Here is a 113,847-nt window from a genome sequence, read left to right as displayed (position 1 = left end):
GGAACGGCGACAGGTCGACGTCGCTCTCGCGGCGATCGAGCAGGTCGGCGAAGCGGCGATAGAGGCGGGCGTATTCGGGCTCGTCGCCCACGTCCTGCTCGACGCCGTCGACGAACATCTTGGACGCGCCCATCGACAGCTTCAGGTGGCCGCGGTCGGTTTCCACGTCCACGTCCCAGGTCTGCGGCCCGCGCTGGTCGAAGTCGAAGAACACGTCGACCGGAACGCCCGCGGTGTCGGTGAACGACAGGTCGGCCGCGATCGGGGCCGGGCGGTTGGAGGGGAAGCGCAATGCCGCATCCTGCAGCAGCAGCGGGCGCGGCAGGATCTGCGTGATCACCGACAGCGCGTTGATGCCCGGATCGAACACGCCGATGCCCGGCTCCCAGATCCACGCCTGGCCCGGATGCCAGACGCGCACGTCCTCCTTCCAGTTGACCTCGACGCGGCGGATTTCGCGCTCGGCGAGCCAGGCACGCGCCGGCTCGACGCCCGCGGCCTCGCGCGAATGCCAGGTCGTGAAGAGCACGCGGCCGGCCTCACGCGCCAGGCGCACGAAGTCCTCGGCCTCCGACAGGGTGGCGGCCGGCGGCTTCTCGATCATCACGTCCAGCCCGTGCTCGAGCGCTTCCTCGATCAGCGCGAGGCGGCCGCGCGGGGGCGTGCAGATCGAGATCGCCTGCACGTCGGGCACCGCCTGCATCATCTCGGTGATGGTGCGGAAGCCCGGCACGCCCTCGGGCGGGGTGTGGCCGGTCACGGCCGCGACCACCGAGAACCGCTTGTTGGCGGCGAGGTGCGGGATGTGCTGGTCACGCGCGATCTTGCCGATGCCCGCCAGCGCGATGCGGATCGTGCCCGCGCCAGCCTCGGCAGCTTCACCGGTGATGTCGTGGGATTCCAAAGCCGTAGTCAATCCGCGTTCCTCTCCGCTCCGGGGGACGGCAGCGCACCGCCGGTCCTCGTCGATAACTCCGACATATCGGCGCAGCGGCGGCCGATCAATCGGCCGTGTTCCACCAACCTTGCTTTTCGGGCGGTGCATGCCCCTTGTTCCCGCCCCCTCCGGCCCGCTAGGTTGCGCCCGGGATCGTGCCCAGCCGCAGCGGCAAAGGGGCACACCCGGGTAAGGAGAAGGGCTTGCGCGAACAGGTGCAGGAGCTGGAACGGCGGCGTGCGGCCGCGCGTGCCGGCGGCGGCGAGAAGCGGGTGGCCGCACAGCATGCCAAGGGCAAGCTGACCGCGCGGGAGCGGCTCGACGTGCTGCTCGATCCAGGCAGTTTCGAAGAGCTCGACATGTTCGTCGAGCACAATTGCGTCGATTTCGGCATGGCGGATCAGGTGATTCCCGGCGACGGGGTGGTGACCGGATCGGGCACGATCAACGGCCGGCTGGTGTTCGTCTTTTCGCAGGATTTCACGGTGTTCGGCGGGTCGCTGTCCGAACGTCATGCCGCCAAGATCTGCAAGGTCATGGACATGGCGATGAAGGTCGGCGCGCCCGTCATCGGCCTCAACGACTCCGGCGGCGCCCGCATCCAGGAGGGGGTGGCCTCGCTCGGCGGCTATGCCGAGGTGTTCCAGAGGAACGTGCTCGCCTCGGGCGTGGTGCCGCAGCTGAGCCTCATCATGGGCCCGTGCGCGGGCGGCGCAGTCTATTCGCCGGCGATGACCGACTTCATCTTCATGGTGAAGGATTCGAGCTACATGTTCGTGACCGGCCCCGACGTGGTGAAGACCGTCACCAACGAGGTGGTCACCCAGGAGGAACTGGGCGGCGCCATCACCCACACCACGCGCTCGTCGGTGGCGGACGTTGCGTTCGAGAACGACATCGAGGCGCTGCTGGCGGCGCGCGACTTCATCGACCTCTTGCCCGCCTCCAACGGCGTCGAGGCGCCCGAGCGGCCCACCGAAGATCCGTGGGATCGCATCGAGGACAGCCTCGACACGCTGGTGCCGCCGTCCGCCAACCAGCCCTACGACATGCACGAGCTGATCCGGAAGGTGGTCGACGAGGGCGACTTCTTCGAGGTGCAGCCCGCACACGCCGCCAACATTCTGACCGGCTTCGGCCGGATCGAGGGGCGGACGGTGGGCTTCGTCGCCAACCAGCCGACCGTGCTCGCCGGCGTGCTCGACATCAACGCGTCCAAGAAGGCGGCGCGCTTCGTGCGATTCTGCGACGCGTTCGAGATCCCGATCGTCACCTTCGTCGACGTGCCGGGCTTCCTCCCCGGCGTCGCGCAGGAGCACAACGGCATCATCAAGCACGGCGCCAAGCTCTTGTTCGCCTATGCCGAGGCGACCGTGCCCAAGATCACCGTCATCACGCGCAAGGCCTATGGCGGCGCCTATGACGTGATGGCGTCCAAGCACCTGCGCGGCGACTTGAACTATGCCTGGCCCACCGCCGAGATCGCGGTGATGGGGGCCAAGGGTGCGGTGGAGATCATCTTCCGCGGCCGCACGCCGGAGGAGATCGCCGAGCGTACCGCGGAGTATGAGGCGCGCTTCGCCAACCCGTTCGTGGCGGCCTCCAAGGGGTTCATCGACGAGGTGATCCAGCCGCACGCCACCCGCAGGCGCATTGCGCTCGGCCTGCGCAAGCTGCGGGGCAAGCAGCTGGAGAACCCTTGGAAGAAGCATGACAACATCCCGCTCTAGGCGTGCGGCACCGGCCAAGGCGGGCGGCGGCGGACGGTTCCTCGCCACGGCGATGGTGGCGGGGGTGACGCTCGGCATGGGGGCGCTGCTGCTGTGGCCGCGCGATGGCGAACGCAGCGAACCGGCACCGTCCGCGGCGCCCAAGCCTGCACCTCCTGCCGTCGTTGCGCCGCCTGCCGGCGTGCGGGCGCTGCCGGCTGCCGAGCAGCTCGCGCGCGCCGCCCGGACGGTGTTCGGTCCCACGGGCCAGGCAAGCAGCGCCGGGGAAGGCGGGCAGGTTGTCACCACGCCGGCACGGCTGGTGTGGCGCGGCGACACCGCGGTGCTGATCAGCACGGCCGAGATGGTGGATGGTTGCCACGGATGCACGGGCGGACTCGACATCGCCTATCTGAAACCGGCGGGGGACGGTTTCGCTCTCGTCCAGCGCTGGCCGGATGCGGTCTCGGGATCGAGCTGGGGCGCGCCGCCTGGCGAATGGTCGGTCTCCGACAAGTTCGGCGCCAATCCGGTGATCTATGCGAGCGGCGGCGGGACCTGGCAGGGCTATACGTGCAGCGTGTTCACACTGACCGAACTCGGCGCCGGGGGGCCGATCGGCTTGGTTTCCGTGCCCGAGGGCTATGACGACAGCGGCGCCGGCACCACGCCTGCCACCACGCTGGAGGGCAAGATCGCCAACATCGTGCCGGGCCGCGGGTTCGACGTGCACTACACGGGCACCCAGAGCTTCACCGATCATTATGTCCGCCAGGGCGACAAATATGCCGTGCGCGGCGAGACGCGGATGCCGACATGCTAGGTCGCCTCAACCATGTCGGCGTCGCCACCGCCTCGATCGCGCAGTCGGCGGAGCGCTATCGCCTGCTGTTCGGCGATTCCGCGGTCGGAGAGCCCTTCGACCTTCCCGCACAGGGCGTGCGCGTCTGCTTCGTGGATGTGCCGAACACCCAGGTCGAGCTGATCGAGCCGCTGGGCGCGGACTCGCCGATCCATGGATTCCTCGCGAAGAACCCGGCCGGCGGGCAGCATCACCTCTGCTATGAGGTGCCCGACATTCACGCCGCCAAGGCGTGGTTCGAGGCGCGGGGCATGCGGGTGCTGGGCGAGCCGCGCATCGGCGCCCACGGGACGCCGATCTTCTTCGTCCACCCCAAGGACATGGGTGGCGTGCTGACCGAAATCATGGAGAGCCCGCGTGGCGAACATTGAGCCACCCCAGCCGGGCGAGGATTCCGGCGCTGCACCTGCGCCGCGCGACCTGCCCGTGAGCGACGGCAGCGGCAGCCGCAGCCTTTCGGACTGGCAGGCGCTCGCCGCCAAGGAAGTGAAGGGCCGCGACCTCGACTGGCACACGCCCGAGGGGATCACGGTCAAGCCGCTCTACACCGCCGAGGACGTCACGGCCGATCCGGGGCTGCCCGGCTTCGCGCCCTTCACCCGTGGCGTGCGCGCGTCGATGTATGCCGGCCGCCCATGGACGATCCGCCAGTACGCCGGCTTTTCGACGGCCGAGGAGTCCAACGCCTTCTATCGCCGCAACCTCGCCGCCGGGCAGAAGGGGCTGTCGGTCGCCTTCGACCTTGCCACCCATCGCGGCTATGACAGCGACCATCCGCGCGTGGTGGGCGACGTCGGCAAGGCGGGCGTCGCGATCGACACCATCGATGACATGAAGATCCTGTTCGACGGCATCCCGCTCGATCAGATGTCGGTCAGCATGACCATGAACGGCGCGGTGATCCCGGTGCTCGCCTTCTTCATCGTGGCGGCGGAAGAGCAGGGGGTCGCTCAGGAGAAGCTGGAAGGCACGATCCAGAACGACATCCTCAAGGAGTTCATGGTCCGTAACACCTATATCTACCCGCCCGAACCGAGCATGCGGATCATCTCGGACATTTTTGCCTATACCTCGGCGCACATGCCGAAGTTCAACAGCATCTCGATCTCCGGCTATCATATGCAGGAGGCCGGGGCGACGCAGGTGCAGGAGCTCGCCTTCACCATCGCCGACGGCATGGAATATGTCCGCTACGGCGTCACCTCGGGCCTCGACATCGACAAGTTCGCGGGACGGCTGAGCTTCTTCTTCGCGATCGGAATGAACTTCTTCATGGAGGTGGCGAAGCTGCGTGCGGCGCGGGTGCTGTGGCACCGGGTGATGACGCAGCTGGGGGCAAAGGACGAGCGCTCCAAGATGCTGCGCACCCATTGCCAGACCTCGGGCGTGTCGCTGACCGAGCAGGACCCGTACAACAACGTCATCCGCACCACGATCGAGGCGATGGCGGCGATGCTGGGGGGCACCCAGAGCCTCCACACCAACGCGCTCGATGAGGCGATCGCGCTTCCCACCGACTTCTCCGCCCGCATCGCCCGCAACACCCAGATCGTGCTGCAGGAAGAGACGGGCATGACCAAGGTCGTCGATCCCTTGGGCGGCAGCTACTATGTCGAGAGCCTCACCCAGCAGCTGGTCGACCAGGCCTGGGCGATCATCGAGCGCGTGGAGGCCGAAGGCGGCATGGCCAAGGCGGTCGCCGCCGGCTGGCCCAAGGCAATGATCGAGGAGGCCGCCGCCGCCCGCCAGGCGCGGGTCGACCGCGGCGAGGACGTGATCGTCGGCGTCAACAAGTACCGCCTCGCCAGCGAAGACCCGCTCGAGACGCTGGAAGTCGACAACACCAAGGTGCGCGAGGCGCAGATCGCCCGCATCGCCCGCGTCCGCGCCGGCCGGGACGAGGATGCGTGCCAGACGGCGCTCGGCGCGCTTCGCCAGGGCGCGACCGGGGACGGCAACCTGCTGGCGCTCGCGGTCGAAGCGGCACGCGCCCGCGGGACGCTGGGCGAGATCTCGGCCGCGATGGAGGCGGGCTTCGGCCGCTACGGCACGACGCCAGTACCGGTGAAGGGTGTGTATGGCGCGCCTTATGCCGGGGACGACCGCTGGGCGCAGGTGGTGGCCGGCGTCGCCGCGGTCGAGCGTCGGCTGGGGCGCAAGCCGCGGCTGCTGGTCGCCAAGATGGGGCAGGACGGGCACGATCGCGGTGCCAACGTCATCGCCTCCGCGTTCGGCGACATGGGCTTCGACGTGGTCTCCGGGCCGCTGTTCCAGACGCCGGAAGAGACGGTGGTGCTGGCGATCGAGAGCGGCGTCGACGTGGTCGGCGCCTCCAGCCTGGCTGCCGGGCACAAGACGCTGATCCCGGAACTGATCCGCGGCCTGCGCGAGGCAGGGCGGCACGACATCAAGGTGGTGGCCGGCGGCGTCATCCCGCCGCAGGACTATGACTATCTGCGCGACGCGGGCGTGCAGGGCATCTATGGACCCGGCACCAACGTGGTCGAATGCGCGGCGGACGTGCTGCGCCTGCTCGGCCACAACATGCCACCTGCCGGACTCGAGGACGCCGCTGAATGATCGACACCCTTCCCCAGCACGCCGCGGACGTGCGCAACGACTGGACGCGCGACGAGATCGCAGCGCTGTTCGACCTGCCGTTCCCCGAACTGCTGTTCCGCGCTGCCGAAGTGCATCGCACCAGCCACCGCGCCGACGAAGTCCAGCTCTCCACGCTGCTGTCGATCAAGACCGGCGGCTGCCCGGAGGACTGCGGCTATTGCAACCAGTCCGTCCATGCCGAAACGGGGCTGAAGGCGACGAAGCTGATGGACGTGCGTGCCGTGCTCCAGTCGGCCGCGCAGGCGAAGGACAATGGCTCGTCGCGCTTCTGCATGGGCGCCGCCTGGCGCAACCCCAAGGACCGCGACATGCCCGCCATCATCGAGATGGTGAAGGGCGTGCGGCAGATGGGCATGGAAACCTGCATGACGCTGGGCATGCTGACGCCAGAGCAGGCAGCGCAGCTCGCCGATGCCGGCCTCGACTATTACAATCACAACATCGACACTTCGCCCGAACGCTATGGCGAGGTCATTACTACCCGCAGCTTCCAGGAGCGGCTCGACACGCTCGACCACGTTCGCGGTGCCGGCATCAACGTGTGCTCGGGCGGCATCATCGGCATGGGCGAGACGCGCGAGGATCGCGTCGGCTTCATCCATGCGCTGGCGACGCTGCCGCAGCATCCCGAAAGCGTCCCGGTGAACGCGCTGGTGCCGGTCAAGGGCACGGTGCTGGGCGACATGCTGGCCGACACACCGCTCGCCAAGATCGACGACATCGAGTTCGTGCGCACCGTCGCGGTCGCGCGCATCACCATGCCGGCGAGCATGGTGCGCCTGTCGGCGGGCCGAGAGAGCATGAGCGACGCCACCCAGGCGCTGTGCTTCCTCGCGGGTGCCAATTCGATCTTCACCGGCGACAAGCTGCTCACCACCGGCAACGCGGGCGACGACAAGGACGCGGCGCTGTTCGCGCGCCTGGGCCTGCGGCCGATGCAGGCGGAGGCACCGCGGGTGAAGGAGGCGTGCGGATGCTGCTGATCGGGCTGGCACGGAGATAAGTCGCGTGTGGAAGGTCTTCCGAGCAGCGGGCCTTCCGCAGCGGCGCTGCCCTGGGATCGTTGAGGACGCGACACCGTTGGCCAGATCGGGGCTGAGCCCGGCGACGGCGGTGCGCGTGAAGGAGAGTGAATGCTGGTGACCCTGTTGGCCGCGGCGAATGCCGCGCGATGTGCAACCCCCCGGACGCAGGCGGCGGAACTCCGGTCCGCTGCCGCACCCACGTCGCTCGTCGGGCAGGAATAGGCCCATGTTCACCAAGATCCTGGTCGCCAATCGCGGCGAGATCGCCTGCCGCGTGATGCGCACCGCCAAACGGATGGGGGTCGCCACGGTGGCGGTCTATTCCGACGCCGATGCCGACGCGCCGCACGTGCGCATGGCGGACGAGTCGGTGCGGCTTGGGCCGGCGCCGGCGGCGGAGAGCTATCTGCGCGCCGACCTGATCCTGCTGGCAGCCAAGGAGACCGGCGCCGACTGCATCCACCCGGGCTACGGTTTCCTGTCCGAGCGCGCCGAGTTCGCGCGCGCCTGTGCCGAGGCCGGCATCGCCTTCGTCGGCCCGCCGCCAGAGGCGATCGCGGCGATGGGCGACAAGATCGAGTCCAAGAAGCTCGCCAAGGAAGCGGGCGTCAACGTCGTGCCGGGCTTCCTGGGCGAGATCGCGTCCACGGACGACGCGGTGCGGATCGCCGGGGAGATCGGCTATCCGGTGATGATGAAGGCCTCGGCCGGTGGCGGCGGCAAGGGGATGCGGCTCGCCTGGAGCGAGGCCGACGTGCGCGAAGGCTTTGAGGCGACCAAGCGCGAAGGGCTGGCGAGCTTCGGCGACGACCGCGTCTTCATCGAAAAGTTCATCCAGAGCCCGCGCCACATCGAGATCCAGGTGCTGGGCGACCAGCACGGCAACCTCGTCTACCTTGGTGAGCGCGAATGCTCGATCCAGCGCCGCCACCAGAAGGTGGTGGAGGAGGCGCCATCGCCGTTCGTCACGCCCGAGATGCGTCGCCGCATGGGCGAGCAGGCGGTGGCCCTGGCGCGTGCGGTCGGCTATTTTTCCGCCGGCACCGTCGAGCTGATCGTGTCGGGTGCCGATCCTACCGGCGAGAGCTTCTACTTTCTGGAGATGAACACCCGGCTCCAGGTGGAGCATCCGGTGACGGAGGCGATCACCGGTCTCGACCTGGTCGAGCAGATGATCCGTGTCGCCGCCGGTGAGCCGCTGGCGTTCGGACAGGAGGATGTCACGCTGACGGGCTGGGCGATCGAGAACCGGGTGTACGCGGAGGACCCGTATCGCGGCTTCCTGCCGTCGACCGGTCGGCTGGTCCGCTACCGGCCGCCGCCCGCCCGCGACGGCGTGCGCGTCGACGATGGCGTGCGCGAGGGCGGCGAAGTCAGCATCTATTACGACCCGATGATCGCCAAGCTGGTCACCCATGCCGATACGCGATCGGCCGCGATCGACGCGCAGGTGCATGCGCTCGACCGGTTCGAGATCGACGGGCTGGGCACCAACATCGATTTTCTCTCGGCGCTGATGCAGCACCCGCGCTTCCGCGAAGGCGCGCTGACCACCGGCTTCATCGCCGAGGAATTTCCCGAAGGCTTCACCGGCGCGGCACCGTCACCGGAGCTCCAGCGCAGGCTCGCCGCAATCGCAAGCGTGCTCGACGCGACCTATGCCGCGCGCGCCGCGCGCATCGAGGGGCAGTTGGGCAGCCCGATCTCCCCCGCTACCGATCGGGTCGTGACGCTCGGCGACGCGCGCTTCGAGACGCGGGTGGAGCCATTCGAAGGCGGGCAGCTGGTGCGGTTCGCCGACGGCGGCACGATCGAGCTGGTGGGCCATTGGCGGCCGGGCGAGCCGCTGTTCGCAGCGATGCTGGACGACGAACCCCTGGTGGTGCGGGTCGCCCGCATCCGGGGCGGCTGGCGCCTGATCGCGCGCGGCGCGGCACATCGTGTCGGCGTGCTGCCGCCGCACGTCGCGGCGCTCACCCGGCACATGATCGAGAAGGTCCCGCCGGACCTATCGCGGCTGCTGCTCTGCCCGATGCCGGGATTGCTCACGCGCCTGCACGTGGCGCCCGGCGACCGGGTGGAGGCTGGCCAGCCGCTCGCGGTCGTCGAGGCGATGAAGATGGAGAACATCCTGCGCAGCCAAAAGGCCGGCACGGTGAAATCGGTCAACGCCGCCGAGGGCGAGAGCCTGATGGTCGACGCCGTGATCCTGGAACTGGAGTAGCTCAGGCTTCTAGGAAGGGTGCCGCGACTTCCGGCGGCACCCGCAGGATGCGGCCCGTCTCCCGGTCGACGATCGCCCAGGTGGTCTTCGCCTCCACCCGCACGCGGCCGTCTTCGCCCACGAAGCGCATGTGGCGATCGAACCGAGCCCCGCGCGGGGGCTCTGCGATCCAGGTTTCGGCCGTGACGCTTTCGCCTTTGCGAACGTTGCCGCGATAGTCGATCTCGTGCCGGGTCACGACCCAGAGATAGCGTTGCTGGTGTTCGGCCGGGGCCACCGCCTCCCAGTGCGCCGTGGCCACGTCCTGGATCCAGCGTACCCAGACGGCATTGTTGACGTGCCCGAGCTCGTCGATGTCGGCAGGGCCGGCGGTGATGCGGGTCGTGAAGGGCGCCATGCCGCGTTCCTACCAGCAGCCCGCCGGCCAAGTCGATCCATCGGGTAAGCGGCTGCCCTCTCGGGCAGCCGCTTGAGCTCAGGGCTTCATGGTGCTGGCTGCCAGGGTGGTGACTGCAGTCAGCTTGCGATCGGTCGCGTCGTGGCCGATTGCCACGCGATAGCGGCCGCCCGCGATCCGCCATCCCGGAAGCGCCGTGTCATAGTCTGCGACGATCCGCGGTTCGGCCGCGAGCGTGACGCGCCGCGTCTCGCCGGGCTTGAGCTCGATCCGCTGGAACGCGGCGAGCCGCATCGGCTCCTGCGAGCCTTCGCGCACAACATAGAGCTGCGGCACGTCCGCGCCCGCGCGCTTGCCGGTGTTGGTGACCTCGACGGTGACGCTCAGCGTGCGCCCGCCGGTGACCTTGGGCTTGCGATAGGTGAAGCTGGTGTAGCTGAGACCATGGCCGAACGGGAACAGCGGCTTCAGCGCCTTCTTCTCGTACCAGCGATAGCCGACGTCCGCACCCTCGGCGTAGTCCACGGGGAAGCTTTGGAACTGGAAGTTGCCGGCATTGGCGGGGTTCGCCGCTGCCTGCGCTTCCAGCGAGTTCATCGTGTCCAGACCGACGGGGTTGAGGCGGGGCGGCTGGCCGGCGCTGGCCGGGAAGGTGATCGGCAGGCGTCCCGAAGGATTGACCTTGCCGGTCAGGATGTTGGCGATCGCCTCGCCCCCGCGCTGTCCGGGATACCAGGCCTGTACCACCGCCGGCACCTTCTCGATCCACGGCATCAGCACCGGGCCGCCGGTCTCCATCACCGCCACCGTCTTCGGCTGGGCGGTGGCGATCGCGTCGATCAGCGCGTCCTGGTGGTCGGGCAGGCGCAGGTCGGGAACGTCCTGTGCCTCGGTCGTCCATTGCGTCGCGAACACGATCGCCAGGTCGGCGGCGCGCGCAGCCTCCACGGTCGCGTTGAAGTTGCGTCCGTCGACATAGTCGACCTGCACGCCCGGCAATGCCTTGCGGAGTGCCTCGAGCGGTGAGGAGGCATGATAGGTGATGCGCGCGAACGAGGATGCCGCGCCATAGGCGAGCGGCACTTCGACTGGAGCGCCGCCGACCGAGCGCACCTGGCTCGATCCGCCGCCCGAAAGCACGCCCACGTCGGCGTTGCCGCCGATCACCACGATGCGCTTGGCGCCGGCGGCGAGCGGGAGCAGGTTGCGCTCGTTCTTCAGCAGCACGATGCCGGCCTCGGCGGCGCGCTGTGCCACTTCGGCGTGCTGGTCATAGGAGATGGCCTCCGCCGTCGCCGGCATCGGCGCGTCATAGGCGCCGGTCTCGATCAGGCCGGTCAGGTAGCGGATGACCATGTCGTCCAGCCGCGCCACCGGTACCTCGCCGTTCTCGACCGCCTGCTTGAGCGGCTTGGCGAAGAACAGCGCCTTGTCGAGTTCCTGGCCCGACTGCTGGTCGAGCCCGGCATTCGCGGCCTTGGCGGTCGAATGCACCGCGCCCCAGTCGCTCATCACCCACCCACGATAGCCCCAGTCGCGCTTCAGCACGTCCGTCAGCAGCCGCGGGTTCTCGCACGCCCAGTCGCCATTCACCTTGTTGTAGGCGCACATCACCGAGCCGGGGCGGCCCTTCTCGATCGCGATCTGGAAGGCGAGCAGGTCGCTCATCCGCAGCGCCTTTTCGTCGATGCGCGCGTCGACGACCATGCGGCCGGTCTCCTGCGCGTTGAGCGCAAAATGCTTGACGGTGGAGACGATGCGGTTCGACTGGACGCCGGCGATGTGCGCGCCGCCCAGCAGGCCGGCAAGCAGCGGGTCCTCGCCCAGATATTCGAAGTTGCGGCCGTTCCACGGATCGCGGGTCAGGTTGACGCCGCCCGCCAGCAGCACGTTGAACCGCTTGGCACGCGCTTCCGCGCCGATCATCGCGCCGCCGGCGCGTGCGATCTCGGGATCGAAGCTGGCGGCGGTGGCGAGCCCGGAGGGGAGGGCGGTGGCGACATCGCCCTTGCGCTGCTCGACCTGGTTGGCGACCCCGAGCGACGCGTCGCTCTCGCGCACCAGCGGTACGCCTAGTCGCGGGATGCCGTCGATATGGCCGGCGGAGGGAATCAGCTCGTTCTTGGTCTTGCCGTCGGCCATGGGCGGGAACAGCCCGTGCACCAGCGCGATCTTCTCGTCCGTGGTCATGCGCGCGACCACCGCCTCGGCCCGCGCACGCGCATCCCCTGCCGGAGCGGGCGAAGACGCCGCCTGCGGCTCCCGCGCGAGCACCGCCGGCGCGGCCAGGCCTGCCAGGAGCGATCCTCCGAGCAGCAGGCCATGAAACTTCAACATCCTCTTCCCCTTCTCGTGGTGTGGCGCGCTTCGGAGCAAATTCATCGTCCGCGCGCAATGGCTGTGCTTTTCAGAGCACAGGTTGGGAACGTTCTCAACAACGGTATCGCTCACGCTTTCGGCGACGCGGCATTGCTGCTTGACAACCGTTCGCCTGCTCAGTGAACGTTCTCAATAACGATGCGGGATCACAGCCCGCCGGCAAAAGGGGAGGTTCGGATGCGCGGCTTTACCGCTCGCTCACACACGCAGTTGGTCCTTGGCGTTTCTGCTTTGGCGTTGATGGCAACACCGGGGACGGCGCTGGCGCAGGATGCCGCAGCTACTCTCGGCAACCCGGGGCCATCCGAGATCGCGGATACGTCGCGTGCCGAGCCGGGTGAGGCCGGCGACGACATCGTCGTCACCGGCATCCGTGCGTCGCTGCGCGAAGCGGTCGACATCAAGCGCGATGCCCAGGGCGTCGTCGATGCCATCTCGGCCGAGGACATCGGCAAGTTTCCTGACACCAACCTCGCCGAGTCGCTCCAGCACATCACCGGCGTGTCGATCGACCGCTCCAACGGCGAGGGGCAGTTCGTCACCGTTCGCGGCTTCGGTCCCGAATACAACCTGGTGACGCTGAACGGCCGGCAGATGCCGACCTCGACGCTCGGTGACGGCGCCAGCGCGCCGGCGTCGCGCTCGTTCGACTTCGCGAACCTAGCGTCCGAGGGCATCGCGGCGGTGGAGGTCTACAAGACCGGACGCGCCGCGGTTCCCTCGGGCGGCATTGGCTCGACCATCAACATCCGGACGCCGCGCCCGCTCGACAAGCCGGGCATGCGCGGCTCGCTGGCGGTGAAGGGCGTGCTCGACAGTTCCCGCAACGAGGGCAACCCGATCACGCCGGAAGTGTCGGGCATCATCTCGACCACCTTCGCCGACGATCGCATCGGCGTGCTGCTGAGCGGCGCGTACCAGCGGCGCAAGGCAAGCGCCAACTCCGCAAGCGTCGGCTTCCGGGACGGCTTCTTGGGTTCGGACGAAGGCTGGGGTTCGCTGCCGCTGCCCGGCACTCCCGGCGCCGCCAATATCACCAACCGTCCCGGCCCGAACGACGTTTATGAAATCCCGCAGAGCGCGGCCTATGACCTCATCGACATCGATCGCGAGCGCATCAATGGACAGCTGGTGCTGCAGGCGAAGCCGACCGACACGCTGACGGCGACCGTCGACTTCACCTATTCGAGCAACGAGGTCGAGGTGCGCGACAGCAGCGTCGGCATCTGGTTCAACTTCGCCGACACGTCCAGCGCGTGGACGGATGGTCCCAACGCCGGCCCGCTTTTCTATTCGGAGCGGTTCGGACCGGGCAAGGATCTGTCGTACAGCGGCGCGCTGAGCGCCAACAAGTCCGAGAACAAGTCGCTGGGCGGCAACCTCACCTGGGAAGCTCCGGGCGGCGTCACGGTCTCGCTCGACGCGCACCACTCGACCGCGGAGTCGAAGCCGACCAACAAGTACGGCAGCAGCACGTCGATCGGCAACGCGATCTTCGGCTTGCAGAGGCAGACGATCGACTTCGAGCACGACATGCCCGTGCTCTCCTATACCATGTATCCGGGCGTCGACCCGCTCGACCGGTCACTGATCACGCCGACCGGCAACTCGTTCCGCAACGCCTATTTCAAGGACGAGATCAACCAGGTCCAGCTGAAGGGGCACTACGATCACGAGGGCAGCTTCCTCGACAGCATCGATGCCGGCTTCTCGTTCGTCGATAACAAGGTCCGTTCGGCTTATGGCTTCATCCAGAACGACACCTGGGGCGGGATCGGCCCGGCTTCCGACATCCCGGACGACCTTTTCGAGCAGGTGAGCATCCCGGACAAGTTCGACGGGCTGTCTGGCGCGAATGCGTCGGGCATCATCCCGGCGCTCTACATGTTCAACTTCGAGCGCATGGCGGACCTGCTGGAGAACAACTACGGCATCTGCAGCGATCCGCAGACCGGCACCGCGCAGCCAGGTACCTGCCTGTCCGACTATACGGTCGATCGGCGGCTCAGCGAGAAGACCATCTCGCCGTTCATCCAGTTCAACACCAAGTTCGACCTGTTCGCGCGCCCGGCGCACCTGATCGCCGGCATTCGCTGGGATCACACCAACATCGACTCGTCGGCACTGGTGCCGGTACCCGTCGGCACGCGCTGGGTGTCGGCGAACGAATTCAGCGTGATCTATTCAGGTGAAAGCACCTTCACCCGGCTGAAGGGGAGCTATCAAAACTGGCTGCCGGCCGTCGACTTCGACATCGAGCCGATCGAGAATGTGAAGCTGCGCGCCTCGTACAGCCACACGATCGCCCGCGCCGATTACGGCAGCCTGCAGGGTGGTCGTACGATCGACTCCAACCCGCGTATCGGCGGCGGCACCGGCAGCCAGGGCAACGCAGGCCTGCTGCCGTACAAGTCCAAGAACCTCGATTTCTCGGCCGAGTGGTACTACAATCGCGAAAGCTACGTCTCTGTCGGCTATTTCAACAAGGACGTGTCAAACTTCATCAGCACGACACAGGTGGACACGCCTGCGTTCGGGCTTCGCAATCCGGCGGCCGGTCCGCGCTATCAGGCGGCGGCCAATGCGCTGGGCACCACCGATGCGGTCCGGATCCGCGATTATATCCTGCGCAACTTCCCGGACTCGTCGACCGTCACCGGCTCCACGGATGTGGGCGGCGTCACCTACTTGACCGGCGACATCTTCGCGACGGCCGAGGATCCTCTGTTCAACTTCCAGATCGCGCAGCCCTTCAACAGCGATCAGACGGCGAACATCCACGGCTGGGAGTTCGCAATTCAGCACCGTCTGTGGGAAACCGGGCTCGGCGTCATCCTGAACTACACGATCGTGGATGGCGACGCGAAGTTCGACAACACGCTCGATCCGAACGTGGGGCAGTTCGCGCTGACGGGCCTGAGCGACAGCGCCAATGCGGTGCTCTACTACGACAAGGGCGGCATCCAGGCGCGTGTGGCCTACAACTGGCGCGACGAGTTCTACAACGGCGGCTCGTTCGATCCCACCTATGTCGAGGCCTATGGCCAGGTGGACGCCAGCGCGAGTTGGGAGTTCGTGCCCGGCCTCACCGCCTTTGTGGAGGCCATCAACCTCACCGGAGAGAGCCGGCGCGGACATCGGCGCTCCGACAATTTCGTGACGTTCGCACAGCCGGGCTATGCTCGCTACTCGGGTGGTATCCGCTTCACCTTCTGATCCGGACGCCCCCCGCCGACACGAAGCTGCGAAAGGGGTCCGCTCGAAAGAGTGTGGCTTCTTTCGCGCTTCGGCGGCACCTTCGCCGGCGGTGCATCCGCGCCGCCGTGCCAGGATTGAAACGTCGACATGCCCAACCATGCCATTCTGACTGCCGACGCCCACCGCAACCTCAAGGTCCGCAAAGACCGCGCGGAGGACGCCGGGGACGCCGTGATGTGCGCCATGGTCGTGCCGGACGAGTTCCGGCAGGTGCAGAACGAATATCCCATCCTGTTCCGCCGCAACCTGGAGCAGGACAGCTTTGCCGCATTCGCGATGTTCGGTTTCGAGGATGGCGAGAACCTGTTCCTCGACGATAGGCGCTGGGCGGCCCGCTACCTGCCGCTTTCGACCGCGATCCAGCCGTTCCTGATCGGACGACCGGCCGGCATCGATGCGCCCGAGCGGCAGGTACACATCGACCTCGACAGCCCCCGCCTTGGTTCCGACGGTGTCCGCATCTTCGAGGAGGATGGGAGCCCCACTCCTTATCTGGAGGCCGTGATCGAGAAGCTGCGCGTGCTGGATGCAGGCTATGCCGCTTCTGCCGGCTTCTTTGCGGCATTGCGTCGGTACGATCTGCTCGAACCGCTGTCGCTGGAGGTGCCGCTTCCCGACGGGACCACCCATCGCCTGGTCGGCTTTCACGTCATCGACGAGGCCAGGTTGCGGGCGCTTGATCCAGCCGAAATCGCCGAACTGCATGGCGCCGGGCACCTGATGCCGCTCTACATGGCGCTCGCGTCCCTTGCCAACATCGGCCCGCTGGTAGCGCGCAAGAGCCAGCGCCTGCGCCATGGCTGAGGGCGGAGGCGGCATTTTCGCGGATCTGCCTCCGGTGCCCGAGGAGGCGGTGGCCGATGCGGCCGCGCTCGACACGCTGCTGCACACCGCGACCCGGCCGTTCGTGGTCCGGGGACTGGTGGCCGATTGGCCGCTGGTCGCCGCCGGCCGTCGATCGGCGCGCGACGCGCGTGCCTATCTGCTGGAGCGGCGGCGCGACCTGCCTTTCACCGTCTCGATCGGCCAGCCGGGATCGGACGGTCGGCTGTTCTACGATGATGCGATGGGGATGAACTTCCGTATCGCGCGTGCCAAGCTACCGGAGATCTTCGCCCAGATCGACCGCGCGGAGCAGGATTCGGCCGCCCCCCCGATCTACCTCGGATCGATCGACGTCCACGGCTTCTTCGACGGCCTGCATGCCGAGAACCACGTCGATCTCGGCGAGCGCCAGGCCCTGGCGAGCATCTGGATCGGTACGCGCACGCGCATCGCCGCGCACAACGACCATCCGGACAATCTTGCCTGTGTGGCGGCGGGACGACGACGCTTCACGCTGTTCCCGCGCGAGCAGTTTCGCAACCTCTACCTGGGGCCGGTGGACAACACGCCGGCCGGGCGCGCGGTCAGCATGGTGGACTTCAACGTCCCCGATTTCGCCCGCCATCCCCGTTTTCGCGAGGCGCTGGCGCATGCGCAAGTCGCCGAGCTGGAGCCGGGCGACGCCATCTACATCCCGTCGATGTGGTGGCATCATGTCGAGGGGCTGGCTCCGTTCAACATCCTGGTGAACTATTGGTGGCGCGACACGCCGCGCTGGCTTGGCCAGCCGCAGGACGCCCTCAATCACGCCATGCTCACCATCCGCGACCTGCCCGACGACGAGAAGCGCCACTGGCACGACATGTTCGACTATTACGTCTTCCAGAACGACGAGGAGGTGGTCGCGCACATCCCGCCGGACGCACGCAGCGTGCTCGATCCGCTGACGCCCGAAAGCGCCGGGCGCATCCGGTCCTTCCTCCTGCGGGCGCTCAGCCGATGATCGGCGGCAAGCGCATGCGGCGCATCGTGGTCGCGGGCGGCGGCACGGCGGGATGGATGGCAGCCGCGGCGATCGCGCGCACCATGGGCCGCGCCGTTGAGGTAACGCTGGTCGAATCGGACGCGATCGGCACGGTCGGCGTGGGCGAATCGACCATCCCGCCGCTCATCAACTTCAACCGGCTGCTCGGCATCGACGAGGCCGCGTTCATGGCCGCCACCCAGGCGACCTTCAAGCTCGGCATCCAGTTCGAGAACTGGAAGCTGCCGGGGCACCGCTACTTCCATTCCTTCGGCTTCACGGGGAAGGATCACTGGTCGGCAGGGTTCCAGCATTTCTGGTTGTACGGCCGCACCCGCGGGCACGACGCGCCCTATGACGCCTATTGCGTCGAGCTGATCGCTGCGCTGGAGGGCAAGTTCGGCCACCTGCCGGGCGATCGGGCGAACTACGCCTATCAGCTCGACGCCACCCTGTACGCACGCTTCCTGCGCACGATGGCCGAGGGGGATGGTGCTCGGCGGGTCGAGGGCAAGATCGCGCAGGTCGAACTCGACGGCGAGTCCGGCGACATCGCCGCGCTGGTGCTGGAAAGCGGCACCCGGGTCGAGGGCGACCTCTTCCTCGACTGCACGGGCTTTCGCGCGCTGCTGATCGAGCAGACGCTGCATACCGGCTATGACGACTGGACCCACTGGCTACCGTGCGATTCTGCCATCGCGATGCAGACGGACAATGTGGGTCCGCCCGTCCCCTACACGCGCGCGATGGCGCACGATGCCGGCTGGCAATGGCGCATCCCGCTCCAGCACCGCACCGGCAACGGGCTGGTCTATTGCAGTCGCTACCTTGGCCGGGAGGCGGCGCTGGACCGGCTGCTCGCCAATCTTGAGGGGGCGGTGCGCACCGAACCCAATCACCTGCGGTTTACGACCGGCGTGCGCCGGCGGCAGTGGGTGCGCAACTGCGTGGCGATCGGCTTGGCCGGGGGCTTCGCCGAGCCGCTGGAGTCGACCAGCATTCACCTGATCCAGCGTGCGGTGCTCCGCCTGATCCGGATGCTGCCGCTGTCCGAGGTGAGCCCGCGCGACGTCGCCGAGTTCAACGAACAGCAGCTGCAGGACATGACCCAGGTCCGCGACTTCCTGATCCTGCACTACAAGGCCACCGAGCGGCGGGACAGCGCCTTCTGGCGGCATTGCGCGGACATGGAGATCCCGGACAGCCTCACCCAAAAAATCGAGCTGTTTCGCGAAACCGGCCGCGTGTTCCGCAAGAATGAGGAGCTGTTCGCCGAGAACAGCTGGGTGCAGGTGATGATGGGGCAGGGGATCGAACCCCGCGCCTGGCACCCGATCGCCGAGAAACTGCGCGACGAGGAGCTTGCGCGGCTGCTCACGACCCTGCGGGAGAATGTCGCACGGACGGTCGCTGCGATGCCGCGGCACGCCGACTATGTGGCGAGCTATTGCGGGGCCGCCCGCGAACAGGCGGCTTGAGGCGGATGGCGCGCCGCCGTCAGCGCGTGACGATCAAGCACGTCGCAGCCGACGCGGGCGTGTCGCTGCAGACGGTGAGCCGCGTCATCAACAAGGAGCCCAACGTCCGTGCGGAGATGGCCGAGCGGGTGCAGGCATCGATCGACCGGCTCGGCTATGTTCCCTCGATCGCGGCGCAGCGCATGGGGGGATCGCGCTCCTACCTGATCGTCGCGCTGAACGACCGGCAGCGGACCATCGAGGATTGGCGCAACCGGCAGGGCACCGACTGGGTCGACCAGATGCTGCTGGGCGGCATGCTCACCTGTGCCGAGCACGGTTACCGCATGATCGTCGAACTGGTCGACACGCACAGCGACCATATCGAGCGCGAGCTGTCCGCAGCGCTCGCCGCGCTTCAGCCCGATGGGGTGATCCTGACGCCGCCGCACTCGCACAACCCGCTGATCACCGGCTTGCTTGCCGAGCAGCATATCTGCTTTGCGCGCATCGGCTCGCTGGTCGAGGGCGCGGGCTTCCGGCTCACCATGGATGACCAGCATGCCGCTGTGCTGGCGACCGAGCATCTCCTGGAACTGGGCCACCGCCGCGTCGGCTTCATCGCCGGACCGAGCGACTATGAGCTGAGCGGCTGGCGCACCCAGGGCTGGCGCTCTGCCATGGCGGCGAAAAGGCTGGCGGCAGACCTGCTGGCGGTGGGAGACTTCGGCTATGACTCCGGCCGGGCGGCGGCGGAACGACTTCTGGCCAGCGCCGATCCCCCGACGGCGATCATCGCCAGCAGCGAGCAGATGGCGATCGCCACGCTTGACGCCATTCGCGCGCGCGGGCTGGAGGTGCCGGGCGACGTGTCGCTGGTGAGCTTCGACGACACGCCGATCATGCGCTTCACCCACCCGCCGCTTACCGCCGTGGTGCAGCCGATCGCGGAAGTGACTGCCCGTGCCGTCGAGTTGCTGATCGCGGCGCAGGGTGGCGGCGAGCGCGAGGGCGCGCCGGTGGTGGTGCCGGCGAGGCTGACGGTACGGGAGTCGACGGCAGCGCCGCGCAGGTAACGAAGGGGGAGCGACGCGGCCGCTCCCGCCTCAAGCGCGCTTACAGGTTCAGCAACGCGGGGTCGCCGCCCTGGGCCGTGATGTTCACCGACACCGCGCGTTCCGTGGCGTAGCGCAGCAGCGCGTGCGGGCCGCCCGCCTTGGGGCCGGTGCCCGACAGGCCTTCGCCGCCGAACGGCTGCACGCCCACCACCGCGCCGATGATCGAGCGGTTCACATAGACGTTGCCTGCGGGCACCAGGTCTCGCACCTGCTCGGCGAAGCGCTCAATGCGACTGTGGATGCCGAGCGTCAGCGCATAGCCGGTGGCGGCAAGCTGCCGGCCGATGCTCTCCAGCTCGTCGGCGCGATAGCGGTAGATGTGCAGGATCGGCCCGAACACTTCCCTGCCCAGGAAATCGGCGCGCGGCACTTCGGCGAGTACCGGGCCGAAGAAGTTGCCGCGCGTGCCCCACACGCCCGGATCCACGCGCTTGAGGATCTTGGCTTCGCGCTCCAGCCGCGCGGCATGCTCCTCCAGCATCGCCTGCGCGTCGGCGTCGATGACCGGGCCGACGTCCGTGGCCGCATCGGCAGGATCGCCCACCACCAGCGTGTCGACGGCGCCGACCAGCGTCGCGATCAGCTCGTCCGCCGATTCTTCGGGTACGAACAGCAGCCGCAGCGCCGAGCAGCGCTGCCCCGCCGAACCGAGCGCGGAGACGACCACGTCGTCGACCACCTGCTCCTTGAGTGCCGTGGTGTCGACGAACATCGCGTTGAGACCGCCGGTTTCGGCAATGAACGGCAGGATCGCGCCGGGACGGTTGGCGAGCTGCCGGTTGATGATCCAGGCGGTGTCGGTGCCGCCGGTGAAGGCGACGCCGTGGACGAGCGGGTGGCCGACCAGCTCCGCGCCGACCGTGGCGCCGTCGCCCGGCAGCAGCGCGAGCAGGTCCGCGTCGAGCCCGGCGCGGTGGAACAGCCGGATCGCCTCGGCCGCGATCAACGGGGTCTGCTCGGCGGGCTTTGCCAGCACGGCGTTGCCTGCAGCGAGCGCGGCGGCGATCTGGCCGGTGAAGATCGCCAGCGGGAAGTTCCACGGGCTGATGCACACGAAGGTGCCGCGGCCACGCAGTTCGAGGTGGTTCGTCTCGCCCACCGGCCCTGTGAGCGGCTGGAGTCCGGAGAACTGCTTTTCGGCCAGATGCGCGTAGTAACGGCAGAAATCGACCGCCTCGCGCACTTCCGCGACACCGTCGTTCAGTGTCTTGCCCGCCTCGCGCGACAGCAGCGCCACGAAGCGGTCCATCTCGGCCTCGAGCGCATCGCCCATCGCGCGCAGCACGACGGCGCGGCCGGCGCCGCCCTTGCGGTCCCAGGCCGGCTGGGCGGCGCGGGCGACACGAGCGGCGAGGTCGATGTCCTCCGCGGTCGCCTCGCTCACCGCGCCGATCAGGCGGCTGCGATCGACCGGGCTGGTCATCGGCTGCGGTCCCTTGCCAGCCAGCAGGCGCCCGCCGACGATCGGGCCGGCGGAGATGGTGTCGGCAGCCCCGAGATCGGCGGCCAGGCGTGCGGTGGCTCGCTCGCTGTCGCGGCTATAGTCCCGACCGAGCGGATTGCGGCGGGTGGCGCCATAGAGATCGCCCGGCACCGGGATGCGCGGATGGCGGCCGGGCTGCGCCTGCACCGCCGCGATCGGATCGCCGACCACGGTCTCGGCCGGCACGCGCTCGTCGAGCAGGGCGTGGACGAAGCTGGTGTTGGCGCCGTTCTCCAGCAGGCGGCGGACCAGATAGGGCAGCAGCTCCTCGTGCCCACCGACCGGCGCATAGGCGCGCAGGGTGAAGCGGTCCCCGGCCGAGCGGTACAAGGCCTCGCCCATGCCGTGCAGGCGCTGGTGTTCGATGCGGACTCCGGCCCGATCCGCCATGCGCCGCACCGCCGCCAGCGTGTGCGCGTTGTGGGTCGCGAACTGCGGGTAGAGGCTGGGTGCCGCGCGGATCAGCTGTTCGGCGCAGACGAGGTAGGAGAGGTCGGTGGCAGGCTTGGTGGTGAACACGGGGTAATCGGGGCGGCCGCCGACCTGGGAGCGCTTGATCTCGCTGTCCCAATAGGCGCCCTTCACCAGCCGCACCATGATGCGGCGGCCGCTCGACTGCGCCAGCGCCTCCAGCCCCGCGATCACCGCACGGCCGCGCTTCTGATAGGCTTGCACGACGACGCCAAGGCCCGTCCAGCTGCCGAGCTCCGGCTCCCGCACCAGCCGCTCGATCAGCTTGAGCGAGAGAACCAGTCGCTCCGACTCCTCGGCGTCGATGGCGAGGTTGAGGTCGTGCCTGGCAGCGATCTTCGCCAGCCGCACCATGCGTGGGTAGAGTTCTTCCCAGACGCGCGCCTCCTGCACCGCCTCGTAGCGCGGGCAGAGCGCCGACAGCTTGACCGAGACGCCATGGCCGTCCTCCGGGGAAAGCCCGGCGCCGCGCGCGCGGCCGACCGCCTCGATCGCATCGGCATAGATGCGCTCGTAGCGCGCGGCGTCCTCGGCCGTGCGCGCGCCTTCGCCCAGCATGTCGAACGAGCAGAGATACCCCTCGCGCTTCGCACGGCTGAGCGCGCCCTCGATGGTGCGGCCGAGCACGAACTGCTCGCCCATCATCTTGACCGCGGCGCCCACCGCCTGGCGGATCACCGGCTCGCCCACGCGCGCGGCCAGGCGCTTGGCCCAGCCGGAAAGGTCGGTGCGCACTTCCTCGTCCACGTCGATCAGCTTGCCGGTCAGCATCAGCCCCCAGGTCGAGGCGTTGACGAACAGGCTGTCGGAGCCGCCCAGATGGCTCGCCCAGTCGGCCGAGCCGATCTTTTCCGCGATCAGCCGGTCGCGCGTCTCGGCGTCGGGCGTGCGCAGCAGCGCCTCGGCCAGGCACATCAGCGCCAGGCCTTCCTTGGTGCCGAGCGAGAATTCCTGGAGGAAGCTCTCGACCACCCCCTGCTTGCGGGTGGAGGCGCGTGCGGCCTTCACCAGCGCCACCGCATCCTGGCCGATCTGGCTGCGCTCCTCCAGCGACAGGGGCACTGCGCGCAGCAGGTCCGCAACCGTTTCCTCCTCGTCCTGGTACTGCAGGGCGTCGAGGTGGTTCCAATCGAACGAACGAAGCATGCGGCTCTCCGGCGGGATTTCTTGCAGGTTGCTCCGGCAGCTATGCGAAACCCTGCCGATTGTGCTTTGCATTTTGGGGGCTCGCGCCGAATCTGCGCGTCCCAATGGCAGTTGGGCCGAAGGATCTTCGATGGACGCAATGGATCGCAAGCTGCTGCGCGTGCTGCAAGAGGACGGGCGCATCACCAACCAGGCGCTCGCCGAACGCTGCGGGCTATCGCCGGCCGCCTGTTTCGACCGGGTGAAGCGGCTGCGTGCGAGCGGCGTGATCACCGGCTACACGGCGCTGCTCGACCCCGGGCAGCTAGACCGCGCGCTGATGATCTTCGTGGAGGTCCTGCTCGATCGCACCACCGACGACGCCTTCGCCGCCTTTGCCGAGCATGTCCGCCGGGTGCCGGAGGTGCTGGAGTGCCACATGGTTGCCGGAGGCTTCGACTATCTGCTCAAGGTGCGGGTCGCCGACATGGCCGCGTACCGCGCCTTCCTGGGAGATACGCTGGTGGCGATGCCCGGCATTCGCGAGACGCGGACCTATGCGGTGCTGGAGGAAGTGAAGGCGACGACGCGGCTGCCGCTGTAGGCGGTCAGCCGAGCAGTTGCCGATACAGCGCCGCATAGCGTGCGCCGCTATTGTCCCAGGAGAAGTCAGCCGCCATGCCCCGCCGCTGGATCTGCCGCCAGCGCGGTGCATCCCGGTAGAGCGCGATCGTGCGCGCGATCGCGCCTCGCAGCGCCTGCGGCGTCACCCCGTCGAACTGCACACCGGTTGCGACCCCCGCGTCCAGCGCGGCGACATTGGCGTCGATCACCGTGTCGGCAAGCCCGCCGGTTCGCGCCACCACCGGCACGCAGCCATAGGCGAGGCCATAGAGTTGGGTCAGGCCGCAGGGCTCGAACCGGGACGGGATCAGGATTGCGTCGGCGCCGCCCTGCAACAGGTGGGACAGCGGCTCGTCATAGCCGATCTCCACGCCGATGCGGCCGGGGTGGCGGTCGGCCGCGGCGCGGAACGCCTGTTCCAGCGCCGCGTCGCCGGAGCCGAGCATTGCCAGGCGTCCGCCCATCGCGACCAGGTCGTCCAGCAGCCCGGCGAGGACGTCCATTCCCTTTTGCCAGGTCAGCCGGCTGACGACGGTGAAGATCGGACCTTCGCCACTTAGGCCGAAGCGGGCTTCCACGGCGCGCGTGTTGGCGGAGCGCGTATCCAGCTTGTCGGCGCTGAAGCGTGCGGCGAGCAGCGGATCGGTTGCCGGGTTCCACACCGCCGGATCGATGCCATTGAGAATGCCGGTGACCCGGGCACCGCGCGTGGCGATCAGCCCTTCCAGTCCCATGCCGGATTCCGGCCGGCGGATCTCCTCGGCATAGGTCGGGCTGACGGTGGTGATGGCATCGGCTGCCCATAACCCTGCCTTCAGCAGGCCGACGGCACCGTAATACTCGACCCCTTCGATGCCCCAGGCATGCGGCGGCAATTCAAGGGCGGGGAACACACCCGCGTCGAAGCTGCCCTGGAAGGCGATGTTGTGGATCGTGGCGACGCTCTTCGTGTCCTGTGCGTCGCCGGCGAACCGCAGATAGGCGGGCGCGAGCCCTGCCTGCCAGTCGTGGGCGTGCAGCAGGTCGAAGCGCTGGTTCCCCATCGCGCCCGATGCCAGGTCCGCCGCCGCCCGCGAGAGGGCAGCGAAGCGGCGCCAGTTATCGTCCCAGTCGCGCCCGGATGTATCGGCGTAGGGACCGCCGTCGCGCGCGAACAGCGCGGGTGCGTCCAGCACCCACAGCGGATGGTCGCCGAGCGATCCGGCGAGCAACCGCGCCTCCACGTCCAGCAACGCGGGCCAGTGATGCACGACCTGCGCGTCGCCCATCTGCGCCAGGACCTTGGGATACCCCGGCAGCAGGGTGGTCGTGGCGACCCCGTGCGGCGCCAAGGCATCCGGCAGTGCGCCGACCACGTCGGCAAGTCCGCCGGTCTTGACCAGCGGATAAGCTTCCGACGCGACCGACAGCGCGCGGATCATGCCAGCCGGTCGATCATCGGCTGGGTGATCAGGCACACGCCGTTCTCGGTCCGGCGGAAGCGGCGTGCGTCGAGCACCGGATCCTCACCGACCACCAGCCCGTCCGGAATGTGGACGCCCGCGTCCACGACCACCTTCGTGAGCCGTGCGTTGCGGGAAATCTTGCAGCGCGGCAGGATCACCGCCTGCTCCAGCGTGGCGAAGCTGTGCGCCCGCACCCCGGTGAACACCAGGCTGTTGCGGATCGAGGCGCCCGAGATGATGCAGTCGCCCGAGATCAGCGAGCTGGTCGCCTCGCCACGGCGGCCTTCCTCGTCGTGGACGAACTTGGCCGGGGGCGTCACCTCCGAATAGGTCCAGAGCGGCCAGCTATGATCGTAGAGGTCGAGCTTGGGGACCACGTCGGTCAGGTCGATATTGGCTTCCCAATAGGCGTCCACCGTGCCGACGTCGCGCCAATAGGCTTCGCGCTCTTCCGGCGCACGCACGCAGGAGTCGGAGAAGCGGTGGGCCACCGCGTTTCCGTGGCGGACCAGATAGGGGATGATGTCCTTGCCGAAATCGCGCGCCGAGTTCGGGTCGGCGGCATCGCGGCGCAGCTGCTCGATCAGCAGCGACGTGTTGAAGACATAGATGCCCATCGAGGCAAGCGCCACGTCCGGGCGGCCCGGCATCGCGGGCGGATCGGCAGGCTTTTCGACGAAATCGGTGATGCGATCCTGTGCGTCCACGGCCATCACGCCAAAGCCGCTCGCTTCCAGCCGCGGCACTTCCATGCAGGCGACCGTCACGTCCGCGCCGGACTGGCAATGCTGCTGGAGCATCAGCTCATAGTCCATCTTGTAGATATGGTCGCCCGCCAGGATGACCATATACTCCGGCGCGTAGCTCTCAATGATGTCGATGTTCTGGTACACCGCGTCGGCGGTGCCCTCGTACCACTGGTACTCGCTGATGCGCTGCGAGGCTGGGAGGATGTCGAAACCCTCGTTGCGCTCGCGCCGCAGGAAGTTCCAGCCGCCCTGCAGGTGGCGGATCAGCGAATGCGCCTTGTACTGCGTCGCCACCCCGATGCGGCGGATGCCGGAGTTGATCGCGTTCGAGAGCGCGAAGTCGATGATGCGCGACTTGCCGCCGAAATAGACCGCGGGCTTGGCGCGGACATCGGTCAGCTCCGCCAGCCGGCTGCCGCGTCCGCCCGCCAGCACATAGGCCATGGCGTCGCGTGCCAGCGGCTGCCCGCGTCTCTCGATCATCGTATCTCTCCCGTTCGCGTTTGTTGTTATGGTTGCAGAACGCTTAATCCGGCGTCCGGGTTCTCTGGCGGGTTCTCTGGAGCAGGTCAGGCGACGTGCCAGATGTCGCGCGCATATTCGCGGATGGTCCGGTCCGACGAGAACCAGCCCATGCCGGCCACGTTGCGGATCGCCGCGGCACCCCAGCCGGCGGGATCACGCCAGCGCCGGTCGACCTCGCGCTGGGCGGCGGCATAGCTTTCGAAGTCCGCGGCCAGGAAGAAGCGGTCGTGGTCGTAGAGCTCGCCGACCAGCCCGGCATAGCGGCCCGGATCGTCGGGGGAGAAGACGCCGGAGGCGATTGCCGACAACGCCTGGGCAAGCGCTGGGCAGCGCTCGATCATCTCGCGCGGATGATAGTTGCGGGCCCGTTCGGCGACCTGTTCGGCGGTAAGCCCGAAGATGACGATATTCTCGTCGCCGACGCGCTCCTTGATCTCGATGTTGGCGCCATCGAGGGTGCCGATGGTGAGGGCGCCGTTCAGCGCCAGCTTCATGTTGCCGGTGCCCGAGGCTTCCATGCCGGCGGTCGAGATCTGCTCGGAAAGATCCGCGGCCGGCATGATCCGCTCCGCCAGGGAAACATTGTAATTAGGCAGGAACGCGACCTTCAACAGGCCCTGTACCGCCGGATCGCCGTTGATCCGTCGCGCGATGTCGTTGGCCAGCTTGATGATCAGCTTGGCGTTCCAGTAGCTCGGTGCCGCCTTGCCCGCGAACAGCTTGACCCGGGGCACCCACTCGCGCTCCGGATGGCTGCGGATCTGGTCGTAGAGCGCCACCGTCTCGATGAGGTTGAGCAGCTGGCGCTTATACTCGTGGATGCGCTTCACCTGCACGTCGAACAGCGCGTCGGGGTCGAGCGACAGGCCCATCTCGGCCCGGATATAATCGGCGAGTGCGACCTTGTTGGCGCGCTTCACCGCGGCGAAACGCTCGCGGAAGCTGGGATCGTCCGCAAGCGGCGCGAGGCGCGAGAGCTTGGCGGCATCGTCCTTGAACGCCGGGCCGATGCCGTCGGCGATCAGCGCCGTCAGCCCGGGATTGCACTCGTGCAGCCAGCGCCGCGGGGTGATGCCGTTGGTCTTGTTGTTGATGCGCTCGGGATAGAGGCGATGAAGGTCCGCGAACACGGTCTTCTTCATGAGTTCGGTGTGCAGCGCCGCCACGCCGTTGATGCTGTGTGCGCCGGCAAAGGCCAGGTTGGCCATGCGCACGCGCCGCTCACCGCCCTCGTCGATCAGGCTGATCGCGGCGATCGCGCGGTCGTCGATCCCCGGCGTCTCGCGCGCTTCCTTCAGCAGCCGGGCGTTGATCGCGTAGACGAGCTGCATGTGCCGCGGCAGCAGCCGCTCGAACAGCGGCAGCGGCCAGCTTTCCAGCGCCTCCGGCAACAAGGTGTGGTTGGTGTAGCCGAACGTCGCGCGTGCGATGTCCCAGGCTTCGTCGAAGGCCACGTCGTGATGGTCGATCAGCAGCCGCATCAACTCCGCCACCGCAACCGCCGGGTGGGTGTCGTTGAGCTGGATCGCGGCCTTTTCCGGCAAGGTCGTGATGTCGCCGAAATACTGCATGTGCCGGCGGACGATGTCCTGGATCGAGGCGGAGGAGAAGAAATACTCCTGCCGCAGCCGCAACTCCTGGCCCGCCGGGGTCGAATCCGCCGGATAGAGCACGCGCACCAGCGTCTCGGCCGCGACCTGGCCGGCAAGCGCCCCCTGGTGGTCGCCGGCGTTGAACCGGTCCAGTCGGATCGGGTCGAACGCGCGCGCCGTCCACAGCCTGAGCGTGTTGACCCGTCGCCCGCGCCAACCGACCACGGGGGTGTCCACCGCCATCGCCTCCAGCCCCTCGGCCGGCTTCCAGTGGACGCGGCCGTTGTCCCGGCTGACGACCTCGCCGCCGAAACCGACCAGATAGGCGCTCTCGCGCCGCTCGAACTCCCAGGGATTGCCGTGCGCGAGCCAGGTTTCGGGCAGCTCGACCTGCCAGCCGTCATCGATGCGCTGGCGGAACATGCCGTTCACATAGCGGATGCCATAGCCATAGGCGGGCAGGTCCAGGCTCGCCAGGCTCTCCATGAAGCACGCCGCCAGCCGCCCGAGGCCACCGTTGCCCAGCGCCGCATCGGGCTCGATCGCCTCGATCTCGGCAAGCTCTATCCCGAGCTCCTCCAGCGCATCGCGCACCTCGGAATCCCGGCCGAGGTTGGCAAGTGCGTCGCGCAGCAGCCGGCCGATCAGGAACTCCAGGCTGAGATAGTAGACCCGCTTGGCCCCCGCCGCATGCGCGGCGCGCGTGGACTCCATCCACCGGTCGATGATGTCGTTGCGCAGCGTCAGGATCGTCGCGGCGAGCCAGTCGTGCGGGTGCGCCGCCCGCTCGTCCTTGCCGATGCGGTGCTTGAGGGTATCGACGATCTGCGCGGCAAGCGGGGACTGGGTCATGGGTGCGCCGTAACAAAGGGCAGGGAAGGAGCTTGTACCGCGCGGTCTCCCGCTGTCATTACGGAATGATAAGGATCGCCGTCGGTTCGTCGCAGAGCAGGGCGCCGACGCGCGTTTCGACGCCCTCCGGCAGCCCCTCCAGGACGGTATCCGCCCACCAATCGCCAGCCGGCGTCGGTGTACCCGTGCCGGCAGTGGCCTCTGCGGTTCGCAGCGCCACGACCGCGAGCAGCCGCTCTTCGCCCGCCGTACGCGTGAAGGCGAGGACATGATCGGCGCGGGCACCACGAACGTCGACCGGTCGATAGTCGCCGCTGGCAAACAGCCCAGGGTGCTGGCGGCGCAATCCCAGGAGCCGTGCGATCAGGGCAAGCTTCTCCGCACCCTGCCGGCCGGGATCGGCGAGCAGCTGCGCGCGCAGCTCATAGTCGACCGGCCGTCGGTTGTCCGGATCGACCAGGCTATAGTCGGGCAGTTCGGTGCCCTGATAGCAGTCGGGTACCCCCGGAACGGTATAGCGCAGCGCCACCTGCGCCAGCGAGTTGGCGCGCGCCGGGGCCGCCGTCCTGGTGAGGAATGCCTGAAGGTCCGCGAGGAAGTCGCCCGACTTGCCCGGATCGAGCAGCGCCCGGACCAGCCCCTCGGCCGCGCCCTCATAGGCTTCGTTGGGAGCTTCCCAGGAGGACCGCAGCTTGGCTTCGCGGAGCGCCTTCTGCTGCCAGGCGACGACGCGGTCGGCAAAGGCGAACAGGCCGTCGGCATCGTCGATCGCCAGCCCGTCGGGCCAGGCGCCAAACAGCGTCTGGAACAGCATGTAGACGTCGCCTGGATCCACGCCATCCGCAAAGGGTGCCGCCAGGGCGTGCCAGCGCAGCACCGCCTCGCGCCAGGCGTCGGGCAGCTCGCTCAGCACCGCAAGCCGGGCGCGCATGTCCTCGCCGCGCTTGTGGTCGTGGGTGGCGGTCGCGAGCATGCCGCGCGGGAAGCGCTCGGCCCGGCCGACCGCATCGGCGTGGAACTCGGCGATGCTCGCGGAAAAACGGGTCGCATCGAAGCCGACGTCGTTGCGTGAGAGCAGCCGGCCGTAGCGGTAGAAGGCGGTGTCCTCCACCGCCTTCGCCGCGATCGGTGCCGAAAGCTGCTGGAAGCGGCGCACTGCCTCGGCAGCGAGTTCAGTGTCCCCCGGGCCTGTGCCGGCGAGCCATTCCAGCACGCGGTCGACCACCGCCTCCTCGCCGGGGGGCACATGGGCGGCGACCCGGCTGCGCGCGATCTCGCGGATCTCGGCGTCGCCCTCGGGCGCGGCGTCTCCGGTTCCGTAGGTGCGGTAGACGGGGAACACCCAGAGCAGGCGCTCGATCGCGCGGCGCAGCATGCCGCGGGTGAGACCCTCGGTCTCGGGCGTGGAAGCGGCCAGCGCCGTGAAGGCCTGGACGCACCGCGTCAGCTGGCCTTCGAAAGCCCAGGCGAGCATGTGGCGCCGTGCCTCGAGTTCTTCGGCCTCAAAGTCCGCCGGGCGGCCGCTGATCTCTTCCCACAGCCGGTCGAGCGGTGCTTCGCCTTCCGGCGCGTGGAGGAGCGCGGCCACCTCCTCCATGAAGTCATAGCCGCTGGTCCCATCGACGCCCCAGTCGTCCGACAGGGGCTCGCCTGCGCCCAGGATCTTCTCGATCACCAGATAGGCGGGCCCCGGCGGGGCATCCGCCGGGCGTTGCGTGGCATCCAGGCGCGCGCGTAGCGTACGGCAATAGCCGGCGGGATCGGTCAGCCCATCGACATGATCGACTCGAACGCCGTCGATCAGCCCCTCGGCATACAGGCGCAAGGGGAGGGCGTGGACGGCATCGAAGACTTCGGGGTCCTCGATGCGAAGCCCGGCGAGTTCGCTGACCGTGAAGAAACGCCGCCAGTTGAGCGCGTCGTTGGCGGTGCGCCACGACGCCAGCCGGTAATGCTGGCGCTCCAGCACCGCGCGGATCTCCTGCGGATCGCTGATTGCGTCGCCCGCTTGGTCTTCGTCGCGCAGCGGGAAGCGATGCTCGCCGTAGGCGGAGACGAAGCGCTTGCCGTCCTCGACGACGACCTCGATCGCGCCCTGCTCCAGTGCTTCCGACAGGGGCGTGCCGAGCACCGGCAGCAACACCGGCTCGCGCCAGTCGATGTCGAAGAAGCGGGCATAGGCGCTGCCCTGCCCGTGGGCGAGCACGTCCATCCACCAGCCGTTCTCGCTGCCGGCGACGCCCATGTGGTTGGGCACGATGTCGATGATGACGCCCATGTCGCGCGCGCGCAGCGCCTTCACCAGGCTGCGAAACGCCTCCTCGCCGCCCAGTTCGGGATTGATCGTGGTCGGGTCGACCACGTCATAGCCGTGGGTCGAGCCGCTGCGTGCCGTCGTGATCGGCGACGCGTAGACGTGGCTTACCCCCAACCGGTCGAGATAGGGGACCAGCGCCTCGGCATCGGCAAAGGTGAAGTCGCGGTGGAACTGGAAGCGATAGGTGGCGCGCGGAGTCATCCGTTCCTCATAGCGTTGATGCGGGCGACGCGCCGGGCGACGTCGGGCCGGTCGAGCAGCTCGGGGGTGGGCGCCGGCATGCGCCGCCGCCAATTGGGGTGTTCGTCGATCGTGCCGGGCAGGTTCGGCTGTTCCTCGGCGCCGATCAGGTCCTCGATCGGCAGGATCGCGAGTTCGCACGGCGTGCCGGCGACGAAGGCGAGGGCGGCGTCCACCGCGGGCGCCGGATCGTCGCTTGACGGCTCTGGCGCATCAGCGACGCCCGCGTCGGTGAACGCCTGCCACAGCAACGTGCGTTCCTCGGCGCGGGTGGCGCGCTCGTCGGCTTCGACCGCATCGGGCCGGGTCCGCCCGAGCTGCCAGTTCCAGTCGATGTCGCGCTCGGCCCACCAGCCGGCCACGGTCGCCAGGTCATGGGTGCCGGTCATCGCCGCGGCCTCCTGCGACCAGCGTTCGGCAGGGATGAACCCGTCCTCGTCGCGTTCGAAGGGCAGCACGCGCATGCCCAGCATGCCGCGCTCGTCCATCTTGGGCCGGAAGCCCTCGGGCACGGTGCCCAGGTCCTCGCCGATCACCACCGCGCGGGCGCGATGCGATTCAATCGCGAGCACGCGCAGCATGTCGTCGAGCGGCATCGTCAGATAGGCGCCGTCGCGCGGCGAGGCGCCCTCGGGCACCACCCACAGCCGACGCAGGCCCAGCGCATGGTCGATGCGGATGCCGCCAGCATGATCGAGTGCCGCGCGCAGCGTCGCGATGTACGGCTCGAAGCCGGTGCGCTGGAGCGCGCGCGGCGAAAAGCCGGTGATGCCCCAGCTCTGCCCTTCAGGCCCAAGCAGGTCGGGCGGCGCGCCGAGCGACAGGCCGGTGAGCAGGTCGTCGCGGCGGCTCCACGCGTGGCTGCCGCCACCGTCCATCCCCACGGCGAGATCGGCGATCAGCCCCAGCGCCATGCCGCCGTTCGTCGCGGCGCGCTGGGCGGCGTCCAGGCTGCGCTTCGCCAGCCACTGGCAGAAGAGGTAGAAGTCCACCTCCTCCGCATGCTCGGCCGCAAAGCGCGCGACGGCGTCGCCGGCAGGATCGTGGAAGGCTGCCGGCCAACCCTGCCAACCCGTCGCGCCGCTCTCCTGGAAGAAGTGGGCGTGCAGCGCGTCGAAGCGGGCATGGCGCTGCAGTTCGTCGCCGCCCTTGCGCGCATAGTCGGCTACCTCGGCGCGCACCGCGTCGCTGCGGGCGGCAAAGGCGGCACGCAGCTGGCGCAGCCGGGCAGGGATCGCGGCGCTCCAGTCGATCAGCTTGGCGGAGGCAGGCTCTTCGACGGTCGCGCCTGCCAGTGCGGGATCGGCGTAGAGGATGTTGAGGAACAGCCGGCTCGACGGCGCATAGGGGCTGTAGCGGCTGGCATCCGCAGGAAACAGCGCGTGTACGGGGCTGATCGCCAGCGCGTCGGCACCCTTGCCGGCAAAGGCGCGCGCGGCGTCGGCCAGCGTGCCGAAGTCGCCAAAGGCACGGCGCGGATCGCGCAGGCCCGCGATCTGCACCGCGGTTCCCCACAGGCGCTTGCCGCCGGCCGCATCGGCCACGCCGAAGCAGCGGCGCGGGGCGATCGCCAGACGGATCGTGCGGTCGCCCTGCACCAGCTGGTAGTAGCCGGGCACGTCGATCGCCGGCAGGCTTAGGCCGGAGCGGTCCTTGGCCAGGGTAACGGAACGTCGATCACCCTGCTCGGACAGCAGCTCGGCAAGCCCTTCGCGCAGACAACCGACGGGCAAAATCACCGGCTTGCCCACATCCGCCGAAACGAAGCTGCACGACGCCGCCTGGTCCTCGGCCAGGTGCTTGCGGCTTTCGGTGATCGCGGCGGGGCTGTTCGCGGGCAGCCCGAGCGCCTCGAGCACGGCCGCCAGCGCGTCGTCGGACACCCGCTGCGGGTCGCCGGCGGCGTCCTCCCAGTCGATCAGCAGCCCCGCTTCGATCGCGAGGCTGTGGAGCGGGCTCATGCCTCCACCCAGACGGCGACGCTTGCGGGCGCGCCGGGCTCGCCGTGCGCGAACAGCGGCTGTGCCAGCTCGGGGAAGAAAACCGGCGTGTCGCCCAGGTTGAGCGCGATGGTCAGCGTCGCACCGTCGCCCATCCGCCAACGTGCGACCACCGCCGCTTCGCCGATTGCCTCGGCGCCCAGACTGGTCGTGCCCTTCAGCCGCGGGACGATGTGAGTGTGGCGGAGTCCCAGCAGTTCGCGGTAGAGCGCGCGCCACGCGGCGGCGTCCGGGCCGGGCTCCGGGTGCGACTGGTCGAAGGTGCTGCGCGCGTTGGGATCGGGGATGCGCTCGCGCGCTTCCGGATCGGCGAACGCCTCGAACTTCGCGAATTCCTTGCGCCGGCCCTCGCGCACGGCGTCGGCGAGCTCGTCGTGGAAGTCGGTGAAGAACAGGAATGGCGCTTCGCTGCCCTCGCTGTCACCCATGAACAGCAGCGGGATCTGCGGGCCCAGCAGCAGCAGCGCGGTCGCGGCGCGCAGCTTGTCGGCGTCGGCAAGCTGCGTCAGCCGCTCGCCCATCGCGCGGTTGCCGACCTGATCGTGGTTCTGGAGGAAGGACACGAATGCCGTCGGCGGCAGGTGGCCGCTCTTGCTGCCGCGCGGCTTGCCGTCGTGGTTGGGCGAACCCTCACCCTGGTAGATGAAGCCTTCCGCCAGGCAGCGTGCCAGCCGTTCGGCCGGTTTCTCCGCGAAATCCTGGTAATAGGCGCTGCTCTCGCCCGTCAGCAGGACGTGCAGCACATTGTGGAAGTCGTCGTTCCACTGCGCATCGAAGCGACCGGCGCCGAGCCGGTCGGCGTCGTTCTCTTCATTCTCCAGCACGAGGTGGACGTGGCGATCGGGGCCGACCGCCGCGCGCAGCTCGGCCGCCATGGCGTCCAGGAAACCGGGATTGCCGATCGCGTGGACCGCGTCGAAGCGCAGCCCGTCGACGCGATACTCCTCCAGCCACATGCGCGCATTGTCGACAAAGAAGCGGTGCACCGGCTCCGCATCGACCGCGACCGCGCCGCCCCAGGGGGTGTGCACGTCGGTATGGAAGAAGTCCTTGGCGTAGGCGCCGAGGTAGTTCCCGTCCGGCCCGAAGTGGTTGTAGACCACATCCAGGAACACCATCAGCCCCAGCGCATGGGCGCGATCGACCAGCGCCTTCAGCTCCTCAGGGGACCCATAGGCCTCGGCCGGGGCATAAGGGAGCACCCCGTCATAGCCCCAGTTGCGGGTGCCGCCGAATGCGTTGACCGGCATCAGCTCGATCGCGGTGACGCCGAGCTCGGCGAGCGCCGGCAGTCGTTCGGCTACGCGCGCGAACCCGCCGAGCACGCCCGCATGGACTTCCTCGATCACGGCCTCTTCCCACGGCCGGCCGACCCAGTCGGAAGTGGTCCAGCGATAGGCGTCGGGGTCGACCACCACGCTCCAGCCGTGCACGCCGCCCGCCTGCGCACGCGCGGCGGGATCGGGCACCGCCAGGTCCGCGTCGAGGCGGAAGCGATAGCGGGCACCGGCACCAACCGGCGCCTCGGCCGAGAACCAGCCGTCCTCGTCGCGGGTCATGGCGACGGCCTGACCCCCGTCGATTTCCAGCGTCACCTCCGGCCGGTCGGGCGCCCAGAGGCGGAACCGGGTCCGGTCGGCGGCGACCGGCGTCGCGCCCCAGCTGCTCACGCGGACTGCTCCTCCGGCGCGGCTTCCGACTCGGCCGGTGCTTCCGGCTCGGCGATGTCCGCGACCCAGCGGATCAGGGCCGCGCTCTGCGGGCCAAGTTCATATTCGTTGCCGATCTCGAACGCGTCCTCGTCCGGCCGGGCGCTGTCCACCAGAACGGTACGCGGCACGTCGGGAGCGGGCAGGGTGAAGGTGATCGCGTCGCCCGACGCGTTCAGCAGCAGCGTCATGCCCTCGATCCGGCCGTCCTCCAGCTGGCGCGCACGGCGCATCACCAGGGCACGGCCTTCCGGATTGTTCCAGTCGTCCGGGCTCAGCGGCTGACCCTGCTCGTCCCACCATTCCAGGTCGTTGATGTCGGTGCCGGGCAGCTTCTCGGCATGGAGGAAGCTCGGCGCGCGCAGCAGCTCGTGCTGGTGGCGCAGGGCGATCAGCCGTGATGTGAACGCAAGCAGCGCCTGCCCCTCGGGCGTGTCGCGCTTGCTCCAGTCCACCCAGCCGATCTCATTGTCCTGGCAATAGGCGTTGTTGTTGCCGCCCTGGCTGCGCCCGAACTCGTCGCCGGAAAGCAGCAGCGGGGTGCCGAGCGAGGTGAACAGGGTCGTGAGCATCGAGCGCATGACTCGCTGGCGCGCGTCATTGATCGCCGGGTCGTCCGTCGGACCCTCCACGCCCCAGTTGCGCGAGTAGTTCTCGCTGTGGCCGTCGCGATTGTCCTCACCGTTCGCCTCGTTGTGGCGCTGTTCGTAGGCGACCGTGTCGGCAAGCGTGAAGCCGTCGTGCACCGCCAGCGCGTTGACGCTCGCCCACGGGCGCCGCGCGCGACGGTCGAACAGGTCGCTCGATCCGGAGATGCGCGCCGCGAGTTCGCCGCGCATCGAAGGGTCGCCGCGCCAGTATTTGCGCACGCCGTCGCGGTACTTGTCGTTCCACTCGGCAAAGCTGGGCGGGAAGTTGCCGAGCTGGTAGCCGCCGGGGCCGATGTCCCAGGGCTCGGTCGACAGCTTCAGCCGGCCCAGGACCGGGTCCTGGCGGATCACGTCGAAGAAGGCGGCGCCCGGATTGAAGCCATGTTCCTCGCGGCCGAGCGTCAGCCCCAGGTCGAAGCGGAAGCCGTCGATCCCGAACGAGGTCGCCCAATAGCGCAGCGAATCCGCCACCATCTGGATGACGCGCGCCTTCTCCAGGTTGAGCGTGTTGCCCGTGCCCGTGTCGTTGATCGTGTAGCGCGGATTGTCCTGGACGTGGCGGTAGTAGGTCGCGTTGTCGAGCCCGCGCCACGACAGCGTCGGGCCGCGTTCCGATCCCTCGCAGGTGTGGTTGTAGACCACGTCCATGATCACCTCGAGCCCGGCGGCATGGAGGCGACGGACCGCCAGGCGCAGCTCGTTGTGGCTGTTGCCGGCGAAATAGCTCTGCTCGGGCGCGAAATAGCTGAGGGTGTTATAGCCCCAGTAATTGCGCAGGCCCTTTTCCTGCAGGAACCGGTCCTGCACGAACGCATGGATCGGCATCAGCTCGACGGCGGTGACGCCCAGCCGCTTCAGGTGATCGATCACGCGCGGATGGCTGAGCGCCGCAAAGGTGCCGCGTTCCTGGGGGGCGACCTCCTCGAACAGCTTGGTCAAGCCCTTGGCATGCGCCTCGTAGATCACCGTGTCCGACCACGGGGTGTTCGGACGGATGTCGCCGGACCAGTCGAAGTGCGTGTCGACCACCACGCCCTTGGGCATGGCGGGCGCGCTGTCGCGCCGGTCGAAGCTCAGGTCCTCGCGACGCGAGCGAACCTGATAGCCGTGCAGCGCGTCGGTCCAGCGGACCTCGCCGTGCAGCTGCTTGGCATAGGGGTCCAGCAGCAGCTTGTTGGGGTTGAAGCGATGTCCCTCCTCCGGCGCATAGCGGCCATAGGCGCGGTAGCCGTAGAGGAGGCCGGGACGGGCCTCGGGCAGATAGCCGTGCCAGACCTCGTCGGTCCACTCGGTCAGCTCGTAGCGCTTGATCTCGCGCCGGCCGGTCGGTTCGAAGACGCAGAGCTCGATCTTCTCCGCGTTGGCGGAGAAGACGGCGAAGTTGACGCCCAGACCATCAAAAGTGGCGCCGAGCGGATAGGGCGAACCGGCTTCGAGCCGGTCGGGTAGGCTGTTCAACGAGGACCCCCTTCGAATCGTAGCACCACCGCTGCGAGCGGGGGCAACACGACGTCCGCACTGGCCGGCTGGCCGTGCAGGGGCGTCGCGGAGGCGGTAACCATCCCACCGTTGCCGATGTTCCCGCCGCCGTAAATTTCCGCATCGCTATTAAGGACTTCGCGCCATTGGCCGGCGCGCGGCAGGCCGATCCGATAGCCGTGGCGCGGCTCGGGCGTCATGTTGAGCAGCACCACGCAGGGCGCGGCCCGTCCGTCGCCATAGCGGGCATAGACAAAGACGCTGTTCTCCGCGTCGTCGCCCACGATCCAGTCGAACCCGGACGGGTCGGCGTCGCGGGCATGGAGCGCGGGCTCGCTCGCGTAGAGCGTGTTGAGGTCGCGTACGAGACGCTGGATGGCGGCATGCTCGGGCCGGTCGAGCAGGTCCCAGCGCACCTGTGCGTCGTGGTTCCACTCGGTATCCTGAGCAAGCTCGCCGCCCATGAACAACAGCTTCTTGCCCGGATGCGTCCACATGAAGCCGAAATAGGCGCGCAAGTTCGCCAACTGGCGCCAGCGGTCGCCCGGCATCTTGCCCAGCAGCGATCCCTTGCCGTGCACGACCTCGTCATGGCTGAGCGGCAGCACGAACTTTTCGGAGAATGCGTACACCAGACCGAAGGTCAGCTCGCCATGGTGCCAGCGCCGGTACATCGGGTCGCGCTCCACGTACTGGAGCGTGTCGTGCATCCAGCCCATGTTCCACTTGTAGGTGAAGCCCAGGCCCCCTTGGTGGACGGGGGCGGTGACGCCCGGCCAGGCGGTGGACTCCTCGGCCAGCGTGATCGCGCCGGGACAGCGTTCCGCGACCAGGGTGTTCATGCGCTTGAGGAACTCGACCGACTCCAAATTCTCGCGCCCGCCGTGGATGTTGGGCACCCATTCCCCGGCATTGCGGCTGTAATCGCGGTACAGCATCGAGGCGACCGCATCGACGCGCAGCCCGTCGATGTGGAACGTCTCCAGCCACCACAGCGCCGAGGCGAGCAGGAAGCCTGCCACCTCGCGCCGGCCAAGGTTGTAGATCAGCGTGTTCCAGTCCTGGTGGAACCCCTCACGCGGGTCGGCATGCTCGTACAGGTGCGTGCCGTCGAACTCGGCGAGGCCGTGCGCATCGGTCGGGAAGTGCGCCGGCACCCAGTCGAGGATCACGCCGATGCCGGCGCGGTGGCACGCGTCCACGAAGCCCGCGAACTCTTCCGGGGAGCCGAAGCGTGCCGAGGGCGCGAACTGCGACAGCGGCTGATAGCCCCAGGAGCCGCCGAACGGATGCTCCATGATCGGGAGCAGCTCGACATGGGTGAAGCCCATGTCGGCGACATAGGGGATCAGCCGCTCGGTCAGCCCCTGCCAGTCGAGCGTGCCAAGCGCGTCACCGTCGGGCCGCAGCCAGGAGCCGGCATGCACTTCGTAGATCGACAGCGGCGCGTTCGGAGCCTGCCGGCGTCCGCGCTCGGCCATCCAGTCGGCATCGTGCCAGCGGTAGTCCGGTGCCGGCGCGACGATCGAGCCGGTGGCCGGCGGCGCTTCCGTCTGGCGGGCGAGCGGGTCGGCCTTTTGCACCACGCGCCCGTCGGCGCCGAGGATCTCGTACTTATAATGCGCGCCCGGGCCGATGCCGGGGACGAACAGCTCCCACACGCCTGCGCCATGATGGCGGCGCATCGGGTTGCGGCGGCCGTCCCAGCCGTTGAAGTCGCCGATCACCGACACGCGGCGCGCGTTCGGGGCCCATACGACGAAGCTGACGCCCTCCACGCCCGCGACGGTGCGCGGCTGCGCGCCGAAGACGCGTGCCAGATCCCAGTGGCGGCCCTCGTTGAACAGGTGAAGGTCGAGGTCGCCGAGCACCGGGCCGAAGCTATAGGTGTCCTCGATCTCCTGTACCCAGCCGCCCGGCCAGCGGATGGCCAGGCGATAAGGCACGTCCTCGGCAAGCGTGCCGGTCCACAGGTCGCCGTCGCAGCTGAGTTCGCCGAGGGGGCGGCCGTCGTCGCGCGCGATCAGGGCGACCGCCTCCGCACCCGGCTGGAAGCTGCGGACGACGCGCCGGCCGCCCTCCTCATGCACCCCCAGCAGCGCAAACGGATCGTCCAGCATTCCAGCGCGCAGCGCGCCTGCGAGTGCGCCAACATCGGTCATGCGAAATCCTCGTTGAGCAGGCGGGCCGCGGCGCGGGCGAGGCCCAGCGCCGGCACGGCGATCCAGTCGGGCCGGTTGGCCGCCTCGTAGGCGACCTCATAGGCCGCCTTTTCGAGCAGGAAGAGGTCGAGCAGCGGGTCGCCGGCACCGGAATGGGGGAGCACGCCGCTCTCCGCCGCCGCTTCGCCATAGCCCGCCAGGAATGCCTCGATCGCGGAGCTGCCGAAGCGTGCATAGCGGCGCGTGGCGCGTGCCTCCTCGCGCTCGGCGCTGAACGGCAGGTTGCGCTCCGCCACCGCCGCCGCATAGTCGAACGAGCGGAGCACGCCGGCGACGTCGCGCAGCGCCAGGTCCTTGGCGCGGCGCTCGGCGAGCGGCTTGGCGGGCTCGCCCTCGAAGTCGATCAGCATGACGTCGCTGCCGGTCACCAGCACCTGGCCCAGGTGCAGGTCGCCATGGATGCGCGTGCGGGCGCGTCCTTCCGCGCTGCGGGCGACGGCGCCCACGCGCTCCATCAGCGCGGCACGCTGCTCCGCCAGGCGGGCGAGCGCCGCATCGGCCTCCTCGCTGCCCAGCGACACGCCCTCCAGCATCAGCAGCGCGCGGTCGAGCTGCCCCGCCACGCGACCGCCCAGCCGGTCGGCCTCCGCCGCGCTCATCGGCTCGGGCGCGAAGGCAGCATCGTCGCTATCCTGTGCCAGGACGGCATGCATTTCCGCCAGGCGGCGGCCGAAGTTGGTGGCGAAGTTGCGATAGTTGGCGAAGTTCGCATCCTCGTCGGTGGCGAGGCGCTCCAGGACGCCCAGCGTCCACTGCCAGCCGTCGCCCTGGTTGTAGACGAACGCCTGCGCCAGCATCACCAGCGTCTCGCGATCATCCTCCACCCGGGTCACGGTGCCGAGCATCGGCGGCACGTTGGCAAAGCCGTGGCCGGAGAGATAGCGCACCATCTCCACGTCCGGATGGATGCCAGGTGCCACCTTGCGCAGCAGCTTCAGCACGGCGCGCTGTCCCAGCACCAGCGTGCTGTTGGACTGTTCGGCCGCAAGCCATTCGGGCGCGGCGTCCGGCTCCAGATCGAAGCCTTCAAACGCGGTGAAGCGCAGCTCGCCGCCGTCTGCGAGCGAGACCACCGTGTTGTCGTGGAGCGCCTGCACCACCGAGCGCCCGAAACCTTCCAATGCGAAGCCGTCGGTCAGCAGGCCGACGGTCCGGCCGCGACGCACCCGCGCCAGCGCGAGGTTCGACGCGAACGGCCCGGTGTTCTCGCCCTCCCAGGCAATGCCGAGCGGCAGCATGTAGGTGGCGGTGCCGCTGTCGGTTACGACCTCGATCTCGCCCAGCAGCAGGTCCTCGGCCGCCGGCATCGGCGTCGACCGGACCAGCTGGACCGATGCGATGGTCTCGTCCTTCGCCCCGAACCAGCGGCGCTGGGTCAGGTAGCTCGGCAGCAGGTCCTTCTCGAGCACGCCGCGGTTGGCGCCCAATGCGACGTCCCCCAGTTCCGGCCGCAGGACGAAGGTGTAGCGCTCGATCTCGCTCGCCGGAGCACCGCTCGACCAGCCGGGACCCTCCGCGTCCGCGGCGAGGCGGAACCACAGGAAGCCATAGGGCGGCAGCGTCAGCAGATAGGGAAGCTGGCCGACCTTGGGGAAGGGCGTGCTGCCGAGCAGCTCGACGGGCGTGCGGCCCTCGAACTCGTGCAGGTCCAGCTCCACCGCCTGTGCGGTGCGGCCGAGGTTGGCCACGCACAGGATCGTGTCGCCCTCATGCTCGCGCAGATAGGCCAGGATCTTGCGGTTGGCGGGGCGCAGGAAGCGCTGGGTACCGCGCCCGAACGCCTGATACTCGCGGCGCACCGCCAGCATCCGCTTCAGCCAGTTCAGCAGCGAGTGGCGGTCGCGCTCCTGCGCCTCGACGTTCACGGCCTGATAGCCATAGAGCGGGTCCATGATCGCCGGCAGCGCAAGCGCGGGCGGGTCTGCGCGCGAGAAGCCGCCGTTGCGGTCGGGCGACCATTGCATCGGCGTGCGCACGCCGTCGCGGTCGCCCAGATGGATGTTGTCGCCCATGCCGATCTCGTCGCCGTAATAGAGCACAGGCGTGCCCGGCATCGTCAGCAGCAGCGCGTTCATCAGCTCGACGCGGCGCCGATCGCGCTCCATCAGCGGCGCGAGGCGCCGCCGGATCCCTAAGTTGATGCGCGCGCGCCGGTCGGCGGCATAGGTGTTCCACAGGTAATCGCGCTCGGCGTCCGTCACCATTTCGAGCGTGAGCTCGTCATGGTTGCGCAGGAAGATCGCCCATTGGCAGTTCTCCGGGATCTCCGGCGTCTGGCGCATGATGTCGGTGATCGGGAAGCGATCCTCCTGCGCCACGGCCATGTACATGCGCGGCATCAGCGGGAAGTGGAACGCCATGTGGCATTCGTTGCCCTCTTCCCCGAAATATTGCTGCGTATCCTCCGGCCACATGTTCGCCTCGGCCAGCAGCATCCGGTCCGGATAGTGCGCGTCGAGGTCGGCGCGGATCTTCTTCAGGACGTCGTGGGTCTCGGGCAAATTCTCGTTCGAGGTGCCGTCGCGTTCGATCAGGTAGGGGATCGCGTCGAGCCGCAGCCCGTCCACACCCAGGTCGAGCCAGAAGTGCATCACCGACAGCACTTCCTTCAGAACCTCGGGATTGTCGAAGTTCAGGTCGGGCTGGTGGCTGTAGAAGCGATGCCAGAAATATTGCCCGGCGACCTCGTCCCAGGTCCAGTTGGACTTTTCGGTGTCGAGGAAGATGATCCGCGTGCCCGAATAGATCTTGTCGTCGTCCGACCACACATACCAGTCGCGCTCGGGCGATCCCTTGGGCGCGTTGCGGGCGCGCTGGAACCAGGGATGCTGGTCCGACGTGTGGTTGATCACCAGCTCGGTGATGACGCGCATGCCGCGCTCGTGCGCCGCGGCGATGAAGTCGCGCGCGTCGTCCATCGTGCCGTAGTCGGGGCTGACGTCGCGGTATTCGGCGATGTCATAGCCATCGTCGCGCCGGGGCGAGGGGTAGAAGGGCAGCAGCCACAGCGTGTTGACGCCCAGGTCCGCCAGATAGTCGAGCTTCGACATCAGCCCCTTGAAGTCGCCGATGCCGTCGTTGTTGGCATCGAAAAACGACTTCACGTGCAACTGATAGATGACCGCGTCCTTGTACCACAGCGGATCCTGGTCATGGGCGGCTGCGGCGGTCATGCGAAGTCTCCGGGGGCGATGCGCCAGATGCGATAGGGCTGGTCGGGGTCGAGGCGGATGTGCTGGTGCTTGCCGTGCCAGCGGAAGCGGTGGCCGGCGGCGAGGTCTTCCACCGCGACGCTGCCGTCGTCGGGGATGCCGAACTCCCACAGCGGGATCTCGAACGCGGCATCCTGTCCGTGGTGCGGATCGAGGCTCACCATCACCAGCAGCATCTCGCTGCCGTCCGGCGCGGGCTTGGCATAGAAGATCACCCGGTCGTTGTGCGCGGGCAGGAAGCGGGTGTTGAGGTGCGTCTGCAACGCCGGATGCGCACGGCGCAGGCGGTTCAGCAGCGTGATATCGCCGATGATGTTGCCCGGCGCCTGCCAGTCGCGCGGCTTGACGATGTACTTTTCGGAATCGTGGTATTCTTCCTTGCCGGGCACCGGCGCCGCCTCGCACAGCTCGAAGCCCGAATAGACGCCGAACAGCCCCGACAGCGTCGCCGCCAGCACCGCGCGGATGCGAAAGCCAGGCCGGCCCGAGGTCTGGAGGAACACCGGGTTGATGTCCGGCGTGTTGACGAAGAAGTGCGGCCGGTAGAATTCCTTGGGCGCGGTCGTCGTTAGCTCGGTGACATAGTCGGTCAGCCCCTGCTTGTCGTCGCGCCAGGTGAAATAGGTGTAGCTCTGCGAGAAGCCGATCTTGCCGAGCCGGTACATCATCGACGGACGGGTGAAGGCTTCGGCCAGGAAGATGACGTCCGGATGCTCGGCGCGCACCTCGCCGATCATCCACTCCCAGAACGGCAGCGGCTTGGTGTGGGGATTGTCGACGCGGAAGGTCTTTACGCCGCGTTCGACCCACAAGAGGATCACGTCCCGCAGCGCCGTCCACAGCCCAGGAACTGCGTCGGGTCCGTAGAAGTCGACGTTGACGATGTCCTGGTACTTCTTGGGCGGGTTCTCCGCATATTTCATCGAGCCGTCGGGCCGCCATGCAAACCAGCCGGGATGCTTGGTGAGCCAGGGGTGATCGGGGGAGGCCTGGATCGCGAAGTCGAGCGCGATTTCCAGCCCATGCGCGCGTGCGGCTTCCACCAGCCGGGCGAAATCCTCAGCGGTGCCCAGCTCCGGGTGGATGGCATCATGTCCGCCGTCGGCGCTGCCGATCGCATAGGGGCTGCCGGGATCGTCCGGCCCCGCCGTCAGCGTGTTGTTCGGCCCCTTGCGATGGGTGCGCCCGATCGGGTGGATCGGCGGGAAGTAGAGCGTGTCGAACCCCATGTCGCGCACCGCCGGCAGCCGCGCGATCACGTCGTCGAAGGTGCCGTGGCGGCTGGCATCCTCGGTCTGCGAGCGCGGGAACAGCTCGTACCAGCTGGAGAAACGTGCCGTCAGCCGCTCGGCATCGACGATCTGCGGTTCGGAGCGCAGCCGGTGCGGACGGTCGTCGGCCGTATCCATCAGCGCGGCGAGTTCGGGCGATAGCAGCAGCGCGGCGCTGTCGGCGCCTTCGCTCGCTGCCTCCAGTCGCGCGTGCCAGTCGGCCAGCGTGGTGCGTGCCTCGCCCTGCGACCGCGCCACCGCCTCGGCCACCAGTGCCAGTCCCTCGGCATGATCGACCGGCTGCGCGACACCGGCGTCGAGCTTCTTGGTGAAGTCGCGCCGGAAGCCGCCGAACCGGTCGAGCCAGCCCTCGACCGCATATTCGTAGCGGCCGAGCCGTTCGAGGGCGAAGCTGCCACGCCACAGGTCGTTCGGCAGTTGCGTCATGCGCGCGACGCGCCAGTTCGCCTCGTCCACCGCGCGCCAGTGCAGTTCGACCGCGAGTTGCTCGTGACCGTCGGTGAACACCGTCGCCTCGACCGGCACTTCCTCGCCGACCACCCGCTTGACCGGGAAGGCGCCGCCATCGACGCGCGGGTGGAGGTCCTCGACCACCAGCCGCGGGGAGGCGGCACCAATGCCGACGGCGTCGGGCGTCACCGCGATGCGGATCGGCGACGCACGCCGCGCGGCGACCAGCCGCACTTCGCCTCCGGCGAGCGGCGTGCCGACCTCACCCTCCGCACCAAGGACGGAGAAGCCCTCGAACGCGGAGCCCATATATTCGCGCACCAGCGCCGGGGAGGGCAGCGGCTGCGGCGTGTCGCTGCGGTTCACGAATATCAGCAGCGCTTCGGACGCCTCGCGCACGTCGCTCGCATCCGCGCGCAGCAGCACGCCGACAGGGGCCTGCGGTCCGGTCAGCGCCCGCATCTCGCCATCGAAGCGTTCGGCGGCCTGCGCGACTTCCAGTGCATGGCGCACGGCCTGCGCCAGATCGGGGCTGCCTGCGAACAGGTCGGCCGGCACGATGATGCCGTTGGCGCTTGCGGCCGCCATTGCGAGCGTCCGTGCGAGAGCCGATGGCGCGTCCGCATCTCCGCTGGTCGGCGCCGAGACCTCCGCCAGGAGCGGCGCCTGGCCGCGCAGTTCCTCATACTCCTCCACCAGCCACGGTGCACGAAGGTCCCACCACGCAAAGGAGGAGGTGATCGCGGTGAGCCCTGCCGATGCGAGGGCGCGCACCTGCGGCCGCGACAGGTCCGGCGCGCCGCTGATGAAGCGCGCGTCGGGATGCCGTTCGCGTACGGCCGAGATCAGCCCGATCAGCGTTTCCGGCGGGATGCGATCCGCCCCAAGCAGCCGGAAGCCCGTAACCCCCGCATTGAGGAGGGCGGAGAGCCGCTCTACCAGCACCGGACGCAGCAGCGCCGCGGCCTCGGGCGTACGCAGCCGCGCGCGCGCCTCGCCGGTCGCCTGTGCAGGCTGGCGGGGATCCACGGGGCCGCCGCCAGCGCTGGCGCGCCGGATCGCAAATGCTTCCGGGTGGCTGGCGAGCAGCGGGTGATCGATCGGTGCGCGGTCGAGGGGCAGCGCGACCAGCAGGGCGAGCCCCGCTTCTGCGCAGGCTCCGGTGAGTGCGGGCGGAACCAGCTCCGCCTCCCCGAGCACCGGCGCCTCGGCGCGCCACAGCACGCCGTCGAAACCGGCGGCAGCGGCATCGGTCAGCAGACGCTCAGGAAGAGGAAAGGAGGGAATCGAGAGGAGGCGGGAGACGAACTGCGGCAAAAGTGACCTCCATCACGGGAACCTGCACTCAACATCGGCCGGGGCGCATCGTTCCGCCCCCGCCGCAAGGATTTGCGGCAGGCCGGCGGGCGATCCCGTCGAGGGGTTTTGCGCGCGTGCCGCTTCCCGGGCGGCACGCCTGGCGATCAGGCTTTGGCGCTGCCCGATTTGCGCTTGGCGGGGGTGCTCGCCGCCTTCTTCGGGGCGGCCGCTCGCTTCGCCTTGGGCGCCTCCGCGACGGCTGCGACGCCCTCCCCCGCCGTCGCGGCCTGGGCGGCCGGCGTTGTCTTGGGAGCCGTGCTGCGCGACGTGCGCGCCTTCTTTGGCGCCGGCGTCACTTCGCTATCCGTCGAGGCCGCGGCCTGGGCGTCGATCTCGCGGCAGGCGGCGTCCCAGTGGCGCGCATGCTCGCCTTCAGGCTGGCCTTCCTCCAGCCACATCGCATGGGCGCGCTCGCGGATACGGTGCTCTCGATCGTTCAACTTCACTCTCCCAGGTCCGGCATGTGCCGGGATTGTTGCCGCAGTCGTTGCGCTTGCGAAAGGGGTTACAGGATCGGCTTGCCGCCCGTCACCGCCACCGTCGCACCGGACACGTAGCTCGCCTCCTCGCTGGCGAGCATCACGTAGACGGGTGCAAGCTCCGCGGGCTGGCCTGCGCGGCCCATCGGGACGTCCTTGCCGAAGTTCTCGACCTGCTCCGGCGGCATCGTCGACGGGATCAGCGGCGTCCAGATCGGACCGGGCGCGACGCAGTTCGCGCGGATGCCCTTTTCCGCCAGAAGCTGGGAGAGCCCGCCGGTGAAGTTCTGGATCGCACCCTTGGTGGTGGCATAGGCGAGCAGCGTCGGCTTGGGCGTGTCGGCGTTGACCGATGTCGTGTTGATGATCGCGGACCCCGGCTGCATGTGCGGCACCGCGGCCTTGGTCAGATAGAACATCGCGTGGATGTTCGTGCGGAAGGTCTTGTCCCACTCCTCGTCCGGGATGTCGGTGATCGCCTCGAACGTCATCTGGTGGGCGGCGTTGTTGACCAGGATGTCGAGCCCGCCGAAGGCTTCCACGGCCTTGTCCACGATCGCGCGGCAGTGCGCCGCGTCGCCGATGTCGCCCGGCACCAGCACCGCCTTGCGTCCGGCATCCTCCACCAGGCGTGCGGTCTCCCGGGCGTCTTCGTCTTCGTTGAGGTAGGAGATCAGCACGTCTGCCCCTTCGCGGGCGAAGGCGATCGCCACCGCGCGGCCGATGCCGCTGTCGCCGCCGGTGATGATCGCGCGGCGCCCCGCCAGGCGCCCGGAGCCGCGGTAGCTATGCTCGCCATGGTCCGGCCGCGGGTTCATTGCTGCCGTGGTGCCGGGGGGCGATTGCTGCTGTTCGGGCTGCGGTGGCATCGGGCGATCGGTCATGTGTGGCTCCTTCGCTCCGCGAACGGCCGACGGAGAGGCGGGTTCCGGCGTCGTGCGTGCGGCGCAGGAGAATGCTCAGCCGACGGCTTTCTCCAGCTGCGCCTTGCTCATCTTGGAACGACCGGGGACGTCCTGCTTTCTCGCCTTCTCGTACAGCTCTGCCTTGGTGGGGCCATCGCGACCGCCATTCCCGCCGCTGCTGCGCTCCCGTCGCTTGGTCTGGGCGAGGCGGCGCTTGTTCTCGGAGGGGCTCTGCTGGTTGGACGCGCCCGCTTCGCTAAGCGCGATCGCAACCGCCTGCTTGCGGCTCTTCACCTTGCGCCCCGAGCCGGACTCCAGCTCGCCTTCCTTGAACTCGTGCAGGACCCGTTCCATCGTGTCCTTCTGGGCCTTGCTCTGTTTGGCCATGGTGCTCTCCTCGGGCGCATGGAACGCGCGGACCTGCGGCGCGCTCAGTTGCTTGAACAACGCGCGGAGGCGAGAAATGGCACAGCCGGAACGGGGGGCGGGCGGCGGAACGGTCGTCGGATGGAAGCTGGACGCAACGGAACGCGCAGCACTGCTGGCGCGGTTCCCGCCGCGCTGGCCGGACACGGTCGCGGACCACGTCACCTTACGTTCCGGAACCGGCCTAGGGACGCCCCTGCCGACCGAGGAGGCGGGTGAGGTGGTCGGCTGGGCCGACGACGGAGCAGGGCTGCAGGCGCTGGTCGTCGCGATCGGCGGCAGCACCGCCCGGAGCGACGGCAGCACCTATCACATTACCTGGTCGCTGGATCGTGACGCCGGACGCAAGCCGGTGGAGAGCAACCGCCTGTTGGCAGAACGCGGCTGGCAGCGGTTGGACGCGCCGATCCCGATCCGGCTGCGGCCTGCCCGCTTCTAACTCAGGGTGCGATCGGCCGCGGCTTCGACACGCCGACGCCTCGGCTGTTCGCGGTCGCCGTCGCGCCGATCATGCCGCACCCTTCGTAGGAGGCGGCAAGCCCGCAGGCGAGATGCGGCATCTTCACCAGCCGCTCGCGTTCTCCGATTGCGTCGATGATGCGCGGGTCCCCCGGCGTGGGTTCCAGGATCGGCACGCGGTACTCGTCGGCGTCGCGCAGGGCGCACACGACGATTTCGCCCGATTCCGCATCTGCCTCGCAACGGTACTCGGCCCGTGTCGCTTCCCGATATTGCGCCATTGCGGCGTCGACATTCGCCTGTTGCGCCATCACCACCAGCAGCAGATCGAACGGCATCAGCACCTCCGGGCGCAGGCGGGAATCGGAACCGTTCGAGTGTGCAGGATCTGACGCAAAACGCCAGCGCCTTCGCTCGACAAGCGGTCGCGCCTTCCCTATCGCCGGGCCTTCATCATACGGAGCAGAAGCACAGCCATGCAGACCGCCAGCCAGGTTCTCGATCGCGTCCTCGTGCTGGAGATGGTCCGTGTGACCGAAGCCGCCGCCATCGCCGCCTCCACCTTGGTGGGACGTGGCGACGAGAAGGCGGCGGATGCCGCCGCCGTCGAGGCGATGCGGGAAGCGCTCAATGGCCTCGACATGGACGGCACCGTCGTGATCGGCGAGGGCGAGCGCGACGAGGCACCGATGCTGTTCATCGGCGAGAAGGTCGGCACCGGCCAGGGCCCCGCGATCGACATTGCGCTCGATCCGCTGGAAGGCACCACCATCTGCGCCAAGGCCGGGCCGAACAGCCTCGCGGTGCTGGCGATCGCCGAGGAAGGCGGGCTGCTCAACGCCCCCGACGTTTACATGGACAAGATCGCCGTCGGTCCGGGCTATCCCGCCGGCGTCATCGACCTGGACAGGACGCCGACTGAGAACGTCGAGGCGATCGCCGCGGCCAAGGGCGTGAAGCCGCACGAGATCATCGCCTGCGTGCTCGACCGTCCGCGTCACGAGGCGCTGATCGCGGAGCTGCGCGCGATCGGCTGCGGCGTGGTGCTGATCGGCGACGGCGACGTGGCCGGCGTGATCGCGACCACCGATCCCGACACCACGATCGACGTCTACATGGGCACCGGCGGTGCGCCGGAGGGGGTGCTCGCCTGCGCGGCGCTGCGCTGTGTCGGCGGCCAGTTCAAGGGGCGGCTGCTGTTCCGCAACGACGACGAACGCGGACGCGCTGCCAAGTGGGGCGTCACTGACCTCGACAAGCAATATGACCTGACCGAGCTGGCACGCGGCGACTGCATCTTCGCAGCAACCGGCGTCACCGACGGGTCGCTGCTCGCCGGCGTCAAGCGCATGCGCGGCAAGATGACCACCGAGAGCGTGGTGATGCGCGCCAGCTCCGGCACGGTGCGCTGGGTCAAGGGCGAGCATCGCATCGACGCATGACCCTGGCGCTGCTCGCGCTGGCACTCGCGAGCTACGTCTGGTTCCTGAAGGGTGCGGTGCTGCTGCGGCGCTGGCGCGGCCCAGGGGCAGGCCGCTCCCGCGTGGATCGGCTACGGCGCTGGATTGCACGGGCGTGGCTGCTGTTCGGCGCCGTGCCGCTCGTTGCGCTGGCGCTGCTCGGGCAGCTCGGCTCCCTGGGGCGGCTCCCGGACGCATTCGTGCCGCTCGCCCTCGCCGTGCGTACCGCGTTGGTCGGGCAGGGCGTTCCGGCGGACACCAGTCTGCTCGCCGCGGCAGTGGCAGGCGGGCTTGCAGGCGGTGCCAGTGTCGGCCTGCTGATCGCAGCCTGGCGTCGCCGGCGAGGCAGGGGCGACCTCCACATCGGCCACGTCGGCGGGTTGCTGCCGCATTCCCGCACCGAGCTACGCTGGGGCGCTGCGGTCGCGATCACGGCCGGGATCGTGGAGGAGCTCTTCTTCCGGCTGCTGCTGCCTCTGCTGGTGACCCAGGCGAGCGGCAGCGCCCTTGCCGGCTTCGGTGTCGCGACGCTGCTGTTCGGGCTGGCGCATGGCTATCAACGGCTTGCCGGCATGGCCGCCACGACGCTGGTCGGCGGGCTGTTCGCCGCACTCTATCTCTACAGCGGCACCTTGTGGCTGGCGATGCTCGCCCATGTGCTGCTCGACTTCAACAGCCTGGTCCTGCGCCCAGCCTTTGCCGGTGCATGGCGGCGGCATTGACGGCCGGGTGTGTTGCTTCAATGCTACGCTGGAGTGAAGGGGAAAGAACGATGATGCTGGGACGGGCGCTGACGGGAATGGCATTGCTGCTGGCGGGTGCCAGCGCGGGATCGCTGGCGGGCGCCAGGCCGCAGCAGGCGGCACCTGCCGCTCCCCAGGCGCGCTACAGCTACAGCCAGGTGATGGTGCCGATGCGCGACGGCACCCGTCTGCAGACGGTGATCCGCCGGCCGCTCGACAAGCAGGGTCCGCTGCCGATCCTGCTCCAGCGCTCGCCCTATGGCGTGCCGCCTGCCAGCGCGGTCGGCCGGGAGCGCAGCCTCGAGTTCATGGAGCCGGACGGCTACATCCTCGTCCACCAGAACATGCGCGGCCGCTTCGAAAGCGAAGGCAGCTTCACCATGTCGATGGCGCTCCAGCCGCAGGGGGCGACGGGCGTGGACGAGGCGACCGACGCCTATGATACGATCGACTGGCTGGTGAAGAACGTGCCTGCCAACAACGGGCGCGTCGGCATGATGGGCGTGTCCTACCCCGGTTATGCGGCCGCCGTCGCACTCGCCCGTCCGCATCCGGCGCTCAAGGCCGTCAGCCCCCAGGCGGCGTGGAACGACTGGTGGATCAACGACGACCTGCATCGCTACGGCGCGATGCGGCTCTCCTATGCGACCGACTGGCTCTACCCGCTCCAGAACAACAAGCAGGGCGAGAGCTTCGAAACCGGCGCCTATGACAGCTACGAATGGTTCCTGAAGCTCGGACCGATCGAGAACCTCGACAAGCGCCACTTCAAGGGCAGCGTGCCGCAGCTGACGCAGATGATCGAGCACCCGGATTACGACAGCTTCTGGAAGGGCCAGCACTGGACCGACCGGCTGGGCCGCTCGACCGTGCCGACGCTGCATGTGGCCGGCTTCTGGGATCAGGAGGACCCGCTCGGCAGCTGGAAGATCTATGAAAAGATGGAGGCCGATGATCCGGCCAACAACAACATGATCGTGGGCGGCCCCTGGGCGCACGGCAGCTGGCGCCAGGCCGGAAGCGACATGGGCCATTTCCCGATCCCTGGCACCAGCGGCACCGACTTCCGCCGCGACATCGAGGCACCGTTCTTCCGCTACTGGCTGCACGGCAAGGGACCGAAGCCGGGATTCGAGGCGAAGATGTTCCAGTCGGGCAGCTGGACGTGGAAGAGCTATCGCAAATGGCCCGCGCCCGGCACAACCGCGACCGCACTCTACCTGCGCGCAGACGGCTCGCTGTCGTTCGAGGGCGCGGGAGACGCCGGCCAGTGCCGCGAGTTCGTGTCCGATCCTGCCAACCCGGTGCCGTTCCGCGAGCGGCCGATTTCGCCCACCTATCCGTCGCTGGAATGGCGGTGGTGGGAGGCGGCCGACCAGCGCTTCGTTGAGAACCGGCCGGATGTGCTGAGCTGGACCAGTGCGCCGCTCGACCGCGACCTGACGGTCACCGGCGAAGTCGCGGCGACGCTGATGGCCTCCACCTCCGGCACCGACAGCGACATGGTCGTCAAGCTGATCGACGTCTATCCCGACGATGCCGAGCCTACGCCGTCGCCGGCCGAGATGGGCAACTACGGCAAGTCGCTCAACGGCTATCGCCTGCCGATCGCGATGGAGGTGCGGCGCGGGCGCTGGCTCGACGACTGGTCGAAAGCCAAGCCGCTGGTCCCAAACCAGGTGCGCGCCTGGGACGTGCCGCTGCGCAACCATGATCATGTGTTCAAGGCGGGCCACCGCATCATGGTGCAGGTGCAGTCGAGCTGGTTCCCGGTGATCGACCGCAACCCGCAGAAGTTCGTGCCCAACATCTACAAGGCGAAGCCGGAAGACTTCGTGAAGGCGACGCAGCGGGTGTGCACCGGCAGCAAGGTGACGTTGCCCGTCATGCGCTGAGGCGGCGATCGGGCGCTATTTCCTTGCGAGTGGATCGCAACAGGAAATAGCGCCGCGTCCCGGCGTTGCTCCTTTTCCAGGGAGGAGCGCCCGATGCAGTTCAGGATCAACGGCCAGACTTATACGGCGGAGGTGGACGTGCGCACCTCGCTGCTCGACCTTGCGCGCGAGCATCTGGGGCTGACCGGCAGCAAGAAGGGCTGCGACCACGGCCAGTGCGGCGCCTGCACGATGCTGGTCAACGGACGTCGCATCAACAGCTGCCTGACGCTGGCGGTGATGCACCAGGACGACGAGATCACGACGATCGAGGGTCTGGGTGCCCCCGGCGCCTTGAACCCCATGCAGGTGGCGTTCGTGAAGCACGACGGCTTCCAGTGCGGCTATTGCACGCCGGGCCAGATCTGCTCGGCGACGGGCATGCTGGACGAGGTCGCAAAGGGCTGGCCGAGCCATGTCACCGCCGACCTGGATTCGGTGGAGTTCACCGACGCGGAGATCCAGGAGCGGATGAGCGGCAATCTGTGCCGCTGTTCGGCCTACCCCAACATCGTCGAGGCGATCCGCGAGGCCGCCGAGGGCCAGCGGCTGGCGGAGGCGGCGGAATGAAGCCGTTCCAATATGCGCGGGCGACCACGCCCGAGGACGCGGCACGCGCCGGTGCGGCGGAAGGCACGAAGTTCATCGCGGGCGGCACCAACCTGCTCGATCTGATGAAGCTGCAGGTGGAGACGCCCGAGCAGATCGTCGACATCAGCCGCCTCGACCTCAGCCAGGTGGAGGAGACGGAGGACGGCGGCCTGCGCATCGGGGCGCTCGTGCCCAACGCCGATCTCGCCGCTCACCCGCTGGTGCGGCAGCGGTACGAGGCCCTTTCGCGCGCTCTGCTGGCCGGGGCGTCGGGGCAGCTGCGCAACAAGGCATCGACCGGGGGCAATCTGCTCCAGCGGACGCGTTGCTATTACTTCTACGAGACCGGCGACGCCTGCAACAAGCGGACGCCGGGTAGCGGCTGTGCGGCGCGCGACGGCTTCAACCGCATCCACGCCGTGCTGGGTGCGTCCGAGGCGTGCATCGCGACGCATCCGTCGGACATGGCGGTTGCGATGCGCTTGCTGGACGCGACGGTCGCGACCCAGTTGCCGGACGGGGATCGCCGCCGCCTGTCGATCGGCGACTTCTACCGCCTGCCCGGCGACACGCCGCACATCGAGAACGTGCTCCGCCCGGGCGAGCTCATCACCCATATCGAACTGCCGGCCCCGCCGCCGGGGCGGCAGCTCTATCGCAAGGTACGCGACCGGGCTTCCTATGCCTTTGCGCTGGTGTCGGTGGCGGCGGCCATCGCGGTCGAGGACGGACGCATCGCCTCCGCCAAACTCGCCTTTGGCGGGCTTGCGCACATGCCGTGGCGGGACGGCGCCGTGGAGGAAGTGCTGGTGGGCCACGCGCCTTCCGACGCGCTGTTTGCGACCGCGGCCGACACGCTGCTGCGCGAGGCGCGCGGCTATGGCCACAACGACTTCAAGATCCCGCTCGCGCGACGCGTCCTGATCGCGACCCTCAAGGAGCTCACCGCATGAGCGACAGCACCACGCTCAAGATGGACGTGCCCGTCCCCGCCAGCCTGCTCGATGTCGGCACGCAGGGGCTGATCGGCCGACCGCTCGACCGCATCGATGGGCCGCTGAAGGTCGCCGGGCGCGCGACCTATTCGGCGGAATATGCACTCCCGGACCTGGCGTACGGTTATCTGGTGCAGGCGAAAGCCGGACGCGCCCGCGTCACCGGCATTGACACGGCCGAGGCGCTGGCGATGCCGGGGGTGCTCGATGTGGTGGTCGACCTCGACACGTTCATCCGCAATCCGCAGCAGGGCGGCTCCAACAAGGCGCCGACGCAGGGTGTCGAGGAGATCCACTATTTCGGCCAGGTGGTCGCGATCGTCGTCGCGGAGACCTTCGAACAGGCGCGGGATGCCGCCGCCCGCGTGCACGTGGCCGTGGAGGACAAGCCGGGGCTGTTCGAATTCGACAGTCGCCTGCACGAGGCGCACAAGCCCAAGGGCGGATCGACCGAGCCGCATGTCGCGACCGGTGATCCGGACAAGGCGCTGGCCGAGGCGCCGGTGGTGCTCGATGTCGTCTGGACCACGCCCAGCCAGAACAGCGCCGCGATGGAGCCGCATGCCTCGACGGCGGTGTGGGAAGACGACGCGCTGACGGTCTATGGCTCCTACCAGATGCCCGCCTCCGACAAGCAGCAGCTTGCACGGGCCCTGGGAATGAAGCCGAAGAAGGTGCGCATCATCTCCGCCTATGTGGGCGGCGGCTTCGGCTCCAAGCTCGGCATCGCCCCCGAGGTGGTCGCAGCGGCGCTTGCGGCGCGCAAGCTCGGGCGGCCGGTGAAGACGGTGATGAGCCGCCAGCAGGTGTTCGACGCCACGGTCCGTCGTTCCAACACGCACCAGCGGATACGGCTCGGCGCCGGCGCGGACGGGCGATTGACGACGGTCGTGCACGAGACCGTGTCGAGCAACATCGAAGGCGAGGAATATTTCGAGCCCGCCGGTGTCTCGACCCACTTCCTCTACGCCGGTGAGAACCGCCGGATCACCCACGACCTGTTGCCGATGGACTGGCTGTTGTCGGGATCGATGCGCGCGCCCGGAGAGGCGGCAGGGATGCTCGCGCTCGAAGCCGCCATGGACGAGCTTGCGGAAAAGCTGGGCATGGACCCGGTCGAGCTGCGCAAGATCAACGATCCCGAGCAGGATCCGCTCAAGGGCGTTCCCTTCTCCACCCGCCAGCTGACGCGCTGCCTGGACGAGGGTGCTGCGGCGTTCGGCTGGAAGGATCGCAATCCGAGGCCGGGTGCAAGGCGCGAGGGCGAATGGCTGGTCGGCCACGGCATGGCCGCGTCCGCGCGTTCCAACCAGTTGCAGGAGTCGCAGGCGCGGGTCTCCATCGGAGCAGACGGCCGCGCGACGGTCGAAACCGACATGACCGACATCGGTACCGGCACCTACACCATCCTTGCGCAGATCACCGGCGAGCTGCTGGGGCTCAGGCCCGAGTGGATCGACGTGCGGCTGGGGGACACGGACACGCCGCCGGGTGCGGGTTCGGGCGGTTCCTGGGGCGCCAGCAGCAGCGGATCGTCCGTCTATCTCGCGTGCGAGGCGCTCCGCGCAAAGATCGCCGCGGCCATGGGCTGCACCGAGGAGGAACTCACGCTCAAGGACGGGCGCGCGATCGCGCAGAACCGCAGCGTTCCGCTTTCCTCGCTGGTGGGCGAGGGGCTCTCTGCCGAGGGCACCATCAAGCCGGGCAAGCTGGAGGAAGAGCGGCGCCAGGCCTCCTACGGCGCGCACTTCTGCGAGGTGCGGGTGAACGCCGTCACCGGCGAGGTGCGCGTGAAGCGCTTCGTCTCGACCTTTGCCGCCGGGCGGATCCTGAACGAAAAGACCGCGCGGTCGCAGTGCATCGGCGGCATCGTCTTCGGCATCGGTGCGGCGCTGACGGAAGAAGTGGTGCACGATCCGCGCTCGGGACGGGTCGTGAACCACGACCTTGCCGAATATCACGTGCCGGTGAATGCCGACATCCCGCACATCGAGGTGCATTTCCTTCCCGAGCGCGACCAGTTCGCCAACCCGCTCCAGTCGAAGGGGTTGGGCGAGCTCGGCATCTCGGGCGCGGGCGCGGCCGTCGCCAATGCGATCTACAACGCGACCGGTGTGCGGATCCGTGACTATCCGCTGACGCTCGACAAGCTGCTGCCCGGACTGCCGGCCGTATGAGCCGCAACGGTTGCTGCGGGGCTGCGGATCTGCGAGCGGGCGCCGATGGCCGATAACGACAGTGTCCTTTCCGCCGCGCGCGCCTGGCAGGGCGAGCCGCTCGCCATCGCCACGGTGATCTCGACCTGGGGATCGGCGCCGCGCCCGCGCGGGAGCCATATGCTGGTCCACGCCGATGGGCGGTTCGAAGGCTCGGTGTCGGGCGGTTGCGTGGAGAGCGATATCCTCGCCACCGCCGCCGAGGTGATCGCGGGCGCTCCGTTCCAGCGCAAGCGCTACGGCGTCGCCGATGCGGCCGCCTGGGAAGTCGGACTGCCCTGCGGCGGCGAGATCGAGGTGATCGTCCAGCCGGTCTCCGCCACGGGCTTTGACCCCGAACTGTTCGACCGCATCGCCGAGGCGCGTGCCGACGGCCAGGCGCTGACGGTCGAGACGGATCTGGAGACGGGCCATAGTACGCTCCGCGACGAAGGCTCGGCCGAAGTCTTCCGCAACCGCTATGATCCGCCGCGGCGGCTGCTGATCGTCGGGGCGGTGCAGATCGCCCAGTCGCTCGCGGCGCTCGCCACGACGCTGGGGATCGCGACGGTGGTGATCGATCCGCGGGCGCGCTTTCTCACCGAAGAGCGCTTCCCCGGGGTGGTGCTCGACGATCGCTGGCCGGACGAGGCGATCGAGGCGCTGCGCCCCGACCCGGCAACCGCGGTGGTCACGCTCAGCCATGACATCAAGATCGACGATCCCGCACTGATCGCCGCCCTTGCGAGCCCCGCGGCCTATGTCGGCGCGCTGGGATCGAAGCGCAGCCATGCCGCGCGGCTGGAGCGGCTCGCCGCGGCCGGCGTGTCCGCCGATGCGCTGGCGCGGATCGACGGCCCGGTCGGGCTCTCGATCGGTGCGATCGGGCCTGCGGAGATCGCGCTGTCGATCGCCGCGGCGATGGTCCAGGCCTTCCATGCTCCGCGCTGAAGACACTGCGCTGGTACTGCTCGCCGCTGGCCGCTCGCGCCGGTTCGGCGACGTGGACAAGCTCACCGAGCCCTTCCTCGACCAGCCGCTCGCCTATCACGTGGTGACGGCGCTGGACGCGGTGCCGTTTCGCTGCCGGATCGCCGTGGTCTGCCAGACCAGCCTGGACTTCGCATCGCGTGGCTACACCGTGGTCGAGAACCCGGACGCCGAGGACGGCCAGGCCGGATCGCTCCGGCTGGGCGTGCAGGCAGCGATCGAGCAGGGAGCGTCCGCGGTGCTGATCGCGCTTGCCGACATGCCGCGGGTGACTGCCACGCACATCTATCGGCTCCTTGACTATGCGGAGGGGCCGGATGCCGTGATCGCGTCCAGCAACGGCGTTCACCCGACGCCTCCGGCGCTGTTCGCAGCCGATCATTTCCCCGATCTGCTGCGTTGCTGCGGGGACGAGGGCGCCCGCGCCCTGGTGCGTGGCGGGCACCATGTGATCACGCGCGCGGACGAGTTGATCGACATCGACACGCCCGAGGACCTGGCGGCGTTGCGCGCCGCTTATGAGGTCAAGACGGTCATTCGTGCCGGAGCGCGTCGATCGGATTGAGCCCCGCGGCACGCCGCGCCGGGAAATAGCCGAACACCACGCCGATCAGCGCTGCGATCGCAAAGGCGATGAGGTTGATCTGCGGTTCGAACAGAAAGGGGACCTGCATCACCGGGGCGAGGGCGAGCACCGCCAGCTGCGCGATCACCAGCCCGACGACACCCCCCAGGCAGGACAGCGCGATCGCCTCCACCAGGAACTGCATCAGCACCTCGCGCGCGACCGCACCGATTGCCAGGCGGATGCCGATCTCCCGCGTGCGCTCGGTCACGGAAACCAGCATGATGTTCATGATGCCGATTCCGCCCACCACCAGGCTGATCGCGGCGACGGCGGTGACGATGCCGGTCAGGAGGGTCGTCGTGCCGGTCAGCGTGGCGGAGATCTGCGCGGTGTCGAAGATGTTGAAGTCATCCTCCTTGCCGCCGCTGATGTTCCGGCGCTCGCGCAGCAGGTCGCTGATCGATGCCTGCACCGTGCTGCTCTCATAGGCGGCATCGACGCCCACCAGCAGCAGCCGGATGTCGCGGCTGCCGGTGAAGCGGCGCTGCACCGTCTTGATCGGCATGATGACCACGTCGTCCTGGTCGCCGCCGAAGCCTGCCTGGCCGCGCGTCGAAAGCGTCCCGATCACGTCGCACGAGACATTGCCGATGCGGAACCGGTGGCCGACCGCTTCGCCGCCCCGGAACAGGTTCTGCCGAACCGTGTTGCCGATGATGCAGACTGCCTTGCCCGCCTGTTCCTCGGCCGGCTGGAAGGTCCGGCCGGACGTGAGCGGCCAGGGCTGCACACGGAAATAGTCGTTGGTGGTGCCGTTGATCGTGGTCGACCAGTTGGCACCGTTGTAGATCGCCGTGGCGGTCGACTGCGCCTGGGGCGCAACCGCGTTGACGCCCGCGACCTGCTCGCGGATCGCCTCGACGTCCGCTTCCTTGAAGTCGGGCGGGCGAGGGCCGCCGCCGCCGCGTCCGAAGCCCTGGCCCGGGCGGATCTGAAGGATGTTGGTGCCGAGTGCCGCGATCTGGGACTGCACGGCCGAGGTAGTCGCCTTGCCTAGCGTCACCATGGTGACCACCGCAGCGACGCCGATGATGATGCCCAGCGTCGTCAGGAACGAGCGCAGCTTGTGCCGCAGGATCGATCGGACCGCGAGCAGGATGGTGGTACCCAGCATCAGTCGACCGTCTCGCCCTGGTGATGATTATGGTCGACGCGCTCGACCAGCCCGTCCTTGAAGTGGATGACGGTGCGTGCGAACGCGGCCATGTCCGGTTCGTGCGTGACCATCAGGACGGTGATGCCGCTCTGTGCGTTCAGCTCGCTGAGCAGCTTCATGATCTCGACGGATCGTTCGGAATCGAGATTGCCGGTCGGCTCGTCGGCAAGCAGCACGTCGGGCTGCGTCACGATCGCCCGGGCGATGGCGACGCGCTGCTGCTGGCCGCCCGAAAGCTCGGCCGGGGTGTGGTCCCACCATTGCTCGAGCCCGACCTTGGCCAGCGCCGCCATCGCCGCCTCACGACGCTGGGCCTTGGCGTCGCCGCGGTAGAGCAGGGGCAGCTCGACATTCTCCAGCGCGCTGGTGCGGGCGAGCAGGTTGAACCCCTGAAACACGAAGCCGAAATAGCGGCGCCGCAACAGCGCCCGCTCGTCGTTCCCGAGGGTCTCGACATGATGCCCGCGGAACTCGAACGTTCCACTCGAGGGGACGTCCAGACAGCCGAGGATGTTCATGGTGGTCGATTTGCCCGAGCCGGAAGGCCCCATCACCGCCACGAAGTCGCCGGCGGCGATGTCGAGGTCGACGCCCTTCAGCGCCTGGAACTGGGTCGCCCCCTCACCATAGAACTTGGTGATGTTGCGCAGGCGGATGATCGGCGCGGCGGCGTCACTGGCCACGCTGGCCTCCCCCGCCGCCGGTCCCGCGCTGCCCGCGCGACTGGCCGCCGTCTGCCGGCGCGGTCTGCCCGGCCGCCAGCTGGCCGGTGATGACCTTCATGCCCGGTCGCAGGCCGCCGCCCACCACTTCGGTAACCTGGCCGTTGGTGTTGCCCGTGGAGATCTGCACCGGCTGCGGCTTTCCGTCCTCGCCCAGGATGTAGACGGTTTGCTGACCGCTCTTGGGGCGCGTCGCGCTCTTTTCCGCGCCGCTGCTGCGCCGCCGCGGTCCCGGCAGGAGCGCGCCGGTGATGCCACCGCTGCCGCCGCCGCTGCCCGCCGCGGCGGTATCGGCTGCCGGCGTGAAGCGGAGCGCGGCGTTCGGCACCAGCAGCACCTGGGGGCGCTCGACCGTGACGATCTCGGCCGTCGCGGTCATGCCGGGACGCAGCCGCAGCTCCGGGTTCTCGACACTCAGCGTCGCCGCATAGGACACGACCTGGCCAGTGGTGCTGGTCGTCGTGGTGGAGGAGGATGAGGTCGAGCTGGCCGTCAGGTTCGAACCCAGGTCGACCCGGGTGATGCGCGCCGGGAAGGTGGCGCCCGGGAAGGCGTCGACCGTGAAGTCCGCGCGCTGGCCCTCCTTCACCTGGCCCACGTCCGCCTCGTCGATCGCGACCTCGAGCTTCATCGAGGAGAGGTCCTCGGCAATCACGAACAGGGTGGGGGTATTGAACGACGAGGCGACCGTCTGCCCCGGCTCGATCTGGCGGGCGAGTACCACGCCGTTCACAGGCGAGCGGATGACGGCGCGAGTGCGCTCGGTCTGGTTCGAGTTGAGCTGCGCGCGAGCGGAGACGACATTGGCCTCGGCCGCACGCACGGCGGCGACCGCGCGTGCCGCCGCGGCGCGTGCCGTTTCCAACTCCGTCTTCGCCGGAACCCGTCCGCCGGAAAGTCGGCTTACCTCTTCCAACCGGGCCAGCTGCGCCCGCGACTCCTGCTGGGTCGCCTTGGCCGTGGCCACGTCTGCCAGCCGGGCATTCAGCGCCGCCTGGCTCTGCCGGATCGAGTCGTCGAGCCGTTCGGGGTCGATCAGGGCGAGCGGCTGGCCTGCCGTCACGCGATCGTTGACGTCCACCGCCACCTCCGTGATCAGGCCCGAGAGTTCGGAACCGACCTCCACCTGGTTGGTGGGGGCGAGCTTGCCCGTGGCGGAGACGGTCACGGTCAATGCGCCCCGGTTTACCGGTTCGGTCGCATAGGACACGCCGTCTGCACCGCGGAAGCAGCGCGACAGTGCGAAGATCAGCAGCAGCAGGACGACCGCGACGACGACCCACTTCAGTCGCTGCCGCCAGCGGGGCACCGGCTTGGCACCCAGGAAGTCGTTGAGTTCGGTGGAGGTGGGGTCGGCCATCAGCGATCCTGCGGGGTCTGTTCGGGCGGGGCGACGGCGGGGAAGCTGCCGGTGATGCGGGGAGTGTCACGGGTGTCGCCGCTGGGAATGCCGGCGGCCTCCCAGCCGCCCCCCAGGGCGGTGAAGAGCTGGACAAGCGCGCTCGCTTGGTCGGCCTGCGCCTGGACGAGGCCGTTGCTCGCCGAAAGCAGCGAGGCTTCGGCCTGGTTCAAGGTCGTGAAGTCGGTCAGGCCCGCACGATATTGGCTGCGCGAGAGGATCGCGCTGTTGCGCGAAGCGTCCAGCGCCACCGCGAGTTCCCGGGCGCGGCGCTGCGCCGCGTCGAGCGCGACGATGGCGTTCTCCACGTCCTCCAGCGCCGTCAATACCGCCGAGCGATAGGTGAGCAGCGCGCCCTCGGCTGCCGCTTCCTGCGAACGGACCTGCGACCGCAGCCGCCCGCCGTTGAAGATCGTCTGGGTGAGCCCCGCGAAGAGGCCGCCGCTGATCACGTCGGTAAGATCGCTGAGGCTGGTGGCGTTGGTATCGATGCTGCCGCTGATCGCGAGCGCGGGATAGAGCTGTGCCCGCGCCACGCCGATCTGCGCCGTCGCGGCCGCCAGGCTGCGCTCCGCTGCCAGCACGTCGGGACGCTGCCGGAGCGTGTCGGCGGGAATGCCCACGCCGATCGGCGTCGCGGCGATCGGGATCGGGCGCGTGGCCGCCATCGCCTCCTTGAGCGCGCCGGGCGCGCGACCCGTCAGCACGGCAAGGCGGGAGACCGCCGAGTTGTAGTTCGCCTCGATCGTGGGGATGGTGGCCGCGGTCTGCGCCCGCTGGGCCCGCGCGGTCTCCTCGTCGAGCGAGGAGACGAGTCCTGCCTGTACGCGGAAGCCGGCGATCTCCAGATTGTCGTCCTGAAGCGCCAGCGAACTGCGGGCGTTGGCAAGCTGTGCCTGGGCAAGCCGGGCGGTGACGTAGTTGCGGGCGATCTCGGCCTGTTGGGCGATCAGCACCGTCGCATAGTCGAAGCGGCTCGCCTCTTCGCTCGCGCGGCTGGCCTCGATCGTGCGGCCGACTCCGCCGAACAGGTCGGCCTGATAGCTGGCGTCTGCGCCCAGCGTGAAGCTGCCGCCGGTGCCACGACTGATGTTGGTGACGGTGCCGTCGGGAAGCGTGACCGCGGCATTTCCGCCGCGCACGTTGAAGTTGCGCGAATAGCCGGCAGATCCCGACAGGCTGGGCAGGAGGCTGGCGCGGGACTGCAGCAGGGATTCGCGTGCCTGCCGCAAGCGGATCACCGCCTGGGCCACGTCGAGGTTGGTGGTCGCTGTTTCCGCTACGAGTTGGCCCAGCAAGGGGTCATTGAAGCGTTCCCACCAGCGCGCGAGATCCTCACGCCGGTTCTGGTCCGCTGCGACGGAGTAGCGATCGGGGACACCGAGCTCCGCGGAGGAAGCGGGCCGGTAATCCGGGCCCATCGCGCAGGCGGACAGGACGGCGGGAGCGGCGAGGAGAACGGAAAGACGCCGGATCGACATGGGCGCGACAAGAGCCGCGTATGGCGGCTTCGTCCACTGTTTTCTTGTCGCGAATTGTAACGTCGATCCGGCTGTCGATCATGTGGAAGCCCCTGACGGGACGCCGGAGCGCTTGCCGGAAGCGCCCCGGTGGCCGCTCAGCGGGTTTCGTTGCTGGTGTTGAAGCCGGCTGCCTTCGGCTCGCCGATCTCCTGCTCGCCGGCGAGCGCATGGTCGACATCGTCCTCCAGCGTCTCGAGGTGCATCAGCCGCTTCACGAACGGCGACACCAGCAGCACGGCCACGCCGATGCCGATCGTCCACCATCCGATGGTGTCGTAGACGGCGAGCGTGCCTTCCTTGGTCATCACGCCGCCTTCGCCGCCGGTCGCCTCGCCGATCTTGCCGGCGACGAACTGGCCGACCGCCGTCATATAGAACCAGGCGCCCATGATCAGGCTGGCCAGCGTCTTGGGCGAAAGCCGGTTCATGGCCGACAGGCCGACCGGCGACAGGCAGAGCTCACCCGAAGTCTGGAACAGATAAACCAGGAACACGAACAGCACCGGCGTCGCGACGCCCGGGCCGACCGAATTGGCGCCCCAGACGAATACCAGGAAGGCGAAGCCCACCTGCAGCAGGGCCAGGCCGAACTTGGCGGGGGTCGACGGTTCGAGCCCGCGCTTGCCCAGCCACACCCACAGCCAGGCGAAGATCGGTCCCAGCAGCACGATGTAGAGGGGGTTGATCGACTGGAAGATCGATGCCGGCACGCCACCGCGATCGACATAGCGGTCGGTGTAGAGGTTGAGCGAACCGCCCGCCTGCTCGAACAGGCCCCAGAACACCGGGTTGAGCGCGATCAGGAACAGGATCACCCACAGCCGGTGCCGTGCCTCGCGGTCCACGCGGAACGACTGGAAGAGAACATAGCCCAGCAGCGCGAAGCCGCTGACGGCGAGCAGTACCTCGATCACGTCGCGGTACTGGATCAGCGCCCAGGCGACGGCAATCGAGGCGAGGCCGAGGCCATAGAGCAGATGCTCGAAGCGGATGCCGCCGACCTTGCGCGCCAGGGCCGCAGGATCGGGGGACTCGCCATGGCCCAGCAGCAGCGGCTTGAACCCGACGAAGACGATCAGGCCCAGCAGCATGCCGACACCGGCGGCGCCGAAGCCGTAGCTCCAGCCATAGGTCTCACCCAGCCAGCCGGCCAGGATCGTGCCCAGCGTCGCGCCGGTGTTAATGCCGATGTAGAAGATCGTGTAGGCGCCGTCGCGGCGCACGTCGGTGCGCGGATAGAGCTGGCCGACGATCACCGAGATGTTTGCCTTGAGGAAGCCGGTGCCGACGATGATGAAGGCGAGCGCCAGCCAGAAGACGTTGATGGCGGCGCCGCTGTTGCCGCCGCCGTCGCCTTCGAAGCCCATCATCGTGTGGCCGATCGTCAGCAGGATCGCGCCGAACAGCACGGCCTTGCGCTGGCCGAGATACCGGTCGGCGAGATAGCCGCCCAGCACCGGGGTGACGTACACCAGGCTGTTGTAGGCGCCGTAGATCAGATTGGCTTCGCCGTCGCTGAACAGCCAGTGCTTGGTGAGGTAGAACACCAACAGCGCGCGCATGCCGTAGTAGGAGAAACGCTCCCACATCTCGGCGAAGAACAGGACGTACAGGCCCTTGGGATGGCCTGCGAACTCGGGCTTGCTGCTCATCGCGATGGACGCGCCACCGGCGAGCAGTACCAACAGAAAGGCAACGGCGATTGCCGGGATGACAGCCACTAGATTCCCCTTTGAAGCCATGGCGGCGCCGCGGTTTCCCCGGGCACCTGGCGTGCATGGCGCGCGAGACTAGCGGAGAATCGCGTCGTGCCAAGCAGTTGTTGCCCGCGCGCCATGCCGCTAGGTCCGCTGCATGACCTTCAACGACCGCACCACGCCGCTCTCGCTGCTCGCCACGCGCCGCTCGGGCAAGCCGCGCGAGATGGTCGCTCCCGGCCCCACGCCCGAGCAAATCGACGCGATGCTCGCGCTTGCCGCGCGCACGCCGGACCATGGCAAGCTGGCTCCCTGGCGCTTCGTCGTGGTGCCCGACGAGCGGCGCGCGGCGTTCAACGCGATGCTGGCCGATGCCTATCGCACGGAAAAGCCCGACGCCGGCCGGCTGGAGCTGGATGCGATGACGGGCTTCGGCGTGCCGGCCCCAGCCTTGGTGGTGGTACTGTCCTCGCCCCGCCCGGACAGCCACATCCCGCTGTGGGAGCAGCAGATGTCGGCCGGGGCCGCTGCCATGAACCTGCTGCACGCCGCCCATGCCATGGGCTTCGTCGCAAGCTGGATCACCGGCTGGCCGAGCATGTCGCCGATCGTGCGCGACGCCTTCGGCAGCGATCCGGAACGGGTCGTCGGCTTCGTGTTCATCGGCACGGCAGGCAAGCCCCTGGAGGAGCGGCCGCGGCCGGACCTCTCCGCGGTGGTCACCCGATGGGACGGCTGAGGGGTGGACGCATTGCTCGGTTGCTGTATTAAGGCAGCATGGCAGTGATCGAGAGCGACGACAGCCCCGTCTACCTGAAACTCCGCGCGATCGTGGCTGCCGCCATCCTGCGCGGCGAATATCGGGCAGGGGACCAGCTCCCCTCTGTCCGCGCCTTTGCCGCGGAGCAGGGCGCGAACCCGCTGACGGTCGCCAAGGCGTATCAGACCTTCCAGGACGACGGGTACGTCGAGGTGCGGCGCGGAGTCGGCATGTTCGTGCTGCCCGGTGCCGCCGAACGGCTGCGGCTCGCCGAGCGCGAACGTTTCCTGGCAGCCACCTGGCCGCGGGTGCGCGAGAACATCGCATTGCTCGGCCTGGATCTGCACGACCTGCTCGAGCACGCCTGACGCCTCGTCGGGAACCGCGCACGACTCGGCGACGTTCTCCCCTGTTGATAAAGGGGAAAGATCATGCGGCAGAGCAGCAGTTTCGTGCCCGGCGCGACCGGGTATCGGGTCGCGTACCGGCTATCAGAGACGAACCATTGCCCGGGATGCGGGCAGAGCCACTGGTTCGTCGGCCGCATGTCGGCCGAGTGCGCGTTCTGCCATACCGCCTTGCCGATCAGCGGCGTGCACAGCCTCGGCAACGGAGTGACCCGCACGTCTCCCCGACCGCCGCTCCTGGCGGCCTGACGACTGGCGCGATCGGCTCTTGTCCGCAGGGAGCCCGCAGGATAGCGGCGGTCCCGTGCCGTCGCCTGCCGCCCTGCCGATCCCACGCTGCCTGCCGTACGGCCCCAATGCGGTGGCCGAGGCAGCGCAGCGCATCGCCGATGGACAGTGCGTCGCCGTTCCCACGGAGACGGTGTACGGCCTCGCAGCGGACGCCACGAATGCCGAGGCCGTTGCGTCCATCTATGCCGCCAAGGGGCGCCCCAGCTTCAACCCGCTGATCGTTCACCTGCCCGATCGCACCGCGGCAGAGGCGTTGGCCCATTTCGATGCGTACGCCGGGCGGCTGGCGGACGCTTTCTGGCCGGGGCCACTGACCCTCGTCCTGCCGCTTCGGGAGGATTCGGGGATCGCCTCGCTGGTGACGGCCGGTCTTTCGAGCATCGCCATCCGGGTGCCGGCGCACCGCGCGATGCAGGCGTTGCTTGCCGCGACGGGCAGGCCGCTCGCGGCGCCGTCGGCCAACGCCAGCGGCGGCATCAGCCCGACCCGGGCGGAGCATGTGGTGGCGAGCCTGAACGGGCGTATCCCGCTGGTGCTCGATGACGGCCCGACTGAACGCGGCCTGGAGTCGACGATCCTCGCCTGCACCGATGGTACCGTGCGTCTCCTGCGTCCGGGGCCGATCACGGCCGAGCAGGTCTCCGCGGTCACGGGAGCCATGCCCGGCCGGGCCGGAAGTGGGATCGAGGCGCCGGGACAACTCGCCAGCCACTATGCCCCCGGAAAGCCGGTGCGGCTCGATGCCACCGCTGCGGAAGCCGACGAGTGGCTGATCGGCTTCGGACCCGTCGCGGGCGACGACACGCTGTCGGGCGCGGGCGATCTCACCGAAGCGGCGGCGCGCCTGTTCGACTGCCTGCACCGCGCCGATGCAGCACCGAAGGCGCGGATCGCCGTCGCCCCCGTGCCGCGCGAGGGGCTGGGCGCCGCGATCAACGACCGCCTGGCGCGCGCAGCCGTCTGAGCCGGCGCGGGGATCTCCCCGCGCCGTCCACGAAGGTCAGGCTGCGGTGGGCGCCGCTGCCTTGGAACGTGCCGCGAAGCTCTTGCGCAGCTTCTGGAGCTTGGGCGGAATCACCGCCATGCAATAGGGATTCCGCTGGCCTTCGCCTTCCCAATATTCCTGGTGATACCCCTCGGCCGGATACCATTCGCCCAGCGGTTCGATCGTGGTGACGATCTTGCCGCCGGTCTCACCGGCGCGCTCGATGCCGGCACGCGCGCGCGCCTCCTGGTCGGCGTCGTGCGGGAAGATCGCAGAGCGGTACTGCGTCCCGATATCGTTGCCCTGGCGGTTCAGCTGCGTCGGGTCATGCGTCGCAAAGAAGATGTCGAGCATCTCGTCATAGCTGATCTGGTCCGCGTCATAGGAGATGCGGATCGCCTCGGCATGGCCGGTGTCGCCGCCGCACACCTGCTTGTAGGTCGGGTTCGGCACGGTGCCGCCGATGTACCCGCTCTCGACCGACTCCACGCCGATCACGTCGCGGAACACCGCCTCGGTGCACCAGAAACAGCCGCCCGCAAAGGTCGCGACTTCGGTAGCCATCAAACATCTCCTGACAAATCCGCGAGCGCGCGCGGAGGGAATTGGATCGAAAGCGGTGCTTCCGACCGCAGCCCCGCACGCGTTCGTCGCCTAGAGATAGGAAGGCGCTCGCCCGGCACAATCACCACTGCTAGGCGGTGCGACCAAAGCAAAGGGGATTGTGCATGCGCGAAGGGTCGATCCTGGTGACGGGCGGGGCAGGGTACATCGGCAGCCATGCCGTGCTGGCCCTGCTGGACGCCGGCTGGCGCGTGGTGGTGGTGGACAATCTCGTGACCGGGTTCGCCTGGGCGGTGGATCCGCGCGCGACGCTGGTCCAGGCGGCGATCGAGGATGAGGATGCCGTGCGTGCCGCCATGCGCGCGCATGATGTCCTCGCGGTCATGCACTTCGCGGGATCGGTGGTGGTGCCGGAATCCGTCGCGGATCCGCTCAAATACTATCGCAACAACACCGCCGCGAGCCGCTCGCTGATCGAAAGCGCGGTTGCCTGCGGGGTGAAGCACTTCATCTTTTCGTCGACCGCCGCGACCTATGGCATTCCAGACCAGGTGCCGATCCGCGAAGACTCGCCCAAGGCGCCGATCAATCCCTATGGCATGTCCAAGCTGATGACCGAGATCATGCTGAAGGACGTCGCCGCCGCCCACCCGATCAACTATTGCGCACTGCGCTATTTCAACGTCGCGGGCGCGGACCCGCAGGGGCGCTCGGGCCAGTCCACCGCAGGCGCGACGCACCTGATCAAGGTGGCGGTGGAGGCCGCGACGGGCAAGCGCAGCCACGTGTCCGTGTTCGGCACCGACTTCGCGACCGACGACGGGACCGGGGTGCGCGACTATATTCACGTGTCGGACCTGGCGGCGGCGCACGTCCATGCGCTCGACCTGCTGATCGCGGAGCCGGACGAAAGCCGCACGCTCAATTGCGGTTATGGCCGCGGCTATTCGGTGAACCAGGTCCTCGACGCCGTCGACCGGGTGACCAACCTGAAGATCGAGCGCCGCATGGAAGGGCGCCGACCGGGGGACCCCGATGCGCTGGTCGCCGACAACCGGGCAATCCTCGCCGCGCTGCCGTGGCGACCGCAGCATGACGACCTGGACCGCATCGTCGCCGATGCGCTCGCCTGGGAACGCGCCTTAGCCGAGCGGGCTGAGGGCTGATCCGCGGCGGGCGGTGCGGGCGAGCAGCGCCAGCTCCACCCGCCACCAGCCGAGCGCCCACAGCGCGCCGAAGATCCAGCCGGCGAGCACGTCGCTCGGCCAATGCACGCCCAGGTACACTCGGCTGACACCGATCAGTGCCACGATCGTCATCGTGGCGGCGATGACGAACAGCCGTACGCGGGCCTGCCGGATCATCGGAAACAGCAGCGTCGCGACCGTCAGATAGACGATGGCGCTGTTCGCACTGTGGCCGGACGGGAAGCTGGCCGAGGTCTCGCGCATTAGATGCTCGACCAGGTCCGGCCGGGCGCGTTCGAACAGCTGCTTGAGCAGCGACACCATGGTGCCCCCGCCGATCGTCGCCGCCAGCGTCAGCGCCGCAGTCCGCCAGAGGCGGCGGAGCAGCAGCAGGATCGTCGCAAGCGTCACCACCAGGGTAAGCACCGTTCCGCTGCCAAGCGCCGTGATGTCGCGCGCGATCGACGGCAGCTTGGCGGGGCCGATCGGCACGTCCGGATGGCCCGGCACGCGCATTGCCAGGATCAGCGTCTGATCGAACGCCAGCGCGTCGCCGCGTGCGATCACCGAAGCGAGGAACAGCAATCCAAGCAGGGCGACCGCAACGAGCACGCCCGCGATCAGCGGCCATGGCCGGCGTCCGGATGCACGCGTCTCGTGGCCCAGGGGCAGGAGAGAGGGAGCCATGGCCTGCGTGTCGCAGCCTACACGCGCCGAGGCAATCGGGGCGGGGGAGAAAGCCGGTCTCGGCGGGGATACGCGGCGGCGCTTGCGGGGAAGTGGTGGGCTCGCCGGGATTCGAACCCGGGACCTACAGATTAAAAGTCCGTTGCTCTACCGACTGAGCTACGAGCCCTCACCATTCCGTCGTTGCGAACGCACCGGTGTCTCGATCCGGCGCGTGGGAAACGCCCGACGACGCGGTACGTGCCGCGCGCCCTACGGAGCCGGAGCCGCCGGGTCAACCGCCCGGACGCGTCGCAGTCTCTGCGCGAGCTGGCGAATACGGAGCCCGCTCATCGGGTCGCGCCAGTCGGGCACGAGTTGCGCGAGAGGGGTGAGCACGAAATCACGGCTTCGGAATGCCGGATGCGGAACGATGAGGCCGCGGCTCGCCCAGGGGCCCCCCGACCAGAGCACCAGGTCGAGGTCGAGCACCCGCGTTCCCCAGCGCCGCCCGCGCCGCCTCCCGAAGCTGCGCTCGATCCCCTTGCACCGCGCCAGCATCTCGGGCGGGGAAAGCGGGCTTTCGACCAGCGCGACCGTGTTGGCGTAGCGCCGCAGCGAGGGGCCGAGCGGTGCGCTGCGGATCACCGGCGCGACGGCGACCACGCCGCCCAGCGCCTCCAGCGCGGCCGCTACCTCACGTTCCGGGCTGCCGTGACGGCCACGGCGATTGGACCCGATCGCGATCGCATAGCTTGCCCTTGCCATGCCCTCGCGCCTACCGCAGCCCCATGTCTGCTGCCAGTCCGCTTCGCGCCACCGAACCCCCTCATGATTGCCCGCACTGCCCCCGCCTGGTGGCTTTTCGCGAATCGCTGCGGCAGGAGTACCCGGACTGGTGGAACGCGCCGGTGCCTGCGTTCGGTGATCCGGATGCCTGGCTCGGAGTCATTGGCCTCGCACCGGGCAAGCATGGTGCCAACCGCACCGGTCGGCCCTTCACCGGAGATTATGCTGGGGCGCTGCTCTACGACACGCTCGCCAAGTTCGGCCTGTCGGAAGGGGTGTTCGACGCCCGGCCCGACGACGGGCTGGAGTTGAAGGGCGTGATGCTCGTCAACGCGGTGCGCTGCCTGCCGCCGGAGAATAAGCCCACGCCGGAGGAGATCCGTACCTGCCGCCCGTTCCTTGAGGCGCCGATCGCCGCGCTGCCGCGCGTGCGCGTGTTCGTGGCGCTTGGCCAGATCGCGCACCAGTCGGCGGTGAAGGCGCTCGGCGGCAAGCTGCCCAAGGCCAAGTTCGGCCACCTCGCCGAGCACCGCATGCCGGACGGCCGGATCCTGATCGATAGCTATCACTGCTCGCGCTACAACCAGAACACCGGCCGGTTGACCCAGCCGATGTTCGAGGCGGTGTTCGAGCGGGCGCTGCAGCTGCGCGACGCGGTCGCCGCCTGACGCAGCGGCGTCAGATGTCCTGCGTTAGTCGACCGTAGAGTTCCGGTCGGCGATCGCGGAAGAAGCCGAAGGCGGCGCGGTGGCGCGCCACGCGATCGAGGTCCAGCGTGGCGGTGATGACGCCCTCTTCCTCGCGGTCCAGCTCAGCCAGGATGTCGCCGCGCTCGTCGCAGATGAAGCTGGTGCCATAGAAGGTCTGGTCATGCTCGGTGCCGACGCGGTTGGCGGCGATCACGGGCACGACGTTGGACACGGCGTGGCCCACCATCGCGCGACGCCATAGCCGGGCGGTGTCGAGGCTGGTGTCGTGCGGCTCGCTGCCGATCGCGGTGGGGTAGAAGAGCAGCTGCGCGCCCATCAGCATCATCGCGCGCGCGGTTTCGGGATACCATTGGTCCCAGCAGACGCCGACGCCGATCTTGGCGGCGGGGCCGTCCCACACCTTGAACCCGGTGTTGCCGGGGCGGAAGTAGAACTTCTCCTCGTATCCCGGGCCGTCGGGAATGTGGCTCTTGCGATAGACGCCCTGGACCTTGCCGTCGGGGCCGATCATCGCGAGCGAGTTGTAATAGTGCGGGCCGTCCGCCTCGAAGAAGCTGGTCGGGATGTGGACCTTGAGCTCGGCGGCGAGCGCCTGCATCGCCAGCACCGCCTTGTGCTCATCGACGGGCTTCGCGCTGGCGAACAGCCCCTCGTCCTCGACGCGGCAGAAATACTCGCCCTCGAACAGTTCCGGGGGCAGGATCACCTGCGCACCCTTCGCATGCGCCTCCCGCACGAGGCGAGTGACGTTGGCGATGTTCGCATCGATGTCGTTGGAAAAGGCGAGCTGCAGCGCGGCGACGGTGATTTCGGTCATGCCGCGCTATGTAGTCGAACTGGCTCGCGTTGCCAGAGGCGGATACGGGCGCGGCGACGGACCGCCGCGCCCGAATGCGATCAGCGGCTCGGGATCTGCTGGCTGATGCAGTGGAAGCTGCCGCCGCCCGTCAGGATGTGGTCGGCGCGCAGGCCCACCACCTTGCGATCCGGGAAGATCGCCGAGAGAGCCGCCACCGCCGCGTCGTCGCTCGGCTGGCCATAGACCGGCACCACCACGGCGGCGTTGCCGATATAGAAGTTCATGTAGCTGGCCGGGATCACCTCGTCCTCGGACTCGACGCGGCCGGGGGAGGGGATGCGGACGAGCTCGACGCCCGCCGCCCGCGCGCGTTCGGCCGCCTCCCGGTAGACATCGGCATTCGGATCGTCCTCGGCCGGTTCCGGGATCGCCAGGCGGTTCGGGCCGACGAAGCGGGCCAGGTTGTCGACATGGCCGTCGGTATGGTCGTTGAGCAGCCCGTCGCCCAGCCACAGGAAGCGGGTGTAGCCCAGGTCGGCCCGCAGCAGCGCCTCCGCCTTGTCGCGGGTGAAGTCCTCGCCGTTGCGGTTCGGGTTCAGCAGGCACTGCTCGGTGGTGACGACCAGGCCCGTGCCGTCGCCGTCGATGGCGCCGCCCTCGATGATCCAGTCGTGGGTCTCGGCCGCGATCCCGCGCTGCCGGGCGAGGCCGGCGCCGACGCTGTTGTCGCCCGGCAGGTCGTACTTGCCGCCCCAGCCGTTGAAGGCGAAGTCGTGGGCCTTGCCGTCGCCGTCCAGGATCGCGCCGGTGTCGCGCAGCCAGATGTCGCCGAACGGCTCCACCACCACCTCGGCGGCATCGCCCACCATCGCCCGCGCGGCGGCGGCGGCTTCCGCATCCGCTGCGACCAGCAGCACGCGCTCGCCGGCGCCATCCGCATGGACGGCACGCGCGAAGGCGGCGACTTCCTCACGGGCGGGTTCGAGGTCTTCGAGCCAGAGTTCGGGATGGCTGGGGAAGCCGATCCAGACGGCGTCGTGGCGGGCCCATTCGGCGGGAGGAGGCGTAGTCATGGTCGCGTCCTTAGCGGGGGGTGCAGGAGCGGAAAAGGGCTGGCGGCGGTGTTCGGCGAGTCCGCGGCCAAGATCGCTTGCGCCGCTCTCGGCTGCCCGACATCTTGATGTCAGAACGAGGGGGGATGTTCAGATGAGGCTTGTGGATTGGTTGGCCGGTGCATCGTTGTTGTGCGCCGGTGTTTCGGTGTCGGCACAGGAAGCCGCGACCGACGCGGAGGGGCAGCGGCTTGCCGCAGCGTTCGGGTCGCGTGAACAGGTGCAGCAGATCAGCATCTCGCCGGATGGCAGCAAGGTGGCGATGCTGATGCCCGCGGGCAAACGGGGCACTCGCCTGGTGATAGGCGACCGCCGGACCGGCGAGGCACCCAAGTCGATTCTGGTGTCGAGCGGCGAACCCGAGCAGCTGACGCACTGCTTCTGGTCCACCAACCAGCGGATCGTCTGCGGCATCTATTCGGTGGCATCCGGATCCGAATTGCTCGGGTTCACGCGCCTGGTCTCGCTGAACAGCGACGGCGGCGGCATGAAGGTGTTGAGCGCTCGTACATCCAGCCGCGCCCTTGCCGCCATGTACGACGGCGGACGGCTGATCGACCGCCTCGCCGAAGCGGAAGGCGGTACCGTGCTGATGACGCGCTCGTTCGTGCCGGAGAGCACGGCCGGGACGCTGCTGGCAAACCGAACGCAGGGATTGGGGGTCGAGCTGGTCAACACGACGACCCTAGCGCGCAAGGTCGTGGAGCAGCCGCGCGCGAATGCCGTCGATTATGTCAGCGACGGGCATGGCTCCGTGCGGATCATGGGGATTCAGTCGACCCGCGCCTCTGGCTACGACGGCAACCAGATCAGTTACTCCTATCGGCTACCCGCAAGTCGCGCCTGGCAACCGCTGAGTACGCTGGACCTGAACAGCAGGGCCGGATTCAATCCGTACGCCGTCGATCCCGATCTGAACGTCGCCTATGGCTTTGACCTGAACGACGGCCGCAAGGCCCTCTACCGGGTTGCGCTGGATGGCAGCGGAAGCCGCGAGTTGGTGGTCGCCCGGCCGGACGTCGACGTGGACGGGCTGTTGACGATCGGGCGGCACTCGCGCGTGGTCGGGGCGAGCTTCGCCACCGATCGTCGAGAGGCGGTGTTCTTCGACCCGCAGCTGAAGGCGCTGCAGGGTGCCTTGAAGAAGGCGCTGCCGCACCAGCCGCTGGTGACGTTTCTGGACGCGAGCGCAGACGAGAACCAGCTCCTCCTGCTGGCCGGCGGCGACGTCGAACCAGGCACCTATTATGTCTATGACAAGCGGACACGCGCGCTGGAGCAAGTCCTGCCGGCGCGGCCGGAGCTTGCGAACACCGTGCTCGCGCCGGTGAAGGCGATTACCTTTCCCGCAGCGGATGGCACGCCGATCCCGGCCTATCTCACGCTGCCCGTAGGCGGCGCGGCGAAGACCGTTGGCGCGATCGTGCTTCCGCACGGCGGCCCGGGAAGTCGAGACGAATGGGGCTTCGACTGGCTGTCCCAGTTCCTTGCCGCACGCGGCTTTGCGGTGCTCCAGCCGAACTTCCGCGGGTCGGCGGGCTATGGTGATGCCTGGTTCCAGAAGAACGGCTTCCAGTCGTGGCGAACGGCGGTCGGGGATGTCAACGACGGCGGCCGCTGGCTGGTGCAGCAGGGCATCGCCAAAACCGACAAGCTTGCCGTGCTGGGATGGTCCTATGGCGGCTATGCCGCGCTTCAGTCCGCAGCGCTGGATCCCGCCTTGTTCAAGGCGATCGTCGCGATCGCGCCGGTGACGGACCTCGATCGGCTCCGCGAGGAATCGCGCTTGTTCACCAATTTCATGTTGGTGGATGCTTTCATCGGCCATGGCGCGCACGTGCGTGAAGGGTCGCCAGCGCAGAACGCCGCCCGGATCCAGGCGCCGGTGCTGCTGTTCCATGGCGATCTCGATCGCAACGTAGCCGTCGGCGAGTCGCGTTTCATGGCGGACCAGCTTCGGGGCGCCGGGCGCAAGGTCGACTATGTCGAGTTCAAGGGGCTCGACCATTATCTGAACGACAGCGAGGCGCGTACGCGCATGCTCGCGCAGACGGACGCCTTTCTGCGCACCAGCCTGAAGATCGGCCGATAGAAAAAGGGCGGCCCGCCAGGACCGCCCTCTTCTTTGTCTTGCCGGTGGGCCGCGGCGGGTGCCGCGGTCCGGATCCGATCAGCGCGAGTAGAACTCGACGACCAGGTTCGGCTCCATCTTCACCGGGTACGGCACCTCGTCGAGGGTCGGCACGCGGGTGAAGGTGATCTTTGCGGCGCCATCGGGTGCGACATAGTCGGGGATGTCGCGCTCGGCCAGGCTCTGCGCCTCGAGCACCAGCGCCATCTCCTGCGCCTTGCTGCCCAGCGTGATCTCGTCGCCCGGACGGACACGGCGCGACGCGATGTTGCACTTCACGCCGTTGACGCGGATGTGGCCGTGGCTGACGATCTGGCGAGCCGCCCAGATGGTCGGCGCGAACTTGGCGCGGTAGACGATCATGTCCAGGCGCTGCTCGAGCAGGCCGATCAGGTTCTGACCGGTGTCGCCCTTCATGCGCGACGCTTCTTCATAGGTGCGCTTGAACTGCTTCTCGGTCACGTCGCCGTAATAGCCCTTGAGCTTCTGCTTGGCGCGCAGTTGGATGCCGAAGTCCGACATCTTGCCCTTGCGGCGCTGGCCGTGCTGACCGGGGCCGTACTCGCGCTTGTTGACCGGGCTCTTCGGACGGCCCCAGATGTTCTCGCCGAGACGACGGTCGAGCTTGTACTTGGCGCTGTGGCGCTTCGACATTTGGTATTCCTTGCAACTGCAACAACGGTGACCCGCCCAGAGGACGGATCGCGATTCCCGGTCTTTCGCGCTGCTGGGATCGAAGAACGACCGGCAGGGCTGCCGCTTCACCGGGGTGCGGAGCCGATTGCGAAGGCGCGCGCCTAGCCGCAGACGGGGGCATGAGTCAAGCTGGACAGGCCGTCTGGACACGTCGGGGCCCGCCCGCCTAGGCACGCGGCATGACGATCCTTTCCGGTCCCGATTGCACCACCATGCGCGAAGTCCGCGCCGGCGTCGACCAGCTCGATCGCGAGCTGGTGGCGCTCCTCGCCCGCCGCTTCGCCTATATGGACGCCGCCGCCCGCATCAAGCCGGAGCGCGGGCATGTCCGCGACGAAGCGCGCAAGGCGGAGGTCATCGCCAACGCCCGCGCCGAGGCGGCTCGGCTGGGCGTGCCGGAGGCCGTGGTCGGCGCGCTGTGGGAGCAGCTGGTGGAGGCGTCGATCGCCTATGAACTGGCGGCGTTCGATCGGCGCTAGGTTACCGCTGGCGCGGCCGTGCGAGCGTCGACAGCACGCCGCGCAGCGTACGCACTTCCTGCGAATTCCAGCCCGGCTTGGTCAGCAGCGTGCGCAGTGTTCGGCGCGTGGCGGGTGCTCGATCGGGCGGAAAGAAATAGCCGCCGGCCTCCAGCATCCCGTCGAGCTGCGCGATCATGCCTTCGAGTTCCTCCTGCGAGGCGGGAGGATCGAGTTCGGTCTCCGGCGGGCTCGCAAGGTCGGCGCCCTTGGACCACTCGTACGCGACCAGGATCACCGCCTGGGCGAGGTTGAGCGAGCCGAACTCCGGGTTGATCGGCACGGTGACGATGGTGCGGGCAAGCGCGACGTCGTCGGTCTCCAGCCCGGATCGCTCCGGCCCGAACAGGATGGCGGCGCGGCCGGCGTCGCTGCGAATCGCGCGGGCGGCCTCTTCCGGCGTGACGACCGGCTTGGTGACGCCGCGCTTGCGGACCGTGGTCGCAAAGACGTGGCTGCAATCGGCCACCGCATCGGCGACGGTTTCAAAGACCCGTGCCTTCTCCAGCACCACGTCGGCGCCGCTCGCGGCTGGCCCCGCCTGCGGATTGGGCCAGCCATCGCGCGGGGAAACCAGCCGCATCTCCACTAGCCCGAAGTTGAGCATCGCGCGCGCGGCCTTGCCGATGTTCTCGCCCAGCTGCGGGCGCACCAGCACGATGACGGGGGGTGGGGACAATTGGGGTTTCTCCGTTGAGTTCGAGCCAGCGTCGAGCGCAGCCGAGACGCATTGTCGAGAACCGGCTGCCGCAGACACGCCGTTCCAGTCGGCCCGGAACAGCGCTTCCTTCTTCTTGCGCGACCAGTCCTTGATCTGCTGCTCGCGGTCGAGTGCGTCGATCCGCGTTGGGAAGCTCTCGCTCCACATCAGTTCGACCGGCCGGCGGTCGTGGGTGTAGCCGGGGAAGCTGCCTGCCTGATGCTGGGCGACCCGCGTCTCCAGATTATCGGTGTGGCCGGTGTAATAGGTGCCGTCGGCGCGTCGCAGGATGTAGACATGGAACATCGACGGCTTCCTCTGCTGGCCCGGGTTCTCGACTTCGCATCTCGACAGGCTCGATGCGGCTCGAACCAAACGGAGACGTATCAGCGCACGGGCGAGTGGCGCTTGCGTCTACTCCCGCCCCACCTCGGCCACGTTCCCGGCGAACTCCTCGAAGTCCCGCGCCTCGCGGAAGTCCTTGTAGACGCTCGCGAACCGGATGTAGGCGACCGAGTCGAGGCCCTTGAGCGCCTCCATCACCATCTCGCCGATGCGCTGGGCGAGCACCTCGCCGTCGCCGGTGGTCTCCAGCTGGCGCTGGATGCCCGACACCAGCCGCTCGATCTGCGCCTGTTCGACCGGGCGCTTGCGGGTCGCGATCGCGACCGAACGGAGCAGCTTCTCGCGATCGAAGGGTTCGCGCCGGCTCTCGCTTTTCAGCACCCACAGCTCGCGCAGTTGGATGCGCTCGAACGTGGTGAAGCGCGCGGCGCAGGCCTCGCACTGGCGGCGCCGCCGGATCGCCGCCCCATCTTCGGTGGGGCGGCTGTCCTTTACCTGGCTCGCATCATTTCCGCAGAAGGGACAGCGCATTCAGATCCGCTTCTTGGCCTTGAGATAGGCGTAGCCGGCGCCGGCCGCGGCGCCGATCACCGGGCCGATGAAGGGCAGGGGGATTGCGACCACGGCGCCGAGCGCGCCCCACTTCGCCATGCTCTTGCCCAGGGCCTTCTTCTGCGCGTCGGTCGAGTAGTCGGTCATGATCAGCCTCCGTAGATCGGGAACCGAGCACACAACGCGCGAACCCGCTCGCGGACCCCCGCCTCGACCTGGGCGTCGCCCGCCTCGCCCTTTGCCGCCAAGCCGTCGAGCACGTCGGCGACCATGTTGCCGATCTCGCGGAACTCGGCGGTGCCGAAGCCGCGGGTGGTGCCGGCCGGCGAACCGACGCGGATGCCGCTGGTCTTGACCGGCGGCAGCGGATCGAACGGAATGCCGTTCTTGTTGCAGGTGATGCCCGAGCGCTCCAGCGCCTCGTCCGCATCGCGGCCGGTGACGCCCAGCGGAGTGAGGTCGATCAGCGCCAGATGGGTGTCGGTGCCGCCCGACACGACATCGCTGCCGCGCTCCTTCAGGGTCGCGGCGAGCACCTTGGCGTTCTCCACCACCGCGGCGATGTAGCTCTTGTACTCGGGGCGCAGCGCCTCGCCGAACGCGACCGCCTTGGCCGCGATCACGTGCATCAGCGGCCCGCCCTGGAGGCCAGGGAACACCGCCGAGTTGATCTTCTTGGCGATCGCCTCGTCGTCGGTCAGCACCATGCCGCCGCGGGGCCCGCGCAGCGTCTTGTGGGTGGTGGTGGTGGTGACATGGGCGTGGCCGAATGGGGTCGGGTGCAGCCCGGCCGCGACGATGCCGGCGAAGTGCGCCATGTCGACCATGAACTTGGCGCCCACCTCGTCCGCAATCGCGCGGAAGCGGGCGAAGTCGATGTGGCGCGGATAGGCCGAGCCGCCCGCGATGATCAGCGTCGGCTTGTGCTCCTTGGCGAGCCGCTCGACCTGGTCATAGTCGATGAGGTGGTCTTCCTGTCGCACGCCGTACTGGACCGCGTTGAACCACTTGCCCGACATCGCCGCCTTGGCGCCGTGGGTGAGGTGGCCGCCGGCATCCAGGCTCATGCCCAGGATGGTGTCGCCGGGCTTGGTCAGGGCCAGCATCACCGCGCCATTGGCCTGCGCGCCCGAATGCGGCTGCACATTGGCAAAGCCGCAGCCGAAGATCTGCTTGGCGCGCTCGATCGCCAGCGTCTCGACCTCGTCGGACGGTGCGCAGCCCTGGTAGTAGCGCTTGCCGGGATAGCCCTCGGCGTACTTGTTGGTGAACACCGAGCCCTGCGCCTCGAGCACCGCCTTCGACACGATGTTCTCGCTGGCGATCAGCTCGATCTGAGTCTGCTCGCGGCTGAGCTCATGCTCGACGCCGGCGAACACTGCCGGATCGACGTCGGCCAGGCCGCGGGTGAAGAAACCGTCGGGCTGGACCTGGTCAAGGGTCTGCGGGTTGCTGCTCATGGATGCGCCTCCTGGGGCTCGGGCTGGCCGGTCGCGCGTGCCTTTAAGCCGCCCTGCACGCGAACGCTACCCGTTCTTGCCCCAAATAGCTGCGCTTCAGCCCAGCGTGGGGGTGCTCAGCTTGTCGATGCGGCGCTGGTGGCGCTCGCCGCCGAACGGCGTGGCCAGGAACGCCTCGATGCACGCTTTGGCCATTTCGACGCCGACCAGCCGCGCACCCATCGCCAGCACGTTGGCGTCGTTGTGTTCGCGCGCAAGCCGCGCCGACAGCGGCTCGTTCACCAGCGCGCAGCGGCAGCCCACATGCCGGTTCACCGCGATTGAGATGCCGATGCCGGATCCGCACAGCGCAATGCCGAGGTCCACTTCCCCGCCGCTCACCGTGCGCGCCAGCGCATAGCCGTAATCGGGATAGTCGACGCTGGCCTCGCCCTCCGGCCCAAGGTCCACGACGTCATGGCCCGCATCGCGCAGCCAGGCGACGAGCGACGCCTTCAACGCCACGGCAGCGTGATCGGAGGCGAGGGCGATGCGGTACGACATGGGACAGGCCTTGAAGATCGATGGTCGCTGCTGCCTAGCCGTGCGGCCGCGTGAAGGCTAGACAGGCCGCCCAACGCGGGAGGAACGCGATGCGCCGAACGATCTGCTTGTCGATGCTGGTGGTGCTGGCCGGGTGCGAACAGCGCGCGGAGCGCCGCGCCGAAGGCGAGGCCGTCGAGCGCGCGGTCCACAACAGTGGCCATGTTGCATCCCAGGAAGCGCCTGCGGAAACGCCGACGGCCACACCTACACCCACGCCCACGCCGGCCCCGACGGTGGCCGATGCCGCGGCGACCGACGCATGGATCGGACGCTGGCGTGGCGTCGAGGGGCTGAACCTGGTGATTTCCGCCGACCGCCAAGCGGGCCCCGGACACTACACGCTGGAGATGCAATACTCGCTGGACGACAAGGGTGTGTTCCAGGGAATCGCGGCCGGCGACACGATCCGCTTCACCCGGCCGGACGGGCCGCAGACGCTGCGCGCGACGGACGGTGAGGCGACCGGGCTCAAGTGGCTTGCCGACAAGAAGGACTGCCTGACGGTGAAGACGGGCGAGGGCTATTGCCGCGACTGACGCCGCTCTGAGCCCCGCCCACCACTTCGCGCTTCACCCCCGGCCCCGCATCCTCTAATCGGCGCGGTTCCATGACCGACGAACCGAACGCGAAGCGCGACTGGCGCGACACCGTCTTCCTGCCGAAGACCGACTTCCCGATGAAGGCGGGGCTTGCCGCCAAGGAGCCGGCGATCCTCGATCGCTGGGCGCGCATCGGGCTGTACGATCGCCTGCGCCGCGAGCGTGCCGGCCGCGAGCGGTTCATCCTCCACGACGGCCCGCCCTACGCCAACGGCGACATCCACATGGGCCATGCGATGAACAAGGTCCTCAAGGACATCATCGTCCGCTCGCAGACGCTGATGGGCAAGGACGCGCCCTATGTACCGGGGTGGGACTGCCACGGCCTGCCGATCGAGTGGAAGATCGAGGAACAGTACCGCGCCAAGAAGCGGTCCAAGGACGAGGTGCCCCCGGCCGAGTTTCGGGCGGAATGCCGCGCCTATGCCGCGCATTGGGTCGACGTGCAGAAGGGCCAGTTCCAGCGGCTGGGCGTGTTGGGCGACTGGGAAGACCCGTACCTCACCATGAAGTTCGAGGCCGAGGCGACGATCGCGGGCGAGCTGCTCAAGTTCGCCGAGTCGGGCCAGCTCTATCGCGGTGCCAAGCCGGTGATGTGGAGCCCGGTCGAAAAGACCGCACTCGCCGAGGCCGAGGTCGAGTATGAGGACATCACCTCGACGCAGATCGACGTCGCGTTCGAGATCGTGGAAGCGCCGAACGCGCCCGAGCTGGTCGGCGCGCATGCGGTGATCTGGACGACCACGCCGTGGACGATCCCAGTGAACCAGGCCTTAGCGTACGGGCCGGAAGTCGATTACGCGATTGCCTCGTTGCGCGATCACGACGGTCGTCTGGTTGGCCGCTACGTCGTCGCCACGCAGCTTGCGGATGCTTTTCAGAAGCGTGCAGACAAGACACTGCGCCCAGGAGATGCGCCGGAGTCCGCTGGTGTGTGGAGCATCGATAGCTTCGTTCATGGCTCCCAGCTGGCCGACGCCATCGTACGCCACCCGATGCACGCGCTTGGCGGCTTCTTCGCCAAGCCGCGGCCGATGCTGCCGGGTGATTTCGTCACCACCGATGCGGGTACCGGCCTCGTCCACATGGCGCCCGATCATGGCGAGGACGATTTCGCGCTGTGCAAGGCGCATGGGATCGACCCCGTCTTCGCCGTCACCGGCGACGGCAAGTATCGCGACGACTGGGCGTGGCTCGGCGGCCAGGGCAGCGTCATCAACCCGAAGTTCACCGCGTCCGGCAACGGCGGTAAGCTGGAGGAAGGGCCGATCTGCCGCGACCTGCGCGAAGCGGGCGCGCTGCTCGCCGCGTCGGACGACTTCCGCCACAGCTATCCGCATAGCTGGCGCTCCAAGGCCAAGGTGATCTTCCGCGCGACGCCGCAGTGGTTCATCCCGATGGATGCGGCCACCACCGACGCGGCCGAGCAGGGCGCGGAAACCGCCGCCGGGAACGGCGCCACCCTGCGCGAGCTCGCGCTCGACGCGATCGAGCACACGCGGTTCGTGCCGGAAAAGGGCCGCAACCGCATCGCCTCGATGGTGTCGGGTCGTCCCGACTGGGTCATCAGCCGCCAGCGCGCCTGGGGCGTGCCGATCGCGCTCTACGTCCACCGCCAGACCGGCGCCTATCTGCGCGACCCGGCGGTGAACGCGCGCATCCTCGATGCCTTCCGTGCAGGCGGCGCCGATGCCTGGTTCCAGGCCGACCACCAGGCGCTGCTCGGCGCGGAATACCGTCTCGAGGACTATGAGGTCGTCACCGACATCCTCGACGTGTGGTTCGACTCGGGCTCGACCCACGCCTTCGTGGTCGAGGCGCGCTATGGCGCCGGGACCCGCGCCAACCTGTACCTCGAAGGCTCCGACCAGCATCGCGGCTGGTTCCAGTCGTCGCTGCTGGAAAGCTGCGGCACCCGCGGCCGCGCGCCCTATGAGGCGGTGCTGACCCACGGCTTCGCGCTCGACGGCAACGGGCGCAAAATGTCCAAGAGCCTGGGCAACGTCGTCGATCCGCTGAAGGTGATCGGCGAGTCGGGTGCGGACATCCTGCGCCTGTGGATCGCGCAGACGGACTATTTCGAGGACGTGCGCATCGGCAAGGAAGTGCTGGCGGGCACCGGCGACACCTATCGCAAGCTGCGCAACACCTTCCGCTACCTGCTGGGTGCGCTCGACGGCTTCACCGACGAAGAGCGAGTCGCGGTGGCCGACATGCCCGAGCTGGAGCGCTACGTGCTCCACCTGCTCGGCAAGCTCGACGTCGAGCTGCGGGCGGCTGCGGAAGCGTATGAGTTCAACCGCTACGCGCGTGCGCTGACCGACTTCGCCAACGAGGATCTGTCGGCGTTCTTCTTCGATATCCGCAAGGACTCGCTCTACTGCGACGCCGCGGACGATCCCAAGCGCCGCGCCTATCGCACCGTGCTCGACCTGCTGTTCCACGCGCTGGTCCGCTATGCCGCGCCAATCCTCGCCTTCACCGCCGAGGAAGTGTGGCAGGCGCGTTTCCCCAGCGAGGACGGCTCCGTCCACCTGCTCGAATGGCCCGAGCTGCCGCCGCTGCCCGCCGACGACGCCGTCTCGACCAACTGGGACGACGTCCGGCGCCTGCGCGAGCGGGTGACCGAGGCGATCGAGCCGCTTCGGCGCGAAAAGATCGTGCGCTCCAGCCTGGAGGCCGAAGTCACCGTTCCCGAACTGCCGCTTCCCGAGGACGCGCTTGCCGAGGCGTTCATCGTCGCTTCAGTGGCGAAGGGGGAGGGTGACGATGACGGCGTGGGCGTGGTCCGCACCCACCGCCACAAATGCGGTCGCTGCTGGCGCCACCTGCCGGAAGTTGCAGTGGACGATGCGCTGTGCCACCGCTGTACCGAGGTAGTATCCTGATGCAACGCACCCGCCTTCACGGCTTCCTGCTCGCAGGGCTGATCTTCATCGTCGACCAGGCGGTGAAGTTCGTCGTCACCGGTCCTCTGGGCGTGTCCCGGCCGGGCGACGAACGCATCCTGCTGCCGATCTTCGACCTGCGCTTCGTGCCGAACGTCGGCGTGTCGCTGGGCCTGTTGCCCGCCGACAGCAGCGTGATGCGCTGGCTGCTGGTGCTGCTGACCGCCGCGATCGCGAGCGGTGTCGCCTGGTGGATGCTGCGCGAGAAGAGCCGGCCGGACCTGTTCGCGCTGGGCCTGGTGCTGGGCGGTGCGCTCGGCAACATCCTGGACCGGGTGCGCTTCGGCTATGTCGTCGACTTCCTCGACCTGCACTTCGGGACGTGGCGCCCGTTCCTGATCTTCAACGTCGCCGATGCCGCCATCACCATCGGCGTGCTGATCCTGCTTGTCCGCGCGGTGCTGGTGCGCGACAAGCCCGCCGAAACGCCCGCTGGGGAGAAGGTAAATGCGTAAACTCCATGCCGCCGCGAGCGTCGCGCTCGCCCTTGCTCTCGCGGGCTGCGGCTCGTCGGGGCTCAACCGCGCCCGTCCGGACGAGTTCGCCGTAGCGCGTCAGGCGCCGCTGGTGATCCCGCCCGACTATGCACTGGTGCCGCCGCAGCCGGGCGCGCCCCGTCCGCAGGAAGTCGGCGCCTCGACCCAGGCGCTGCAGGCGATGTTCGGCGGTCAGGCGCAGCGTAGCGCAAGCGAGCGCGCGGCCCTGACCCAGGCAGGCGGCAACGACGCGGCCGATGCCGGCATCCGTTCCGGCCTGGCCGATCCCGACACCGCCGTGGTGGACAAGGGCTCGACCACCCAGGACATCATCGCGGCACCGGAAGGTGACGGCCAGGCAGCGCGCACCACGCCCTGATCGCCGGGTCACAGCTGGTACCAGAAAGGGCCGCGACGTGAGTCGCGGCCCTTCTTTGTTGGGCCCGCCCCGGATCAGGCGGGCGGCCGTCAGAAAGCAGCGGTCAGCGAAACCACCACGGTGCTTGCGGCAATCGGGCTGCCGTCCTTGGTCTTGGAAAAACCGGAGCCCAGATACGCCGACTCGCGCCGGGTGATGTCGGTGTCGACATAGGCGACCCCCAGCGTCAGCTGGTTCCAAGTGGCGTCCACCCCGAGCAGCCAGTCGAAATACTCGCCCGTCGGCGACAGGCTGGTGCCGTTCGGGCCCAGGCCCGGGTTTCCGTTTGAATAGCCGATGTGCGCCTTTGCCGTCAGCGGCGTGTTGGGAATGCCAACGGTCCCGTCGCCGGACAGGTAGAGGTTGTCGTCGCGATCGGCGTCGGGATGCGCCATGAAGTTGCCGAGCGAAGTCTGCTTGGGTGCGTAGAAGACGCCCGCCGTCAGGTTCGCCGGGCCGGCGGTGCCGGAGACCTTGCCATAGAGCTCGACCACGTCGGTCTCGTCCGCGCCGCCGGGGTAGGTGTACCAGGTGACGCCCACGTCATAGGCCGCGTTGCCGACCTCTCCCTTATAGCCGGCGACCAGGTCCAGCTCGATATTGGCCCCGCCAAACGTGCCCCAGCCCGCAAGGTTGGAGCCCCAGGTGGCGATGTAGAACCCGCTCTCATGCGCGATGGTGATGCCGCCCTGGAGCGCGACTTCCTTGTCGCTCTGCGACACACCGCGGAAGCGATAGTCGGACGCGACGCTGGCGCTGCCGCTGACCGTGATCGGCTGGGGAGGGTCGGTTTCCTGCGCCCAGGCAGGCGCGATGCTGCCGACAGCGGCGAAGATCGAAACAAGTATGTTGGAGAAGCGCATCGTGACCCCCTTGAGGTGATGGTTCTCCTCCTGCTTGCGTCCTGGGGTGTCGTCCGCACCCCCTGTGACGCGACACGAAGGTGCCGATCAGCGGGTGCGGACACAACGCTTGTTTCGTCGATGTCGCTTTTTGGGATCGGAATGTTGCGTTGCAGCAACAGACGGCGATCAGCGTACTTCCAGGATCGCGTCCACTTCCACGACTGCACCGAGCGGAAGCACCGGGACACCGACCGCACTGCGCGCGTGCTTGCCGGCCTCGCCGAACACCGCGACCATCAACTCGGAGGCGCCATTGGCGACCTTCGGCTGGTCCGTGAAGCTGCCCGCGCTGTTCACGAACACGCCGAGCTTCACCACCCGCGAAACGCGATCGAGGCTGCCCAGCGCCTTTTCGGCCTGCGCCAGCAGCATCAGGGCGCAGCGCCGCGCCGCCTCGACACCATAGTCGAGGTCCCGGTCCTCACCGAGCCGACCGGTCATCAGCGCGCCGTCCAGGAACGGCAACTGCCCGGAGATGTGGAGTAGCCCGCCGGCCTCGACCGCCGGCACATAGGCGGCGACGGGCGCGGCCGCTTCGGGGAGGGTGAGGCCGAGTTCGGCCAGCTTCGCGGGGATGTCGGTTGCCATGGCGTGGGTCATCCCGCGGGGCCGGGCGGGGGTCAAGCCTCCGCCGGCGATCCCGCGTCGAAGCGTGCCGCGATCCATGCCGCGGCGTCCCGCCAGTCGTCGATTCGCGCGTGTGCAGCCGGGGCAGGGGGCACATGCGGCGCAAGGCTGGGCTCCGACACCATGTGCAGCCGGTGGACGCCCGGGGCATGCTGTGCGACCGAATCATGGTGCGTCGGCAGGTCGTCGACGAAGACCGTGACCGGGCCGCCGTGCTCCGCCACCAGTCGCGCGACCGGCTCGCCCTTTGGGCCCTGGTTGCATTCGACGCGGTGGACGATGCCATGGGTGGAGAGCTGGGTGATCCGCGACTCGCGGCAATGATCGCGCAGGTTGGTGAGGATGACGATCTCCGCGCGCTGCCCAAGCGCCTCCAGCGCCTCCGCAGCGTGCGGCACCAGCGTCTGGCGGTCCATCTCGGCCGGGAAGAAGCCGTCGATCAGCGACCACATCCGCTCCCGCGTGACGAGTTCGCCGTCCGCGCGGTGGCGCATCGCCTTTTCGAAGCTGCCCTCCGCCAGCTGCAGGTCGATGTCGTGGTCGGTGTCGAGCCAGTCCCGGAAGTGACGCACCATGTGGAGCAGCACTTCGTCGCAGTCGCAGATCAGCAATGGCTTCATGGTCGCTCCAGCACGCGCCTCGCGCGGGTCAGTTCCTCAGGCCCCACCTGCAAGCTCTCGGCACAGGCGATCAGGTCGGGTTCGTGATTCTCGAGATAGCCGATCACCGCCGCCAGAAAGGCAGGGGTGTTGGCCCGCGCCCGCAGGACCTCCGGCGTGATCCCCGTCACGTCCAAGAAGCGACGCGCCCGCTCCGGATCGGCCAGCACCCAGCTCAGCGCGCCGAGCGACAGCGTCGCCGCCGCTTCGGCGTTTGTCTCATGGGGCGCCATGCCGTAGTACCTCGGGGATCAACAATCGGGTCTTGGACGTGACAAAAAGGGTACTCGTTGTCGAGGACAACGAACTCAATCTGAAGCTGTTTTGCGACCTGCTGCGGGCGCACGGGTTCGTGACTGAGCCGGTGCGCGACGGGCGTGAAGCGGTGGCGCGCGCGCGCGCGTTCGCGCCCGACCTGATCATCACTGACATCCAGTTGCCGCACATGACGGGCCTGGAGCTGATCGGGCGCCTGAAGCTGGATGCGAAGCTGCGCAACATCCCGATCATGGCGGTGACCGCCTACGTGGGGCGCGAGGACGAAGAGCGTATCCGCGCGGCGGGCGCGAACGCTTATGTCACCAAGCCGATTTCGGTGGTGCGCTTCGTCGGGGAGGTGCGGGCGCTGCTGCCGCGTCAGGCCGACGAATCGGCGGACGCGGCGCTGGCCGGCTGAGACCGCTCCGCGCCAGCGGAGCGGCAACCGATTACTTGATCTTGGCTTCCTTGAACTCGACGTGCTTGCGCACGATCGGGTCGTACTTGCGGAAGCTGAACTTCTCGGTCTGCGTACGCGGGTTCTTCTTCGTGACGTAGAAGAAGCCGGTGTCGGCCGTGCTGACGAGCTTGATCTTGACGGTGGTCGGCTTTGCCATGACCCTGAAATCCTTCGGTTCGCGGTACCGGACAGCGTTGAAAAACAAAAAGCGGCGCGCGCAAATCGCGGCCGCCCACAGGCTGGGCCGCATGCGTCACCTGCCCGCGGTTGTCAAGGCAAACACGCTGCTTGCCTGCTCCACCCTTGCTGTTTCATCGTTCCTTCACGTGAGGATGGCACCATCCCGCGGCAAGCCAAGGAGAGGGCCCAAGCGATGATCGAGGCAGTTGTAGGCGCCCCCGTGGAGTTCGAAAGCGGTCTTGCCGCGTTGCGCCGCGCCAGCGGCCGCGGGCCGGTGCGGCACCTGGCGGCAGAGGTCGAGGGTATCCGACGCCTGGCGGCCGCGCAGGGGCTCGTCGGGGCGGCGCCGGTGATCCGGGCGATCGACTCGGCGCTGGCGCGCGGCGAGCGCGGTGCGTTGCTGCAGGGGCTCGTCGTCATCCTCGAGGACGCACTGGCGCAGCGGGAGCCGGGCGACTCGAGCTCGGTCTACGCCGCCGCCTGTTCGGTGCGCCTCGCCGGCTGAGCGCCGGGCTGCGGATGGAGACACTGGTTCCTGCCCTTGTCGCGGTGCTGCTCGCGCAGGTCTTCGATCCGCCCGCACGCCTTGCGGCCGTGCTCGCGGACCGCTTTGGGAGGGCGGGCGTAACCGCCGGACTGTTCCTCGCCCATGTGGCCGGGTTCCTCGCGGCAGCGGCCGGAGGTGCGCTGATCGCGCCGGGAATGAGCCCCAACGCCCGGGCGCTGCTCCTCGCCCTTGCCCTGGTGTTCGCAGGTGCGGGCGGTCTGGCCCGGACGAAGCTCGCCGATCGACTGACGAACTGGCGCATCGGAAGCGTCGCAACCGCATTCCTGGGGATCTTCATCCTCGCGTTCGGGGACCGCAGCCAGTTTCTGGCTCTTGCCGTCGCCGCCTGGAGCGGGAGCCCCGTGCTGGCGGCGATCGGGAGCACGGTCGCGGCGGTCGCGGTCGGCGCGATCGCGGCGACGGTCGGAGAGCGTGCCTGGTGCCGCTGGCCGGGGCGGCGGGCCGCCGGCCTCGGGGTATCGGCGCTGCTGGTGGTGACCGGCGCGGTGCTCGCCGTGCGCGCGTTGCGCCTTGGCTAGAGAAGCTCTTTGCCTTTGCCCTTGAACGGGAGCGATTCGGGGCAAAGTTCGTTTCCCTCGCGAATCATCATCCGGAGAACCCCATGGCCGACACCAACCCGGCGCTCGACACGCCGACCGACCTGAACAGCAACAAGGTCCGCTCCGTTGCGGACGCGCTGAACGGTACGCTTGCGGACTGTTTCGCGCTGTATCTGAAGACCAAGAACTTCCACTGGCACGTCTCGGGCCCGCATTTCCGCGACTATCACCTGATGCTCGACGACCAGGCCGCGCAGATCCTTGCCATCACCGACGTCATTGCAGAGCGGGTGCGCAAGACGGGCGGCACCACCCTGCGCTCGATCGGGGACATCGCGCGCCGCCAGCAGCTCAGCGATGACGACCGTGACTTCGTAGCGCCCGGCGAGATGCTGACGATCCTGCGCGATGACAATCTGAAGCTGGTCGAATCGATGCGTGCGGCGCGCGAAGCTGCCGAGACCGCGGGCGATACCGCCACGAGCAGCCTGGCCGACGAGTGGATCGACCAGGCCGAGGAGCGCGCCTGGTTCCTGTTCGAAGCCGGCCGCAGGAGCTGAGCACGTTCGGGGCGGCCGATGGAACGATCGGCTGCCCCGCTCGATTGACCTGCGAAGCTAATGGAGGAACTGCCATGCTGCGTTGGGCCATCATCTTTCTGATCGCGGGACTGGTGCTCGGGGTGCTCGGCTTTGGTGGGATCGGCGGCGCGTTCGTCGATATCGCCAAGATCCTGTTCTTCATCGCCGTGGCGATCTTCGTCGTGCTGCTCGTGCTGGGCCTGCTCGCCGGTCGCGGCATCAAGAAAGCGATAGACTAGCTTTCCGGCCCGATTATCCTCCCCGTCGGCTGGGCTGGCGGGGAGAGTCGCTGTGGCGCTGACGGGCATGGTTGCTGGGCTGCTGCTGGCACTCGCCGGCGAGTCGCAGACGCGAACCGCTACTCCTGGCGCTCCGCCGCCGCAGGCGCAGATCGCAGACCTCTCCTGGCTAGCCGGGCAGTGGCATGGCGAGGGCTATGGGGGGCCGGCGACCGAGGTCTACTCGGCGCCGCAGGCCGGTGGCATCGCCGGCCACTTCCTGCAGGAAGACGGCAAGGGCGGGGTGCTCTTCTATGAGCTGCTGCAGATCGTGCCGCGTGGCCGATCGCTGGTTTATCGACTCCGCCACTTCAATGCCGATCTGACCGGGTGGGAAGATGCCAAGGGCGGCAAGGCGGTGGAGTTCCCGCTGATCGCCGTGGAGGGCGACCGCTTCTTCTTCGACGGGCTGACGCTGGTGCGCGAGGGGCCGGACGCACTCACCGTATGGGTGCGGATCGCCGAGGACGGCGCACCGGCGCGCGATGTGCCGTTCCGCTATCGGCGGGTCCGCTGAGGGCCACGCAACCAAGCGTACCGCCGGCGGGTTGATCGGGCATGCGTGCGTTCGCCGACCTGCTCGACCGGTTGATCTACACCCGGTCGCGCAATGCCAAGCTCCGCCTGATCGGCGATTATCTGCGGACCACGCCGGACCCGGACCGGGGCTGGGCGATCGCGGCGCTGACCGGCGACCTCGACCTCCCGGCGGTGAAGCCCGCCATCATCCGCCAGATGATCGAAACGCGAGTGGACCCGGTGCTGTTCGGGATGAGCCGCGACTTCGTCGGCGACACGGCCGAAACGGTCGCGCTGCTGTGGCCCGAGCCACCTGCCGGCTCCCCTGCGGCGCGCGAGGCAGAGCCGCTATCGCTGGCGCAGGTGGTGGATACGCTCGCCGCCCTGTCGCGAAGCGATGCGCCTGCCGTCCTCGCCGCGATGCTCGACCAACTCGATTCGGACGAGCGTTTCGCCTTGCTCAAGCTTGCGACCGGCGGGCTCCGTGCAGGTGTGTCGGCGCGGCTCGCGAAGACGGCGCTCGCGCAAGCCTTCGGCCTCGATGTGGAGGCGGTGGAGGAGGTATGGCACGGCCTCGCGCCGCCTTATGCGCCGCTGTTCGCCTGGGCCGAGGGTCAGGCGCCGCAGCCCGACAGCGCCAACCTGCCGGTGTTCCGCCCCTTCATGCTCGCGCACCCACTGGAGGACGGCCGCGTCGATCTCGCGGATTATGCCGCGGAGTGGAAGTGGGACGGAATCCGGGTGCAGCTGGTCCACGCCGGTGGCGAGACCCGGCTCTACAGTCGTGCGGGGGATGACATTACCGCCAGTTTCCCTGAGGTCGCGGCCGCCTATGCAACCCCCGGGGTGCTAGACGGCGAACTGCTGGTGAAGGGTGAGGCGCAAGGCCATGCGCTGGGCGAGGCGGAGGGCGCGGCCAGCTTCAATGCGCTCCAGCAGCGACTGGGGCGCAAGATGGTGTCGAAGCGGATGCTGGCCGACTATCCCGCCTTTGTCCGGCTCTACGACATCCTGTTCGACGGCTCCCGTGACCTGCGGGCGCTTCCGTGGAGCGAGCGGCGCGCGGCGCTGGAGCCGTTCGCCGCCGGGCTCGATCCGGAACGGTTCGACGTCTCCCGGCTGATCGAAGCGCCGGACTTTTCGGCGCTGGAGGCGATCCGCGAGGGGGCGCGTGACGCCGCGATCGAGGGTGTGATGCTCAAGCGGCGCGACAGCCCCTATGTCGCCGGGCGTCGGGTGGGTCTCTGGTACAAGTGGAAGCGCGATCCCCTCACCGCCGACTGCGTGATGATGTATGCCCAGCGCGGCAACGGAAAGCGCTCGTCCTTCTATTCGGATTACACCTTCGGCTGCTGGACCGGTGACCCGGCTGAGGGCGGTGAGCTGCTACCCGTGGGCAAGGCCTATTCGGGGTTCACCGACGAGGAGCTGAAGTGGCTCGACCGGTTCGTGCGCACCAACACCGTCCAGCGCTTCGGCCCCGTCCGCGAGGTCGAGAAGACGCTGGTGCTGGAGGTGGCGTTCGATTCGATCCACGCGTCGCGTCGCCACAAGTCGGGGCTCGCCATGCGGTTCCCGCGCATCGCGCGGATCCGGCGCGACAAGCCGGCTGCGGAAGCGGACCGGATCGAGACCCTGCTCCGTATGGCGACCTAAGGAGACCCCGCTAGGGCGCTGGATCGAGCGCGATCTCGAACAAGGTCGGCCAGAGCTTGCCGGTCACGAACAGCCGGCGCTTCACCGGGTCCCAGGCGATGCCGTTCGGAACCGCCTCCGGATCGGTTGCGGCGACCTCCGTCGCGAGGTCCGACAAGTCCATCAGGCCGGTCACCGCGCCGCTGGCCGGATCGATGCGGACCAGATAGTTGCGATGCCACACATTGGCGAAGATCGCGCCGTCGACCACCTCGAGCTCGTTGAGGTTGCGCACAGGGCGGCCGTTTGCGGTGACCGTCAGCTCGCGCTGGACCGCAAAGCTCTTCGGGTCCCGAAAACGCAGGGTCGCCGAGCCGTCCGACTGGATTAGCGCCTTTCCGTCGCTTGCCAGCCCCCAGCCTTCGCCGGTGTAGCGGAAACTGCCGGTGCGCTTGAGCGTCTTCGCGTCCCAGCGATGCGCGAGGCCCGTCTTCCAGGTAAGGCTGACGAGGCTATTCTCCCACAACGCCAGGCCTTCGCCGAACTGATCGGCAGGCAGCACCGCGCGGGCGAGCACCTGCCCATCCTCCAGCCGCACTCGCCGGACTTCCGAGCGGCCTTCCAGGCCGATGCTCTCGAACAGGGCGCCATCGTGCCACAGCAGGCCTTCGGTGAAGGCGCCGGGATCATGGGGATGGCGCGCGACGATGCGCGCGGTGATCGGATAAACGGGAGCCGGAGACGGTGCAGTCGCCGGAGGGGCGACCTGCCCGGTCGCGGCAACGGGGGCAGGGGCGCCCGAAACCAGCGTCGCCGCGACGGCAAGGACCATCGCGGCGACATGGTTGCGGAACCGCCTGGCCGACGTGCGGCCGGACGGCATCCGGAATCAGCCCTTGGGCTGGAGGTTCACCGCGGCGTACTTGCCGCGCCGATCCACCTCGAGCTCGAACTCGAGCTTGTCGCCCTCGTTCAGCGTGGGCATGCCCGCGCGCTCGACGGCCGAGATGTGCACGAACGCGTCCGGCTGGCCGTCGTCGCGCTGGATGAAGCCGAAGCCCTTCATTGCGTTGAAGAACTTGACCGTGCCCGACGCACGCTCGCCGGTCAGCTGGCGCTGCGGGCCGCCCATGCCGCCGCCCCGCGGAGCGGCATCACGGTCGCGCGGTGCACCGCCGCCACCTTCGGTGACCGGCATCGGTTCGCCGTCGATCTTCAGCTCGGTGGCCGAGACTCGACCGCCGCGATCCACCAGGGTGAAGCCGAGCGGCTGACCCTCGGCCAGACCGGCGAGGCCTGCCTGCTCGACTGCGGAGATGTGCACGAACACGTCCTCGCCGCCATCGTCACGGACGATGAAGCCGAAGCCCTTCTGTCCATTGAAGAACTTCACGACGCCCGTGGCTTCGCCGACGACCTGCGGGGGCATGCCGCGGCCACCGCCACCGCCGCCACCACGGAAGCCGCCGCCGCCGCCGCCACCGCCGAAGCGATCGCCGCCGCCGCCGAAGCCGCCGCCACCGCCGAAGCGATCGCCGCCGCCGCCGCCGTAGCCGCCGCCACCGCCGAAGCGATCACCACCGCCGAAGCCGCCGCCACCGCCGAAACCGCGGTCGCTGTAGCCACCGTAGCTCTCGTCACCGAAACTGTCGCGCTTGTCCTTGCCGCGCCCGCCGCGATCCCCGCGGCGCCCTCGATCGAAACTCATTGCCCTGTTCGTCTTCCCGGCTCGCCCAAATCACCATCAGAACCCAAGCGCCGGACGAATGACGCAAGTCTCTGGGCGCACAGGCAGATGCGCCACGACGCCACCATAGCCGAAACGCGTGTAGCCGGAAATGTTTTCGACAATTTTACGGCAGGTAACGCGCGATCGCGCCACAACCGTGGCGGAGACGGCACAGCTTCGGCATTTTTTGACCGCCCGGATCCGGTGGAGGGGCGCACATGCCGGCCCCTTCCTGCAAACATGCCGGTCTCGGATGATTCGCGGCCTCTCAGTGCCGACTCGGAGAAGCGCGATGCCCCAGGGAGTTCGGCCGGGCCATTGAGCCCGCTCCCCGAAGCGTCTAGGCGTCGAGCATGGCTGTTTACCTGCACGAAGAAGATCTGCCCGCCGACCTGTTCGCGCCGGGCGCCGACCTCGCCGTCGATACAGAGACCATGGGCTTGCACACCCACCGCGACCGGCTGTGCGTCGTGCAGATTTCGGATGGGGGCGGTGACGAGCACCTCGTCCGCTTCTCGCCCGGCAGCGACTATGCCGCGCCGAACCTGCGTGCTGTCCTGGGCGATCCGGATCGCGTCAAGCTCTACCACTTCGCCCGCTTCGATCTCGCGGCGATTCGCCACTATCTCGAGACCGTGGCCGCGCCGGTCTATTGCACCAAGACCGCCTCGCGCCTCGTCCGGACCTACACCGATCGCCATGGCCTGAAGGAACTGGTGCGCGAACTGCTCGGCCAGGAAATCTCCAAGGCGCAGCAGTCGTCGGACTGGGGCGCTCCGGTGCTGAGCGACGCGCAGAAGGAATATGCCGCTTCCGACGTGCGCTATCTCCACGCGATGCGCGAGGAGCTCGACCGCCGCCTCGCCCGGGAGGGGCGGAGCGCCCTTGCCAAGGCCTGTTTCGATTTCCTGCCGCACCGGGCCGATCTGGACCTGGCCGGGTGGCCGGAAGTCGACATCTTCGCGCACATGTAAGCGACACGATGTCGGAGATCGCCCGCCGCGAACGAACGCAGCGCCAGCATTGGGCGCTCCCCGGTAGTCGCCACGACCGGCTGATCCGCCTGTCCCTGGTCGCGCTGCCGGTCGCGATCGGCGTGCTGGCGGCATTCCTGGTGCTCGCCCCCCTGTTCATGCGCGGCGACGTCAGCTTCGTGCTCGACAAGAACAAGGTGGAAGTCGCCAAGGAGCGGCTGCGCATCCAGGCGGCCCGCTACACGGGGGCCGACGCCAAGGGGCAGCCGTTCGCGCTGACCGCAGGCTCGGCGGTGCAGAAGAGCTCGTCCGAACCGATCGTCCAGCTCGACAAGCTTGCCGCCGAGATCCAGCTGAAGGACGGCCCGGCAAGGTTGAACGCCAACCACGGACGCTACGATCTGGATACCGAGCAGGTCGCGATCGACGGGCCGATCGCCTTTCGCGCAGCCGACGGATACCGCCTCGACACCCGCGATGCGACGGTGGACCTGAAGACGCGCAAGCTGCGCAGCGGCGGCGCGGCGGACGGCACCACGCCGCTCGGGACCTTCAGCGGCGACCGTCTTTCGGCCGACCTGGAGGCGCGCACCGTGCGCCTCGACGGCAATGCCCGCTTGCGCATCCAGCCCGGGCGAACGAAGTAGGCGCTATGATACGTGTTCCGCACCTTCTGCTCGTCGCCGCGCCCCTCGGGCTGCTCGCCGCGCACGCTGCCTTCGGGCAGGTACGCCACGACTCGAACGCGCCGATCGATTTCAGCGCCCAGTCGATCGAGCTGCAGGATCGCGCCAATCGCGCGATCCTGACCGGCGGCGTGACGATCCGACAGGCGACGATGACGCTGACCGCGGACCGCGTGACGGTGAACTACACCGGCCAGGTGGCTTCGGGGTCGCCGCAGGCCTCGCGGCTCGACGCGGCCGGCGGGGTCACGGTGACGCGCCCGGACCAGACCGCCAAGTCGAACTACGCCGTTTATGACGTCAACCGGCGCGTGGTGACGATGATCGGCAACGTCTCGCTGACGCAGGGCACCAACCGGCTCAACGGCGGGCGGCTCTCGATCGATCTCGACACCGGTCGTGCGACGATCGACGGCTCGGGCGTGGCGAGCACCACCGCGCCCGGCGGCGGCGTGACGCAGCAGGGCGGCCGTGTGAGCGGACGCTTCTCGGTACCCAAGCGCAACTGACGCACCGTCCGGCGGACCAGGGGGCGCCGATCGACGGTACCCCCTTTCCCTCCGGGCGCGAATCATGCACGAATCTCGCCAGCTGCATGCGCGTTTCGAGGCGATGACCTTCGACGCGCCAGCACGGAGCCCCAGATGGACGATGTGACCACCCTAGCCAGCCCGACCACGGCACCCCATGCGGAGCCGACGATGGCGCACGGCCTGTCGGTGGTGTCGATCGCCAAGTCCTACGACAAGCGGGTGGTGCTGTCCGACGTCTCCATGTCGGTCGGCCGCGGGGAGGTCGTCGGGCTGCTCGGCCCCAATGGCGCGGGCAAGACGACCAGCTTCTACTCGGTCATGGGCCTGGTGAAGCCGGACGCCGGGCGCATCATGCTCGACGGCGACGACATCACCAGCCTGCCGATGTACCGGCGCGCGATCCTGGGGCTCGGCTACCTCCCGCAGGAAACCTCCATCTTCCGCGGCCTGACCGTCGAGAAGAACATCCTCGCCGTGCTCGAGCTTGCCGAGCCGGATCCGAAGGCGCGCGGCCAACGGCTCGACCAGTTGCTCGACGAGTTCGGCCTCACGCGCCTGCGGGACGCGCCGGCGATGGCGCTGTCGGGCGGCGAGCGGCGGCGTGCGGAGATCGCGCGGGCGCTGGCGGCCGATCCCTCGATCATGTTGCTCGACGAGCCGTTCGCGGGTATCGACCCGATCTCGATCGCCGACATCCGCGATCTGGTCGGCCAGCTCAAGCAGCGGGGGATCGGCGTGCTGATCACCGACCACAACGTCCGCGAAACCCTCGACATCGTCGATCGCGCTTATATCATCTACGATGGCCGGGTGCTGTTCACCGGCTCGCCCGAGGAACTGGTGGCCGACGCCAACGTCCGCCGCCTGTACCTGGGCGAGAGCTTCTCGCTCTGACCCATGGCACGCGCCGGTCGCCTCCCGCAGCGCGAAGGGCACCGGCACGCTGAAGGCGTTCGCGGGAGGCGCGGCTGATGTCGCTCGGCCCGCGCCTCGATCTCCGCCAGTCGCAGTCGCTGGTGATGACGCCGCAGCTCCAGCAGGCGATCCGGCTGCTCGCGCTGTCGAATCTAGAGATCGAAGGCGTCATCGCCGAGGAGATCGAGCGTAACCCTCTGCTCGAATCGGGCGGCAGCGACGATCCCGGTGGCGAGGATTTGCCGCCGGGCGACACGCCCCCCATGCGCGACGAGCCCGCGGGCGCCGACGAACTGGTGCTGATGGGAGAGGCGAGCGGAGAGGCGCTCGACATCGATCTGGCGGGCGACGCCTTCATCGACGACTGCCCCGGGGATGCCATCGGAGGGCTGGACGGCAGTCTGAGTTCCAGTGGGGCCGGCGCTGCCGCGCTGCCCGATGACGGCCTGGACTTCGATGGGTTTGAGGCCGACGGGCCCTCGCTCGCCGACCATCTCCTCGCGCAGGCGGGTGCGGTGCTTTCCGGGCCGGCCCTGTTCGTGGCGCAGCAACTGATCGATCAGATCGACGAGTGCGGCTATCTCACCGGCTCGCTGCTCGACGTCGCCAACCGGCTGGGCGTGCCGCTGGCCGAGGTCGAGGCGGTGCTCGCGACGATCCAGACCTTCGACCCTACCGGTGTGGGCGCGCGCAGCCTGGCCGAGTGCCTCGTGCTCCAGGCGAAGGAGGCGGATCGCTACGATCCCTGCATGGCCCGATTGATCGACAATCTGGATCTGGTCGCCCGCGGCGCGCTGCCGCAACTGCGCCGGCTCTGCGAGGTCGACGACGAGGATCTGGCCGACATGATCCGCGAGCTGCGCGGCTATGATCCCAAGCCCGGCTGCCGTTTCGGCGGGGAACGTGCGCCCGCGGTGGTCCCCGATCTCTTCGTGGCCCCGCGGGGGGCCGGCTGGGCCGTGGAGATCAACGGGGCCACGCTGCCACGGCTGCTCGTCAATCGCGCCTATTATGTCGAGCTTTCGGGCGGGCGGCAGGACAAGACCTCCCGCGCCTGGCTCTCCGAATGCCTCGCGAGCGCCAATTGGCTGGTCAAGGCGCTCGACCAGCGGCAACGTACCATCATCAAGGTCGCGGCCGAGATCGTGAAGCAGCAGGAGGGTTTCTTCCGAAAGGGCGTGGCCCACCTGCGGCCGCTCACCTTGCGGCAGGTGGCCGAGGCGATCGAGATGCACGAATCGACGGTCAGCCGGGTCACCTCGAACAAATATCTCAGCTGCGCCCGCGGGCTGTTCGAGCTGAAGTACTTCTTCACCTCCGCGATCCAGGCTGCCGACGGGGGCGAAGCGGTGTCGGCCGCAGCGGTCAAGAACGCGATCAAGACGCTCATTGCCGCCGAGGACCCCCGCAAGATTCTGTCCGACGACACGCTGGTCGAGCTGTTGAATGCCAAGGGCTTCGACATCGCCCGGCGCACGGTCGCCAAATACCGAGAGGCTTTGGGGATCGGCTCCTCGGTGCAGCGGCGCCGGCAAAAGGCGCTGCAAGGGACCTGATATCGGCTTCGGCCCGGGTTCGTGGTTCCCGCCGCGCCCGATTCGGCCCAAAGAGCGCGGCATGCCCTTTTTCTCAGACCGTGCGCGGCATCTGCTGCGCCTGCACGCGCAGCGGAATGCCTCCGATCAGTGGCCGATCCTGAAGCGGCGGGTCGCGACTGCTGCGGGCGCGGTCCTGCTGGGGCTGGTGGCGCTTGCCTTTGCCCGCGCGAGCGATCTCGCGCAGGAACTGTTCGGGCATGCAGTGGCGCGCTGGCCCTATGCGCCGCTGGTGGCGACGCCGCTCGCCTTTGGCGCGGTCGTATGGGCTACGCGGCGCTGGGCCAGGGATGCGCGCGGCTCCGGCATCCCCCAGGTGATCGCGGCCGGCAGGTCGGCGGACGCGCAGGTCGCGGCGCGCCTCCTTTCGCTCGGCACCGCCGCCAAGAAGCTGGTGCTGACAGTCACGATGCTGTTGTTCGGGGCCTCGGTCGGTCGCGAGGGGCCGAGCGTCCAGGTGAGTGCGGCGATCATGGTCGCGTTGCATCGCCTGCTGCGCGTGCCGATCACTGCCGGCGTGCTGATCGCCGGTGGCGCGGCGGGCGTCGCCGCGGCGTTCAACACGCCGTTGGCCGGGGTCGCCTTTGCGATCGAGGAACTCGCCGCCGCCTATGAGCAACGGGTTGCCGTCCTGGTGATGGGGGCGGTGATGATCGCCGGCATGGTGAGCCTCGGGATCGCCGGCGACTATGTCTATTTCGGCGCGGTGGACCAGACGCTGAAGCTGCATCGCGTGCTGCTGCTGGCGCCGCTCGCCGGCCTGCTGGGTGGTGTCGCGGGCGGGCTGTTCACCCGCGTCGTGCTGGGGTTCAGCGACGGGCGAACCGGATGGGCCCGGGCGCTGAAGGCCCGGCCCGTGCTGTTCGCCGGCCTGTGCGGACTGGTCGTCGCGGTGCTGGGCGTCGGGACGGGCGGTGCCACCTGGGGGACCGGCTATGGCGCCACGCGCGCGCTGGTTGAGGGCGGCGAGGTGTCGGGCTGGTTCGGTCCCGCCAAGCTGATGGCGACACTCGCGACGACCTTGACCGGGGCACCCGGCGGGATCTTCGCACCCTCACTCGCCATCGGCGCGGGCTTCGGGAACCTGCTGACGGGCGTCTTCCCCTATTCGCCGCCGGGCGCGGTTGTGGTGATCGGCATGGTCGCCTATTTCGTCGGCGTCGTGCGCGCGCCCTTCACCGCGGTCATCATCGTCAGCGAGACGACGGCCGCGCGCGGCCTGATCCTGCCGATGTTCGCCGCGGCGCTGATCGCCGACTGGGTGAGCGCGCGAGTCTGCCAGGAGCGGCTGTACCATGGCCTCGCGCGCCCGTTCATCGCCGAGACAGAGGGGCCGCCCCGGCCCGCCGGCGCTCAGTCGTCCTCGTCCTCATAGCCGACCAGGTCGAGCGCCCGGGCGCGGATCTGGCGCATGCTGCACCAATGGACCAGCGCATCCTCGCGCCCGTGCGTCACCCATACTTCCTGGGGAGCGATCTCCTCGATCGTACGGGTCAGCTCGTCCCAGTCGGCGTGGTCGGACAGGATCAACGGCAGCTCGACGTTGCGCTGCCGGGCACGCTGCCGCACCCGCATCCAGCCTGAGGCCATCGCCGAGATCGGGTCCGGCAGGCGCCGCGACCAGCGGTCGTTGAGCGCCGAGGGCGGGGCCAGGATGATCCGCCCGGCGAGCTCCGCCTTGCTGGCGCCGGTGGCGGGGCGCAGCTCGCCGAGTTCCACGCCGTGCGCGACATAGAGATCGCATAAGCGCTGAAGCGCGCCGTGGACGTAGATCGGATCGTCGAAGCCCATCGCGCGTGCCTCGGCGATCACGCGCTGCGCCTTGCCGAGCGCATAGGCGCCCACCAGCACGCAGCGATCCGGCTCCGCACGCAGCGCCGCAAGCAGCTTGTCGATCTCGTCGCGGGTTTCTGGATGGCGGAAAACGGGCAGTCCGAACGTCGCCTCCGTCACGAACACGTCGCAGGCGACCGGCTCGAACGGCGCGCAGGTCGGGTCCGGGCGGCGTTTATAGTCGCCCGACACCACCACGCGCTCGCCGCGATGCTCCAGCAGGATCTGCGCCGATCCCAGCACATGGCCCGCCGGGACATAGGAGACCTGGATGTCGCCCAGCCGGACGGTCTCGCCATAGGCAACCGGGCGGCCATTCTGCGTGCCATAGCGCGCGTCCATGATCGCCAGCGTCTCGGGGGTCGCCCACACCGTCTCGTGCCCGCCGCGGGCATGGTCGGCGTGCCCATGGGTCACCAGCGCGCGCGGCACCGGCACCGACGGGTCGATCCAGGCATCGGCGTGCGGCAGGTAGATGCCTTGCGGCTTGGGTTCGATCCAGTCGGCAAGGCGCGGCATGGGGAGGCTAACGCACGAACTCCCTTTCGGGCCGCATCGTAGGCGATGGATCGAACCGCAGGCCCCTGTCGTTGATGCCTAGTTCTTCGGGAGAGGAGGTCGAGCGATGGCGGACGAAGTCAGTCTGTGGGGCGTGTTGACGATCATCGGGCCGATCGTGCTGCTGGGCGTGATCATCTGGGCGGTGCTCAACAACCGCGTCTCGCGTCGCCGGCACCAGGAGAGCGAGCGCGCGACCGCCGATCTCTATGACGAGCAGGACCGGATCGACCGCGAAAAGCGCATGCGCTGAGCCGATCCCTTCCGTTGGGGCTGCCGGATCGCCACATCGGCGATGTGCCCGCTGCCATCCCCGAACTTCCCGACTCGATCTCCCGTTGGTTCGCCGATCGTGGATGGTCGCCCCGCCGGCACCAGGCGGAGATGCTCGCGGCGGCAAGGGCCGGGCGCCACGCGCTGCTGGTCGCGCCCACCGGCGCGGGCAAGACGCTCGCGGGTTTCCTGCCCACGCTCGCCGAGCTCGCCGATGCGCCCGGCGACGGGCTGCACACGCTCTACATCTCGCCATTGAAGGCGCTCGCCGTCGACGTCCAGCGCAACCTGCTCAACCCCATTGCGGAGATGGGGCTCGACATTCGGGTCGAGACGCGGACCGGCGACACGCCCTCCGACCGCAAGGCGCGCCAGCGGGTGAAGCCGCCGCACATCCTGCTGACGACGCCCGAATCGCTCAGCCTGCTCCTGTCCTATCCCGATGCCGACCGGCTGCTGGGCGGCCTCAAGACGATCGTTGTCGATGAGGTACATGCTTTTGCCGCGGGCAAGCGGGGCGACTTGCTGGCGCTCTGTCTGGCGCGACTCCAGCGGTTGAGCCCTGGCCTGCGGCGGGTGGCACTTTCCGCCACCGTCGCCGACCCGGACGACTATCGCGCCTGGCTCGCCCCCGACGGCGACATCGACGCCGTCACGCTCGTGCAGGGCGATCCCGGTGCCGATCCCCGCATCGAGATCCTGCTGCCGGAGGGGCGGATCCCCTGGTCCGGCCACTCCGGGCGCTATGCCGCGCCGCAGGTGATGGCGCAGATTGAGGCGCACGCCACCACCATCGTCTTCTGCAACACCCGTAGCCTTGCCGAACTGATCTTCCAGGACCTGTGGAAATCCAACGAGCGGAGCCTGCCGATCGGTGTCCACCACGGCAGCCTGGCGGTGGAGGCGCGGCGCAAGGTCGAGCAGGCGATGGCGGACGGGCGGCTGCGCGCGCTGGTTGCCACCGCCAGCCTCGACCTGGGCGTGGACTGGGGCAACGTCGACTGCGTGATCCAGATGGGAGCGCCCAAGGGCTCGTCACGCCTGCTCCAGCGCATCGGCCGCGCGAACCACCGCCTGGACGAGCCTTCCGAAGCCATCGTCGTGCCGGGCAACCGCTTCGAATATCTGGAGGCGCGCGCCGCGCTGGATGCGGTGGAGGCGGGCGAGCTCGACACCGAGCTGTTCCGTCCGGGCGCGCTCGACGTGCTCGCCCAGCATCTGATGGCCTGCGCCTGCGCCGAACCCTTCGATGCTGCGGATATGCTGCAGGAGGTTCGCGCAGCATTGCCCTATTCCGCGCTCGATGCGGAGACGTTCGATCGCGTGCTCCACTACATTGCCGAGGGCGGTTACGCGCTGCGTGCCTATGACCGGTTCAAGCGGTTGACCCAGGGGGCGGATGGCCTCTGGCGCGTCAGCCATCCGCGCTTCGTGCAGCAGCATCGGCTGAACGCCGGCATCATCGTCGACGCACCCACGCTCGACGTGCGCTTCCGCAACGGCCGCAAGCTCGGCACGGTGGAGGAGTATTTCGCCTCCACGCTCTCGACCGGTGATACCTTCTTCTTCGCCGGGCTCAGCCTTGAGGTGGAGCGGATCGAGTTGACGGACCTGATCGTGCGCGCCTCCAGCCGGCCCGCGCGTATCCCCACTTATGTGGGCACGCGCATGGCGCTCTCCACCAATCTCGCCCAGCGGGTACGAACCTTCCTGCACGACCGCGCACAATGGGCGCGCTTTCCCGACGACGTCCGCGAATGGCTGGAGATCCAGGGCCGGCGCTCGCGCCTGCCGGAGCCGGGGCAGTTGTTGATCGAGACCTTCCCGCACGAGGGGCGGCATTACATGGTCGCCTACAGCTTCGAAGGCTGGAACGCGCACCAGTCGCTCGGCATGCTCATCACCCGGCGGATGGAGGCGCTGGGGCTGAAGCCAATCGGCTTCGTCTCCAACGACTATGCACTGGCCTGCTATGGCCTGGAGCCGATCACCGATCCGGCCGCGCTCTTCTCGCCCGACATCCTGGAGCATGAGTTCGTCGAATGGGTGCAGGGCTCGAACCTGCTCAAGCGCGCGTTCCGGGAAGTGGCAGTGATTGGCGGGTTGGTCGAGCGCCAGCATCCCGGCAAGCGTAAGTCCGGCAAGCAGGTGACCTTCTCAACCGACCTCATCTACGACGTGCTGCGCAAGTACGAGCCCACCCACCTGCTCCTTCAGGCCGCGTGGGAGGATGCGCGCGCGCGGATGACCGACGTCGGCCGCCTGGCGACGCTGCTGGAGACCGCCCAAGCGCGCATGCTGCATGTGACGCTAGAGCGGATCAGCCCCCTCGCGGTCCCGGTGATGGTGCTGATCGGCCGCGAGCACGTGCCGCAGGGAAGTGCCGACGATGCGCTGCTGACGGAGGCGGAGGCGATGGCCGCCGAGGCGATGCGGCTCGATTGAGGGGGCGTGCTTTTTGACCCTTCCTCCTTCCTCTCCGCTTGTTTCGAGTAGCCGTCAAGCTTGTCGAGACGGCGTATCGAGAAATGGGCAGCGGCTCTCTCGATACGAGCTCTCGACAGGCTCGATCCCTACTCGAGACAAACGGTTCGGGGACGACGACCAGCCCTTGGAAGGGCTTGCCGTGCCCGTCCCCGCACGGCATAGCGGCGCCATGGTTCGCTTTTCGTTCGCGGGGCACGAGCTGGTCGCGCTGGCCGCGGGCGCGCTCTACTGGCCGGCGCGCGAGGCGCTGCTGGTTGCCGATCTCCACTTCGAGAAGGCGAGCTGGTTTGCGCAGTTCGGCCAGATGCTGCCGCCCTATGACACGCTCGCGACGCTGGACGCGCTGGAGGCGGTAGTCGCGCGGGTGAACCCTGCCGAGCTCTGGTGCCTGGGCGACAGCTTCCACGATCCCAAGGGCTGTGCGCGCCTGCCGGAAGCGGCGCAGGAGCGGCTGAAGGCACTGACCTCCGGCTGTCGCTGGACCTGGATCACCGGCAACCATGACGCCGGTTTCACAGCCTCATGCGGCGGCGCGGTGCTGGAGGAGGCGGTGGTCGACGGGCTGGTGCTGCGGCACGAGGCCGATCCTCGCGAAGCGCGGCCCGAGCTTTCGGGCCACTTCCACCCCAAGCTGCGGGTGACGGTGCGGGGGCGGACGATCGCGCGCCGCTGCTTCGTCGCGACGCCGAGCAAGCTGGTGCTGCCCGCATTCGGCTCGCTGACCGGCGGGTTGGAGCCGCATCACCCTGAGATCGTGCGGGCCGTAGGCCGGGGTGCGGAAGCGCTGGTGGCGCTGGAGGATCGGCTTCTGCGGTTTCCCGTCGCTGCCTGAGCGTCAGGAGCGGGCGCCACACTGCACGGCCGAGGTGCCGCGCACCTGACACTTGGCGCTGCCCGCTACCTCCACGCTGCCGACGCCATTTGCGGTGACGGTGGCGGTGAGGGAGGCCTTGAACCGCCCGGTACCCGCGCCTTCGCTGCGCACCACCAGGTCACGAGTATTGAGCGCGGCTGCGTCGAGGCTGCCCGATCCCGACGCCACGAACCGCGCCTGTCGTGCCGTCCCTGCCAGGGAAAGCGTGCCGTTCCCGGTCAGGGTGCCCAGCAGTTGTTCGGCCGCCACGCTCGCGATCGACAGCGTGCCGGTCCCGTTCAGCACCACTTCCGATCGGGTGCCGGCGAGGCGGTCGACCGTCACGCGCCCGCCGCCGGTGAGCGTCACCGCCTGCAACGGTGCCGTTGTCCGCACGCGGATGGTCACCGGCCGCTGCGGCACGGCGAAGCCGTCTTGCGTGGTGCCGGTGGGGCGGATGGTCAGCACGCCCGCTTCCACCTGCACGGCGACCCGCTCCGCCGATGCGCGGTCGCCGAGCAGTTCGGCGACCGTGCGCCCGCCGGTGACCACTTCCACGGAGTAGGAACCGCTGACGCGCAGCCGGTCGAAGCGGGTGAGCATTACCGTGCGGGCAGGCGGCTCCGGGGTCTCCGATGCCGCCGTCAGCGCCAGAAGGATCGGCAGCAACAGCATGGGGCGAGCATCGCACCGCGGCTGCCGCAATGGCAAGCCGCCGTCGGTGTCAGGACGCGCAGCGGATCGAGCCGGAGCCCGCCAGCGTGCTGGTGCACAGCGCCATGTCGCCGAGATCCACGGTGCCCGACCCGTCGAGCGCCACGCGGGCGGGACCTGCGACGCTCGCCTGGACCGCGCCCGATCCCTGCAGGATGACCGATGCTTCTTCGGCACGAAGCTGCGGCGCGGCGATGTCACCCGAGCCCTTCAACTCGGCCGAAAAGGTGTCGACGGCGCCGGCGGCCGCGATCGTGCCGGAGCCGGTGTTCGCAAGCCGGGCGGTGCGGCCGCCGAGCATGCCGATGGTGAGGTCGGCGGATCCGGAGACGCTGCCGGAGAAGTCGTCGGCGCGGTCCAGCGTCACCGCGCCCGATCCGGTGGCGGAGGCGGCGCGGATCTCCGGCATCTGCACGGTGATGCTGCCCGCGCTGCGAAGCGGCCACTCCCAGCTTTTCCGGGCCTTGCGCCCGATCCGGAGCGTGCCGCCCTCGCTCTTCACGAGGAGCTGGTCGAGCACCGCGGGCTCCCCGCTAGCCTCGATCGCGAAGTCGCCGCCGGTGCGGATCTCGACGGTGTCGGGACCTTCCAGGGAGATGGCGGTGAAGTCGCGGGCAGCGAAGCTGCGCTGCGCCGTGTTGGCGAGTTGGGGATCGGACTCACCGCTGCCGGAACAGGCGGCGAGGGAAAGGCAGGCCAAAGTGCCTAGCGTACGCATAACAACCCTTTTCGTGGCTCACGCCGAAGACCCCGCCGCCAACGCAAAGCCGTAATGAAAAAGGGCGGCCCTTGGGGCCGCCCTCGTTCATGTGCTTGAGGAAAGCCCGCGCCGTCAGGCGGCGGTCTTCTCCTTGTTGTAGATTGCGGCCGAGGCACGCAGGATGTCGAGGATCTTGTCGAGCGCCTTGGGCTCCTCGACCTCTTCCATCGCTGCCAGCTCGCGAGCGAGGCGGCTGGCCGCCGCTTCGAAGATCTGCCGCTCGGAATAGCTCTGCTCGGGCTGGTCGTCGGCGCGGAACAGGTCGCGGACCACTTCGGCGATCGACACCAGGTCGCCCGAGTTGATCTTGGCCTCATACTCCTGGGCGCGACGCGACCACATCGTGCGCTTGACCTTGGGCTTGCCCTTCAGCGTGTCGAGCGCCTCGCGCAGCGTCTTGTCCGACGACAGCTTGCGCATGCCGACGCTCTCGGCCTTGTTGGTCGGCACGCGGAGCGTCATGCGCTCCTTTTCGAAGCGGAGCACATACAGCTCGAGCTGCATGCCCGCGATTTCCTGCTTCTGAAGCTCGATGACACGGCCAACGCCATGCTTGGGGTAAACGACATAATCGCCGACATCAAAGGACAGCGCCTTGGCAGCCATTGGTAGCCTTTCGTGACCGGTTCGCCCCAGAGTCGCGCCTGGACGGGGAGGGGCTCAGGCCGATCCGCGTCGGGCTGGGGCTATTCTTTAGGGTGCGTCTCCACGCGGCGGGCAACGAAATGCCGCCGTCGCGCAACTATATAGCGCGTCCGGAGCAAAAATGCCAGTGGCGAGTTGCAGTTCCCGCGAAAACGGGCCGGAAATCCGCGCTTTTTTCCGCGTACGGGGCCGCGTACGGGCCCCGCCGGGTCAGTCGCCCTTGCCGGGTTCGGGGGAGAAGAACTGCTCGTACTTGTTCTCGACGCCCTTCATCGCGTCTGCGTCCGGCGGCGTCTGGTCGAGCTTGCGCGTGACGTTGGGCCACTGGGCCGAGAAGGTGTTGTTGAGCTCCAGCCACTGTTCCAGCCCGGACTCGGTATCCGGCAGGATCGCCTCGGCCGGGCATTCCGGCTCGCACACGCCGCAGTCGATGCACTCGGACGGATTGATGACGAGCATGTTCTCGCCCTCGTAGAAGCAATCCACCGGACAGACCTCGACGCAGTCCATGTACTTGCAGCGGATGCAGGCGTCGGTGACGACGTAGGTCATTGGGGAAAAGGCTCCAGGGGTTCGAACGGGGACGCGTTATGCGGGCTGTCCCGCCCCGTCAACGGGCTCGGTCCGGGCGGGTTCCAGCAACTCGTAGGTCGCGAGCGCCTCGGCGGGCGGTCCGCGGCGCCTGGGAAGCGCGAGCACGCGCAGCACCAGCACCTGTCCGTTGCGGGGGAAAGCGACCACGACACCTGGCCGCACAGGGCAATGCGCGCGGTCGATGCGGCGGCCGTCGATGCGCAGCAGCCCGCCCTCGGCAAGGCTCTGGCCGGCGCTGCGGGTCTTCACCAGCCGCGCGAACCAGAGGAAGCGGTCGAGCCGCATCGACTCGGCGCCATGGGGGGTCGGATCAGCCACGCGAAAGGTCCAGGCCGGCCAGCGCCGCAAAGGCGTTGCCGGGGCGCGGCGCCACCGGCGTGCGGGGCGCCGGCGCGCGCGGGCGTCCGCGCCAGGCCCAGCGCGGCTGCTCGCCCTCGGGCTTGGCGCTGCGGAAGCCCAGGCGCGCCATCAGCTTGGCGATCGTCTCGGCCTGGAGCCCGATCGACGTCGCAAGCGCAGGGTCCGGGGCGAACGGCTTGTGCCCCTCGCGCGCGTCGTGCGCCGCGCGGGCGATGCGCTCGACCAGGTCGACGCGCACGGCCTGACCGCCCAGCCGCCGGAAGCCCCAGGCGCGGGTATCGCCGGGCAGCACCGTGGCGCCGGCAGGGGGCAGCGGCTCGACCGGGCGGCCGTCGCGCGCCGCCAGCAGCGCTGCGCGCCAGCGGGCAGCTGCAGGGCGGAACAGGCGCGCGTCGAACAGGTCGAGCGTGCCGACCGTCACGCCGGCCTGGCGCAGGCGGCGGCGATCCTCGGGCGCGAGGGCGTCGAGCGCCGGGTCGGCGCTCTCGCGCGGGCTGATCCCGCCCACTTCGGTGAGCGCCGCGGCGACCGCGCGGAGGGGGGCGCTGGCGTCGGGGTCGCGCGACAGTGCGGCGAGGCGGGCGAGGACCGGCGCGCGGCGGGCAATCTCGCCCTCCACCCAGCCGACGATCCGCTCGCGCACGGCCATCTGGGCGGCACGGTCGAGGCAGTCGAGGCTGCGGTCGAGCTTGACTGCCGGACGGTCCAGCGTCGGGCCGTTGACGAGCGTTGCGACAGCGAGGCCGTTCCAGCGGATCGCGGGCCGCTCGCCGGGCTCCGCATCGAGCACGAAAGCCTCGTCCGCCGCACCGGCGAGCGCGGCACCCCGGCGCCGCAGCTCGCCCGCCAGACCCTTTTCGGCAGCCGAGATCAGCAGCCGCTTGTCGGCGACGCGCGCGTCGGGCGCGACATGGAAGCGGAAGCCCTCCAGCCGCCCGAGCACATGCGCGTCGACGCTGACCTCGCCGTCCTCGCTGACCTCGACCGGCAGGTTGCTGGCGTCCGCACCGATGCGGCGGAGCAGCACGGTGGTGCGCTGGTCGACGAAGCGCTGGCGCAGGCGGTCGTGGAGCGCGTCCGACAGCCGCTCCTCGATGGCACGCGTGCGGTCGGCCCAATGCGCCGGCTCGGCCAGCCAGTCGGCGCGATGGGCGATATAGGCCCAGCTGCGCGCGGCCGAAATGCGCCCGGCGATCGTCTCGACATCGCCGCCGACATTGTCGAGCCGGGCGATCTCGTCGGCGAACCATTGGTGGGGCAGGTGGCCCTTGCCCTCACTCAGATGCTGGAAGATGCGGCCGACGAAGCGGGCGTGCGGATCGGCGCCGAGCTTGCGGAAATCGGGCAGTCCGCAGGCGGCCCACAGCCGCGCGACCATCGCCGGGCTGCGCGTGCGGGCGCGCACCCAATCCTCCTCCGCGAGTCGCTTGAGCACGGCCAGGTCGATCGCCTGGGGCGCGGCGCGCAGCGCGGGGTGGCTGGGCTTGCTCTCCAGGCTTTCGATCAGCGCGTCGATGCTGGCGTAGCTGGGGCTGCCCTCGCGCCAGTAGAGCTGTTCGAGCGGGGGGATGACGTGCCCCTCGATTGCCAGCACTTCCTCCGGCGTAAAGGCGCTCGGCCCTTCCTCGACCAGTCCGCCAAAGGTGCCGTCGCGCTGGTGGCGCCCGGCGCGCCCGGCGATCTGCGCCATTTCCGAGATGGTGAGGCGACGCTGGCGGCGGCCGTCGAACTTGCGCAGCGAGGCGAAGGCGACGTGGGCCACGTCCATGTTCAGGCCCATGCCGATCGCGTCGGTCGCGACGAGATAGTCGACCTCGCCCGACTGGAACATCTGCACCTGGGCGTTGCGGGTGCGGGGGGACAGCGCACCCATCACCACCGCGGCGCCGCCGCGCATGCGGCGGATCGTCTCGGCAACGGCGTAGACCTCCTCGGCCGAGAAGGCGACGATCGCGCAGCGTCGGGGCAGGCGGGAGAGTTTGCGCGCGCCGGCATAGGAGAGGGTGGAGAAGCGCGGGCGGTTGATGATCTCCGCATCGGGGACCAGCGCGCGCACCATTGGGCGCAGTGCCTCCGAGCCCAGGATCATCGTCTCCTCGCGCCCGCGCGCGCGCAGCAGCCGGTCGGTGAAGACATGGCCGCGCTCCGGATCGGCGCCCAGCTGCGCCTCGTCGAGCGCCACGAAGGCAACCTCGCGGTCGAGCGGCATGCTTTCGGCGGTGCACAGGAACCAGCGCGCGCCGGGGGGCACGATGCGCTCTTCGCCGGTGATGAGCGCCACCTGGTGCGCGCCCTTGATCGCCACCACCCGGTCATAGACCTCGCGCGCGAGCAGGCGCAGCGGGAAGCCGATCATGCCCGAGGCATGGCCGCACATCCGCTCGATCGCGAGATGGGTCTTGCCGGTGTTGGTGGGGCCCAGCACGGCGGTGAGCGGGCTACGCGCGAACTGGCTCATATCACGGGGAAACATCGGACGTGGCGCCGCGAAGTGCAAGGGCGCAGAAGGACTTGGCGGCTTCTGCTGCGCAGCATGGCGCGTTCGCGGGTGCGGAAGGTTAGCCGAAAGTTAGTCCAAGAACGCAGCTGGTGCGATCTTTTGGAAGGCGTGAGCGGGAGGGGGTCGGGGGCAGGGGTGACCATCGTTCCGTCCTTTCGCGTGCGCCGGGTGCGGGTTGTGGCAGGTGGGCGGGCGGTAGGACAGCCTGGTTGGTTTGCGATGTCCGCGAGCTTTTTCGGGGTAAGGGGGGGCGGCTCCCGACCTTTCGCCTTCGCGTGACGCTGCGAAAGAGGGGCCACCGTCCATTGGCCACACTCGTATTCCTGCGCAGGCAGGAATCCAGGGCCAGGCAGACCAACGACTTGCGGTGCTTGGGACCCTGGGCTCCTGCCTTCGCAGAAGCACGGTCGGGGATTTGGCAAGGGGGCTTGCCTGCGCGGGAGTTCGCCAAGGGTGGCGCGGGCATCCCCAGCTTTCCTGAGGTCAGCCGGTGAGCGGCGTGCGTCTCACCGCCGCCTTCCCGACTGGGCCCCGGCCTTCGCCGGGGTGCCGAGGTGAGCGAGTGGTTCCCTGCGGATCGCGGGTTCTTCTGCTGCTGGCCGTTTGCGCGCCACGGCTGGCCGCGGAGCGGGGCGCGCCGGACGGCCGTTAGTTTGACTTTAAGGGTCTGGTTGCACAGGGGAATGGCTCGACCGGGTCGGGCGGTCGACACAAGGGGCGCGCCTTTCTTGTTCTTGCGCAGCGATCACGAACTGCAATTCGCCGGCGGCGCCAGCGCGCGCTCGTTCGGTCGCATGGAGGCGCCGGCGCGCGCCGCGACGCTGGGCGACCGGCTGCAGCTGCGCTTTCCCCACTTCGAACTGGCGCCGGACCTGGGGTCCCAGATCGGCTCGCGCGAATGGTGGCGGGGCGCCGCCACCTGTGCTGCGCTGCTGGCGGTCGGCTGGATGCTGTCGCCGGGGATCGGGCGGCCGATCCGGGCGGCGGTTCCCGCAGCACTCGACGGCCGCGACTGGGAAGAAGCGCGTGCGCAGGCGTTCGGCGCGCGGGCGCTGGGCGCCACCAGCGGCATGCGGATGGCGGCGACCGCGGGCGTTCGGCCGCTCGCCGATACGCCGGAGCGGCCGATCCTGGAGCTGACCGCGACGCTGGGGAACGGCGGCGGGCTGGCGGGCGTGCTCAAGCGATCGGGTGTCGGGGCCGAGGATGCCGCGCGCGCGGTGGCGCTGATCGGCAGCCGGGTGAGCCCGGGCGAGCTCAACCCGGGCACGCGCCTCGACATCACGCTCGGCAGGCGCGAGACCAAGGCGCAGCCGCGGCCGCTGGAGAAACTGGCCTTCCGCGCGCGCTTCGACCTGGCGCTGGAGCTGGCACGGGCCGAGGGCGGGCTTGCGCTGAAGCCCATCCCGATCGCGATCGACCATACGCCGCTGCGCGTCCAGGGCCGGGTGGGGAGCAGCCTCTACCACGCCGCCCGTGCCGCCGGTGCGCCGGCCAAGGCGGTCGAGGCCTATATCAAGTCGCTTTCCACCCGCGTGCCGATGGGCCGGGTGGGCGGCAATGACCGGTTCGACATCATCATCGAGCGCCAGCGGGCGGAGACGGGCGAGGTCCAGCTGGGCAAGCTGCTCTACGCCGGGCTGGACCAGGGGCAGCGTTCGGTGCGGCTGCTGCGCTGGGAAGAGGGCAGCAAGGTCCAGTGGTACGACCCCAAGGGGATCGGCCAGCGGCGCGGCGGCATGACCATGCCGATCAACGGGCGGCTCACCTCAAACTTCGGCTGGCGCGTGCACCCGCTGCTGCGCTTCCGCCGGCTGCACAAGGGGCTCGACATCGCAGCACCGACCGGCACCCCGATCCGGGCGGCGGCGGACGGCGTGGTGGCGCGCGCGGGGCGGGCCGGCGGCTATGGCAATTTCGTGAAGCTCAATCACAGCGGCGGGCTTGCCACCGGTTATGGCCACATGAGCCGGATCGCAGTGCGTGCCGGCCAGCGCGTGCGGCAGGGCTCGGTGATCGGCTATGTCGGGTCGACCGGCATCTCGACGGGGCCGCACCTGCACTATGAGCTGTGGAAGAACGGCGCGGCGGTGAACCCGCGCTCCGTGTCGCTGGCGAGCGTGCAGCAGTTGAGCGGCGAGGACCTGCGGCGGTTCAAGGCGACCTATGCGCGGCTGATGGCGGTGCCGACGGGGGCTGCGAAGGACTGAGGGCCGTACCGGCGTGACGCCGTGCTCCTGCGCAGGCAGGAGCCCAGAGCCAAACACGCCAACGCTTGGTACCCTGGGCTCCTGCCTTCGCAGGAGCACGGCAGTGTTTTGGGCGCGCTGCGGCAATCTCCTTTTCGTACCCCGGCGGAGGCCGGGGCCCAGGTGCGGTGGTCCCTGAGGTCGTGCGCACCAACTGCGGCCATCCCAACTGGGCCCCGGCCTTCGCCGGGGCACGGCTGGGGTGGGTTGCGCTTTACCGCCCCGCGCGCCAGCGGCGGATGGTGCGTTCGAGGATCGCTTCCTCGCCGCCGGTCTCGCGCCAGAGCTGCGAGAAGAGCGGGTCGCCCGAGGCGGGACGCTGGGCCTCGTCGAGCGAGTCGAAGCGGACGCGCACGGGCGTGGTGACGCCTTCGCCTGAGATGATGCACTCGCGGTTGCGCAGCGCCGGGATGGTGTCGAGGAAGCCGCGCGCGCCCTCCGGCATGGCGGCGCGCACGAACGCCTGGTCGCGATCGTTGTTGAGGCGCATCGAGAGGATGGTGCCGCATTGCGACAGCACGCCCTCGGCAAGGTCCGACGGGCGCTGGGTGATGAGGCCGAGCGAGACGCCGTATTTGCGGCCTTCCTTGGCGATGCGGCTGAGGATGCGGCCGACCGAAGAGGCGTCGGCGTTGCGCTCGTTGGGGACGTAGCGGTGCGCTTCCTCGCAGACGAGGAGAATCGGGCGCTGCGGCTCGTTGCGCGACCAGATGGCGAAGTCGAACACCATGCGGCTGAGCACCGCGACGACGACGGAAGTGATCTCGCTCGGCACGCCCGACACGTCGATGATCGAGATCGGCTTGCCGCCCGAGGGCAGGCGGAAGACGCGCGACAGGAACGACGCCATCGTGTCCGCCACCAGCATGCCGGAGAACATGAAGGCGTAGCGGGGATCGGCCTTGATCTCGTCGATCTTGCCCTTGAGCCGCAGATAGGGCGCGGTGTCGCCTGCGCGGTCCATCTTGCCCATTTCCTGGGCGAGGATGTTGGTGAGGTCCGACAAGAGGTACGGGATCGGCGCGTCGACGGTGAGCTTGCCGATCTCCTGCGCCAGCCGGTTCTTGGAGCGGGCGGCGAGCAGGCACTTGGCGAGAATGTCGGCGTCCACCTGCCGCTCGGAGCCGGAGGTGGTGAGCAGCACCTCGCAATGCTCCTCGAAGTTCATCAGCCAATAGGGCATCTGCAGGTTGGACACGTCGTAGAGCGCGCCGATCCCCTCGAACGCGGCGGCATATTCGCCGTGGGGGTCGATCATCACGATGTGCCCTTCCGGGCTGAGATCGCAGATGCGGTGGAGGATGAGCGCGGCGGCCGTCGACTTGCCGGTGCCGGTGGAGCCCAGCAGCGCGAAATGCTTGCCGAGCATGGCGTCGACCTGGAGCGCGGCGCGGATGTTGTCGGTGGGATAGACGGTGCCGATCTCGATGTGCGCGCGCTCGTCGGCGGCGTACATCTGGTGGAGGTCGGCGGTCGCGAGCGGATAGACGGGCGTGCCCGGCATCGGATAGCGGGTGACGCCGCGGCGAAAGCCGTGGAGGCCGCCGGTGGCGCGGTCCTCGTCCGCTTCGCCCAGGAAGTCGATGGTGGCGAGCGCCTGGCGCTCCTCTTCGGGTGCGGCGCGGATCGCGCGGACGTTGGCGATCAGCCAGTTGCCGCCGGCGCGGATCTTCACCTGGCTGCCGATCTGGCCCGCGGCGGCGATGGCGGGGTCGGGATCGTTGGTGAGGGTGTTCACCGTTTCCAGGTTGAGCAGGATCTGGCTGGCCGATCCGGCGATCTCCGTCACCGCGCCGATCGCGCGCAGCGGCGCCGCCCGTGCGCCGGCATCATGGAAGGATCGCGCGCCCGTCGCTTCTGTCACCTGCAACTCCTCGGTCTTTGCGTCGAGCGATGCGCGGGCGATGGTAAAGAATGCGTTCCCTTGAGGGCGCAGCGCGCCGTCAGAAGCGCCGCCACAGCGAGCCGGCGGCCCAGCCGAACAACACCGACAGCGCGACCGCGACCAGGCCATAGGCGAGCGAATCGTGCTCGGCGGCCTGCTCGACGAAGCGCTCGAAGCCGGACTTGCGGATGTCGATCTCGCGCACCGCGGCTGCCAGCACGCGGCCGTCGCGGATCAGAAAGGTCTCGGCGGTGAAGCGGCCGACCGGCACGCGTGCGGGAATGTCGACGGCGGCGCGGTAGAGGACGCCGTCGGTGATCTCCACCGCACCCGGCGCCTCGTAATAGAGGCCCTGGCGGCGCTGGAGGTCGACCAGTCCGGCGGCGAAGCGCGCCTGTTCCTCCGCCGTGGCGCCCGAGGCGGGGGAAAGCTGGAGGCTGTCGAGGCCGAGTTCGTAGATGGCGCGGGTGCGGTCGTCGACCAGCTGGCCGATCGGCTTGGACGAGGCGATCGCGTAGAAGGAGGGGGCCGAGCGGAACCGGGTGCGCGCGGCGTTGACCCAGATGCCGGCGACCTTTTCCTTTTCCCGCATGACGATCGACTGGGCGGGGCCCTTCACCACCACCACGACGTCGGCGGGGTGGTCGGCGTCGGGCTCGCGGCCGCCCGGATAGAGGATCGCGCCGAACAGCAGCAGCTCGGCGCCAGTGAAGCTGTAGGCGATCTGGATGTTGCGGCGCGAGACGTCCGGCACCAGCACGGGCTTCGCCGCGGTGGCGCCCAGCAGCAGCGGGGCCAGCAGCAGCAGGGCGAGCGCGCGCCTCACGACAGCTCGATCGTGTAGATCTCGTCGGGCCGCCAG

General features: G+C 68.7%; 101 protein-coding genes and 1 tRNA gene (2 of these 102 cut by a window edge). 50 read left to right on the top strand and 52 right to left on the bottom strand.

Features of this window, described 5'->3' with window-relative positions:
- A protein-coding gene (locus ABDZ92_RS03160) for a Gfo/Idh/MocA family protein (protein ID WP_272695251.1) crosses the window boundary here: on the bottom strand, positions 1-916 show its 5' portion. The gene continues 62 nt to the left of window position 1, outside the view; 916 of the gene's 978 nt are visible here — the first part of the coding sequence; its start codon is at positions 914-916; its stop codon lies off the left edge, out of view.
- A gap of 224 nt (positions 917-1,140) precedes the next feature.
- On the opposite strand from ABDZ92_RS03160, the gene ABDZ92_RS03155 reads away from it, so the two are divergent.
- The 6 genes from ABDZ92_RS03155 (at position 1,141) to ABDZ92_RS03130 (ending at position 9,379) form a co-directional block, all read left to right on the top strand.
- Positions 1,141-2,667: an acyl-CoA carboxylase subunit beta gene (locus ABDZ92_RS03155; protein WP_125959173.1), complete on the top strand. Its 1,527-nt coding sequence runs from the start codon at positions 1,141-1,143 to the stop codon at positions 2,665-2,667.
- Positions 2,648-3,469, top strand: coding sequence for a hypothetical protein (locus ABDZ92_RS03150; RefSeq protein WP_125959172.1), 822 nt, complete (start codon positions 2,648-2,650; stop codon positions 3,467-3,469). The genes ABDZ92_RS03155 and ABDZ92_RS03150 overlap by 20 nt, the downstream gene beginning before the upstream one ends.
- Positions 3,463-3,879 carry a methylmalonyl-CoA epimerase gene (mce, locus tag ABDZ92_RS03145; protein WP_125959171.1) on the top strand — a complete coding sequence of 139 codons (417 nt, stop codon included), beginning with the start codon at positions 3,463-3,465 and terminating at the stop codon, positions 3,877-3,879. The genes ABDZ92_RS03150 and mce overlap by 7 nt, the downstream gene beginning before the upstream one ends.
- A 55-nt stretch (positions 3,880-3,934) precedes the next feature.
- Positions 3,935-6,088 (top strand): methylmalonyl-CoA mutase, encoded by a 2,154-nt coding sequence (scpA, locus tag ABDZ92_RS03140; protein WP_125959268.1) that lies wholly within the window; start codon positions 3,935-3,937, stop codon positions 6,086-6,088.
- Positions 6,085-7,113, top strand: a complete 1,029-nt coding sequence (bioB, locus tag ABDZ92_RS03135; protein WP_125959170.1) for a biotin synthase BioB — start codon at positions 6,085-6,087, stop codon at positions 7,111-7,113. Before scpA ends, bioB begins: the two co-directional genes overlap by 4 nt.
- Positions 7,114-7,381: 268 nt before the next feature.
- Positions 7,382-9,379 carry an acetyl-CoA carboxylase biotin carboxylase subunit gene (locus ABDZ92_RS03130; protein ID WP_125959169.1) on the top strand — a complete coding sequence of 666 codons (1,998 nt, stop codon included), beginning with the start codon at positions 7,382-7,384 and terminating at the stop codon, positions 9,377-9,379.
- A 1-nt stretch (position 9,380) separates the two neighbouring features.
- On the opposite strand, the gene ABDZ92_RS03125 is transcribed toward ABDZ92_RS03130, so the two are convergent.
- Entirely contained in the window at positions 9,381-9,776 is a 396-nt protein-coding gene (locus tag ABDZ92_RS03125; protein ID WP_125959168.1) for an acyl-CoA thioesterase, read from the bottom strand.
- Positions 9,777-9,854: 78 nt separating this feature from the next.
- Positions 9,855-12,113, bottom strand: a complete 2,259-nt coding sequence (locus ABDZ92_RS03120; RefSeq protein WP_125959167.1) for a beta-glucosidase family protein — start codon at positions 12,111-12,113, stop codon at positions 9,855-9,857.
- Positions 12,114-12,332: 219 nt separating this feature from the next.
- Here ABDZ92_RS03120 and ABDZ92_RS03115 point away from each other — a divergent pair, with 219 nt between their 5' ends.
- The 5 genes from ABDZ92_RS03115 (at position 12,333) to ABDZ92_RS03095 (ending at position 19,795) form a co-directional block, all read left to right on the top strand.
- Entirely contained in the window at positions 12,333-15,371 is a 3,039-nt protein-coding gene (locus ABDZ92_RS03115; protein WP_425542269.1) for a TonB-dependent receptor, read from the top strand.
- A 129-nt stretch (positions 15,372-15,500) separates the two neighbouring features.
- Positions 15,501-16,217: a SapC family protein gene (locus tag ABDZ92_RS03110; RefSeq protein WP_125959165.1), complete on the top strand. Its 717-nt coding sequence runs from the start codon at positions 15,501-15,503 to the stop codon at positions 16,215-16,217.
- Entirely contained in the window at positions 16,210-17,241 is a 1,032-nt protein-coding gene (locus ABDZ92_RS03105) for a cupin-like domain-containing protein (protein ID WP_125959164.1), read from the top strand. Before ABDZ92_RS03110 ends, ABDZ92_RS03105 begins: the two co-directional genes overlap by 8 nt.
- Positions 17,238-18,740 carry a tryptophan halogenase family protein gene (locus ABDZ92_RS03100; RefSeq protein ID WP_125959163.1) on the top strand — a complete coding sequence of 501 codons (1,503 nt, stop codon included), beginning with the start codon at positions 17,238-17,240 and terminating at the stop codon, positions 18,738-18,740. Before ABDZ92_RS03105 ends, ABDZ92_RS03100 begins: the two co-directional genes overlap by 4 nt.
- A gap of 5 nt (positions 18,741-18,745) precedes the next feature.
- A complete protein-coding gene (locus ABDZ92_RS03095) occupies positions 18,746-19,795 on the top strand; it encodes a LacI family DNA-binding transcriptional regulator (RefSeq protein WP_125959162.1) in 1,050 nt (349 codons plus the stop codon).
- A gap of 40 nt (positions 19,796-19,835) precedes the next feature.
- Here the strand turns inward: ABDZ92_RS03095 and putA are convergent, their stop codons facing one another.
- Positions 19,836-22,937 (bottom strand): bifunctional proline dehydrogenase/L-glutamate gamma-semialdehyde dehydrogenase PutA, encoded by a 3,102-nt coding sequence (gene putA, locus ABDZ92_RS03090; protein WP_125959161.1) that lies wholly within the window; start codon positions 22,935-22,937, stop codon positions 19,836-19,838.
- A gap of 130 nt (positions 22,938-23,067) precedes the next feature.
- On the opposite strand from putA, the gene ABDZ92_RS03085 reads away from it, so the two are divergent.
- Positions 23,068-23,520: an Lrp/AsnC ligand binding domain-containing protein gene (locus ABDZ92_RS03085; RefSeq protein ID WP_125959160.1), complete on the top strand. Its 453-nt coding sequence runs from the start codon at positions 23,068-23,070 to the stop codon at positions 23,518-23,520.
- A 4-nt stretch (positions 23,521-23,524) separates the two neighbouring features.
- Here ABDZ92_RS03085 and glgA read toward each other — a convergent pair whose 3' ends face one another.
- From glgA to ABDZ92_RS03020, 13 genes are all read right to left on the bottom strand, one after another.
- Entirely contained in the window at positions 23,525-24,961 is a 1,437-nt protein-coding gene (gene glgA, locus ABDZ92_RS03080) for a glycogen synthase GlgA (RefSeq protein WP_343761571.1), read from the bottom strand.
- Positions 24,958-26,214, bottom strand: coding sequence for a glucose-1-phosphate adenylyltransferase (gene glgC / locus ABDZ92_RS03075; RefSeq protein WP_425542275.1), 1,257 nt, complete (start codon positions 26,212-26,214; stop codon positions 24,958-24,960). Before glgC ends, glgA begins: the two co-directional genes overlap by 4 nt.
- 89 nt (positions 26,215-26,303) lie before the next feature.
- Positions 26,304-28,703: a glycogen/starch/alpha-glucan phosphorylase gene (locus tag ABDZ92_RS03070; RefSeq protein ID WP_125959157.1), complete on the bottom strand. Its 2,400-nt coding sequence runs from the start codon at positions 28,701-28,703 to the stop codon at positions 26,304-26,306.
- A gap of 58 nt (positions 28,704-28,761) precedes the next feature.
- Positions 28,762-31,221 (bottom strand): malto-oligosyltrehalose synthase, encoded by a 2,460-nt coding sequence (gene treY, locus ABDZ92_RS03065; protein WP_125959156.1) that lies wholly within the window; start codon positions 31,219-31,221, stop codon positions 28,762-28,764.
- Entirely contained in the window at positions 31,218-33,221 is a 2,004-nt protein-coding gene (gene malQ / locus ABDZ92_RS03060) for a 4-alpha-glucanotransferase (protein WP_125959155.1), read from the bottom strand. Before malQ ends, treY begins: the two co-directional genes overlap by 4 nt.
- Positions 33,218-34,930 (bottom strand): malto-oligosyltrehalose trehalohydrolase, encoded by a 1,713-nt coding sequence (gene treZ / locus ABDZ92_RS03055; RefSeq protein WP_125959154.1) that lies wholly within the window; start codon positions 34,928-34,930, stop codon positions 33,218-33,220. The genes malQ and treZ overlap by 4 nt, the downstream gene beginning before the upstream one ends.
- On the bottom strand, positions 34,927-37,077 hold the full coding sequence (gene glgX / locus ABDZ92_RS03050) for a glycogen debranching protein GlgX (RefSeq protein WP_125959153.1): 2,151 nt from the start codon (positions 37,075-37,077) through the stop codon (positions 34,927-34,929). The genes treZ and glgX overlap by 4 nt, the downstream gene beginning before the upstream one ends.
- The gene (glgB, locus tag ABDZ92_RS03045) at positions 37,074-39,260 is read right to left on the bottom strand and encodes a 1,4-alpha-glucan branching protein GlgB (protein WP_125959152.1); all 2,187 of its coding nucleotides are present in this window, start codon (positions 39,258-39,260) and stop codon (positions 37,074-37,076) included. The genes glgX and glgB overlap by 4 nt, the downstream gene beginning before the upstream one ends.
- Positions 39,257-42,493, bottom strand: a complete 3,237-nt coding sequence (gene treS / locus ABDZ92_RS03040; protein WP_125959151.1) for a maltose alpha-D-glucosyltransferase — start codon at positions 42,491-42,493, stop codon at positions 39,257-39,259. Before treS ends, glgB begins: the two co-directional genes overlap by 4 nt.
- Complete coding sequence (locus ABDZ92_RS03035; RefSeq protein ID WP_206432116.1) at positions 42,490-45,591, bottom strand: alpha-1,4-glucan--maltose-1-phosphate maltosyltransferase; 3,102 nt, start codon at positions 45,589-45,591, stop codon at positions 42,490-42,492. The genes treS and ABDZ92_RS03035 overlap by 4 nt, the downstream gene beginning before the upstream one ends.
- 146 nt (positions 45,592-45,737) lie before the next feature.
- Complete coding sequence (locus ABDZ92_RS03030; protein WP_206432115.1) at positions 45,738-46,073, bottom strand: DUF2934 domain-containing protein; 336 nt, start codon at positions 46,071-46,073, stop codon at positions 45,738-45,740.
- A gap of 65 nt (positions 46,074-46,138) precedes the next feature.
- Complete coding sequence (locus ABDZ92_RS03025) at positions 46,139-46,996, bottom strand: SDR family oxidoreductase (protein WP_125959150.1); 858 nt, start codon at positions 46,994-46,996, stop codon at positions 46,139-46,141.
- A gap of 75 nt (positions 46,997-47,071) precedes the next feature.
- Complete coding sequence (locus tag ABDZ92_RS03020) at positions 47,072-47,404, bottom strand: DUF6496 domain-containing protein (RefSeq protein WP_125959149.1); 333 nt, start codon at positions 47,402-47,404, stop codon at positions 47,072-47,074.
- Positions 47,405-47,480: 76 nt separating this feature from the next.
- Between ABDZ92_RS03020 and ABDZ92_RS03015 the strand changes: the two genes are divergently transcribed.
- On the top strand, positions 47,481-47,882 hold the full coding sequence (locus tag ABDZ92_RS03015; protein ID WP_125959148.1) for a hypothetical protein: 402 nt from the start codon (positions 47,481-47,483) through the stop codon (positions 47,880-47,882).
- A gap of 1 nt (position 47,883) precedes the next feature.
- Here ABDZ92_RS03015 and ABDZ92_RS03010 read toward each other — a convergent pair whose 3' ends face one another.
- A complete protein-coding gene (locus ABDZ92_RS03010; RefSeq protein WP_125959147.1) occupies positions 47,884-48,240 on the bottom strand; it encodes a hypothetical protein in 357 nt (118 codons plus the stop codon).
- Between the two features lie 138 nt (positions 48,241-48,378).
- On the opposite strand from ABDZ92_RS03010, the gene glpX reads away from it, so the two are divergent.
- The 8 genes from glpX to ABDZ92_RS02970 all read left to right on the top strand — a co-directional run bounded on the left by glpX (position 48,379) and on the right by ABDZ92_RS02970 (position 57,375).
- Complete coding sequence (gene glpX / locus ABDZ92_RS03005) at positions 48,379-49,344, top strand: class II fructose-bisphosphatase (RefSeq protein WP_125959146.1); 966 nt, start codon at positions 48,379-48,381, stop codon at positions 49,342-49,344.
- The gene (locus ABDZ92_RS03000; RefSeq protein WP_125959145.1) at positions 49,341-50,084 is read left to right on the top strand and encodes a CPBP family intramembrane glutamic endopeptidase; all 744 of its coding nucleotides are present in this window, start codon (positions 49,341-49,343) and stop codon (positions 50,082-50,084) included. The genes glpX and ABDZ92_RS03000 overlap by 4 nt, the downstream gene beginning before the upstream one ends.
- A 50-nt stretch (positions 50,085-50,134) precedes the next feature.
- The gene (locus tag ABDZ92_RS02995; RefSeq protein WP_241211700.1) at positions 50,135-52,000 is read left to right on the top strand and encodes a CocE/NonD family hydrolase; all 1,866 of its coding nucleotides are present in this window, start codon (positions 50,135-50,137) and stop codon (positions 51,998-52,000) included.
- A 93-nt stretch (positions 52,001-52,093) separates the two neighbouring features.
- Positions 52,094-52,609, top strand: coding sequence for a 2Fe-2S iron-sulfur cluster-binding protein (locus ABDZ92_RS02990; RefSeq protein ID WP_125959144.1), 516 nt, complete (start codon positions 52,094-52,096; stop codon positions 52,607-52,609).
- Positions 52,606-53,583, top strand: coding sequence for an FAD binding domain-containing protein (locus ABDZ92_RS02985; protein ID WP_125959143.1), 978 nt, complete (start codon positions 52,606-52,608; stop codon positions 53,581-53,583). Before ABDZ92_RS02990 ends, ABDZ92_RS02985 begins: the two co-directional genes overlap by 4 nt.
- Positions 53,580-55,802, top strand: a complete 2,223-nt coding sequence (locus tag ABDZ92_RS02980; RefSeq protein ID WP_125959142.1) for a xanthine dehydrogenase family protein molybdopterin-binding subunit — start codon at positions 53,580-53,582, stop codon at positions 55,800-55,802. Before ABDZ92_RS02985 ends, ABDZ92_RS02980 begins: the two co-directional genes overlap by 4 nt.
- Before the next feature lie 45 nt (positions 55,803-55,847).
- A complete protein-coding gene (locus ABDZ92_RS02975; protein ID WP_125959141.1) occupies positions 55,848-56,771 on the top strand; it encodes an XdhC family protein in 924 nt (307 codons plus the stop codon).
- Positions 56,758-57,375 carry a nucleotidyltransferase family protein gene (locus tag ABDZ92_RS02970; RefSeq protein WP_125959140.1) on the top strand — a complete coding sequence of 206 codons (618 nt, stop codon included), beginning with the start codon at positions 56,758-56,760 and terminating at the stop codon, positions 57,373-57,375. Before ABDZ92_RS02975 ends, ABDZ92_RS02970 begins: the two co-directional genes overlap by 14 nt.
- Here the strand turns inward: ABDZ92_RS02970 and ABDZ92_RS02965 are convergent.
- The 5 genes from ABDZ92_RS02965 to ABDZ92_RS02945 form a co-directional block, all read right to left on the bottom strand.
- Positions 57,344-58,552 (bottom strand): ABC transporter permease, encoded by a 1,209-nt coding sequence (locus tag ABDZ92_RS02965; RefSeq protein ID WP_125959139.1) that lies wholly within the window; start codon positions 58,550-58,552, stop codon positions 57,344-57,346. The two genes, ABDZ92_RS02970 and ABDZ92_RS02965, sit on opposite strands and share 32 nt — an antisense overlap.
- The gene (locus tag ABDZ92_RS02960; protein WP_125959138.1) at positions 58,552-59,277 is read right to left on the bottom strand and encodes an ABC transporter ATP-binding protein; all 726 of its coding nucleotides are present in this window, start codon (positions 59,275-59,277) and stop codon (positions 58,552-58,554) included. Before ABDZ92_RS02960 ends, ABDZ92_RS02965 begins: the two co-directional genes overlap by 1 nt.
- Entirely contained in the window at positions 59,267-60,676 is a 1,410-nt protein-coding gene (locus ABDZ92_RS02955) for an efflux RND transporter periplasmic adaptor subunit (RefSeq protein WP_125959137.1), read from the bottom strand. Before ABDZ92_RS02955 ends, ABDZ92_RS02960 begins: the two co-directional genes overlap by 11 nt.
- Positions 60,676-62,196, bottom strand: a complete 1,521-nt coding sequence (locus ABDZ92_RS02950) for an efflux transporter outer membrane subunit (protein WP_125959136.1) — start codon at positions 62,194-62,196, stop codon at positions 60,676-60,678. The genes ABDZ92_RS02955 and ABDZ92_RS02950 overlap by 1 nt, the downstream gene beginning before the upstream one ends.
- Before the next feature lie 137 nt (positions 62,197-62,333).
- Entirely contained in the window at positions 62,334-63,980 is a 1,647-nt protein-coding gene (locus tag ABDZ92_RS02945) for a peptide MFS transporter (protein ID WP_125959135.1), read from the bottom strand.
- A gap of 112 nt (positions 63,981-64,092) precedes the next feature.
- Between ABDZ92_RS02945 and ABDZ92_RS02940 the strand changes: the two genes are divergently transcribed.
- The 4 genes from ABDZ92_RS02940 to ABDZ92_RS02925 all read left to right on the top strand — a co-directional run bounded on the left by ABDZ92_RS02940 (position 64,093) and on the right by ABDZ92_RS02925 (position 66,357).
- On the top strand, positions 64,093-64,674 hold the full coding sequence (locus tag ABDZ92_RS02940) for a nitroreductase family protein (RefSeq protein WP_125959134.1): 582 nt from the start codon (positions 64,093-64,095) through the stop codon (positions 64,672-64,674).
- A 38-nt stretch (positions 64,675-64,712) separates the two neighbouring features.
- The gene (locus ABDZ92_RS02935; RefSeq protein WP_125959133.1) at positions 64,713-65,063 is read left to right on the top strand and encodes a GntR family transcriptional regulator; all 351 of its coding nucleotides are present in this window, start codon (positions 64,713-64,715) and stop codon (positions 65,061-65,063) included.
- 63 nt (positions 65,064-65,126) lie between these two features.
- Positions 65,127-65,351, top strand: coding sequence for a hypothetical protein (locus ABDZ92_RS02930; protein WP_125959132.1), 225 nt, complete (start codon positions 65,127-65,129; stop codon positions 65,349-65,351).
- Between the two features lie 55 nt (positions 65,352-65,406).
- Positions 65,407-66,357 (top strand): L-threonylcarbamoyladenylate synthase, encoded by a 951-nt coding sequence (locus ABDZ92_RS02925; RefSeq protein ID WP_241211699.1) that lies wholly within the window; start codon positions 65,407-65,409, stop codon positions 66,355-66,357.
- A 36-nt stretch (positions 66,358-66,393) separates the two neighbouring features.
- Here ABDZ92_RS02925 and msrA read toward each other — a convergent pair whose 3' ends face one another.
- On the bottom strand, positions 66,394-66,942 hold the full coding sequence (gene msrA / locus ABDZ92_RS02920) for a peptide-methionine (S)-S-oxide reductase MsrA (RefSeq protein ID WP_125959131.1): 549 nt from the start codon (positions 66,940-66,942) through the stop codon (positions 66,394-66,396).
- Between the two features lie 164 nt (positions 66,943-67,106).
- On the opposite strand from msrA, the gene galE reads away from it, so the two are divergent.
- Positions 67,107-68,108 carry a UDP-glucose 4-epimerase GalE gene (gene galE, locus ABDZ92_RS02915; protein WP_125959130.1) on the top strand — a complete coding sequence of 334 codons (1,002 nt, stop codon included), beginning with the start codon at positions 67,107-67,109 and terminating at the stop codon, positions 68,106-68,108.
- Here the strand turns inward: galE and ABDZ92_RS02910 are convergent.
- From ABDZ92_RS02910 to folK, 3 genes are all read right to left on the bottom strand, one after another.
- Positions 68,085-68,816, bottom strand: a complete 732-nt coding sequence (locus ABDZ92_RS02910; protein WP_125959129.1) for a phosphatase PAP2 family protein — start codon at positions 68,814-68,816, stop codon at positions 68,085-68,087. The genes galE and ABDZ92_RS02910 overlap by 24 nt on opposite strands.
- 93 nt (positions 68,817-68,909) lie before the next feature.
- A tRNA-Lys gene (locus ABDZ92_RS02905) sits at positions 68,910-68,985 on the bottom strand.
- An 83-nt stretch (positions 68,986-69,068) separates the two neighbouring features.
- Positions 69,069-69,563 carry a 2-amino-4-hydroxy-6-hydroxymethyldihydropteridine diphosphokinase gene (gene folK / locus ABDZ92_RS02900; RefSeq protein WP_125959128.1) on the bottom strand — a complete coding sequence of 165 codons (495 nt, stop codon included), beginning with the start codon at positions 69,561-69,563 and terminating at the stop codon, positions 69,069-69,071.
- Between the two features lie 23 nt (positions 69,564-69,586).
- Between folK and ABDZ92_RS02895 the strand changes: the two genes are divergently transcribed.
- On the top strand, positions 69,587-70,252 hold the full coding sequence (locus ABDZ92_RS02895; RefSeq protein ID WP_125959127.1) for a uracil-DNA glycosylase: 666 nt from the start codon (positions 69,587-69,589) through the stop codon (positions 70,250-70,252).
- A gap of 10 nt (positions 70,253-70,262) precedes the next feature.
- Here the strand turns inward: ABDZ92_RS02895 and aguB are convergent, their stop codons facing one another.
- Together aguB and ABDZ92_RS02885 are read right to left on the bottom strand one after the other, a co-directional pair.
- Positions 70,263-71,111, bottom strand: coding sequence for an N-carbamoylputrescine amidase (aguB, locus tag ABDZ92_RS02890; protein ID WP_125959126.1), 849 nt, complete (start codon positions 71,109-71,111; stop codon positions 70,263-70,265).
- 80 nt (positions 71,112-71,191) lie between these two features.
- Complete coding sequence (locus tag ABDZ92_RS02885; protein WP_125959125.1) at positions 71,192-72,166, bottom strand: agmatine deiminase family protein; 975 nt, start codon at positions 72,164-72,166, stop codon at positions 71,192-71,194.
- Positions 72,167-72,299: 133 nt separating this feature from the next.
- On the opposite strand from ABDZ92_RS02885, the gene ABDZ92_RS02880 reads away from it, so the two are divergent.
- Complete coding sequence (locus ABDZ92_RS02880) at positions 72,300-74,297, top strand: alpha/beta hydrolase family protein (protein WP_125959124.1); 1,998 nt, start codon at positions 72,300-72,302, stop codon at positions 74,295-74,297.
- 78 nt (positions 74,298-74,375) lie between these two features.
- Here the strand turns inward: ABDZ92_RS02880 and rpsD are convergent, their stop codons facing one another.
- Positions 74,376-74,990 carry a 30S ribosomal protein S4 gene (gene rpsD, locus ABDZ92_RS02875; protein WP_125959123.1) on the bottom strand — a complete coding sequence of 205 codons (615 nt, stop codon included), beginning with the start codon at positions 74,988-74,990 and terminating at the stop codon, positions 74,376-74,378.
- A 221-nt stretch (positions 74,991-75,211) separates the two neighbouring features.
- Here rpsD and ABDZ92_RS02870 point away from each other — a divergent pair, with 221 nt between their 5' ends.
- Entirely contained in the window at positions 75,212-75,511 is a 300-nt protein-coding gene (locus tag ABDZ92_RS02870) for a chorismate mutase (RefSeq protein ID WP_125959122.1), read from the top strand.
- Position 75,512: 1 nt separating this feature from the next.
- Here ABDZ92_RS02870 and ABDZ92_RS02865 read toward each other — a convergent pair whose 3' ends face one another.
- From ABDZ92_RS02865 to rpiB, 5 genes are all read right to left on the bottom strand, one after another.
- Positions 75,513-76,556, bottom strand: coding sequence for a TrmJ/YjtD family RNA methyltransferase (locus ABDZ92_RS02865; protein ID WP_125959121.1), 1,044 nt, complete (start codon positions 76,554-76,556; stop codon positions 75,513-75,515).
- Between the two features lie 108 nt (positions 76,557-76,664).
- Positions 76,665-77,126: a transcriptional regulator NrdR gene (nrdR, locus tag ABDZ92_RS02860; protein WP_125959120.1), complete on the bottom strand. Its 462-nt coding sequence runs from the start codon at positions 77,124-77,126 to the stop codon at positions 76,665-76,667.
- On the bottom strand, positions 77,127-77,294 hold the full coding sequence (locus ABDZ92_RS02855; RefSeq protein ID WP_164521171.1) for a hypothetical protein: 168 nt from the start codon (positions 77,292-77,294) through the stop codon (positions 77,127-77,129).
- 2 nt (positions 77,295-77,296) lie between these two features.
- Positions 77,297-78,607 carry a serine hydroxymethyltransferase gene (gene glyA, locus ABDZ92_RS02850; RefSeq protein ID WP_125959119.1) on the bottom strand — a complete coding sequence of 437 codons (1,311 nt, stop codon included), beginning with the start codon at positions 78,605-78,607 and terminating at the stop codon, positions 77,297-77,299.
- Positions 78,608-78,703: 96 nt separating this feature from the next.
- The gene (rpiB, locus tag ABDZ92_RS02845; protein WP_125959118.1) at positions 78,704-79,150 is read right to left on the bottom strand and encodes a ribose 5-phosphate isomerase B; all 447 of its coding nucleotides are present in this window, start codon (positions 79,148-79,150) and stop codon (positions 78,704-78,706) included.
- 89 nt (positions 79,151-79,239) lie between these two features.
- Between rpiB and ABDZ92_RS02840 the strand changes: the two genes are divergently transcribed.
- The 4 genes from ABDZ92_RS02840 to ABDZ92_RS02825 all read left to right on the top strand — a co-directional run bounded on the left by ABDZ92_RS02840 (position 79,240) and on the right by ABDZ92_RS02825 (position 83,594).
- Complete coding sequence (locus ABDZ92_RS02840; protein ID WP_206432114.1) at positions 79,240-79,728, top strand: hypothetical protein; 489 nt, start codon at positions 79,240-79,242, stop codon at positions 79,726-79,728.
- A gap of 71 nt (positions 79,729-79,799) precedes the next feature.
- Entirely contained in the window at positions 79,800-82,679 is a 2,880-nt protein-coding gene (gene ileS / locus ABDZ92_RS02835) for an isoleucine--tRNA ligase (protein WP_125959117.1), read from the top strand.
- Entirely contained in the window at positions 82,679-83,194 is a 516-nt protein-coding gene (gene lspA / locus ABDZ92_RS02830) for a signal peptidase II (RefSeq protein WP_125959116.1), read from the top strand. Before ileS ends, lspA begins: the two co-directional genes overlap by 1 nt.
- Positions 83,187-83,594: a DUF3035 domain-containing protein gene (locus tag ABDZ92_RS02825; RefSeq protein ID WP_125959115.1), complete on the top strand. Its 408-nt coding sequence runs from the start codon at positions 83,187-83,189 to the stop codon at positions 83,592-83,594. Before lspA ends, ABDZ92_RS02825 begins: the two co-directional genes overlap by 8 nt.
- 89 nt (positions 83,595-83,683) lie before the next feature.
- Here ABDZ92_RS02825 and ABDZ92_RS02820 read toward each other — a convergent pair whose 3' ends face one another.
- The 4 genes from ABDZ92_RS02820 to ABDZ92_RS02805 all read right to left on the bottom strand — a co-directional run bounded on the left by ABDZ92_RS02820 (position 83,684) and on the right by ABDZ92_RS02805 (position 86,057).
- Positions 83,684-84,496, bottom strand: a complete 813-nt coding sequence (locus ABDZ92_RS02820; protein ID WP_125959114.1) for a TorF family putative porin — start codon at positions 84,494-84,496, stop codon at positions 83,684-83,686.
- 168 nt (positions 84,497-84,664) lie between these two features.
- Positions 84,665-85,126, bottom strand: a complete 462-nt coding sequence (locus ABDZ92_RS02815; RefSeq protein ID WP_125959113.1) for a RidA family protein — start codon at positions 85,124-85,126, stop codon at positions 84,665-84,667.
- A 32-nt stretch (positions 85,127-85,158) separates the two neighbouring features.
- On the bottom strand, positions 85,159-85,785 hold the full coding sequence (locus tag ABDZ92_RS02810) for an HAD family hydrolase (RefSeq protein ID WP_125959112.1): 627 nt from the start codon (positions 85,783-85,785) through the stop codon (positions 85,159-85,161).
- Positions 85,782-86,057 (bottom strand): DUF3572 domain-containing protein, encoded by a 276-nt coding sequence (locus ABDZ92_RS02805; RefSeq protein ID WP_125959111.1) that lies wholly within the window; start codon positions 86,055-86,057, stop codon positions 85,782-85,784. The genes ABDZ92_RS02810 and ABDZ92_RS02805 overlap by 4 nt, the downstream gene beginning before the upstream one ends.
- 38 nt (positions 86,058-86,095) lie before the next feature.
- Here ABDZ92_RS02805 and ABDZ92_RS02800 point away from each other — a divergent pair, with 38 nt between their 5' ends.
- Entirely contained in the window at positions 86,096-86,500 is a 405-nt protein-coding gene (locus tag ABDZ92_RS02800) for a response regulator (RefSeq protein WP_125959260.1), read from the top strand.
- A gap of 31 nt (positions 86,501-86,531) precedes the next feature.
- Here ABDZ92_RS02800 and rpmG read toward each other — a convergent pair whose 3' ends face one another.
- Positions 86,532-86,699 carry a 50S ribosomal protein L33 gene (rpmG, locus tag ABDZ92_RS02795; RefSeq protein WP_125959110.1) on the bottom strand — a complete coding sequence of 56 codons (168 nt, stop codon included), beginning with the start codon at positions 86,697-86,699 and terminating at the stop codon, positions 86,532-86,534.
- Positions 86,700-86,915: 216 nt separating this feature from the next.
- On the opposite strand from rpmG, the gene ABDZ92_RS02790 reads away from it, so the two are divergent.
- The 6 genes from ABDZ92_RS02790 to ABDZ92_RS02765 all read left to right on the top strand — a co-directional run bounded on the left by ABDZ92_RS02790 (position 86,916) and on the right by ABDZ92_RS02765 (position 90,863).
- Entirely contained in the window at positions 86,916-87,227 is a 312-nt protein-coding gene (locus tag ABDZ92_RS02790; protein ID WP_125959109.1) for a hypothetical protein, read from the top strand.
- A gap of 14 nt (positions 87,228-87,241) precedes the next feature.
- Positions 87,242-87,808 (top strand): TMEM165/GDT1 family protein, encoded by a 567-nt coding sequence (locus ABDZ92_RS02785; protein WP_125959108.1) that lies wholly within the window; start codon positions 87,242-87,244, stop codon positions 87,806-87,808.
- Between the two features lie 83 nt (positions 87,809-87,891).
- A complete protein-coding gene (locus ABDZ92_RS02780) occupies positions 87,892-88,389 on the top strand; it encodes a Dps family protein (RefSeq protein WP_125959107.1) in 498 nt (165 codons plus the stop codon).
- 74 nt (positions 88,390-88,463) lie between these two features.
- Complete coding sequence (locus ABDZ92_RS02775) at positions 88,464-88,649, top strand: DUF1328 family protein (RefSeq protein ID WP_125959106.1); 186 nt, start codon at positions 88,464-88,466, stop codon at positions 88,647-88,649.
- Between the two features lie 52 nt (positions 88,650-88,701).
- A complete protein-coding gene (locus ABDZ92_RS02770; protein WP_125959105.1) occupies positions 88,702-89,205 on the top strand; it encodes a DUF6265 family protein in 504 nt (167 codons plus the stop codon).
- Between the two features lie 41 nt (positions 89,206-89,246).
- Positions 89,247-90,863, top strand: coding sequence for a cisplatin damage response ATP-dependent DNA ligase (locus ABDZ92_RS02765; protein ID WP_125959104.1), 1,617 nt, complete (start codon positions 89,247-89,249; stop codon positions 90,861-90,863).
- Between the two features lie 10 nt (positions 90,864-90,873).
- On the opposite strand, the gene ABDZ92_RS02760 is transcribed toward ABDZ92_RS02765, so the two are convergent.
- On the bottom strand, positions 90,874-91,725 hold the full coding sequence (locus ABDZ92_RS02760; protein WP_241211698.1) for a glutaminyl-peptide cyclotransferase: 852 nt from the start codon (positions 91,723-91,725) through the stop codon (positions 90,874-90,876).
- A gap of 6 nt (positions 91,726-91,731) precedes the next feature.
- Positions 91,732-92,550, bottom strand: a complete 819-nt coding sequence (locus ABDZ92_RS02755; RefSeq protein WP_125959103.1) for a cold-shock protein — start codon at positions 92,548-92,550, stop codon at positions 91,732-91,734.
- A gap of 374 nt (positions 92,551-92,924) precedes the next feature.
- On the opposite strand from ABDZ92_RS02755, the gene ABDZ92_RS02750 reads away from it, so the two are divergent.
- The 6 genes from ABDZ92_RS02750 (at position 92,925) to ABDZ92_RS02725 (ending at position 98,649) form a co-directional block, all read left to right on the top strand.
- Positions 92,925-93,545 carry a ribonuclease D gene (locus ABDZ92_RS02750; protein WP_125959102.1) on the top strand — a complete coding sequence of 207 codons (621 nt, stop codon included), beginning with the start codon at positions 92,925-92,927 and terminating at the stop codon, positions 93,543-93,545.
- An 8-nt stretch (positions 93,546-93,553) separates the two neighbouring features.
- Complete coding sequence (lptC, locus tag ABDZ92_RS02745; RefSeq protein WP_125959101.1) at positions 93,554-94,192, top strand: LPS export ABC transporter periplasmic protein LptC; 639 nt, start codon at positions 93,554-93,556, stop codon at positions 94,190-94,192.
- A gap of 5 nt (positions 94,193-94,197) precedes the next feature.
- Complete coding sequence (locus ABDZ92_RS02740) at positions 94,198-94,740, top strand: LptA/OstA family protein (RefSeq protein WP_125959100.1); 543 nt, start codon at positions 94,198-94,200, stop codon at positions 94,738-94,740.
- 135 nt (positions 94,741-94,875) lie between these two features.
- The gene (gene lptB, locus ABDZ92_RS02735) at positions 94,876-95,658 is read left to right on the top strand and encodes an LPS export ABC transporter ATP-binding protein (protein WP_125959099.1); all 783 of its coding nucleotides are present in this window, start codon (positions 94,876-94,878) and stop codon (positions 95,656-95,658) included.
- Positions 95,659-95,735: 77 nt separating this feature from the next.
- Positions 95,736-97,235 (top strand): RNA polymerase factor sigma-54, encoded by a 1,500-nt coding sequence (gene rpoN / locus ABDZ92_RS02730; RefSeq protein ID WP_125959098.1) that lies wholly within the window; start codon positions 95,736-95,738, stop codon positions 97,233-97,235.
- A 61-nt stretch (positions 97,236-97,296) separates the two neighbouring features.
- Positions 97,297-98,649 (top strand): chloride channel protein, encoded by a 1,353-nt coding sequence (locus ABDZ92_RS02725; protein WP_125959097.1) that lies wholly within the window; start codon positions 97,297-97,299, stop codon positions 98,647-98,649.
- On the opposite strand, the gene ABDZ92_RS02720 is transcribed toward ABDZ92_RS02725, so the two are convergent.
- On the bottom strand, positions 98,628-99,626 hold the full coding sequence (locus ABDZ92_RS02720; protein ID WP_125959096.1) for a ligase-associated DNA damage response exonuclease: 999 nt from the start codon (positions 99,624-99,626) through the stop codon (positions 98,628-98,630). The two genes, ABDZ92_RS02725 and ABDZ92_RS02720, sit on opposite strands and share 22 nt — an antisense overlap.
- A gap of 106 nt (positions 99,627-99,732) precedes the next feature.
- Here ABDZ92_RS02720 and ABDZ92_RS02715 point away from each other — a divergent pair, with 106 nt between their 5' ends.
- From ABDZ92_RS02715 to pdeM, 3 genes are all read left to right on the top strand, one after another.
- On the top strand, positions 99,733-99,918 hold the full coding sequence (locus ABDZ92_RS02715; RefSeq protein ID WP_125959095.1) for a hypothetical protein: 186 nt from the start codon (positions 99,733-99,735) through the stop codon (positions 99,916-99,918).
- Between the two features lie 77 nt (positions 99,919-99,995).
- Positions 99,996-102,383 (top strand): ligase-associated DNA damage response DEXH box helicase, encoded by a 2,388-nt coding sequence (locus ABDZ92_RS02710; protein WP_425542274.1) that lies wholly within the window; start codon positions 99,996-99,998, stop codon positions 102,381-102,383.
- 211 nt (positions 102,384-102,594) lie between these two features.
- Positions 102,595-103,257, top strand: a complete 663-nt coding sequence (gene pdeM, locus ABDZ92_RS02705; RefSeq protein WP_125959094.1) for a ligase-associated DNA damage response endonuclease PdeM — start codon at positions 102,595-102,597, stop codon at positions 103,255-103,257.
- A 3-nt stretch (positions 103,258-103,260) separates the two neighbouring features.
- Here the strand turns inward: pdeM and ABDZ92_RS02700 are convergent, their stop codons facing one another.
- The 6 genes from ABDZ92_RS02700 to ABDZ92_RS02675 form a co-directional block, all read right to left on the bottom strand.
- A complete protein-coding gene (locus ABDZ92_RS02700) occupies positions 103,261-103,953 on the bottom strand; it encodes a head GIN domain-containing protein (RefSeq protein ID WP_125959093.1) in 693 nt (230 codons plus the stop codon).
- A 49-nt stretch (positions 103,954-104,002) separates the two neighbouring features.
- Positions 104,003-104,692 carry a head GIN domain-containing protein gene (locus tag ABDZ92_RS02695; RefSeq protein WP_272695245.1) on the bottom strand — a complete coding sequence of 230 codons (690 nt, stop codon included), beginning with the start codon at positions 104,690-104,692 and terminating at the stop codon, positions 104,003-104,005.
- Positions 104,693-104,824: 132 nt separating this feature from the next.
- Positions 104,825-105,358 carry a CarD family transcriptional regulator gene (locus ABDZ92_RS02690; RefSeq protein WP_125959091.1) on the bottom strand — a complete coding sequence of 178 codons (534 nt, stop codon included), beginning with the start codon at positions 105,356-105,358 and terminating at the stop codon, positions 104,825-104,827.
- Positions 105,359-105,607: 249 nt separating this feature from the next.
- Complete coding sequence (fdxA, locus tag ABDZ92_RS02685; protein ID WP_125959090.1) at positions 105,608-105,949, bottom strand: ferredoxin FdxA; 342 nt, start codon at positions 105,947-105,949, stop codon at positions 105,608-105,610.
- Between the two features lie 36 nt (positions 105,950-105,985).
- Positions 105,986-106,276 (bottom strand): S4 domain-containing protein, encoded by a 291-nt coding sequence (locus tag ABDZ92_RS02680; protein ID WP_125959255.1) that lies wholly within the window; start codon positions 106,274-106,276, stop codon positions 105,986-105,988.
- Positions 106,277-106,301: 25 nt separating this feature from the next.
- Complete coding sequence (locus tag ABDZ92_RS02675) at positions 106,302-108,809, bottom strand: helicase-related protein (RefSeq protein ID WP_125959254.1); 2,508 nt, start codon at positions 108,807-108,809, stop codon at positions 106,302-106,304.
- 770 nt (positions 108,810-109,579) lie between these two features.
- On the opposite strand from ABDZ92_RS02675, the gene ABDZ92_RS02670 reads away from it, so the two are divergent.
- Positions 109,580-111,061, top strand: a complete 1,482-nt coding sequence (locus tag ABDZ92_RS02670) for a M23 family metallopeptidase (RefSeq protein WP_125959089.1) — start codon at positions 109,580-109,582, stop codon at positions 111,059-111,061.
- 253 nt (positions 111,062-111,314) lie between these two features.
- Here the strand turns inward: ABDZ92_RS02670 and ABDZ92_RS02665 are convergent, their stop codons facing one another.
- From ABDZ92_RS02665 to ABDZ92_RS02655, 3 genes are all read right to left on the bottom strand, one after another.
- The gene (locus tag ABDZ92_RS02665; protein WP_241211697.1) at positions 111,315-112,964 is read right to left on the bottom strand and encodes an ATP-binding protein; all 1,650 of its coding nucleotides are present in this window, start codon (positions 112,962-112,964) and stop codon (positions 111,315-111,317) included.
- 79 nt (positions 112,965-113,043) lie between these two features.
- On the bottom strand, positions 113,044-113,811 hold the full coding sequence (locus tag ABDZ92_RS02660; protein ID WP_125959087.1) for a TIGR02186 family protein: 768 nt from the start codon (positions 113,809-113,811) through the stop codon (positions 113,044-113,046).
- A protein-coding gene (locus ABDZ92_RS02655) for a sulfite exporter TauE/SafE family protein (protein WP_125959086.1) crosses the window boundary here: on the bottom strand, positions 113,808-113,847 show its 3' portion. The gene runs 875 nt beyond the window's last position; only the last 40 of its 915 coding nucleotides appear in the window; its start codon lies beyond the right edge, outside the window — the gene reads right to left on this strand; the stop codon is at positions 113,808-113,810. Before ABDZ92_RS02655 ends, ABDZ92_RS02660 begins: the two co-directional genes overlap by 4 nt.

Origin of the sequence: Sphingomonas molluscorum, from assembly GCF_039522995.1 — a bacterium.
Lineage (GTDB): Bacteria > Pseudomonadota > Alphaproteobacteria > Sphingomonadales > Sphingomonadaceae > Sphingomonas > Sphingomonas molluscorum.
The sequence above is the reverse complement of the archived record's forward strand: the minus strand, read 5'-3'. Positions and strand labels throughout refer to the sequence as shown.

Coding starts and splice junctions, on each gene's coding strand:
- ABDZ92_RS02995 (WP_241211700.1), top strand. CDS start 50,135: ATGATGCTGGGACGGGCGCTGACGGGAATGGCATTGCTGCTGGCGGGT.
- rpsD (WP_125959123.1), bottom strand. CDS start 74,990: ATGTCGAAGCGCCACAGCGCCAAGTACAAGCTCGACCGTCGTCTCGGC.
- pdeM (WP_125959094.1), top strand. CDS start 102,595: ATGGTTCGCTTTTCGTTCGCGGGGCACGAGCTGGTCGCGCTGGCCGCG.
- treS (WP_125959151.1), bottom strand. CDS start 42,493: ATGACCGCCGCAGCCGCCCATGACCAGGATCCGCTGTGGTACAAGGAC.
- ABDZ92_RS02840 (WP_206432114.1), top strand. CDS start 79,240: ATGCGCCGAACGATCTGCTTGTCGATGCTGGTGGTGCTGGCCGGGTGC.
- ABDZ92_RS03000 (WP_125959145.1), top strand. CDS start 49,341: ATGACCCTGGCGCTGCTCGCGCTGGCACTCGCGAGCTACGTCTGGTTC.
- ABDZ92_RS03020 (WP_125959149.1), bottom strand. CDS start 47,404: ATGGCCAAACAGAGCAAGGCCCAGAAGGACACGATGGAACGGGTCCTG.
- ABDZ92_RS03010 (WP_125959147.1), bottom strand. CDS start 48,240: ATGCCGTTCGATCTGCTGCTGGTGGTGATGGCGCAACAGGCGAATGTC.
- ABDZ92_RS02805 (WP_125959111.1), bottom strand. CDS start 86,057: ATGGCGCCCCATGAGACAAACGCCGAAGCGGCGGCGACGCTGTCGCTC.
- glyA (WP_125959119.1), bottom strand. CDS start 78,607: ATGAGCAGCAACCCGCAGACCCTTGACCAGGTCCAGCCCGACGGTTTC.
- ABDZ92_RS03025 (WP_125959150.1), bottom strand. CDS start 46,996: ATGACCGATCGCCCGATGCCACCGCAGCCCGAACAGCAGCAATCGCCC.
- galE (WP_125959130.1), top strand. CDS start 67,107: ATGCGCGAAGGGTCGATCCTGGTGACGGGCGGGGCAGGGTACATCGGC.
- ABDZ92_RS02775 (WP_125959106.1), top strand. CDS start 88,464: ATGCTGCGTTGGGCCATCATCTTTCTGATCGCGGGACTGGTGCTCGGG.
- lspA (WP_125959116.1), top strand. CDS start 82,679: ATGCAACGCACCCGCCTTCACGGCTTCCTGCTCGCAGGGCTGATCTTC.
- ABDZ92_RS02865 (WP_125959121.1), bottom strand. CDS start 76,556: ATGTTCCATGTCTACATCCTGCGACGCGCCGACGGCACCTATTACACC.
- ABDZ92_RS02810 (WP_125959112.1), bottom strand. CDS start 85,785: ATGAAGCCATTGCTGATCTGCGACTGCGACGAAGTGCTGCTCCACATG.
- mce (WP_125959171.1), top strand. CDS start 3,463: ATGCTAGGTCGCCTCAACCATGTCGGCGTCGCCACCGCCTCGATCGCG.
- ABDZ92_RS02760 (WP_241211698.1), bottom strand. CDS start 91,725: ATGCCGTCCGGCCGCACGTCGGCCAGGCGGTTCCGCAACCATGTCGCC.
- ABDZ92_RS03015 (WP_125959148.1), top strand. CDS start 47,481: ATGGCACAGCCGGAACGGGGGGCGGGCGGCGGAACGGTCGTCGGATGG.
- ABDZ92_RS03110 (WP_125959165.1), top strand. CDS start 15,501: ATGCCCAACCATGCCATTCTGACTGCCGACGCCCACCGCAACCTCAAG.
- ABDZ92_RS02975 (WP_125959141.1), top strand. CDS start 55,848: ATGGCCGATAACGACAGTGTCCTTTCCGCCGCGCGCGCCTGGCAGGGC.
- ABDZ92_RS02680 (WP_125959255.1), bottom strand. CDS start 106,276: ATGCGGCTCGACCGCTTCCTCTGGTTCGCGCGGCTGGTGAAGACCCGC.
- ABDZ92_RS03085 (WP_125959160.1), top strand. CDS start 23,068: ATGGACGCAATGGATCGCAAGCTGCTGCGCGTGCTGCAAGAGGACGGG.
- ABDZ92_RS02950 (WP_125959136.1), bottom strand. CDS start 62,196: ATGTCGATCCGGCGTCTTTCCGTTCTCCTCGCCGCTCCCGCCGTCCTG.
- ABDZ92_RS03130 (WP_125959169.1), top strand. CDS start 7,382: ATGTTCACCAAGATCCTGGTCGCCAATCGCGGCGAGATCGCCTGCCGC.
- ABDZ92_RS02855 (WP_164521171.1), bottom strand. CDS start 77,294: ATGACCGACTACTCGACCGACGCGCAGAAGAAGGCCCTGGGCAAGAGC.
- ABDZ92_RS02870 (WP_125959122.1), top strand. CDS start 75,212: ATGACGATCCTTTCCGGTCCCGATTGCACCACCATGCGCGAAGTCCGC.
- glgB (WP_125959152.1), bottom strand. CDS start 39,260: ATGACCGATGTTGGCGCACTCGCAGGCGCGCTGCGCGCTGGAATGCTG.
- ABDZ92_RS03125 (WP_125959168.1), bottom strand. CDS start 9,776: ATGGCGCCCTTCACGACCCGCATCACCGCCGGCCCTGCCGACATCGAC.
- putA (WP_125959161.1), bottom strand. CDS start 22,937: ATGCTTCGTTCGTTCGATTGGAACCACCTCGACGCCCTGCAGTACCAG.
- ABDZ92_RS02990 (WP_125959144.1), top strand. CDS start 52,094: ATGCAGTTCAGGATCAACGGCCAGACTTATACGGCGGAGGTGGACGTG.
- ABDZ92_RS02820 (WP_125959114.1), bottom strand. CDS start 84,496: ATGCGCTTCTCCAACATACTTGTTTCGATCTTCGCCGCTGTCGGCAGC.
- ABDZ92_RS02780 (WP_125959107.1), top strand. CDS start 87,892: ATGGCCGACACCAACCCGGCGCTCGACACGCCGACCGACCTGAACAGC.
- ABDZ92_RS02945 (WP_125959135.1), bottom strand. CDS start 63,980: ATGGCTTCAAAGGGGAATCTAGTGGCTGTCATCCCGGCAATCGCCGTT.
- msrA (WP_125959131.1), bottom strand. CDS start 66,942: ATGGCTACCGAAGTCGCGACCTTTGCGGGCGGCTGTTTCTGGTGCACC.
- ABDZ92_RS02765 (WP_125959104.1), top strand. CDS start 89,247: ATGCGTGCGTTCGCCGACCTGCTCGACCGGTTGATCTACACCCGGTCG.
- glpX (WP_125959146.1), top strand. CDS start 48,379: ATGCAGACCGCCAGCCAGGTTCTCGATCGCGTCCTCGTGCTGGAGATG.
- rpoN (WP_125959098.1), top strand. CDS start 95,736: ATGTCGCTCGGCCCGCGCCTCGATCTCCGCCAGTCGCAGTCGCTGGTG.
- ABDZ92_RS02725 (WP_125959097.1), top strand. CDS start 97,297: ATGCCCTTTTTCTCAGACCGTGCGCGGCATCTGCTGCGCCTGCACGCG.
- ABDZ92_RS02885 (WP_125959125.1), bottom strand. CDS start 72,166: ATGACTACGCCTCCTCCCGCCGAATGGGCCCGCCACGACGCCGTCTGG.
- treY (WP_125959156.1), bottom strand. CDS start 31,221: ATGACTCCGCGCGCCACCTATCGCTTCCAGTTCCACCGCGACTTCACC.
- rpmG (WP_125959110.1), bottom strand. CDS start 86,699: ATGGCAAAGCCGACCACCGTCAAGATCAAGCTCGTCAGCACGGCCGAC.
- ABDZ92_RS02895 (WP_125959127.1), top strand. CDS start 69,587: ATGTCTGCTGCCAGTCCGCTTCGCGCCACCGAACCCCCTCATGATTGC.
- ABDZ92_RS03115 (WP_425542269.1), top strand. CDS start 12,333: ATGCGCGGCTTTACCGCTCGCTCACACACGCAGTTGGTCCTTGGCGTT.
- rpiB (WP_125959118.1), bottom strand. CDS start 79,150: ATGTCGTACCGCATCGCCCTCGCCTCCGATCACGCTGCCGTGGCGTTG.
- ABDZ92_RS02940 (WP_125959134.1), top strand. CDS start 64,093: ATGACCTTCAACGACCGCACCACGCCGCTCTCGCTGCTCGCCACGCGC.
- ABDZ92_RS02985 (WP_125959143.1), top strand. CDS start 52,606: ATGAAGCCGTTCCAATATGCGCGGGCGACCACGCCCGAGGACGCGGCA.
- malQ (WP_125959155.1), bottom strand. CDS start 33,221: ATGAGCCCGCTCCACAGCCTCGCGATCGAAGCGGGGCTGCTGATCGAC.
- ABDZ92_RS02715 (WP_125959095.1), top strand. CDS start 99,733: ATGGCGGACGAAGTCAGTCTGTGGGGCGTGTTGACGATCATCGGGCCG.
- ABDZ92_RS02750 (WP_125959102.1), top strand. CDS start 92,925: ATGGCTGTTTACCTGCACGAAGAAGATCTGCCCGCCGACCTGTTCGCG.
- ABDZ92_RS02955 (WP_125959137.1), bottom strand. CDS start 60,676: ATGGCCGACCCCACCTCCACCGAACTCAACGACTTCCTGGGTGCCAAG.
- ABDZ92_RS03120 (WP_125959167.1), bottom strand. CDS start 12,113: ATGTTGAAGTTTCATGGCCTGCTGCTCGGAGGATCGCTCCTGGCAGGC.
- ABDZ92_RS02970 (WP_125959140.1), top strand. CDS start 56,758: ATGCTCCGCGCTGAAGACACTGCGCTGGTACTGCTCGCCGCTGGCCGC.
- ABDZ92_RS02675 (WP_125959254.1), bottom strand. CDS start 108,809: ATGAGCCAGTTCGCGCGTAGCCCGCTCACCGCCGTGCTGGGCCCCACC.
- ABDZ92_RS03095 (WP_125959162.1), top strand. CDS start 18,746: ATGGCGCGCCGCCGTCAGCGCGTGACGATCAAGCACGTCGCAGCCGAC.
- glgA (WP_343761571.1), bottom strand. CDS start 24,961: ATGATCCGCGCGCTGTCGGTCGCGTCGGAAGCTTATCCGCTGGTCAAG.
- ABDZ92_RS02965 (WP_125959139.1), bottom strand. CDS start 58,552: ATGCTGGGTACCACCATCCTGCTCGCGGTCCGATCGATCCTGCGGCAC.
- ileS (WP_125959117.1), top strand. CDS start 79,800: ATGACCGACGAACCGAACGCGAAGCGCGACTGGCGCGACACCGTCTTC.
- fdxA (WP_125959090.1), bottom strand. CDS start 105,949: ATGACCTACGTCGTCACCGACGCCTGCATCCGCTGCAAGTACATGGAC.
- ABDZ92_RS02880 (WP_125959124.1), top strand. CDS start 72,300: ATGAGGCTTGTGGATTGGTTGGCCGGTGCATCGTTGTTGTGCGCCGGT.
- bioB (WP_125959170.1), top strand. CDS start 6,085: ATGATCGACACCCTTCCCCAGCACGCCGCGGACGTGCGCAACGACTGG.
- ABDZ92_RS02790 (WP_125959109.1), top strand. CDS start 86,916: ATGATCGAGGCAGTTGTAGGCGCCCCCGTGGAGTTCGAAAGCGGTCTT.
- ABDZ92_RS03150 (WP_125959172.1), top strand. CDS start 2,648: ATGACAACATCCCGCTCTAGGCGTGCGGCACCGGCCAAGGCGGGCGGC.
- ABDZ92_RS02815 (WP_125959113.1), bottom strand. CDS start 85,126: ATGGCAACCGACATCCCCGCGAAGCTGGCCGAACTCGGCCTCACCCTC.
- ABDZ92_RS02930 (WP_125959132.1), top strand. CDS start 65,127: ATGCGGCAGAGCAGCAGTTTCGTGCCCGGCGCGACCGGGTATCGGGTC.
- ABDZ92_RS03070 (WP_125959157.1), bottom strand. CDS start 28,703: ATGACCCAGTCCCCGCTTGCCGCGCAGATCGTCGATACCCTCAAGCAC.
- ABDZ92_RS02980 (WP_125959142.1), top strand. CDS start 53,580: ATGAGCGACAGCACCACGCTCAAGATGGACGTGCCCGTCCCCGCCAGC.
- ABDZ92_RS02740 (WP_125959100.1), top strand. CDS start 94,198: ATGATACGTGTTCCGCACCTTCTGCTCGTCGCCGCGCCCCTCGGGCTG.
- lptB (WP_125959099.1), top strand. CDS start 94,876: ATGGACGATGTGACCACCCTAGCCAGCCCGACCACGGCACCCCATGCG.
- ABDZ92_RS02785 (WP_125959108.1), top strand. CDS start 87,242: ATGGAGACACTGGTTCCTGCCCTTGTCGCGGTGCTGCTCGCGCAGGTC.
- ABDZ92_RS02720 (WP_125959096.1), bottom strand. CDS start 99,626: ATGCCGCGCCTTGCCGACTGGATCGAACCCAAGCCGCAAGGCATCTAC.
- aguB (WP_125959126.1), bottom strand. CDS start 71,111: ATGACCGAAATCACCGTCGCCGCGCTGCAGCTCGCCTTTTCCAACGAC.
- ABDZ92_RS02825 (WP_125959115.1), top strand. CDS start 83,187: ATGCGTAAACTCCATGCCGCCGCGAGCGTCGCGCTCGCCCTTGCTCTC.
- ABDZ92_RS02690 (WP_125959091.1), bottom strand. CDS start 105,358: ATGGCTGCCAAGGCGCTGTCCTTTGATGTCGGCGATTATGTCGTTTAC.
- ABDZ92_RS02935 (WP_125959133.1), top strand. CDS start 64,713: ATGGCAGTGATCGAGAGCGACGACAGCCCCGTCTACCTGAAACTCCGC.
- lptC (WP_125959101.1), top strand. CDS start 93,554: ATGTCGGAGATCGCCCGCCGCGAACGAACGCAGCGCCAGCATTGGGCG.
- folK (WP_125959128.1), bottom strand. CDS start 69,563: ATGGCAAGGGCAAGCTATGCGATCGCGATCGGGTCCAATCGCCGTGGC.
- ABDZ92_RS03100 (WP_125959163.1), top strand. CDS start 17,238: ATGATCGGCGGCAAGCGCATGCGGCGCATCGTGGTCGCGGGCGGCGGC.
- ABDZ92_RS02700 (WP_125959093.1), bottom strand. CDS start 103,953: ATGCTGTTGCTGCCGATCCTTCTGGCGCTGACGGCGGCATCGGAGACC.
- ABDZ92_RS03105 (WP_125959164.1), top strand. CDS start 16,210: ATGGCTGAGGGCGGAGGCGGCATTTTCGCGGATCTGCCTCCGGTGCCC.
- nrdR (WP_125959120.1), bottom strand. CDS start 77,126: ATGCGCTGTCCCTTCTGCGGAAATGATGCGAGCCAGGTAAAGGACAGC.
- ABDZ92_RS02910 (WP_125959129.1), bottom strand. CDS start 68,816: ATGGCTCCCTCTCTCCTGCCCCTGGGCCACGAGACGCGTGCATCCGGA.
- ABDZ92_RS02755 (WP_125959103.1), bottom strand. CDS start 92,550: ATGAGTTTCGATCGAGGGCGCCGCGGGGATCGCGGCGGGCGCGGCAAG.